Origin of the sequence: Pseudomonas sp., from assembly GCF_017744435.1 — a bacterium.
Taxonomy (GTDB): domain Bacteria; phylum Pseudomonadota; class Gammaproteobacteria; order Pseudomonadales; family Pseudomonadaceae; genus Aquipseudomonas.
The window spans coordinates 34,607-147,883 of record NZ_JAGIBG010000016.1 but is presented as its reverse complement, the minus strand read 5'-3'; the positions used below and the strand labels follow the sequence as shown (position 1 = coordinate 147,883).

Sequence of the window (113,277 nt, the reverse complement as noted above, 5' to 3'; positions counted from 1 at the left end):
ACATGCCGCCGATACCAGCCGGCAGGCCGTAGCCGAGGGTGCCGTAGCCGGTCGGGTGCAGCCAGCTGCGCGGGGCCCGGCTGCTGAACACATAGTTACCGGTGTAGGCCAGCTGGGTCATGTCGGTGCTGATGAAGGCGTTGTCCGGCAGCTCGGCCGCAACCCGCTGCAGTATCGCCTGGTGGATGGCCTGCAGAGGGCCGTGGTTCGCCTGCACGGCAGCGCGCAGGCGGGCCACTGCCGCGCTTGCCTGGGCTGCATCGCGCACGCCGTCCGGCAACTGTTCGAGCAGCCCCGCCAGGGTCTGCCGGGCATCGCCGTGCAATGCCAGCGCGCAAGGGTAGAAATCGTTGAACTTGCGCGGGTCGATATCCACCCGCAGCAGCTCGCCGGTCAGTGGCAGGCGCTCGCGCCAGAAGTCGGTGTCGGCCATTTCGGTGCCGACCGCCAGCACCACGTCGGCCTCGGCAATCAGCGCCCAGCCCGGCTCCACGCACAGGGTGGAGCCGGCGTTGAGCGGCGAGTCCAGCGGCGCCAGCCCCTTGCCGGCGACGCTGGTGAACAGTGGCGCCGCCAGGCGTGTGCTCAGCTGCTGCAGCTCAGCGCCCGCCTGCAGGGCTCCCCCGCCGGCGATGATCATCGGGCGCTTGGCTGCCGCCAGTTTGGCGGCAGCCTGTTGCAGGCTGGCGAGGCTGGCCGGGCCACGCCCGGGGCGGCGTACCACTTCGTTGCTCCAGTCCCGCGCCACCGGCGCGGCCAGCACGTCCAGCGGTACCGAGATGTGCACCGGGCGCGGGCGTTCGCTGTCGAACACGGCATAGGCGCGGGCGATCAGCTCTGGCAGGTCTTCGGCCTTCAGCGCCACAGCCGAGAAGGCAGTGATCGGCGCGGTCATGGCGCGCTGATCCTGGGTCTCGTGCAGGCAGCCCCAGCCTTTGCCCAGGCTGGCGGTATGGTTGACGCTGGAAATCACCAACATCGGAATCGAGTCGGCGTAGGCCTGGCCGATGGCGGTGGCCGCGTTGGTCACGCCGGGGCCGGTGATGACAAAGCAGACGCCCGGCTTGCCGCTGACCCGGGCATAGCCGTCGGCCATGAAGCCGGCGCCCTGCTCGTGCCGGGTGAGCACATGGCGAATGCCGCTGCCGGGCAGGCCGCGGTACAGCTCCAGGGTGTGCACGCCGGGGATGCCGAACACGGTGTCGACGCCGTAGTTGGCCAGCAGGCGCACCAGCGCCTGGCCGCCCGTGAGTGTGGGGTGAGTCATGTTCATGTCCTTACACTTGGCCGAGGCGGATCAAGGCATCGACCGCCGTGGTGCCATTGGCACCGACCATCAATGGGTTCACATCCAGCTCCAGCAGCTGGCTGGCGTTTTCGCAGGCGTAGTCGGCCACCGCGCGGATGGCGGCGACCAGTGCATCCAGGTCGGCCGCCGGCTTGCCGCGGAAGCCCTGCAGCAAGGCCGCACTACGCAGGCCGAGCACGGCCTTGCGGATGGCGCCGTCGGTGGTCGGCAGCAGCAGGCTGTTGCTGTCCTTGAGCAGCTCGACGAGGATGCCGCCGGCACCGATCACCAGCGCCAGGCCGAAATCCGCCTCGCGCTTGATGCCGACGATCAGCTCGGCCAGCGGCGCGCCGGCCATGGGTTCGAGCAACACCTGGTCGAAGGCGACGCCCGGCGCATAAGCGGCGATGCGCGTGCGCATCTGTTCAAGGGCGCGACTGAGGGCTGCCTCGTCGGCCAGGTTCAGCGCCACTGCGCCGGCCTCGGTCTTGTGCGGCAACTGCGCGCTGACCGCCTTGAGCACCAGCGGGAAGCCCACTTGGCCGGCATCGGCCAGCGCCTTCTGTGGGCTGCTCAGTACGCCATTCGGAATGGGCAGGCCGAAGCCGCGCAGGGCCTGCTTGGAATCCCACTCGTTGAGCAGGCAACTGTCACCGGCCAGCGGCTGCGGGCACAGCGGCACCAGCGCCGACTCGCCCAGCGCCAGCAAGGCCGGGCGTTGCTGCGCGTAACGGGCAACCCGGCCCCAGGCCGCCAGGCCATCCTCCACCCCTTGCAGCGCTGGCACACCGGCCGCGTGCAGGCGCTCGCGGGCGCTGGCTGGCAGCAGTTCGGGGAAGGCCGAGGTGACGAAGCCGGTCTTGCCATGGCGCTTGAGCGCCGCGCAGTACAGCTCCAGCAGCAGGTCGCATTCCTTGCGTTCGCCGGTGAACTCGGCGGGGTAATCGAGCACCAGCATCGCCGCGTCGGCATCGCTGCGCAGGGCGCTGTCGAGCATGCGCGCCTTGGCCGGGCCATCGCCCCAGATCGCCGTGGTGAAGTCCAGCGGGTTGACCAGGTTGGCATAGGCCGGCAGCACCTGGGCCAGTTCCTCGACCTGGCTGGCGTCCAGGGCCGGCAGGCTCAGCTGGTTGCTTTCACTGTAGTCGGCGATCAGCCCGGCATCGCCACCTGAACAGGCCAGCGCGATCAGGCTGGGGCCCTTGGGCAGGTTGCCGCAGGCGGCGGCCTTGAGGGTTTCGACAAAACTTACCGGGCCGCTGACGCGAATCACCCCCAGGCGCTCGAACAGACTGTCGTACAGGGCATCGGAGCCGGACAGCGAGCTGGTGTGGCTCAGCGCCAGTTCGGCGCCGATCTGCGACACGCCGGTCTTCAGCGCGACGATCGGGATGCCCTTCTCCAGCGCCTTGTGCGCGGCCCGGGCAAAGCCCGGCACGTTCTTCAGGCCTTCCAGGTGCAGGCCGATGGCGGTGACCCGGGGCTCATCGAGCAGCACGTCCATCAGCTCGGCGATGCCCAGTTGCGCCTGGTTGCCGACCGAGGCCATGTAGGCCACCGGCAGCGAGCGGTCGCTCATCGACAGGTTGTAGGCGAAGTTGCCGCTCTGGGTCAGCACCGCCACGCCCTTCTCTACCGCCTTGCCACCGTGGGCCACCGGCCACAGGGCGGCACTGTGCAGGTAGTCGAGCAGGCCGTAGCAGTTGGGCCCGAGCAGGGCCATGTTGCCGGCGGCGTCGAGCAGCTGCTGTTGCAGCGCCTGGCCCTCGGCGCCGCTTTCGGCAAAGCCCGAGGCGTAGCAGATCGCCCCGCCCGCGCCCTTGGCGGCGAGTTCGGCGACACAGGTCAGGGTCAGTTCGCGGTTGGTGGCGATGAACACCGCGTCCGGCGCACAGGGCAGCTCAGCCACGCTGCGCACGCAGGGCACGCCGTCGATGCTGTCCTGCTGCGGGTTGACCAGCCACATCTGGCCCGGGTAGCCGCCCTCGGCACAGCGCTTGAGCGCACGGGCCATGCTGCGCCCGCCGACGAAAGCCAGGTGCCGGGGTGCCAGCAGGCGTTTGAGGTTGTCACGAATGGCTTGCGACATGGGAATGCTCCGATCAGCGCAGCAGTGGGCGCAGCAGTTCGCGCGAGATGATGTGCCGCTGGATCTCCGAGGTGCCTTCCCAGATCCGCTCGATGCGTGCGTTGCGCCAGATGCGTTCGACCGGCCCTTCGTCCATCAGGCCCATGCCACCGTAGATCTGCACCGCCTCGTCGGCGACCTTGCCGAGCACTTCGCTGGCAAACAGCTTGGCCATGCCCGCCTCGCCGTCGGTCATGCTGCCCTGGTCCATCTTCCAGGCGGTGTGCAGGGTCAGCAGTTCGGCGGCGCGGATCTGCGTGGCCATGTCGGCGAGCTTGAACGACACGCCCTGGTAGGTACCGATCGGCTGGCCGAACTGCTTGCGGTCGGCGGCCCATTGCAGCGACACGTCCAGCGCGCGCTGGGCCTGGCCGACGCAGTTGGCGGCGACCATGACCCGGCCTGCGGTCAGCCAGGCGTTGGCCACGTCCCAGCCCTTGCCGACTTCACCGAGCACCTTGGCAGCCGGCACCTTGCAATCGTCGAAGAACAGTTCGTAGGTGTGGTAGCCACGGTTGCTCACGCATTTCGGGCCACGGCGAATGGTCATGCCCGGGGTGCCACGGTCGACCAGGAAGGCGGTGACGGCGTTGCGCTTGCGGCCGTTGTGCTCGTAGGTGTCGGTGACGGCAAAGACGATGGCGAAGTCGGCGTGCCCGGCATGGCTGATGAAGTGCTTGCCGCCATTGATCACGAAGTCGTCGCCTTCACGCACGGCGCGGGTCTTGATCGAGTTGGCATCGGAACCGGCGCCCGGCTCGGTCAGGGCGAAGCAATCGGTCTTCTCGCCACGGATGCACGGCAGCAGATAGTCCTCGACCTGCTGGCCGGTGCAGGCCATGAGGATCTTCGAAGGCCGGGCGACGAACACGTGCAGCGCCCAGGAAACCTTCGACAGCTCGCGCTCGATCAGGGCCTGGGACAGGTAGTCGAGGCCGCCGCCACCGACTTCCTCGGGCATGTTGAAGGCATAGAAGCCAGCGGCGATGGCCTTGCCACGGATCTGCGCAGCGAGCTCCGGGGACACTTCGTCGGCACGGTCCACGGCTTCTTCATGGGGCAACAGCTCCTTGGCGACGAAGCTGCGTACGGCATCCACCAACATTTCTTGTTCTTGGGTCAGCTGGAAATTCATGGCCTGTTCCTGGGTAACCGGGGGAAAGAGAGCGTGCTTATTTGCCGCTGAAGTGGGGTGCGCGTTTTTCCGTGGCTGCGCGCAAGGCTTCCGCGCCGTCGGCGCTGCGCCCGCAGAGCAGGCCGGCAGCCAGCTCGGCAGTGAGCTGCTCGGCCAGGCTGCGCGAGGCGCCGTCGCGCATCAGGCGCTTGGTCTGGGCGTAGGCGAAGGTCGGCCCCTGGGCCAGCCGCGCGGCCAGTTCGGCGGTGGCGGTGGGCAGCTGGTCGTCGGCGACCACTTCACCCACCAGGCCGGCCGCCAGGGCGCGTTCGGCGCCCCACAGTTCGTCGAGGAACAGCAGGCGCTTGGCCTGTTCGCTGCCGATCAGCCGTGGCAGGTGCCAGCTGGCGCCGGCATCCGGCGAGTAGGCCATGCTGGTGTAGCCGGCCTTGAAACGGGCCGACTGGGCCGCCAGGCGCAGGTCGCAGCACAGCGACAGGTCCATGCCGGCGCCGACGGCGGTGCCGTTGATGGCAGCGATGGTGGGCTTGTCCAGGGTGTGTAGGCAGTGCATCAGGGCGTGGGCGGTTTCGGTCCAGCCGTAGGTTTCCAGTGCGCCACGGGCTTCGGCTTCGGCCCATTCGGCGAGGTCGGCGCCGGCGCAGAAGCTGCGGCCAGTGCCGGTCAGCACTACCACACGCACAGCCGGGTCGAGGTTGTACGCCTCGAGGGTGGCGTGCAGCTGCTTCAGGGTGGGGATGTCCAGCGCGTTGCGCTGCTCGGGGCGGTTCAGGGTGATCCAGGCAACGCCGGCTTCAACCTGGGTGAGTAGGGACGACGGAGCGGTCATGACGGGCCTCGGATTATTGTGATTGCTGTGAGAGGTGAGGCTCATGCTAAACGAGTGTTCAGTAAGGAGGCAATTGGGGAGGAAGCGGTGTTACAACTTCGAACAAGTGGTGCGTAATCGGGGGGTAAAGCAGATCGCGATTGGGCCACAAGGTGCATGGCGACAGGGTTGCAGCGCCTATGAGATCGAGCGCCGCGCGGGCGGCGCTCGATCTCATAGGCACTGCAAGAACACCGGCGAGCACTTGGTAGCCATCACCCAATACCCCGCCATACCCCTAGCAAACCCTCCTCAAGCAGCCGGCATTTCCATCACCACACCCTGACGCTTGCGCTGCACCAGGAAGTACGCCGCATAGCACAGCGCAATGAAGCCAAAGCCCCAGTACAGCGAAGGCCGCTGCGTCTCATCCATTGCCAGGAACACGAACAGCGAACTGCACAGGGTGATGCACAGCAACGGCACCAGCGGGTACAGCGGCGCGCGGTACTTGAGGTCGCTCAGCTGGCCGCCATCACGCAGGAACTGCTTGCGGAAGCGGTACTGCGCCAGGGCGATGACGATCCAGGTCACCGTGCCGGACATGCCACTCACCGCCATCAGCACCATGAACAGGGTGTCGGCGGCGACAAAGCTGGTCATCAGCGACACCAGCGCGAAGCACAGGGTGATGAACAGGGCGCGCAGTGGCACGCCACGGCTGCTCAGCGGCGACAGGCTGCGCGGTGCCATGCCGGTCTTGGACATCGCCCAGAGGATGCGGGTGGAGGCATACAGGCCGGAGTTGCCCACCGAGAGAATGGCGGTGAGGATCACGAAGTTCATCAGGTCTGCGGCGTAGGGAATGCCGACCATGTCGAACACCTGCACGAACGGGCTTTCCATCAGCCCGGCCTGCTGCCACGGCACGATCGCCGACAGCACCACGATCGCCAGCACGTAGAAGATCAGCACGCGGAACACCACGTTGCGCACGGCCCGCGGGATGCTCTTTTCCGGCTGGTCGGTCTCGCCCGCCGCCACGCCCATGATCTCGCAGCCCTGGAAGGCATAGACCACGGTCATCATCACCGCGAACACCGCCGACAGGCCATTGGGGAACAGCGAATCGCCGATCAGGTTGCTCATCATCGGCGCCGGCGCCCCGCTGTTCAGCGTAATGCCGCCGAAGATCACCAGCACACCGACGATGATGAAGCCGAGAATCGCCGCCACCTTGATCCCGGAGAACCAGTATTCCGCCTCGCCGAAGGCACGGGTGGCCAGGGCGTTGATGCCGAACAGCACGGCCACGAACAGCGCCGACCAGTACCAGATCGGCACCTCTGGGAACCAACGCGTCATCAGCATGCCGGCGGCGGTGAACTCAAGGCCCACGGTGGTGGCCCAGCTCATCCAGTACACCCAGCCGATCATGAAGCCGGTGGCCGGGCCGATGAATTTCGTCGCATGGGCCTGGAACGAACCGGACACCGGCATCTGCACCGACAGTTCACCCAGGCAGACCATCACCAGATACATCAGGAAACCGGCGACCAGATAGGCCAGGATCGCGCCCACCGGCCCGCCCTGGTTGATGGTCACCCCCGAGCCCATGAACAGCCCGGTGCCGATCACGCCACCGAGCGAGAGCATGAAGATGTGCCGGCTCTTCAATGCCCGTGTGAGGTGGATACCTTCAGCTTTACGGCCTTTCATTATTATTATCTCCAATAAGCGTCGAAGACCGCGTGTGCAGCGGTTGCGTCCGATTATTGGAAAGCGATGTAAGGCCCGGTTGATCGTAAAGATCAAAGATGTAAAAAGTCGTAAGGATTTTGTAGCTCAGGCGACCAGCAGTTCGGCCAGGGTGTTTTCGGCACGCTGCAACTGCTCGCCCAGCAACGGGCCCATGGCGCGCACGCCCGCCTTGTCACGGGCCAGCGCATGCTCTTCAAGCCGGCGCAAGGTCGCCGCCAGGCCGCACAGGCCCATGGAGTCGCTGCTACCGGCCAGCCGGTGGGCCAGGTGGGTCACCTCGGTGCAGTCCCCCGCCTCGACTGCTTCGAGCAAGGCCTGACGCTGTTGCGCCAGGCCGTCTCGCAGGCCAGCCAGCAGGCCTTGCAGCTTCTGTTCACCCAGCAGCGTGCGGTGCGTGGCCAACAGTTCGTGGTCGAGCCAGGCAGGGCCGGCCAGCGCTTGCTCTTGCATCTGCCCCGCCAAGGCCTGGCGCAGGTTGGCAAGCTTCAGTGGCTTGCCCAGCACCCCCTGCATGCCGGCATCCAGATAGGCACGCACCAGCCCCGGCTGCACGCTGGCGGTCAGCGCCAGGATGCGCGTATCGCGGTTGGGCGTGGCGCCGGCACGCAGCTGTCGGCACAGCTCCACGCCACTGATGCCCGGCAGGTGCACATCCAGCAGGAGCAGGTCGAAGGGTTGCCGTGCACACAGCTGCAAGCCCTGCTCGGCATCTTCGGCCAGCCAGACTTCATGCCCGTCACGCTCCAGCAGCCCGCGCACCACCTCACGGTTCAGGGCCACGTCTTCCACCACCAGGATCTGCAGCGGCGCTGCGGCGCGGTCAGCCTCGGCCATGGCTTGCGGCGCCTGCGCCGTCTCCAGCTCCAGTTCCAGCCAGAAACAGCTACCCTCCCCCTCGCGGCTGCGCACGCCGATCTGCCCGCCCATCTGCTCGACCAGGTGCTTGCTGATCGCCAGCCCCAGGCCGGTGCCGCCATAGCGCCGTGCGACTGCCTCGCTAGCCTGGACGAAACGGTCGAAGATCTTCGGCTGCATCGCCTCGCAGATGCCGATGCCGTCGTCGGTGACGCTCAGGCGCAGGCGTTGGCGCCCGGGGTGCCCCTGCAGCACCTGCACTTCGACGAGGATCTCGCCGCCCTCGGTGAACTTGATGGCGTTGGCCAGCAGGTTGCTCAGCACCTGGCGCAAGTACTGCTCGGCGCCGTACTGGTACGCGGCCAGCTGCGGGTCGATGCGGCACAGCACCAGGCTGTCGTTGGCCAGCGCACGGGGTTCGAGCAGGGTCACCACCTCGGCGCACAACTGGCGCAGGGAGAAATCCACGGCCTCGGGGCGGCTTTCGCCCTCTTCCAGGCGGGCAAAATACAGCACCTCGTTGAGGATGCTCAGCAACCCGTCGCCAGCCTTGTACAACGCCTCCAGGCGCTGACGGTCCGGCGCCGCAAGCCCGGCGCCACGCAGCAGTTCGGCCATGCCGAGGATGCCGTTGAGCGGCGTGCGCAGTTCGTGGCTCATGGTGGCGAGGAAGCGTGATTTGGCCAGGTTGGCCGCTTCGGCATCGTCCTTGGCGCGCATCAGGCTCGCCGTGCGCCGCTCGACCTGCTTCTGCAGTTCGTCGCGCTTGTCCTGCAAGGCCAGGCGGTCGGTTTCGCGGCGTTCGCTGTCACTGAGGATCGCCCGGCGCATGTCATCCAGCGCCAACGCCACGCTGTCGATCTCGTCGGTATGGGGCGAACGGCGCTTGTTCAGGCGCAGGGGCTCATGCCATTGCCCGGCACCGATGCGCCGGGCGAAGTCGGCCATGACCTGCAGGTGGCGGGTCACCAGGCGATAGAACAACCCCGACAGTGCCAGCGCCAGGCCGCAGAGGAACACGCTCATCCACAACAGGCTGGTCAGGCCGGTGGCGAACAGCCGCCGGTGCACCGCGCCCAGGTCTGTGCTCACTTCCAGCTCGCCCAGGTGCCGCGCCGGCCCGGAAGGCGGCTGGTAGTCCAGCGCAAAACGCTCGACCCGCAGCGGCCCCTGCGGGCTCGGTTCACCTTGCTGCAAGGTGAAGTCGGCGCTGTTCAGGCGCACCCGCGCCACATCGGAAAAGTCCACCAGCCCGCGCAGCTGCACGTTCAGCTGCTCCTGGTTCAGGTCCCACAGGCTGCGTTCCAGGCTGGCCAGGTAGCCGGCGCGGATCAGCGCCATGCGCGCATCGATCTCGCGCATCTCGCGGCGGTATTCGAAATACAGCTGCACGCTGCTGGCCAGCACCGTGAAGCACAGGCTGAACAGCAGGATGAACAGCAGCAGCCGGCGCAACAGGCCACCCGGTTGCAGGCGGTTCATGGCTGGCTGACCATGTCGCGGTAGGTGACCTCGCTTTCATGCAGCCAGCGCTCCAGCTCGCCAGCGTCGGTCATCTGCTGCAGTTGCGCGTCGATGTCGGCCATGCGCGCGCTCAACGGCGAATGGCGCGACACCGCCACGCGCAGGTAGTCGACGCTCAGGGCCGGGGGCAACGCGACGATGTCCTGGGCGCCGGGCAGGTGCTCGACGAACAGCTGGCCGGTGCGCCGCTCCTGGACCACGAAGTCGATACGCCCGCGAATCAGCTTGCCGAAATTCTGCCCGCTGTCCGAGACCCACTCGATGTTCTGGTGCTGCGCCACGAAGCGGTCGAACGCCGGGCCGTAGCTTTCGCCGAACAGCAGCCCGCCCCGGTACCTGGCCAGGTCTTCGAGCTTGTCGAACTGCAGCGGGTGCTGGCGATTGGCGAACACCGCCACCTCCTCGCGCAGCACCGGCACCTGCGAGAAGCGCATCGTCTTGGCGCGCTGCTCCGAGGTGTAGGCCAGCACCACATCCACCCGCCCTTCGGCAGCGTCGATCAGGCAGCGTTGCCAGTTGCCCAGCACGACCATCTCGACCTGGTAGCCCAGCCGCCCGAACAGCTCGCGCACCACCGTCGGCGCCAGCCCGCGCGGCTGCTTGCCATCGCTCCAGGACACCGGTGGGTACACCGGGTAGTCGCAGTAGCGCACGGTGCCGGCAGCCTGCAGCATACCGCTGGCCAGCAGCACCAGCAGGCCGAACAGGTACCGGCTCACGCGGCCACACTGGCAGTGAACAGGTAGCCGGCGCCATGGATGGTGATGATCAGTTCAGGCTCGGCGGGGTCGTCGTGCAGCTTGCGCCGCAAGCGGCCGACCAGCACGTCGATGGAACGGTCGTTGGGCACCCACTCACGGTTGCGGATCTGGTCCATCAACTGGTCGCGGCTCAGGGTATGGCCGCTGTTGCGCAGGAACACGCTGAGTAACTGGAACTCGCCATGGGTCAACAGGGTTTCGCCGCCTTGCGCATCGATCAGCCGGCGGCGGTCGCAGTCCAGCGACCAGTCGCCGAACTGCTTGAGGGTGGCGGTGGCGACGCTGGCTGGCCGGGCGCCCTGGGCGTGGCGCACGCGACGGATCAGGTTCTTCGCGCGGGACACCAGTTCACGGGGGTTGAGTGGCTTGCTGACATAGTCGTCGGCGCCGCATTCCAGGCCGACGATGCGGTCGATCTCGTCGTTGCGCCCGGTGATCAGGATGATCCCCACTTCCGAGCGCACCCGCAGCTCGCGGGTCAGGGTCAGGCCGTCCTTGCCGGGCAGGCGGATGTCGAGCATCACCAGTTCCACCGGCTGCTCGCTCAGCAGCGTTTCGGCCTGTTCCGCAGTGGCGGCGCAGTGGACGGTGTAGCCTTCCTGGGACAGGTAGGCCTGGAGCAAGTCACGAATCAGCGGATCGTCGTCGACGATCAGTACCTGAGAGGTCATTGCGGGTAGTCCTGAAGCGCCCGAAGGCGATTTTTTTATTAGAGTGGGCCAAGACTAGCGACTGCTGAACGGTCGATCAACAGCCCTCAGTGGCCGCGGTGAAGCGTTGCCGACCGCCGGCCTGCAGGCCATCGACCCAGGCTTCGCAGATCTGCACGCCCTGGGCCGGGGTGAAGGTGCCCGGGTTCAGCCCGGACTCCAGCCACAGGCCGTCGAGCAAGGCGCTGAGGCTGATGGCGGCGAGGTCGGCATCGAAGCGCTCCCAGCCCTCCTCCCGCGCCAGCTCCGCCAGCAGCGTGCGTAGCTCGCGGCGGTATTCGCCGTAGGAATGGTCGTGCGCCAGGTTGATCGCCTCGGCGGTCTTCACCGCGCCCCAGAACGCCAGCCAGGCATCGAGCAGTTGCGGGTCGAGCAGTTCGGCACTGAACGAGCCACGGAAGAACGCCGACAGCCGCTCGCGGGCATTGGGCGCGACCTGGGCCATGGCCTCGCGCAGCAGCTGCATGACCCGGCCGGTGACCGCCATGTAGGCTTCGGCGACCAACTCGTCCTTGCCCGAATAGTGGTGGCTGATCAGGCCCACCGAGACGCCGGCTTCGGCGGATATCTTGCGGATCGACGCGCCCTGGAAGCCATGGCGCTTCAGGCAGGCCAGGGTGGCCTCGACCAGATTGGCCTTGCGCAGTTCGGGCAGCATGCGGCTGAAGCGGGCTTCCTGGGTCATCGGTGGCTCTCGTGGATCGCACAGTTGAACGACTGTATAGCAACTCGCCTCGGTCGCGATACCCTGTTTATACTCGGGCACGATAACAACAACAGAGGCACCGCCCATGACCGACCTGATCCACCAGCAGCTCGACGAAGGCCTGCTGACCCTGCGCCTGAACCGCGCGGACAAACTCAACGCCCTGACCAACGCCATGTACACGCGGCTGGCGGAGCTGTTCGAAGCGGCCAACGATGACCCGCAGGTCGAGGTGATCCTGATCACCGGCAGCACCGAGTGCTTCACCGCCGGCAACGACTTGCCGGACTTTCTCGACCAGCCCCCGACCGACCTGCAAAGCCCGGTGTTCCGCATGATGTGGGCGGTACTGGCGTTGGACAAACCGCTGATCGCCGCAGTGGCCGGGCCGGCGATCGGCATCGGCACCACGCTGTTGCTGCACTGCGACCAGGTACTGATCAGCCGTGACGCCAAGCTGCGCACCCCGTTCGTGGCGCTGGGCGTGTGCCCGGAGTTTGGCGCGAGCCTGTTGCTGCCACAGATGCTCGGGAATGCCCGGGCGGCGCAGCTGTTGCTGTGCAACCAGGCGCTGAATGGCGAACAGGCCGTGCAGTGGGGCCTGGCGACCGAATTGTTCGACGATGGCACGCAATGCCTGGCTGCCGCCGTCAAGCTGGCGCGGCGCCTGCAGCAGCTGCCGGTCGATGCCCTGCGCATCAGTAGGCGTCTGCTCAAGGATGGGCAGCGCGAAGCATTGGCCGCAACGGTGGCCAAGGAAGGTCTGCTGTTCATCGAACGGCTCAACAGCGATGAAGCCAGGGCCGCCTTAACCGCGATGGTATCGCGCAAGGGTGCCTGAACCGTCAGGTTGATACGCTTGGTAGCACAGTATTACGGCATACCACATGCCAATAAGTAACACTGCCAAGCTCAACCCTTCAAAGACGCCACTCTCAGCGAATTCGCGGTATTGGCCCGAGTTTTGCTGTCATGACGGAACCCATCATGCGAGTGTTCAATTCATGGCCCGCCTCCCCTCGCTCGTTGCCAAGTTTCGCACCCGCCGTTCTGGCTGGGTGCGCGCCTTGCCGTGTGGGGCCATGAACGGATTCCTGCGCCGAGCGTCGGCACCGTTGCAGGTCACCCTGCAACGCCTTCCCGCCGCTGTCGCCGCCAAGCAGAACGGTTTCTGGCAGATAGTCGGCTGATTTCTTCCACGAGCGTTGTGCTCGACCCTTGCAGGCACCGCTGTCGCGGCGCCCGCGCACCTGCATCCGCAGAACCGCCTGGCGCGCCCTTGGTGCAGCGCCCGAGGTTCTGCACCTGGAAGAAATCCAATGACTCAAGACACCGCTATTCTCGTGATCGACCTGCAGCAGGAAGACAGCTTCCCCCTGCCGCGCCTGGACACTGTGATCGACAACGCCGCCGCGCTGATTGACGGCGCCCGCAGCCGCAACCTGCCACTGTTCTACACCCGCCACGTCAACGATGCGCAAGGCCGCGACCTGGCACTCGGCGAACCGGTCGACGCCCAAGGCCGACCAACCACCTACCGCGCCGGCACCCCGGCCATCGAAATCATCGACGCCCTGGCACCGCAGGCCGGTGACGTGGTGATCGACAAGCAGCGCTACAGCGCCTTTCACGGCACGCGCCTGGCCCAGACCTTGAAAGGCCGTGGCATCAAGCGGCTGGTAGTGATCGGTGTGTTGACCGACGTGTGCGTGATGAGCAGCCTGTTCGATGCCTACCAGCACGACTTCCAGCTGGTGCTGGTCGCCGACGCCTGCACGGCGACCACGCTCGCTGCCCATTATTCGGCGCTGTTCATCCTCTCCAACTGGCTCTACGGGCTGGAAATCTTCGCCACCGAGCAGTTGCTGCGCCGCTGGGACCGCCAGCCGGCAGCCTCTGTGCGCAGCGCAGAACCCGACCATCTCGCCCATGAGCCAGACGCGTTCGTGCAGACGATTGCGCGCTTCGAACAGCAACTGGCTGCCCAACGCTGAGGGGAGAACGACATGAAAGTAGAGAAAAGAAGCATCGACTTCATCCCGGAAGCCGAACGCCATGGCGAACCGCGTTCACTGTTCTTCGTCTGGTTTGGCGCCAACGCCAACATCACCACGGTGGCCGCCGGTGTGCTGCCGATCAGCATGGGGCTCAACCTGTTCTGGAGCGCGCTGTCGATTCTGCTCGGCTCGTTGATCGGCGCGATCTTCATGGCGTCGCATTCCGCCCAGGGCCCGCGCCTGGGCATCCCGCAGATGATCCAGAGCCGCGCGCAGTTCGGCGTGTTCGGTGCCATCGTGCCATTGCTGTTCGTGATGCTCATCTACCTGGGCTTCTTTGTCAGCAACACGCTGCTGGCCGCCCAGGCCATTGCCAGTGCCAGCCCGTTCGGCAATGGCGGCAACATCGCCCTGCTCGGCGGCCTGTGCTTCCTGGTGGCGTTGTTCGGCTATCAGCTCATCCACCGTCTGCAGAAGCTGCTGTCATTGCTGTCGATCGCGGTCTTCGGCATCGCCACCCTGCTGGCCCTGGCGTTGCCGATGGAAAGCGGGCAATGGACAGCGCAAGGCTTCAACCTGGCCAGCTTCCTCGCCTCGGTGAGCATCGCAGTGACCTGGCAGTTGTCCTACGCGCCTTACGTGGCCGACTACTCGCGCTATCTGCCAACCCGCACGTCCACGCGGCAGGTGTTCTGGTACAGCTACGCAGGCACGGTCATCGGCGGCAGCTGGATGATGCTGCTGGGTGCGGTGCTGGCCAAGGCCATCGCCGGCTTTTCCGACAACGTCGGCCTGCAGCTGCTCGGCGTGCTCGGTGGCGGCACCTTGCTGGCGGTGGCGTTCGTGCTCTACGGGCAGATCGCGATCAATGTGTTCAACCTGTATGGCGCTTTCATGTCGACGGTAACAGTGATCGAGCCGTTCGCGGCGCTGAAGGTCACCCCCGGGGTACGCGCGGGCTTCATGTTGGTGATCTGTGCCCTGGCGACGGCGTTGTGCACCCTGGCTCAGGATGACTTCATCCAGTTCTTCCTGAACTTCATCTTCTTTATGAGCTATTTCCTGATCCCCTGGACGGCGATCAACCTGGTGGACTACTACGCGCTGCGCAAAGGGGTCTATCAGATTGCCGACATCTTCGACCCGTCGGGCATCTATGGCCGGGTCAACTGGATCGCGGTGGGCGTGTTCCTTGCCACCATCGCGCTGGAAATTCCGTTCATGAATACCTCCCTCTACGTCGGGCCGGTCGCAGCTTCGCTGCAGGGCATCGACCTGGCTTGGGTGGTGGGATTGCTGTTCCCGGCGGCCTGTTATTACGGCCTGATGAGCAAGCGCGGGGTCGCGGCGGCCAGCACCGTCAAGACCTGATAAATGCAGCACTGAAAGATTGCGCGGCTCTTTTGGGAGCCGCGCTTGTCGTGGCGACGAACCGCGGCGATGGGCCGCAAAGCGGCACCAACATTCTTGCGTCTGCCTTTGCTCGACAGCGATCACCCTCAAACGGCTGATTTCGACCCATAGCGGTCATTCCTGAACGACTTGACCCTGAGGATGTAAGCCGCTTGGGCAAAGCAATTGGCTACTGCAGGTTGCGCATACCGCGGAGGAACATGGTCAACGCAACTCCCTGCTATTCACCACCCTAGATGAATACCCCTTGCTTTTTATTAGACCTAGAATAATGTAGAGAAGCATACATTTTACGATGAATACTCTACATGATTTATTGGTCGCTACTGATCCTTGGGCTGCCGACGGCCAACGCCACCGAGCGCATGCGCGCCTGGAGAACGTTGAAGGCCTCTGGTGCAGCTGTGCTGCGTGATGGTGTTTACCTGCTGCCAGAACAGTGCGCAGGCCGCGAAACGCTCGAAGCCGTGGAGCGAGATGTGCTGGCCATCAACGGAACAGCATTTCTGCTGTCGCTGCCTGAACGCGAGGAGCGCTTCAGCGGGCTATTCGACAGAAGCGATGAGTACGCCAAACTGCTGGAGGAGATTGCAGGCTGCCGGGCCGACCTATCGCCGGATAGTGCGCTGCAGACAGCCCGGCAGGTGCGCAAGCTCAGGAAGGCCTTCGGCCAGTTGGCGGCGATCGACTTCTTCCCAGGTGTGCTCAAGAAACAAGCCGACTTGGCCCTACAGGAGCTTGAGACCGCGATTAGCCGTGCACTGTCCTCCGATGAGCCAAGTGCGCACGATGAGGCCATCAACCAACTGGAGCGCAGCGAATACCAAGGTCGCCGATGGGCAACGCGAAAACGCCCGTGGGTGGATAGGTTGGCATGTGCCTGGCTGATCCGTCGCTTCATCGATACCGACGCCCAATTCATTTGGTTGGACAATCCCAGCGACTGCCCCAGCGATGCGCTTGGCTTCGACTTCGATGGGGCTCGGTTCAGCCACGTTGGCCAGCGGGTTTCCTTCGAAACCCTTATCGAGAGCTTTCGAGTTCAACAGCCAGGACTGGCACGCCTGGCAGGCGTCATCCACTACCTGGATGTGGGGGGCGTCCAACCTTCCGAAGCACCAGGCATCGAGCGTGTCCTCGCCGGCTTGAGAGAGAGCATTGGCGATGACGATCAACTGACAACGGTCGCCGGAGGCATCTTCGATGGCCTGTTGACAGCTTTCGCAAGCGAGGAAAGCCAAAATGGTTGATACCACCTCCGCAGTGAGTGAACAGCCGCCATCGCAAGCGACTCAGCAGCCGATCGGCCTCTATGAAGCCTTCCTGTTCTGGCTCAAGCTCGGTTTCATCAGCTTTGGCGGGCCTGCCGGACAAATCTCGATCATGCACCAGGAGTTGGTCGAGCGTAGGCGGTGGATCAGTGAGAAGCGGTTTCTGCACGCGCTGAACTACTGCATGTTGCTGCCTGGCCCTGAAGCTCAGCAGCTAGCCACCTACATCGGCTGGCTCATGCACCGTACTTGGGGCGGGGTGATTGCCGGTGCGTTATTTGTCCTGCCCTCGCTGTTTATCCTGATAGGTTTGTCGTGGGTCTACGTCGCCTTTGGTGAGGTACCGGTAGTCGCAGGGATCTTCTATGGCATCAAGCCGGCGGTCACGGCTATTGTGGTCCACGCAGCTCACCGGATTGGCTCGCGAGCCCTGAAGAATGGCTGGCTGTGGGCCATGGCCGGCGCCTCGTTCGTGGCGATCTTCGCCCTCAACGTGCCGTTCCCGCTGATCGTGCTGGTGGCTGCCATCATCGGCTATGTAGGTGGTCGCATCGCCCCAAGCAAATTCGTTATCGGTGGCGGTCATGGTGCGGCGAAAAACAGTTATGGCCCAGCCCTGATAGATGACGACACTCCAACCCCTGAACATGCACGTTTCAGATGGGGCCACCTAGTACGCCTGCTGCTGATCGGTGCTGGGCTTTGGGTCCTGCCTATGGGGCTGCTGACGCTCTCGTTTGGCTGGGAGGGCACCCTGACGCAGATGGGCTGGTTCTTCACCAAGGCCGCCCTTATGACCTTCGGCGGTGCCTACGCTGTGCTGCCCTATGTCTATCAGGGAGCAGTTGGGCATTACGGCTGGCTGACGCCAACCCAGATGATCGATGGCCTCGCCTTGGGGGAAACCACGCCTGGGCCACTGATCATGGTGGTTGCCTTCGTCGGCTTCGTCGGTGGCTACGTGCATCCGATGTTCGGTGCGGAACACTCATTCCTTGCCGGCGCGATCGCGGCGAGCCTCGTCACTTGGTTCACCTTCCTGCCTTCCTTCATCTTCATCCTTGCCGGTGGCCCAGTGGTGGAGTCGACTCACAACGAGATGAAGTTCACCGCCCCGCTTACAGGCATCACCGCCGCTGTGGTGGGGGTGATCCTGAACCTCGCTATGTTCTTCGGCTACCACGTGCTTTGGCCAAAGGGTTTCAGTGGGGCTTTTGACTGGCCGTCGGCGGTGATCGCGGTTGCTGCTGCGATTGCCTTGTTCCGCTTCAAGCGGGGTGTAATCCAAGTACTGTTTGCCTGCGCCCTGGCCGGTCTGGCAGTCCATCTGTTGCGTCTTTGAAACCCACAGCCGGCCGGTGCTATCGGCCGGCATTTCATGACTCATTGTCTGCCGGCGAGAGGTGTCCAATGAAATGGGTAACGCGTGAACGTCCGAAGATCGATCGTATTGCCTGTCCTTGGCTCATACAGCGGTTCATCGATCCAGCCCCGATCTTCCTCTACGTCCCCAGCAGCGAGGTCCTGCGTGTGGCAAACGATGAAGGCGCCACGCCCTATGACATTCCAGGGGTTGAGTTGAGCCATGTCGGGCTGCTGTGCAGCTTCGATGCCTTCCTCAGGAAGTACCAACTTGATGACCCTGCTCTGGCCAGGCTGGCAGAAATCGTTCGCGGAGCAGACACGTCACGGCTCGACCTAACGCCTCAATCGGCGGGCCTCTACGCCATTTCGTTAGGACTTTCACGCTGCCACGCGGATGACCAAGAAATACTGAAGCATGGCTTGGCGCTTTACGACGCCCTGTTTGCATGGTGCCGTGACTGCCAGAGTGAAACACACAACTGGCCACCGCAGATGTAAGCACTTGGCTTGCCGGGCAATGGGAGTCCTATCCAACGACGTACTGGCACTGCTGACTTGAAGGAGCTTCCTCAGGCCCCCGCTAAAATCGCACGTTGCCTTTGTCACTTCCGCCCAACTGCTAACAACCTCCGTGACTGCACTGCTGGCTCCTAGCGTACTGCTGACGGGAATAGAAGCTAGGATGTATGTCCGCTATGGGTCGATAACAGTCAGTCGCGACCGGCAGCTATCGACCCATAGCGGACATTCACCAGAGGCTACAATACAGCCTCGAACCACAAGCAACTGCCTGCCCCAATCAATCGCAGGCTCATGAAAAGGAAGTCAAGCAAATGGATGTACGTTGCACCTCTCTGGACGAAGTCCGCCAAGAAATCGATGAGATCGACCGCAGCCTCGTTTCGCTTCTCGCCAAACGAGGACGGCTCGTGACGCAAGCTGCGGCCTTCAAGAAAAACACCGATGATGTGCGTGCACCTGCCCGGGTCGAACAAGTGATCAGGAAGGTTCGTGAAATGGCTGACGAAACCGGTGCCTCGGCTGAGGTTGTGGAACAGGTCTACCGGGCGATGATTTCGGCCTTCATCGCTGAGGAACTGACCACCCATGCGAAGCTGGCCCAGGAACCTTCAGCATCTTGATGACAACGCGAGACTCATCCGAAGCCCCGTCGCTTTTCTCCACCCACTATCTTGAAGCCGGGCAGTGCCTGCGTGCAGGTACGTTGCTGCCCATCGCAGAATCAGATCTTTCGCGGTAGAAATAACCAACCCAAGTCACGGAGGACGACCATGCAGATACGAAAGATGACTCACGAAGACCTGCCAAGCGCCAATGCCTTGTGCCTTGAGTCGTTCATGCTGGCGGTTGCACCCTCGGTCTCGGCCCAGGGCGTGGAAACATTCACCAAAATTGCTGCACAGGAGGCATTAGCTGAACGAATGGCTGGTGACAACCTGATACTGGTTTGTATCGTAGAGGGGACCCTGGCCGGACTTGTTGAACTCAAGGAGGGGCGCCATGTAGCGATGCTGTTCGTTGCGCCAGCCTGGCAGCGCCGCGGTATTGGCAAGCGCCTGATGAGTTCGGCGCTGGAGCAGGCCAGGGCCAACGTAGTAACCGTCAGGGCGTCGCTGTCTTCAGTGGCAGCTTATGAGCGTTACGGTTTTGCATTGGCAGGGGCCGTGGGCGAGGTTGCTGGACTGATCCATCAGCCAATGGAGAAGCGACTGAGCAGTTGAATGGCGCCTCCCGTCCCTGAGCAAACACCGCCCAAAGCTCTGCTGTCAGTGCCCTAGGAAATCGGGCTACCCGCCAGCTGCGACTCCAAGGCTTCGATCTTCATCAGCAACGCTTGCTGCTCCACCTTGGCCGCGTGGATGTCTTCGAAAACGCTGATGAGGTAATCGGCAGCGCCATCCCCCTGGCGCTGGATGGAGGTGCGCACCCTCACCCACTTGTAGCTGCCATCGCCGCAACGTACGCGTTTTTCGACCACATAGCGGTTGATCGAGCCTGCCAGCAACTGCACCAGCAGGCTCAGGTTGGCCTGCAGGTCATCGGGGTGGGTGATCTGTTGGAAATTCAGCGCGCACAAATCCTGCTGGCTATAGCCGAGCAGTGCGCACAGGCTGTCATTGACGCGCTGCAAGCGGCCATCCAGGTGAATGAAGGCGAGCGCACCTTCGCTCAGCTCGAAGATCGAGCGGAAGCGCTCCTCGCTGGTGCGCAGTGCTTCTTCTGTCAGCTTGCGGGCGGTGTTGTCCATGCTGATGCCGACGATCTTGATCGGCCGGCCTGCCGCGTCGTGTACCACCGTCGAGCGCGACGAAATCCAGCGCACGCTGCCGTCGGGCTGGGACATCCGGTAATCGTATTCGCAGTTTTCACCCGAGCGGATGATGCGGTCGTACATCGCCTGCATCGCCTCGACGTCCTCGTCGGGCAGGTGGCTCCAGAAGTCTTCGTTCGAGCTGATGGTCCAGCCATAAACATCCTGGACGTTCGGCGAGTAGGTCAGCTCGTCGCTGATCAGGTTCCACTCCCAGGTCACGATACGCGCGGCTTCCTGGGCAAGCTTCATGCGGGCTTCGTTTTCCATGATCTCGGCGGCGTAGCGGCGGCGCAGGTCGGTCATCGGCAACTCGACGGGCTCCGCATGCTGCACGCTGCTCAGGGCCTCCTGGCCATAGCGCAGCCAGATCCAGTTCACCCGCAGAAAGTCGGCGAGCTTGCGCAGGTTGTCGTAGTCGATTTCCCCGCCCTTGGTCCATTTGTGGACGGCGGTGCGGGAGATACCGAGTGCAGTACCGACTGCCTGCAGCGTCAGCTTGTTGTGTTCCAGCAGTTCCTTGAGGCGGAAGGCGAAGCTGTTTTCCTGCATGAGGGGGCGGTCCAGGGAGGGCTTGGGTGCCAGTATACACATCTGTCAACCGATGGATGACAGACATACCTGGCAAGCCCTTGACCTGGACCGGGGGCTCAGAGGTCGATGACCAACCTTGCGCCACGGGCCCTGGAGACGCAGATCATCAGGGTCTGCTGCGACGCCTTCTCTTCATCGGAGAGGTACTGGTCGAAGTGCTCGGCTTCGCCTTCGAGGATGGCCGTTTCACAGGTACCGCAAACGCCTTCGCGGCACAGGCACTCGACCTGGGCGGCCTTGACGTTCTCGATGGCCTGGATGATGGTCATGCCCTCCTCGACCTGCAGCTCGCGACCGGACTTGCCAAGCACCAGGGTGAATGCACCGCCGGCAGCCGGGGTGGCCGCGAACTGCTCGAAATGCACGCGGGCATCGGCAATGCCCGCCGCCTTCGCCCCCTCCACCACCGCATCGATCAACGGCTTGGGGCCGCACACATAAACGTGCGCGTCCTCGCTCATACCGGCCAACAGTGCCTGCAGGTCCAGGCGACGCCCGAGGCTGTCGACATACACATTGACACTCGCGGCATGCGGGCCATCCACCAGTTGCCCGTGGAAGGCGCCGTGATCGGGGCTGCGGAAGGCATAGTGGAGCTCGTAGGGCGTGTCCCCTCCTTCCAGTTCGTGCAGTTGCGACAGGAACGGGGTGATGCCGATGCCACCGGCGATCATCACGTGCTTGCCGGCCGCGGCGTCGAGACCGAACAGGTTGTTCGGCGTCGAGATGGTCAGCTCGCTACCGACTTCGACCTGCTCATGCATGAAGGCCGAGCCGCCCTTGGATTGCTCTTCCAGGCGCACGCCGATCTGGTAGTGCGACAGGTCCCTGGGGTCGCTCATCAAGGAATATGCGTTGCTGAGGCCTTCCGCCATCTTCACGATCACGTGGCTGCCACCGGTGAAGGCCGGCATGGGCTGGCCATCGGCGCGCGCAAGGGTGAAGCGCTTGATTTGTGGCGTCGCCTGTTCGACCTCGAGCACCCGCACACTGAACATCTCGTAAACACTGGCCATCTTGCACCTCAACTCCGCACAGGGCGGCGGCCCCGCCGCCCTGGCCATTACTCGATCCGAAATCAACGATAGGTATGAACGCGCCCGGCCTTTGTCGCCGGGGCTCAGGGTCAGTCCAGGTGGGCGACCGCAATCAGGTTGTGGAAGTGAGCGATGCCGTGCTCGCTGATGCCGGAGCGCTCCTTGTCGACCATGATCCGGCCCTGGCCACGGTAGCCCCGCGACTTCAGGCCCTTCTGCACGCTCTCGACCAGGCGCAGGTCTTCCGGGCGGAACACTTCGCGGTACCAGTCGATCAGCACTTGCTGCTCCGGGGTGATGTCCTTGTTCAGGAAGTAGATGTCGTAGTGCTGCAAGGTGGTCTCGGCATCGACCGGGAACTCATAGATGCAGGTCATGAAGTTGGCCCCCGGCGGCACGTTGAACATCGTGCACGGCCAGGCCCAGAAACCTGCGAAGGACGGGTCGGTGACCGACTCGTCGACCTTGAACGATTGTTCGGACGACTTGGCCACGCCGTACTGCAGCGTCCAGTTGCCGTGCAGGGTGTGCCCGTACTGGCCGACGTCCACCGAGTCGGCGAAGCTTGGGTGCGCCGGGCCGCAGTGGTAGCACTCAAGGTAGTTGTCGACGATCGACTTCCAGTTGGCCGGGGTGTGGCTGACGAAGCGTGCCGCCAGCTGCAGGTCGTCGATGACGCTGCAGGCTTCGCGCATGCGCTGCTGCAGGCCGGGCAGCTGCTCTTCCACAGAGCCCGCGGCATTGTCCATGTTGATGTAGATGAAGCCTGCATACTCTTCGACACGCAGCTGGACGAGGCTGTAGTCACCTTTGTCGAATGCCTCGACCTGGTCGCAGTTGCGCACGTGGGTCAGGTCGCCGTCGAGCTTGAAGGTCCAGGCGTGGTACGGGCAGGCAATCACGTTCTTGGCCTTGCCGCTGCCTTCGAGCAGTTGATGGCCGCGGTGCGGGCAGACGTTGTAGAAGGCACGCAGCACGCTGTCGCGGCCACGGATGACGATGATGCTTTCGCCAATCACTTCGCGGGTGATGTAGGCGTTGTTCTCCGCCACTTCGCTGCGATGGCCAACGCAGATCCAGCTCTTGGCGAAGATCTGCTCCTTCTCGTGCTCGAAGACCTCCTTGCTGGTGTAGTAGGTGGCCGGAATGGTGAACGCTTTTTCGTGGTCGCTGCAGAAATCGGCAGGCAGGCGTTGGAACTTGGTCATCTCTTGTCTCCAGGCTGCGCGTTGCGCATCTTGTAATTCACGGTTAACTGGCACCTGACAGTTAACAAATGGGGCAAAAAAAAGCCTGCTGCGGTCTCAACCGAGGGTCAGGGCGACACCGCGCAGGAAAAATCATCAGGCCGGTTCGGCGGCTGTAGCGATGGGTTGGGCCACTTGGCGTTCGCTGACCGGTTGCTCTTCGTGCGCCAGGGCGGCGGCTTCTTCCTCGATGCGATGGGCCGGCATGGAGCCGTAGTCGGCCAGCATCCATTTGAAGAAGCCATACACCTTGATCAGCAGGATCACGGTGAACGGAATGGCGGTGAGCACCACAGCCGTCTTCATGGTGGACAGTGACGCCTTGGCAAACAGCATGGCCAGCGGCACCAGGGTCAGGGTCACGCACCAGAACAGGCGATGAGTGGGCGACGGGTCTTCACCGTCCTGCAGGTTGCGGGTGCTGGTCGCGGCGACGGCGTAGGCGGCAGCATCCATGTGCGAGGCACAGAAAACCGCCATGATGAACAGGTACACCGCCATGAACACCTTGCCCCATGGCAGGCCCATGACCACCGCTTCAACGGCACTTTCACCGCCCTGTTCGGTGAGGATCTTCGGTACATCGATGGCGCCGGTGATGAACTGGTGCATGCTGTAGCTTTCCAGTGCGCCGAAGAAGAACCAGCAGCCGACGCTGCCACCCAGGATCAGCGCGAGCACCACTTCCTTGATCTGCCGGCCACGCGATACTCGGGTGACGAACATCGCGACGCCGGGTGCATACGACACCCACCACAGCCAGTAGAACACGGTCCAGTTGCGGGTGAATTCGCCCTCGCCGGCCGGGTCGGTGAACAGGCTCATGTGCACATAGTTCTGGATCATCAGGCCAATGCCATTGGCCGTGTTGTTGATGGTGAACTGGGTCGGGCCGACCAGCAGCACCACGGCGGCGAACACAAGCGCGCCATAGCAGACGATCTTGCTGAGTTTCTGCAGCCCGCCGTCGATGCCGATGTAGGAACTCAGCGAGAACAGCACCGCAATCACCCCGATCAGCATGACCTGCACGGTGAAGGTATCAGGCGTACCCACCAGGCCCGACAGGCCGCGGGTCAGGGTCGAAGCAGTCAGCGCCAGGGACACCGTCAGCGCGCCCATCATGGTCAGCAGGAAGATCAGGTCGACCAGGCGGCCCACCGGCCCGGTGGCCTTGAGCCCGGTCACCGCCTCGACGATCGAGGCCAGGTTCAGGCCGCTCTTCTTGCGCACGTGGAAGTGGTAGGCCATGGCCAGCGACGCCAGGGCGTAGATCGACCAGGCGCTGATGCCCCAGTGGAAGAATGAGTAGCCGACGCTGTATTCCAGCGCTTCGCGGGACTGCGCGGCAATGTTCAGGCCGGGGGTCTGGTAGTAGTAGGCCCACTCCATCACGCCCCAGTAGAGGGTCGAGGACCCCATGCCGGCGCAGATGAACATGAACACCCAGGTCAGGGTGGCGTATTCCGGCTTGCCGGCGCCGAGGCGGATGTTGCCGTACTTGCTGAAGGCGATGCCCAGCACGGCAATGGTGCTGGCGAAGATGAGCAATTGCACCGCCGTGCCAAAGGACCGGGTGGACCATTCGAAAAGTTGATTGGCAGCAATGCCGGCCTGCTCGGGGAAGGCGGCCAGGCCGACCACCGTCAGCAGGACCGCGATCAGGCTCATGCTGATGAGGAACACATCAACCTTTTTGTTGAGGTAAGACATCAAGTGACTCCCAGGACGTTTTTGTTTTTGTGTCACATCCAACGCAGGCTCGGGATGAGGACGCTCTCCTTAGCCGTATAACCATTGGTTAACTGCAATCCCTTGGTTAACAGTTTGCGGACAATTTTTCTGTTTCGCAAGCGCCTTTCATCCTTGGCCTGCCTCCAGGCAGCAAGGGTGAAAGCGAAGTCGAGGGGGTCAGGAAAGGGAAATCAGTAGATTTGCGTCGAAAAACAGCGAATAGCCAACAAACCGAGGCCGCTTCGGATCGAAGGCGGCCTGCCTGCTCCTGCCGCTTTTGCTACTTGCTGGCGATCGACTGGTTCGCCAGCGGGCAGCTCTGGGCGTTAAGAAAACGCGATGTCTTCAGCCAGTCCTGCTGCGGGTAATAGGCAAACACATAGCTACCCCGCTGCAGCGTGTCGATCAGCTTGCCGGCAATGGCCGGCCGCACGGCCGGGCAGCCCTGGCTGCGCCCCAGGCGCCCGAGGCCGGGCACCACTTTGGGGTCGGCATAGGCGGCGGCATGCATGACAATCGCCCGCGACATGCTGTTGTCGTTGAACCCCGGCTCCAGCCCCTGCAGGCGCAGCGAGCGCCCGTGCTTGCCGCTGTAGATCTGGCCGGTTTCATACAGGCCGATGGACGATTGGTAGCTGTTCGGGGCGTTGGAGAACGTGGTCGGCACATCGGCGCCGCTGTTCTTGCCATGGGCGACCCACTCCTCGAACAACAGCTTGCGCGCGCGCAGGTCGAACACCCACAGGCGCTTGTCACGCGAGGCCTTGGAGTAATCGATTACCGTCAGCAGTCTGCCTGCCTCGCCGTGGCTGGCGCAGGCGTAGGCCGTAAGGGCCATGCCCAGCGCCGACAGGCTGGCGTTGGGTGCCAACTGCTGCAACTCGGCGGCGCTGGGCAGGGGTTGCCCGTGGGCGGCTTGCCAGGCGCTGAGGAAAAACAGGCCAAAACTGGCCACCGAGAGCCGCAAAGCTCCCCGCAAGGGTTCAAACATCGACATGGACTACCCCGGGTAAAGGCCTGTCAGCAAAAAGTCAGCTGGCTTGCGGCCAAAAGCCACCACTTTGCTTGAATTCTTCGGGATTGCCGATCATTTCTTGACCAATGGCTTAAGATCTTCACTGTCGTCGGTGCTGATCACGGTGAATTTCCCGTCGCTGCGGGTATCCCGGGTGGACGCCCAATCGGTGATCACCAACATGGTGCCAACGTCCATCGCAGCGCGAAGGTGGTGGCGGAACTCCGGGTTGATGTTCAACTGCCCCAATTGTTCATAGGGCGTATCCCCGTACTCCGGGTTGCTCAGGCCCACCACCGACCACCGTAAGGGTAGCGCGCCATCGAGCGCCAGGGCGGAAGGTTTTTGCAGCAGCGAATACACCGCCATGCCACTGCGGTGCTTGCTGCTTTCAAGCGAGAGTGCAGGCGCCGAGCCGATCAGTTGGCCACCGCGATACACGTAGGCACGCAGGTCGGCGCGACTGATCAGGATCGACAGTGGCCCTGACGTTGGGTCCGGGTCGTTCCAGAACTGCTGGTTGCTCAATACCAGCGGGCCCTGGGCCTTGCCCGCGCTGACCGTGGGCGCCAGCACGCCAGGGTGGTAGACCTCCACCGGCGCACTTTGGGTATCGGAAACGATGACGGTGGTCGAGCTGAAGCCGGTGACCTCATACAGCTTCTTGGCAAATTCCAGCGGCAGCCGCACGCAACCATGGGAGGCCGGGTAGCCCGGCAGGTGGCCTGCGTGCAGGGCGATCCCGTCCCAGGTCAGGCGCTCCATGTAGGGCATCGGTGCGCTGTTGTAGAGGCTGGATTTGTGCTCGACCTTCTTCTGCAGAATGCTGAACACCCCGGTCGGGGTTTCCCGCCCTGCCTTGCCGCTGCTCACGGTGCTGACGCCAATGGCGATGCCGTTGTGATACACGTAGGCACGTTGCTCGGTGAGGCTGACCACCACGGTCACCGGCCCCACCGGCGAAACCTGCGGGTACCAGAGAAACTGGCCAGGCTTGAGGCTGTCCAGCTGGCTCCTGAGTGCGGCCGGGGTGGGCACCTGCAGCGGCGCGGCTTCGACCAGGGGGGTGGCAAGCAACAGACCCAGCGCGAGCGGTACATGCAACATCGAACTGATCCTCATGGCATCCTGCCCTCAGCTTATGCGGAACATGCCCCGCAAGCCACCCGGGCACTCGCGTGGTGCGGGGACGGTAACAACCCTGCACCAAAGTGTGCACAAAATTCCCAGCTCAAAGCATAGTACCTGTGGGAGCGGCTTTAGCCGCGAACACCGGCAAAGCCGGTGCCAGCCACTGCGTCGCCTGCTTCGCGGCTAAAGCCGCTCCCACAGAACTCGCTACGCCTTCACGCCCACGGGTTGGTACGAATCTTGTTTGTATACAAATACCAACAATAAAAGTACACAACCATCACGGAGTCCCGATGGCGTCGATTTCCCGTTCCGATGCTGGCCAGCTTGCCGATCGCCCCGCCGAAACGGCCGGGGCCAGTCAGCCACAGCTGAGCCCGCGCCTGTACAGCAACGACCTTGCACCGACCCGTGCAGCCAATCGCACCTGGGGGCGCTACAGCCTGTTTGCGCTGTGGACCAACGATGTGCACAACATCGCCAACTACTCCTTCGCCATCGGCCTGTTCGCCCTGGGCATGAGCGGCGCGCAGATCCTCGCCGCCTTCGCCCTCGGTGCGCTGGTGATCTACGGCCTGATGAACCTGTCCGGCTACATGGGGCAGAAGACCGGCCTGCCCTACCCGGTCATGTGCCGGATCAGCTTCGGCATCCATGGCGCGCAGATCCCGGCACTGATCCGCGCGGTGATCGCCATCGCCTGGTTCGGCATCCAGACCTACCTCGCTTCGGTGGTGCTGCGCGTGCTGCTCACCGCCATCGCCCCCGACCTCAAGGCCTACGACCAGAACGCGATCCTCGGCCTGTCGACCCTGGGCTGGATCACCTTCCTCGGCATCTGGTGCGTGCAGGTGGCGATCTTCGCCTACGGCATGGAGATGGTGCGCCGCTTCGAGTCCCTCGCCGGGCCGATCATCCTGGTCGCCTTCAGTGGCCTGGCGGGCTGGATGTACTGGCGCAGCGGCCTGTCGATTGCCTGGTCCAGCGGCAACGCGCCGACCGGCTCCGGCATGTGGCTGAAAGTGTTCGGTGCCGCAGCGCTGTGGGTGTCGCTGTACGGCACCATGATCCTCAACTTCTGCGATTTCACCCGTAACTGCCCGGACCGCCGCACCATCAGCGTGGGCAACTTCTGGGGCCTGCCGGTGAACATGCTCGGCTTCGCGCTGATCGCCGTGATGCTGGCCGGTGCGCAGTTCAGCATCGACGGCAAGCTGGTGCAAAGCCCGAGCGAAATTGTCGCCGCCATCCCCAACACCGCCGGCCTGGTGCTGGCCTGCCTGGCCTTCCTGCTGGTCACCGTGGCGGTGAACATCATGGCCAACTTCGTCGCCCCGGCCTTCGTGCTCACCAACCTGGCACCGAAGGTGTTGAACTTCCGCCGTGCAGGCCTGCTCAGCGCCACCATCGCGGTGGTGATCCTGCCTTGGCACCTGTACAACAGCCCGTCGGTGATCGTGTACTTCCTCGGTGGCCTGGGCGCCCTGCTCGGCCCGCTGTACGGCATCATGGTCACCGACTACTACCTGGTGCGCCGTGGCCGGGTGAACCTGCCCGAGCTGTACAGCGAAAGCCCTGAGGGTGCCTATCACTATCGCGGTGGGGTCAACCTGCGCGCCGTGGCGGCGTTCATCCCGGCCTCGCTGATTGCCATCCTGCTGGCGCTGATGCCGGCGTTCGAGACGCTGTCGCAGTTCTCCTGGTTCTTCGGCGCCGGGCTGGGCGGGCTGATCCACTACGCCATCGCCAACCGCAGTGCCCGGTATCAGGAAGTGTCCGGCGAAAGCATTGCCGTGGACGCCGCGCACCACTGATTGGCAGCGCACATGAAAAAGGCTCATCGCGCATTGTGCAGTGCGATGAGCCTTTTTTAATGGTGAGTTCAGGCGATCAGGAGGCCAGCGCTTGCTCAGGCCGACGCACCGGTGCCTCGTAGCGGTGCGGTTGCTGCCAGGCCAGCTGAGCCTGCACCTGCTGCGCCGCGTCCATTACCTTCTGCGCCCAGCTGTCATCTTCCGGGTTGACCACGACCACCCGGAAACCGTGGTCAAAGCCCTCGATCCCGACCCCTTCGGAATCGTCGACGTGCAAGTCGATGTCGAATGCCGGCGGATACTTCGACGGGGTATTCTCAAGCCCGTGCTGCGACAGGGCATGCTGGTGGCGATCACTGTTGACCACGCCGTCGACGTGAATGCCGTAGAGCATCAGCCAGCGCCGGATATAGGCCGGTGTGCGGCCCGACGAGGTGTAGATCCAGATGCTGCAGCCCTGGCGGCGCAGGTCGCGGATCAGCGAACGGGTGCCGCTGCGCAGCGGTTCGCCCAGCCAGCGGTGGACGAACGCCGGCAGCTTGCTGTCTTCTTCATCGGCGTGGTGCGGCAGGCAAGCGAGCGTGTCATCGATATCGAAGGAAATGCGCATCTGCGGGCGCCTGAATTTACGCCCGATGGCTTTCCACGCACGTCGGCCACCGGCCTTGCCTTGTTCCAGCATCGAATACCTTTCCATCAGCGGCTCCCCTGACGGGCCGGCACGCAGGTGCCGCGCAGGAAGAACTTTTCGGGTTCAGGTGCCTTCGCTTCAAGGAAGGCCGCATACTTTTTCTTGATCTTGGGCAATTCGTACAAAGCTTTCACACCATGCTTGGCGGAGTTGCGAATGACCGAGGACGGGTTGAAGTAGCCCTCGGCGTTGTCCAGCGTCAGCACGAACGGCGGCAACCCTGCACGCATCAGCAGATAGCTGACGATGAGCGACCCCGTACGGTTGTTCCCTTCGATGAACAGTTGCGGCTTGCTCAGGATGCGCACGTAGACACCCGCCGCACGCTTCCAGATCGAATCACTGCGGTACGAGCAATACCAGTTGTAGAGATCCTTGATGCCGCCTTCCACGTTGTTGAAAAAGCGCGCCTCGGTGGCCTCGAGGTGTGGCGCGAACTCGCGGCGGCGTGCCGGGTCGCTGCCGCACAGCACGGTGGCGTTGATCTCCAGCATCAGGTTCAGCTGCTGCAGGTCGAACAGGTCCACACCCCGTGCGACATAGTCGTCAATCAAGGCATAGCCTTCAAGCACATTGAGCAGCACCTCGTCGGTGAACGGGTCACGCGGCTCGGTGAAATGCTGGCTGAGCTCGGCAAAACGGCCCTGCACCTCGCGCAGTGCGCGCTCTACCGCTGGCAGGTCAAGACGACATGTCGCATCCATTGGTAATCTCTTGAAACAGTACAAACGTGAAAGCGACCTGCCCCGCTCGGCCTTCCTGGCCTGCGGGGCGGGTCGCCTGGCGGGTGCCGGCTACTCAGCTGAACTTGCCGCTGATGTAGTCACTGGTCAGCTGTTCACGCGGGTTCTGGAAGATCTGCGTGGTCGGGCCCATCTCCACCAGGTAACCAGTGCGGGTGCCCTGGGAGATGTCCACCGAGAAGAACGCGGTGGTATCGGCCACACGAATCGCCTGCTGCATGTTGTGGGTCACCAGGGCGATGGTGTAGTCCTTTTTCAGCTCGACCATCAGCTCTTCCACGCGGCGGGTGGCAATCGGGTCGAGTGCCGAGCACGGCTCGTCGAGCAGCAGCACTTCCGGCTCGGTGGCGATGGCACGGGCGATGCAAAGGCGCTGCTGCTGGCCGCCGGACAGCGACAGGCCGCTGACCTTGAGCTTGTCCTTGACTTCATCCCACAGCGCGGCGCCTTGCAGGGCGTGCTTGACGCGGTCGCCGATGTCGCCCTTGTAGCGGTTCAGGCGCAGGCCGAAGGCGACGTTGTCGAAGATGCTCATGGAGAACGGGTTCGGCTGCTGGAACACCATGCCGATGTAGCGGCGCACCACCACCGGGTCCACGCCCTTGCCGTAGACATCCTGGCCGAGGAAGTGCACATGACCTTCGAAGCGGAAGCCCTTGACCAGGTCGTTCATGCGGTTGAGGCTGCGCAGCACGGTACTCTTGCCGCAGCCGGACGGGCCGATGAAGCCGGTGATCTCGTTCTTGCGGATCGGTACATGGCTGTCACGCACCGCCATGAAGTTGCCGTAGAAAATCTTGTCCAGCTTGCAGTCCATGACGATTGGCGCTTCGCTGACCATGGGAGCGGCTCTCTGTGCAGTTGATACGTTCACGGTCGAATGCTCCCTTTCAATACTTTGGCTTGCCGAAGATTCGGCTAAGAATGTTGACTACCAGCACGATCATCACCAACACCAGCGAGGCCGCCCAGGCGAGCTCCAGCTGGTTGTCGAACGGCATGCCGGAGAAGTTATAGATCAGTACGGCAAGCGATGCCGTGGGGTTCATGACGGCCAGGCTGCCGTCGTGATAAATCCAGTAGTTGCTGAACAGCGCGGTGAACAGCAGCGGTGCCGTTTCACCCGCAGCGCGGGCCACTGCCAGCATGACGCCGGTGAGGATGGCCGGCATGCCGGTCGGCAGGACGATCTTCCAGATCACCTGGGCGCGGGTGCAGCCCATGCCGTAGGCGGCGTCCTTCATGATCTTGGGGACCATCTTCATCGCTTCTTCAGCGGTCAGTACGACGATCGGCAGCATCAGTACCGCCAGCGCCACACCACCGGCCGGCGCCGAGTAGGTACCGGTGGTCATCACCACCAGGGCGTAGGCGAATACACCGGCGAGGATCGACGGCAGGCCGGTGAGCATTTTGGCGGCGAAGCGCGAGGCGTTGGCCAGCTTGCTCTCCGGGCCGAGTTCGGCGAGGAACACCGCCGCCAGGATGCCGACCGGCACCGCGATGGCCGCAGCGATACCGACCATGACGAAGGTACCGGCCAGGGCGTTACCGAAACCACCGCCCATCTCGAAACCGGTGGGTGGCAATTCGGTAAACACTTCCAGGCTCAGGCGCGCACCGCCGCGGGTGATCAGCATGTACAGCACGGAAATAAGCGGCACGCTGGCCAGCAGGGCCACGCACCAGACCATGGTGGTCAGCACCAGGCTGCGCAGGGCGCGGCCTTCGAAGCGACGCTGCAGGCTGGGCAATGCGGTAGTGGCTGCAGTGAGGTCAGTCATTATTTGTTACCCCGCTGGGCGTAGAGCATGATCATCGAACCGAACACGTTCACCAGCAAGGTGATGAACATCAGCACCAGGGCGGCGTACATCAGCACCTCGATCTCGTTCGGCCCGGCTTCGGGGAAGTTCAGTGCCAGCAAGGCTGCCAGCGTATTGGCCGGGGCAAACAGCGAAAGGGTGATGGTGTTGGCGTTACCCACCAGCATCGCCAGGGCCATGGTTTCGCCCAGTGCGCGGCCAAGGCCCAGCACCAGGGAGCCGAAAATGCCGGTGGCGGCCGACGGCACCATCACCTTGAGGATGGCTTCCCAATGGGTAGTGCCCATGCCGTAGGCAGCCTGCTTGGTCTTCATCGGTACGCTGGTCAGCGCATCCTGGGAAACCGCGGCAATGGTCGGCAGGATCATGATCGCCAGCACCAACGCCGCCGGCAGCAGGCCGGGGCCACTCAGGGAGGTGCCGAAGAACGGGATCCAGCCCAGCTCGCTGTTCAGCCAGGCGGTCAACGGCCGGATGGCCGGAATCACGACATAGATACCCCACAGGCCATAAACGACGCTGGGGATGGCGGCGAGCAGCTCGACGATGGTGCGAAACACCGCGGCAAGCCTCGCCGGCAAGAAATCCTGGGTAAGGAAAATGGCCATGCTGACGCCGAAGAAACCTGCGATCAACAAGGCGATCAGGGCGCTGTAAAGCGTGCCCCAGATGGCTGGCAGAATGCCGTATTTGCCCTGGTTGACGTCCCACACACTGCCGAACAGCACGTCAAACCCGTGCTTTTCCATTCCTGGAAGTGCTTTGCGTCCTACTTCGTATACCAACGCGAAAACCAGCGCGAGAATCAGCACCACACCGATACGTGCAAGGGCACGGAAGGTGCGGTCAACCAGGAAGTCCTTGGCGGACGGTGGCTGGCACGCAGAGTCTGGGTTATCCGGTATGGCAAAAGGTGTGTTCATTGTCTTATTCCGGGACAAAGGACAAACACTCCCGACACGGCTGTTACACCACGCCGGGAGCGCCTGAGGGTGTTACTGGATGCTCTGCGACGCTTTGCGCACTTCGTCGACAACCGACGGAGGCAGCGGGATGTAGCCCATCGAGTCGGCGATCTTCTGACCGTGGGTCAGGCCGTACTCGACCATGTCACGCATGGCCTTGGCCTTTTCCGGGCTGCCGTTGTCCTTGCGGAAGATCATCCAGGTGTAGGAAGTGATCGGGTAGGACTTGGCACCTTCCGGGTCTGGCAGGTGAGCGATCAGGTTTTCCGGCATCTTCACCGCAGCCAGTGCTTCGGCACCGCTTTCGGCGTTAGGCACGACGTATTGGCCAGCCTTGTTTTCCAGCTCGGCGAAGTCGACCTTGGCCAGCTTGGCGAAGCCGTATTCGATGTAGCCGATGGCGCCTGGTGTCTGGCGAACGGTGGCGGTTACGCCGTCGTTCTTCGGCGACTTGATGAACTTGTCGGTGGCCGGCCAGTTGACGGTGTTGCCTTCACCCAGGTCTTTCTTGAAGTCGGCGTTGATGGCCGACAGGTGCTTGGTGAAGACGGCGTTGGTACCGCTGGAGTCGGCACGCACGACCACGGTGATCGGCAGGTCAGGCAGTTTCATGCCCGGGTTGGCCTTGACGATCTGTGGGTCGTTCCACTTGGTGATCTTGCCCAGGAAGATGTTGGAGTACACATCGCGCGGCAGCTTCAGGCCTTTCGGGTTGCCCGGCAGGTTGTAGGCCAGGACGATTTCGCCGGCGGTCATCGGCAGCAACTGCACGCCTTCGCCGACCTTGGCCATGTCTGCTTCGCTCATGGCCGAGTCGCTGGCGGCGAAGTCGACGGTCTTGTTCAGGAAGTCCTGAACGCCTGCGCCGCTACCCTTGGACTGGTAGTCAACGGTAACGCCAGCAGTGTTCTTGCTGAAGTCCTTGAACCAGGTCAGGTAGATAGGTGCAGGGAAACTGGCGCCGGAACCGGTCAGGCGAACGTTGTCTGCGGCAAAGGCCGAAGTGGCAGACAGAGAAACCGCAACGGCGAGTGCAGCAGACTTCATGAGGCGTATCATGGAAAAGCGCTCCGTGTGATGGCCAGCACACTTTGCATCAGCTGTGTTACAGCTTTGTGACTGTTGAATGGCAGTCGATGTATTCACCCCCTCTAGATCGGGGCTGAAAGGCAATGGGTTGTCATTCCTTGGTAACCAAATATGACTAAACACTTTGCCATCATCCCTCGACGCGAGTGCCAGCCATGTCCCCTTCAGAACACAACTTGATCAGGCGCATCCATCGCGAGCTGCTGGACCACAGTGATGAAGAGCTGGAGCTGGAGCTGATCGAGGACGATCATGACCTCGATGCGCTGTTTGACACCCATATAGAAGAAGGCAGCGAAAAAGCCGCACGCCGGACCTACTTCCGCGAACTGTTCCGCCTGCAGGGCGAACTGGTGAAACTGCAGAGCTGGGTGGTCAAGACCGGCCACAAGGTGGTGATCCTGTTCGAAGGCCGTGATGCCGCTGGTAAGGGCGGCGTGATCAAGCGCATCACCCAGCGCCTGAACCCTCGGGTATGCCGGGTGGCAGCGCTGCCGGCCCCCAATGACCGGGAACGCACGCAGTGGTACTTCCAGCGTTACGTGTCCCATTTGCCGGCGGCCGGCGAGATCGTGCTGTTCGACCGCAGCTGGTACAACCGCGCGGGCGTCGAGAAGGTCATGGGCTTTTGCAATGACGACCAGTACGAAGAGTTTTTCCGCAGCGTGCCGGAGTTCGAGCGCATGCTCGCCCGCTCGGGTATCCAGCTGATCAAGTACTGGTTCTCCATTTCCGACCAGGAACAGCACCTGCGTTTTCTCAGCCGCGTGCACGACCCGCTCAAGCAATGGAAGCTGAGCCCCATGGACCTGGAATCACGTCGGCGCTGGGAGGCCTACACCAAGGCCAAGGAAGTCATGCTGGAGCGCACCCACATCGCCGAAGCGCCCTGGTGGGTGGTGCAGGCCGATGACAAGAAGAAGGCCAGGCTCAACTGCATCCACCACCTGCTCGGGCAGATGCCCTATGAAGAAGTGCAGGTGCCGACGATCGAGCTGCCGCAACGGGTCAGGAAAGAAGACTACATCCGCAACCCGACCCCGACCGACATCATCGTCCCGCAGGTCTACTGATACAGCGCGCTGGCTGGCTCAGAGCGCCATGACCATTTCATGCCAGGCCATGCCACCGTGGTCCGAGGGTGAAGGCCGCACGTACTGGTAGCCCATCTTGCGGTACAGCTCGACGTGCTGTTCCTTGCACATCAGGTGGATGGTCTGCTTACCCTGCGCCCTCATGCGGCTGATGAACTCGCTCATCAGCCGCTTGGCGTAGCCCTTGCCCTGCTGGGCCGTGTCCACCACCACCGACATGATCACCACGTTGGGCGCCTGCGGGTCATGGCCGACCAGTTCCTTGAATGCCTCGTCGGACATCACCACGTCGTGGGCGCAGCCGCTGTTGATGAAGCCGACGATGCCATGGGCGTCTTCGAGCAGCAGGAAGCCTTCAGGGTATTGGCTGATGCGCGTGCGGATCTTCTCCAGCGTGGCTGCTTCGTCACCTTCGTAGGCACCGATTTCGATCGCGAAGCAGCGCTCGGCGTCGGCGATGACGGGTTGGCGGAATGATGTGTTGCTCATGGGCAGGCATCCATAAATGAAATGATCGTGCCGCTAGGGTAATTGACTGAGCGGCAAACCCCGCATTCTTTTCGAGGGCTATCATGGAACGCCTGCGGCGCCCTGCCCTCCCACCTTCATGCAGGGCGAACAGCGCACTGCCCATTCACCTCTGGAGGAGTGGCTTTGATGAAAAAGATCCTGATGGTGCTCACCTCGCACGACCAGTTGGGTGACACCGGCAAGAAGACCGGCTTCTGGCTGGAAGAATTCGCCGCGCCCTACTACGTGTTCGTCGACGCCAATGCCGATGTCACCCTCGCCTCGCCCAAAGGCGGCCAGCCACCCCTGGACCCGAAAAGCGACGAGCCGGACGCCCAGACCGACGCCACCCGGCGCTTCGCCACAGACACCGAAGGGCAAATGGCCCTGGCCGACACCGTGCCGCTCGGCGAAATCGACCCGTACGGCTTCGACGCGGTGTTCTACCCCGGTGGCCACGGGCCGCTGTGGGACCTGGCCGAGGACAGCGACTCCAGGGCCTTGCTCGAAGCCTTCTATGCCGCCAACAAGCCGATAGCCGCCGTGTGCCACGCGCCGGGGGTGCTCAAGCATGTCAAGGCGCCAGACGGCCATCCGGTGGTCAAGGGCAAGCAGGTCACCGGCTTCGCCAACAGTGAAGAACAGGCAGTCGGGTTGACCGAGGTGGTGCCCTTCCTGGTGGAAGACATGCTCAAGGCCAACGGCGGCGAATACTCCAAGGCCGCGGACTGGGCAAGCCATGTGGTCGAGGATGGGCATTTGATCACCGGCCAGAACCCGGCCTCGTCCGAGGGCGTGGCCAAGGCATTGCTAAAGCGCCTGGCACAGTAACCCGCTGCCTGACGCTGCTCAGTCAACCTGGAGGGCGCACCGTACAGCGATGGTTGCCCGGTGCCGCTCCACAAAAGCTCGCGCATGTCTGCAAGTAGAGGAGTGCCGTGACGACCCAAGCCCTGCAACAGCCCGATGGTGCCTCGGCCCGGGAACCCCTCTACAGCACCGACATCCCCGCCCGCCTAGACCGTCTGCCGTGGACGCGTTTTCACACCTTGCTGGTGCTGGCCCTGGGCATCACCTGGCTGCTCGACGGCCTTGAGGTCACCCTGGCGGGCTCGGTGGCGGGCGCGCTCAAGGACAGCCCTGCACTGCACCTGAGCAACACCGAAATCGGCCTGGCCGGCGCCAGCTACATCGCCGGCGCGGTACTCGGTGCGTTGTGCTTCGGTTGGCTGACCGACCGCCTGGGGCGGCGCAGGCTGTTCTTCATCACCTTGTTCCTGTACATCGGCGCCACGGCCGCGACTGCGTTCTCCTGGAGCCTGTGGAGCTTCCTGCTGTTCCGCTTTCTCACCGGCGCCGGCATCGGCGGCGAGTACACGGCGATCAACTCGACCATCCAGGAGTTCACTCCGGCGCGCTATCGCGGCTGGGTCGACCTGACCATCAATGGCACCTTCTGGATCGGTGCAGCGCTCGGGGCGGCCGGTGCGGTGATCCTGCTCGACCCGGCAGTGGCCGGTGGCGATCTGGGCTGGCGCCTGTGCTTCGGCATCGGCGCGCTGCTGGGCCTGTTGATCCTGTTCATGCGCCTGTGGATCCCGGAAAGCCCGCGCTGGCTGATGATCCATAACCAGCCGGAACACGCCGAGCGCATCGTCGCCGGCATCGAACGCCGCTACCATGAGCGCGGGATCGCGATCCCGCCGCTACAGGCCCCTCCCCTGCGCCTGCGTGCACGCGACCACACGCCGTTGCGCGAGGTGTTCCACAGCCTGTTCGTCGAGCATCGGCGCCGCGCACTGGTGGGCCTGACCTTGCTCACCGCGCAGGCATTCTTCTACAACGCGATCTTTTTCACCTATGCGCTGGTGCTGACCGACTTCTACGGAGTGCCAGCGGCCAAGGTGGGCTGGTACATCCTGCCCTTCGCGCTGGGCAACTTCTGCGGCCCGCTGCTGCTGGGCAGGCTGTTCGACGTGGTCGGCCGGCGCATCATGATCAGCTCGACCTACCTGGTCTCGGGCGTGCTGCTGGCCGTCAGCGGCTACCTGTTCCAGCAGCAGCTGATCGACGTGACCCAGCAGACCCTGGCCTGGATGGTGATCTTCTTCTTCGCCTCGGCGGCGGCCAGTTCGGCTTACCTCACCGTGGCGGAAACCTTCCCGCTGGAAACCCGGGCACTGGCCATTGCCGTGTTCTATGCCTTTGGCACCGGACTGGGCGGCCTGATCGGGCCGACTCTGTTCGGCGCGCTGATCGAAACCGGCGAGCGCGTCAACGTGCTGTACGGTTACCTGCTCGGTGCAGCGTTGATGATCGTCGCTGCCCTGGCCCAGGCGCTGTGGGGCGTGGCGGCCGAGCGACGCTCGCTCGAACAGGTGGCCAGGCCGCTGTCGCAGATCAGCGAACCCTGAGCGCACCGCCTGTCCATTCAATGGCACTTCGGCTTGCCCCTGCCCTTCAACCGTTTATGCACACCACGCAGGAGTGACTGCCATGCCACGCGGCGACAAGGACAAATACACCGACAAACAGAAGCGCAAGGCCGAGCACATTGAGGAGAGCTACGAGCACAAGGGCGTGCCAAAGGACGAAGCCGAGGCACGCGCCTGGGCCACCGTCAACAAGCAGTCCGGTGGTGGCGAGAAGCCGGGCGGTTCGGGCAGCAAGACGTCCTCTGGCGAGAAGAAGACCGCCCGTTCGGATTCGGCCAAGCGTGCAGCCAAGACGCGCGAAGGGCATAGCCGGACATCGAGCACTTCGCTGGAAAGCCAGACCAAGGAGAGCCTGCTCAAGGAGGCGCGCAGCAAAAACATCATGGGCCGCTCGCGCATGACCAAGGCAGAGTTGGTGCAAGCACTGCGCAAGTAAACCCGACGCAGTAGCAGCAAGACGCTGTTGCCAGGCAAACACCTCGGCAACAACTGGCCATGCTTCTACACAGGCCAAATCAGCGCCATTCGGCTGCAACGCCCGAATTTGCTGGGCCCCACGGGCTGGCACAACAGCTGCAATGTGAAGTCGTCCGACTACACATCGAGTTGTCCATGCCTAACGAATTACGCTCTGCTGCCTACGAAATCCGCCATCCCGCGGCACACATCATCCGCGACGACGCCGAAGCGATCACCATCGCCCACCAGGTCGCCGCCCTGTTGCGCGAAGGCGCAGCCGAACGCGATCGACAGCGGGAAGTGCCTGCAGACATTGTCGACGCCTTCTCCAACAGCGGGCTCTGGGGCATCACCGTGCCGCGGGCACATGGCGGTGCGCAGGTTTCGTTCGCCACCCTCGCCCGAGTGATCGCCATCATCTCCGCCGCCGACCCCTCGCTGGGGCAGATCCCGCAGAACCACTATTGCCTGCTCGAAGACATCCGCCTGCAAGGCACGCCCGAGCAGCAGCGCCATTTCTTCAGCCTGGTGCTGCAGGGCCATCGCTTTGCCAATGCCTTGTCGGAAACCAGTGGCAAGACCGTGCAGGACATCCGCACACGCCTGGTTACCGAGGGCGACGGCTATCGCATCGACGGGCGCAAAGGCTATTGCACCGGCTCCTTGTATGCCCACTGGATCGGGGTGCTGGCGCTGGATGAGCAGGACCGTGCACAGCTGGCATTCGTCGAACGCGGCACGCCTGGCCTGGTGATCGTCGACGACTGGAGCAGCATGGGCCAGCGCACCACCTCCAGCGGTACGGTGCTGCTCGATGGCCTGCGGGTACCGGCGTTCAACCTGTTCCCCAGCTACCGCTCCTACGAAAACCCGACCCTTGCCGGCCCCTTCGCCCAGCTGACCACCGCCGCCATCGATGCCGGCATCGGCCGCGCCGCGCTGGATGACACCATCGCCTTCGTGCGCCAGCACGCCCGCCCCTGGATCGATGCCAAGGTCGACAAGGCCAGCGAAGACCCGCTGACCATCATCCAGGTCGGTTCACTGGAAATCCGCCAGGAAGCGGCCGAGGCGCTGCTCGAACGTGCAGGCCTGGCGCTGGATTCCGCCAGACCGGCACCGGATGAAGACAACGTGGCACTGGCCTCGGTGGCCGTGGCCAAGGCCAAGGTGCTCACCACCGAGGTGGCCATCGAGGCCAGCAACCGCCTGTTCGAACTGGGCGGCACGCGTTCGTCGCTGACCCGGCACAACTTCGACCGGCATTGGCGCAACGCCCGCGTGCATACCCTGCACGACCCGGTGCGCTGGAAGTATCACCTGGTCGGCAACTGGGCGTTGAACGGCATCAAGCCTGCCCGCCATGACTGGAACTGAGGCCGCCCGACCATGACCAAGCAGATCCGCCTCAATGCCTTTGCCATGAACACCGTCGGCCATCTTTCGCCCGGGATGTGGCGCCACCCGCGGGACCAGGCCACCCGCTACACCGACATTCACTACTGGGTAGCGCTGGCCAGGACCCTGGAACGTGGCTGCATCGACGGCCTGTTCATCGCTGACGTGCTGGGCGTCTATGATGTGTATGGCGGCAATGCCGACGCGGCCTTGCGCAACGCTGCCCAGGTGCCGGTCAACGACCCGTTGCAGCTGGTGCCCGCCATGGCCGCTGCCACCCGCCACCTGGGGTTCGGCGTGACCGCGTCGGTATCGTTCGAACACCCCTACCCGTTCGCCCGGCGCATGAGCACCCTCGATCACCTGACCCAGGGGCGCGCAGGCTGGAACATCGTCACCTCGTACCTGGCCAGCGGCGCGCGCAACCTCGGCCAGCCCCCGCTCAGCCATGACCAGCGCTACGCCCTGGCCGAGGAGTACCTGCAGGTCTGCTACAAGCTCTGGGAAACCAGCTGGGAAGACGATGCGGTGCAGGCCGACCGGGCAACCGGCGTGTATGCCGATCCGCGCAAGGTCCATGGCATCGACCACCAGGGCACCTGGTTCAAGGTGCCGGGTTTTCACCTGAGCGAACCTTCGCCGCAGCGTTCCCCGGTGATCTACCAGGCCGGCGCCTCCAGCCGCGGGCGTGCGTTCGCCGCCGCCAACGCCGAGTGCGTGTTCGTCGCCGCACCCAGCAAGGCGGTGCTGAAAAAACAGGTGGCCGAATTGCGCGCCGCCGTGGCTGCTGCCGGCCGTGCGCCGGAAGATGTGAAGATTCTCGAGCAACTGACGGTCATCGTCGCGCCCACCGATCAGCAGGCCTTGGCCCTGCTCGACGAATACCGCCAGTACGCCAGCGCCAGTGGCGCCTTGACGCTGATGTCCGGCTGGACCGGCATCGATTTCGCCGAGTACGCACCCGACCAGGTGCTACGCGAAGTGCCCAGCGAAGCCATCCAGTCAGCCGTGGAGGCGTTCACCCGCGCTGACCCGACACGCACCTGGACCACTGCCGAAATTGCCGACTACTGCGCCATCGGCGGTGACGGCCCGGTGCTGGTGGGCTCGGCCCGGACCGTCGCCGATCAATTACAGGAATGGGTAGATGAAACCGGCGTGGACGGTTTCAACCTGGCCAGCGTGGTCGCCCCGGAAACCTTCGAGGCGGTGGTCGACCTGTTGGTACCGGAGCTGCAGGCGCGGGGGCTGTTCAAGCGTGCCTATGAACCCGGCACCTTGCGCAACAAGCTGTTCGGCCGCGGCGACCGCCTGGCCGGCACGCACCCGGCGGCCGTGCTGCGCCGCGAGGCACGCCCATGAACGAACTGCTGAGCCATCTCGACTGGGCCGAAATCGCCCAGGCGTGCCTCGATACCCTGAGCATGCTGGGCGCGGCACTGGGCTTCACCGTGCTGTTCGGCCTGCCGCTGGGGGTGTTGCTGTACCTCACCGGGCAGCGTCAGCTGCTGGCCAACGGGCCGCTCTACCGTGGCCTTTCCGTGGTGGTCAACGTGCTGCGTTCGCTGCCGTTCATCATCCTGCTGATCGTGCTGATCCCGCTGACCACGCTGCTGACCGGCACCTCCCTCGGGGTCAAGGGCACCATCCCGCCGCTGGTGGTGGGTTGCACGCCGTTCTTCGCGCGCCTGGTGGAAACCGCCCTGCGCGAGGTCGACCACGGCGTGGTGGAAGCCACCCAGGCCATGGGCGCCAGCCTTGCCCAGATCATCCGCTACACCCTGCTGCCCGAAGCCCTCACCGGGCTGATCGCGGCCGTCACGGTCACCGCCATCGTGCTGGTCGACTACACCGCCATGGCGGGCGTGATCGGTGGCGGCGGCCTTGGCGACCTGGCGATCCGCTTCGGTTACCAGCGCTTCCAGACCGATGTGATGGTGGTCACCGTGCTGCTGCTGATCCTGCTGGTGCAGGTGCTGCAGATGAGCGGCGACCGCCTGGTAAGACATTTCACCCGACGCTGACTCCTGCAAGGTATCCCCTCATGAAAAAGACCCTCACTGCCCTCGCCGCCTTCATCGCCTTCAGCGCCCAGGCCGCCGAACACCTGGTGGTCGGCGCCACGCCGGTACCCCACGCCGAGATCCTCGAATTCGTCAAACCGGCCCTGGCCAAGCAAGGCGTGGACCTGGACATCAAGGTGTTCAACGACTTCATCCAGCCCAACCTGCAACTGGCGCAAAAAAACCTGGATGCCAACTACTACCAGTACCGGCCGTTCCTCAACGATTTCAACCAGACCCGCCATACCGACCTGGTCCCGGTGGTGGGCGTGCACATCGAGCCGTTCGGTGCTTATTCGGCCCGGTACAAGACCCTGGCCGAGCTGCCGGAGGGCGCCAGCGTGGCCATCCCCAACGACCCGGTGAATACCGGCCGCGCCCTGGTGCTGCTGGCCGAGGCCGGGTTGCTCAAGCTCAAGGACCCGAGCAACCCGCAGTCCACCCAGCGCGACATCACCGACAACCCACGCCACCTGAAGATCCGCGAGCTGGAAGGCGCCATGCTGGCCCGTTCGGTCAAGCAGGTGGACCTGGCCTTCGTCTTCGCCAACTACGCGCTGGAGGCCGGTATCGATACCAACAGCGCGCTGATCGTCGAAAAAGGCAAGGACCTGTACGTGGAATACCTGGTCGCCCGCCCCGATAACCTGCAGGACCCGGGCATCCAGAAACTGGCCAAGGCCCTCAATTCACCCGAAGTGCGCAACTTCATCCTGACCCGCTACAAGGGCCAGATCGCCCCTGGGTTCTGAGCCATTCGCCGCTGGCGCGGACAGGCATGAAACAGGTGTGTGGGGAAGATATGAAGATGTCGGCTTGAAGTGTTCGCCTTGGTATCTTCAGCGCCTATGAGATCGAGCGCCGCCCGCGCGGCGCATCGCGGGCGGCGCTCGGTTTCACAGGCGCTGAAAATGCCAAGGCGAACAAACCCGGCTCCCATTGAAGATCAGGTAAAGCAACCCAGCCAGCACCAACCCGGCAATCCAGCTGACATCCGCCCCGATCAGCCTGGCGAAGTACCCCTCGAAGAACGACAACTTCATGAACGGCACCGTGCCGATGATCGAAACCCCATACACCATCATGGTTTTACGGTTCCACCCCCCGTACCGGCCTTGCGCATCGTAAAGGTCGTCAATGCTGTAGCTGCCCCGCCGCACCACGTAGTAATCCACCAGGTTGATCGCACTCCAGGGAATCAACAGGTACAGCTGCCCGATCAGGATGTCGGCGAAGAAGGTGTCGAAGTGGTACTGGGTCTGTGTGGCAATGGCACAGGCCAGCACCGACAGCACCGCCATCAGCAGGCTCTTTGTCCCCTGCCGTACCTGCTGCAGCCTGGCAAAACCACTGAAGATCGTAGTGGTCGACATATAGGCGCTGTAGAGGCACAGCACGTTGTACTGGATGACGCCCAGGGCGATCACGACCAGGGCGGCGGGTGCCCAGGGGCCGAACAGGTTGGCGATCGCGCTGCCCGGGTCGACGCTCAGTGCCGAGGGCACCACCGCGGCTAGCGTGGCCCCGAGCGCCATCATACCCAGCGAACCCAGGGCGCAACCGAAGTAGGTGGTCCAGAAGGTGTGCCGGGTATCGACATCGGCGGGCAGGTAGCGCGAGTAATCCGCCACATAGGGACCGTAACCCAAGGTCCAGGAGGCGGCCTGGGCGATCACCAGGTTGAACACCGGCATCGAAAAGCCGCCCGCCTCACTGGGTAGAATCCCTGATACGTTGGCCCGGGTCAGGATCAGGATCAACGCGGCACCGAACACCACCGACGACAGCACGCTCATCCAGGCGCCCAGGCGGTGAATCAGTTCATAGCCGACGACGCCAATCAGAAAGGTCGCGACTGCGACGATCACGATCGCCTGGTTGTCGGTGACCGGCAGCAGCGCCTTCAACGGGTCGCGCAACAGCACGCCGCTGGCCGCCATGAACAGCACCGCTGCGGTCACCATCACCAGCAGCGGTATGGCGGCGCCGAACACGCCAAACTGCGCGCGGCTCTGGATCATCTGCGGTACGCCCAGGTGCGGGCCTTGCGCCGAATGGGCGGCCATGAACACCGTGCCCAGCATGCAGCCGATGACCAGCCCGGCCAGCGTCCACAGCAGGCTCAGCCCGGAGGCCACACCCAAGGTTCCGACCATCAGCGCGGTCACCTGCAGGTTGGAGCTGAACCAGACGCTGAACAGCCGACGCGGCCGGCCATAACGCTCGCTGTGGGGCACGAACTCGATGCTGCGCTTCTCGATCATGGCGCCACCTGCGCTTTGACTTCAGCAAGGCCCGGCTGGCCATCCCAGGTGGTCACGCCCGCCAGCCAGCCGTCGAGCACCTGCGGGTTCTGCTTCAACCAGGCCCTGGCAGCGGCCTCCGGCTCCATCTTGTCGTACAGGATGGAGCCCATGATGTGGTTCTCCATGTCCAGGGTGAAGCTCAGGTTGCGCAGCAGTTGGCCGACGTTCGGGCACTCGTCGGCATAGCCTTTACGGGTACTGGTGTAGACCGTGGCATCGCCGAAGTCCGGGCCGAAGTAGGCGTCGCCGCCAGTGAGGAACTTCATCTTGAACCGCGTGTTCATCGGGTGCGGCTCCCAACCCAGGTAAAGGATCGCCTGGTTGCGCCGCTGCGCGCGCTCGACCTGCGCCAGCATGCCCGACTCGCTCGATGCGACCACCGAGAAACCCGCATCCTTCAGGCCGAAGGCATTGTCACCAATGGCCTTGATCACGGCGTTGTTGCCGCCGTCGCCAGGCTCCAGGCCGTAGATCTTGCCGCCCAGTTCGTTCTTGAAGCGGGGGATATCGGAGAAGTCCTTCAGCCCCTGGTCCCACAAGGTCTGCGGCACCGCCAGGGTGTACTTGGCGTGCTGCAGGTTGACCCGCACGATATCGATGGCGCCTGCGTCGCGGTGGGGTTTGAGGTCAGGCTCCATGGTCGGCAGCCAGGTGCCCAGGAACACATCCATGTTCTTGCCATCGGCCAGGGCCTTGAAGGTCAGCGGCACCCCCACCAGGGTCGACTTGGTCTGGTAGCCGAGGCTTTTCAGCAAGGTGGTGGCAATCGCGGTGGTGGTCTGGATGTCGGTCCAGCCGGGGTCGGACATCCGCACCAGGCGGCATTGGGGCGGCTCGGCGGCATAGGTGTGCGCACTCATGGCCAAGGCGGAGCAGAACATAACGCGCAATGCATTTTTCATGACGCAAATCCTCTCTGTGGCAGCTATGGGAAGCGGCAGTTTTTGTTATTCAGAGGCAACGCAGTCTTGTCGTTATCTGGCCCAGCGGGTGATGCGTGCTAACGGCGAATACCGATGACGCGGCCACAGTAGCCGGGGCGCGTCAGCGTTCGATGGGCCTGGAAGATCGCGCTGATCTTCGCTTCGACGGACGTGGCGAACTTCGCCGCACGACCGGCTTCGCTAGCGATGTTCATGAGCATCTGCTCGCTGGCAGCCAGCAGTTCTCCATCCTTGGGGCGATACAGGTGATGGACGATGTGCAGGCGCTTGCTGTCATGGTCGATCACCTGGGTAAACACTTGCACCTCCTCCCCTAGCCGGGTTTCGCTCAGGTAGTTGATATGGGCCTCCAGCGTGTACAGCGTATGGCCGTAGAGGGCCCGGCCGTCGGCGTCGAGGCCGATGTGATCCATCAGCGCATCGGTGGCATGGCTGAACAGCAGAAAGTAGAAGGCATCGCGCAGGTGCCCGTTGTAGTCGATCCAGTCTTCGCCGATGGTGGCCTGGTGAATCAGCAGCAGGTTGTTCACGAACAGTTCCTTGCAGAAGTCATGGCGTTCGACTCAGAGGTCGAGCACCAGTGTTTGCGACAGTGCGCGGGACACGCAGATCATCATCACGTCGTTGTTCTTGCGCTCGGCCGGCGTCAGCACGCTGTCGCGATGGTCCGGCGCGCCGTCCAGCACACAGGTTTCGCATGAGGCGCAGGTACCCTCCCGGCACGAACTTTCCACGCGCAGGCCGTTGGCTTCCAGCACCTGGAGAATGTTTTGGTCCGCGGGCACTTCGAAGGCCTTGCCGCTGCGTGCCAACTGGACGGTAAAGGGCTTGTCGGTTGCCGTGGTCTTCGGCTCCTTCGGGGTAAACCACTCGAAATGCACCTGCTCTTCGGGGTAACCGCGCGCGGCGGCTTCGACCGCGAGCATGAAGGGGGTCGGGCCGCAGGTGTAGAAATGCACATTGGCAGGCTGCTGGCCGATGGCTGCAGTGATATCGAACAGCCCACCGACCTCGTCATCGGCATGCAAGGTGACCCGATCGGCAAAAGGCTGCAGCGCCTCCAGAAACGCTGCCCGCTGGCGACTGCGTACTACGTAGTACAGATGCCACGGACGCTGATTGGCCTCGCACCACTGGATCATCGACCAGACCGGCGTGATACCGATGCCGCCCGCAAAGAACACGAAACCCGGGGCGTCTTCCTCCAGCGGGAAATGGTTGCGCGGCGCGCTGACTGTCAGCGTGTCGCCCACCCGCAGCGACTGATGCACATGCCGGGAGCCGCCGCGGCTGACGGGCGACAGGCCAACGCCCACGCAGTAGCGATGGGTATCGCGGGCGTCATTGCACAGCGAATACTGGCGTACCAGTTCGCCCGGCAGATGCAGCTCGATATGGGCACCGGGCTTGAACGGCGGCAATGCTGCCCCATCCGGCGAACGCAGCTCGATGACCACGACGCCTTTGGCCTCGGCAATCAGGTCGGTTATTTGTAGGGTCAATTGTTCAGGCATGGCAAACCTCACACTGCGGCAAACTGGCCCGAAGCCTGGAGGGCCTCGGGCCGACTCTCAACCGCGCCGAAGCGGCGTGGTCGCCTTCAACATGCGGGTGATCAGTTCGTCCCGCTGCGTGGCAAGGGTCGCCCAGCTGTGCTCACCGGCCTCATCGTGCACGCCCTCGACCAGCATCGAAGCCGTCTGCGCATCGAGGCGAGGGTCGCCCAGGTCGTCCCACCAGCCGTGGAAGCTCTCGGTGTACTTCTGGCAGAACGAACTCAGGCCTTCCGACCCGCCGCCAAGGTGGAACAGCAAGGTCGGCCCCATGGCCGCCCAGCGCAGGCCAGGCCCTGCCCAGACCGCCTTGTCGACGTCTTCCACACTGGCCACGCCGCTCTTGACCAGGTGAATGGCCTCGCGCCACAACGCGGCCTGCAGGCGGTTGGCAACATGCCCCTTCACTTCACGGTTGACCCGGATGGTCACCTTGCCGACCAGCGCATAGAAGCGCTCGGCCTGCTCGACCACACCGGCCGCTGTCTTGTCGTTGCCCATGACCTCGACCAGCGGGATCAGGTGCGGCGGGTTGAACGGATGGCCGAGGATGAAGTGCGACGGGTTCTGCCAACCCGCCTGCATCTCGCCCAGGCGCAGGCCGGAAGCGGACGACGCGACGATGGCACCGGGTTTGAGGGCCGCTTCCAGCTTGGCGAACAGCTCATGCTTGATGGCGATGCGCTCCGGCACGCTTTCCTGGATGAAATCCGCCCCCGCCACGGCGCTGGCAACATCGCCATGGAAACTCAACTGGCCTGGCTCGGCATCGGCCAGGCCCAGCTCGCGCAGGGTCGGCCAGGCGTTGTCGATGTAGCTGCGGACATCGGCCTCCATGGTCGGCGACGGGTCATACACGGCCACATTGCGCCCGGAGGCCAGAAACAGCGCGGCCCAGCTGGCACCGATCACACCCGCGCCAATCACCGCGACATTTTGGAATTCACTCATCAGAAGAACCTCGGTTGCAGGGGGGATGCACTGGTCAGGCCGCCGTCGACGACGAAGCACTGCCCGGTAATGAAACGCGCCGCGTCAGAGGCCAGCCAGGCCACGGTCTCGGCAATATCGTCAGGCTGGCCAAAGCGGCCTGCCGGGTGGCGCGCCAGGGCGTCGGCCTTGGCTTTTGCCGGGTCGGCGGCCATGGCAAAGGCGTCCTCGGCCATCGCCGTCATGATCCAGCCGGGGCAGACCGCGTTGCAGCGCACCCGCGGGCCGTGGTCGACGGCAATGGAGCGGGTCAGCCCATGCACGAAGGCCTTGGACGCGTTGTAGAGGGCCATGGACGGGTCGGCGCTCTGCCCGGAGATCGAACCCAGGTTGATGATGGTGCCGCCGCACTGGACCATGCCCGGCAACACCGCCCGGCACAGGTTGAAGGTGCCGCGGGCGTTGATGCCCATCACCTCCTCCCAATCGGCGTCGGTGCTTTCCAGCACGGTCTTCTCGACTTGCACGCCGGCGTTGTTGACCAGGATGCCCACGCGGCCAAAGCGCTGTTCGGCACGTTCTACGATGTAGCGGGCATCCTCCGGGCGGGCCACATCGGCCTGCACCCACTCCACCGCACTGTCCAGATGCCGTGGCCTGGCGCCACGCCCGCAGGTGACGACCTGGCGCCCTTGGGCGAAGAATTTCTCGACGATGGCCAGGCCGATGCCACGGCTGCCACCGGTCACGATCACTGCTGATTTGTCCATGTGGGTCACCCGTGCGCGAGCATGACGTGGCGAACGCTGGTGTAGGCGTCGAGCGCGAACACCGACATGTCACAACCGTGGCCTGAGCCTTTCATTGCGGCCCAGGGCATTTCCGGCGTGGCCACACCGTGGGTGTTGACCCAGGTGAAGCCGTAGCGCAGGCGGCTGCTGGCCGCCATGGCGCGGCCACTGTCACGGGTCCACAGCGACGAGGCCAGGCCATAGCGGGTGGCGTTGGCGATCGCGACCGGGTCTTGCCCTTCAGTGAAGCGCGACACCGAAATCACCGGGCCGAACAGTTCCTGGGTGGCGATTTCCGCGTGATGGTCGACATCGGCAATCACGGTCGGGCTGTAGAAGAACCCGCCGCCGGGCTCGACCGTGCCCCCCGTCACCACCTCGGCATAGGCCCGGGCGCGCTCGAAGAAACCGGCCACCCGTTGCCGGTGCAGTTCGGTCACCAGCGGCCCCATCTCTGTGCCGGCGGCCCTGGGCGCACCGACCTTGATCGTCGCCGCCGCTTCGGCCAGGGCACTGACCACGCGGTCATAGACCTTGCTGGCCACCAGCACCCGGCAAGGCTGGGCGCAATCCTGGCCGGCATTGAAGAACGCCGTGGCACGCAAGGTGGCGACCAATTTTTCGATGTCGGCATCCTCATAGACGATGACCGGTGCCTTGCCACCCAGCTCGACATGCACCTGGCGCATCTGTTGCGCAGCAGCGCGCATGGCTGCGCTGCCGGTGGCTGGCGAACCGGTGATGCTCACGGCTTCGATGCCCTCGGCATTGATCAGCCGGGCCCCGGTGGAACTGCCCACCCCGTGGACGATATTGATGACGCCCTTGGGCACCACGTCCGCCAGCAGCTGCCCCAGCCGCAAGGTCGACAGCGGGGTCACCTCGGAAGGCTTGAGCACTACGCTGCAACCGGCCGCCAGCGGTGCTGCCAGCTTCCAGGCGGCCATCATCAGCGGGTAGTTCCACGGCGCGATGGCCGCCACCGGGCCGATCGGGTCGCGCCGGATCAGGCTGGTGTGCCCGGCCACATACTCGCCCGCCGCGACACCGGCCAGGGTGCGGGCTGCACCGGCAAAGAAACGGAAGGTGTCGAGGGTCAGCGGCATCTCGTCATTGAGTGCCGATGGCCAGGGCTTGCCGACGTTCTGGCTTTCCAGTGCGGCCAGTTCTTCGGCATGGGCCTCGATGACCCCGGCAATGTCCTGCAGCAGCGCGGCGCGCTGCGCCGGGGTGGTCTGCGAATACGACTCGAAGGCTTCATGGGCGCTGCGCACGGCGCAGTCCAGCTGAGCGTCATCCGCCTGGCCGACGCTGACAATCGCTTCCCCGGTGGCCGGGTCGATGACAGTCAAGGGCGCAGCGGCGCCCTCGACGAGCTCGCCGTTGATCAACATTTTGTTATGCATGGCGTATCCCCATCGCGAATCACAAGGTGATCTTGTCGCGCCCTTTCAAGCCCAGGCGCGCCCGGGCTTCTGCAGGCGTGGCCACCTTGAGCCCGAGGTTTTCGATGATCGAGCGGATCTTCAGCACCTGTTCGGCATTGCTCCTGGCCTTCTCGCCAGCACCGATGAACAGGCTGTCTTCCAGGCCGACCCGCACGTTGCCGCCGAGCATTGCCGCCTGGGTGGCAAAGGCCATCTGGTTCTTGCCTGCCGCCAGCACCGACCATTCGTAATCCTTGCCGAACAGCTTCTGCGCCACGGTGTGCATGTGCATCAGGTTGTCCAGGTCGGCGCCCACGCCCCCCAGCACACCGAACACGATCTGGATCAGGAACGGTGGCTTGACCCAGCCCTGGTCGATCACCCACGCCAGGTTGTACAGGTGGCCCAGGTCGTAGCATTCGAATTCGAAGCGGGTACCGTGGCCTTCGCCCAGCTCCTTGACGATGTATTCGATGTCGGCAAAGGTGTTGCGGAAGATGAAGTCGCGGGTGCTGTCGAGGAAGGCCGGTTCCCAGTCATGCTTCCAGTTCGAATACTTGGCCTTCATCGGGAAGATGCCGAAGTTCATCGAACCGACGTTCAGCGAGGCCATCTCCGGGCTCACCGCCAGCGCCGCACGCAGGCGCTCCTCGCGGGTCATGCCCAGGCCGCCGCCGGTGGAAACGTTCAGTACCGCATCGCTCTGGCGGTGGATCTGCCCCATGAAATCCTGGAACAGCTCCGGGCGCGGGTCCGGCTTGCCGGTCTCGGGGTTGCGGGCATGCAGGTGGATGATCGAAGCCCCGGCCTCGGCGGCCTCGATGGAAGAATCGGCGATTTCCTGCGGGGTGATCGGCAGGTATTCCGACATGGTCGGGGTGTGCACGCCACCGGTGGTGGCGCAGGTGATGATGACGGATTTTGGCATGGCGAGGCTCACAGTTTCATTTGTTGGACTTGGGCGGTCAGGCCGCCATCGAGGACCCACAACTGGCCGCTGGCATAGCGGGCCTCGTCACTGGCCAGCCAGTACACGAGGTTGGCGACATCGGCCGGGGTGCCGTAGCGCCGGGTCGGGTGCACATCGCGCACCGCGCTTTCCAGGCTGGCGATATCACCGTGGTCCTGGAAGAAGCTGCGCAGCATCGGCGTGTCGATGTAGCCGGGGCACACCGCATTGACGCGGATACCCTCGGGGCCGTGGTCGCAGGCCATGGCCCGGGTCAGCGCATGCACCGCGCCTTTGCTGGCGCAGTACGCCGCGAGCCCCGGGTCGGCAATGAAGCCGTCGTAGGAGCCGAAGTTGATCACGCTGGCCCCGCTGCTTTCGCGCAGCAACGGCAAGGCGTGCTTGCTGACCAGGAAGGTGCCGGTGACGTTGACCGCGAACACCCGGTTCCACACCTCCAGGCTGGTGTGCTCGATGGTGTGCTCCACTTCGATACCGGCGGCGTTCACCAGCACATCGAGCCGCCCCTGCTCCCGTGCCACCTGCTGCATCGCCGCCTGCACCTGGGCCTCGTCGGCGACATTCAGCTGCAGCGCCGTCGCCCCCGGCACCGGATGCTGCTGGGAAAGGTCGGCGGCATAGACCAGCGCCCCTTCCTTGAGCAGGCGCTCGCACACCGCGCGGCCGATGCCGCCGGTGGCGCCGGTGACCAGCGCCACCTTGCCGATCAGGCCGCCGCTCATGGCTTCACGCAGCGCGCATAGGCGTCCAGTACCAGGCCATGGAAGTGGTGCAAGGCATGCTCGGATTTACCCGAGCCGTTCGGGTCGGTGACGATCCGGCCCTGGTCGAAGGCCGGGGTCTGCATGCCGCGCTGGACGTTCTCCACCAGCGAGATGTCTTCGACCTGCAGCACTTCATCCAGGTAGCGGATGGCCTCTTTTTCCATGTCGTCCGGTTCAGGGGTTTCGAGGAAGAAGTCGTAGGTCTCGAAGGTACGGTCAGGGCCCATGGGCACGATGTTCAGCACGATCATCGAGCTGCGCCCGGGGTAGCGCATCAGGCAGGTATTGGGCCACAGCCACCACACCGCATGGGTGCGCACGCTGGCCTTGGACACGTCGTAGGCCGAGTTCTGGCCCTTGCCGGCTTCAGCCATGTGGCTGGAATAGATACCGTGGGTCTGCACCTTGTAGGTGTCCATGTCGACCAGGGTGCAGAAGTCCTTGTGCGCGGTCGGGCAGTGGTAGCACTCGAGGAAGTTGTCGACCACGTTCTTCCAGTTGGACTTGATCTCGTAGGTCAGGCGGTGGGCGAAGGTCAGTTTCTCGATATCCGGCGCCCAGTGCAGGATCTCCTTGGCCAGGTCGCCGGACTGCTCGCGCAGCGGCGTGGCCTGCGGGTCGAGGTTGACGTAGACGAAGCCGCAGAACTCCTCGACCTGCACCGGGGTCAGGTGAATCTCTTCCTTGTTGAAGTCCTTGAGCCCGCCGACATGGGGCGCGGCGACCAGCCCGCCGTTGAGGCCATAGCACCAGGAATGGTACGGGCAGACGATGCGCCGGGTCTTGCCTTCACCTTGCAGCACCGGGTGAGCGCGATGCTTGCAGACGTTGTAGAAGGCACGCAGCACGCCTTCCTGGTCGCGCACTACCGCAATCGGGTGACCGGCGATGTCCACCGTGGTATAGGCACCGGGCTCACGGACCTTTTCCACGTGGCACACCCACTGCCAGCTCTTGGCGAGAATGGCCTGCTGATCGAGGCGGAACCACTCCGGGTCGACATAAGCCTCGGCACGCAGGGACTGGGAGCGCAGCGGGTCCGGGTCATACCCCTGCTTGATCGATTCGAATTGGCGAGGATGGATCAGATCAGACATGTCAACGGCCCTTTTATTGTTACAGGCAATGGGGTTTTGCCTGCTCTGTGGCGTTGATAGTGATCCGGGCCGGGGGGATTAAATGTGCAAATTACGCCGTGTTTTATTCAGTTTTCGCCATTGTCGTTTTTAGGCATGAGCCCTCTATTGGCGACCAGCGGGCTTGCCCTGCTGGTGCATTGGCCAAGCCCGGTAGTCGAACGGCACCCGCCCTTCCTGACGATCCTGGCGCGGGGTCAGGCCGAAGCGTTCGCGGTAGATGCGGCAGAAATGCGATTGGTTGGGGAAGCCCGACGCGACCCCGACCTTGGTCAGCGCCAGGTCGGTCTGGGTCACCAGGCCACGCGCCCGGTCCAGGCGGATGTCGCGGTAGTACAAGGCCGGGCTCTTGTGCACCACCTGGCGGAACAGGCGATCGAGCTGCCGTTGGGAAATACCCACCTGCTCGCACAGGTCGGGGATGCTGATCACCTCTTCCAGGTGCCGCTCCATCAGCTTGATCGCTTGCCTGACCGCCAGCGGAATGGTGTGCCCAAGCGGTTGCCGGGCTTCCGGGTTCTGCTGGCTGCTGCCAGGGCGGAACTGCTGGTGGAACACGTAGCGTGCCGCTTCGTTGGCCACGGTTTCGCCCTGCAGGTTACGGATCAACTGCAGCGCCGCATCCGTGGAGGCCGCGCCGCCACAACAGGTGATGCGGTTCTGGTCGAAGACATACAGGTCCTCGACGATGGTCACGTCCGGGTACAGTTCGAGCAAGGCGTCGATATGCTCATAGTGCGCCGTGGCCCGGCGCCCCGCCAGCAAGCCGGCTTCGGCCAGCAGGAAGGTGCCGGTGTCCAGGCCGGCCAGCATGCAGCCCTTGCTGGCCCAGGCCCGCAGCGCCCCTTGCAGGTGGGCGCTGTGGTGCTGCTCCGGTGCCCAGCTGCACGAAACCACGACCAGGTCCCAAGGCTGGTCGCGCACGCTGGCCAGCGACTGGGTGAACAGGTCCATGCCGTTGGACGCGCGGATACCGCCGCCCTCGACCGAGGCGAACTGCCAGTGGAAGCGGCTCTCCCCGCTCAGGTAGTTGGCGGCCCGGAACGGGTCGACGAACGCCGTGGTGGCGGCGGCGTTGAAGTAGGGGAACACGATGATCAGGAAGTTGAACACGTGGATCTCGCTTCGCAGGGGTTGGCCTGATGATACGAGAAAATGCCTGTCGAATTAGCGGATGGGGGCCGCTTTGCGGCCCATCGCAGGCAAGCCAGCTCCCACAGGGACTGCGCTGGGTCAGGCATCGCGCGGTCCCTGTGGGAGCTGGCTTGCCTGCGATGGGCTGCAAAGCAGCCCCCTTTTAGGTACCTCACTCATCCCCTGCCCGCAGTTCCTTGAGCTTCATGTTGGCCTTTGCACCGATAGTCAGGAACGGTTGTGGCGGCAACTGCTTCGGTTTGTCGAAACCGCTGAAGATCTCCACCAGTTCGCTGCGCACGCCCAGTGCCTGATCAGCTGCTGCAATGCCAGCGGCACTGGACTTGGACGCCCCCAGCCCATTACAACCACAGGCCGCGAACACCCCGCGATCCACCTCGCCAAACGCCGGCACGCTGTTCCAGGTCAGCGCCATCGGCCCACCCCAGCGGTACTCCATGCGCAGCCCCTTGAGGCTGGGGAAGCGCGTAAGGAACTTGCCGTCGTGTACCCGCCCGGCACTGCCCACCTGGCTGTCGCCAATGGTAAGGCTCGGGTTGTAGCTGTAGCGCCAGCGCACCAGGATGCGGTCACTGTCACCGTCGCTGATGCGACGCACCGTGGTGCCCATCGGCAAGGCCGGGGTCGCCGCCCAGGTACGCTGGCCCGGCAGGCGCTTGGGGTCGAAAGGTTCGGTCAGCGAGGCATAGGTGAACACGTGCAACAGCTGGCCCTTGAAGAAACCGAAGCTCTGGGCGTGGCCGTTGTTGGCCAGGATGATCTTGCCCGCCGTGACCACACCCTTCGGCGTCTTGATCACCCAGGCGCCACCCACCTGCTTGAACGACAAGGCCGGCGTCTGCTCGTACACCCGCACCGCACCTGCCAACGCATCGGCAAAGCGCCGCACATACGCCGCCGGCTGGATCATCACCGTGCCGGGCATGAACAGGCCCGAGGTGTAGGCCGGGCTGCCGGTCACCGCGCCGATCTGGCGGGTGTCGAGCAGCTCGTAAGGTTCGCCCAGCGCGTCCAGCTGCCTGGCGTACGACAGGATGTGCTCGTCTCCTTGCGCACCACGGGCGACACTGAAGCGGCCGCAGGGGTCGAACACCGCCTTGCCCCAACCCTGCGCTTCGGCCAGTTCGCGGCCCATGTCGATGGCCGTGCGATACAGCTTGATGTCGCGCCTGGCGCGATCAAGCGAGCCGCCGCCCAGGCCTTCGGCAGAGACCTCGTGGGGCAGGTCGATGATGAAACCCGAATTGCGCCCCGAGGCGCCCTCGCCGACGGTGCCGGCTTCGAGCAGCACCACCTTCAGAGTCGGGTCCCGGCGCGTCAGCTGGCGAGCTGCCGACAGGCCGGCAAAGCCGCCACCGATAATCGCCACATCGGCGGTGACGGCACTGTCCAGTGCGGCGTTGGCCACACGCGGCGGCAACATCTCGGTCCAGCCTGAGCTGCCATGGTTGCTGGGCATCTTCGATGCGACGTACATGCTCGCAGCCCCCCGGTCAGGAAGCCGAAGCTTCGCGGTCGATCAGCGGCGCCAGTGCTTCACGCAGCGCTCCCAGCTTTTCCTCGGCCAGGCGCCGCAGCGGACGGCGTGGGTTACCGGCGTCAAAGCCCATGATCTGCGCTCCGGCATACACCGACTGCACGTAGTCGCCCTGCCAGATCAGCGACATCACCGGGGCCAGGTGCTTCCAGATCTGCTGCACTTCAGCCCACTTGCCCTCGCTGGCGGCATTGGCCAGGGCCACGCAGGTCTTCGGCGCCAGGTTCGCACCGCCCCAGATCAACCCTGCAGCACCCGCAAACAACGCATAGGGCACCAGCGGGTCGGCGCCGTTCATGGTCGGCAGACCGGTGCGCGACAACGCGGCCTGGGCCGCCAAGTCGCCGCTGCTGTCCTTGACCGACACGAAGTTGGGGATCTCGCTCAACTGCCTGAACAGCGCGGGCGTGACTTCGACACCCACGGCCTGTGGCACGTTGTAGCCAATGATCGGCAAGCCGACCTGGGCCACCGTCGAGTAGAAATCGATGATGCCCTGGTCATCGGTCGGGCCTTCGAAGAACGGGGGCAACACCATCACACCATCGGCACCGCAGTCCTTGGCGTGGCGGGTGCGCTCGACCACCTCTTCGACCAGCAGCGCGGAGGTCTGGGCAATCACCCGCGCACGGCCATTGATGACCTTGGCGCCGAATACCACCAGCTCCTTGGACTCATCCTTGCTCAGGTACACATGCATGCCGGTTCCGGAACTGAGCACCAGGCCATGCACACCGGCGGCGATGTAGCGCTCGATCAAGTTTTCGAAACGCGCGAAGTCGATCTTGCCCTGTGGATCGAACGGGGTGGTAATGGCCAGGTTCACACCGGAAAACGCGAATGCAGACATGCGGTAACTCCTTATTGTTTTCGGCTGGACGGTCCAGCCACGGCATCGAGCGGTCTGTTGCTCCATGCGAAAAGCCTAAGGTTTCACCTGCAGCGGTTACAGCGACATTTGCGCAGTCAATTGCCTGATTTTCGGTTATGCCAGTGCACCTTGAAAGGGCTCAGGCCTGCCGGCGCGCCACCAGTTCGACCCACACCGGCGCATGGTCACTGGCCTTGGCTTCATTGCGCACCCAGGCGTCGACACCCGCCCGCTTCAGGTAAGGGGCAAGGTCCGGGTTGAGCAGCAAATGGTCGATGCGCAACCCGGCATTGCGCGCCCAGTGATTGCGAAAGTAATCCCAGAAGGTATACACGCGCTCGTCAGGGTGCAGGTGGCGAATGGCATCGACCCAGCCCTGCTCCAGCAGTTGCCGATAACACGCCCGCGACTCGGGTTGCAGCAGCGCGTCCTTAAGCCATGAGCGTGGGTTGTAGATGTCCATGTCGGTGGGCACCACGTTGAAATCGCCTGCCAGCACCGTCGGGTGACCGCTGCCATACAGTGCCTTGGCATGCTCGATGAGGCACCGGAACCAGCGCAGCTTGTAATCGAACTTCGGCCCGGGCTGCGGGTTGCCGTTCGGCAGGTACAAGCACGCCACCAGCACCCCATGCGCAGCGGCCTCCAGATAGCGGCTCTGGCTGTCGTCCTCCATGCCGGGCAAGCCGCGACGTACCTCCAGCGGTTCGCTGCCACGCGCCAGGATCGCCACGCCGTTCCACGACGGCTGCCCCTGGTACAGGCTGCCATAGCCGGCCGCCTCCAGCGCCTGGCGCGGGAACTGCGGGTCGGGCGCCTTGAGTTCCTGCAGGCAGGCGATGTCCGGCTGCTCCCGTTCCAGCCAGGCCAGCAGCGCCGGCAGGCGGCTGCGGATGCCGTTGATGTTGAAGGTGGCGATCTTCAGCGCTTTCATGCGTCGGGGTCGCTGACGTGGGCCTGCACGGCGTCTTCCAGGGCCCCGACATGGGCCTCGTCTGCCAGCGCCTTCAGCGCCAGCCAGTCGTCCCAGTCGATCGCACCATCGTCGCGCAGGGCCTCGGCGCTGCGCACCAGTTCATGGTGGTAGGCATCCGGCGACTCGCGGCGGTAGCTGATGTCGTCGTACTGGGCGTACCAGGCCTCAAGCTCGGGGATGCTGCGTTCGATGCTCATGGGTGACACTCCTCACGGTGCCCTTTGCATGTATGAGCCCTGCCCCTTGGCAACGTTCAACCGCAGCGTCGCTGGCATCCTCTTCATCGATCTGCGCCATGCTCAAGCGCGAAGTCTCCCGTAGCATCAGCGAGCACACGGCAACCAGCGCCAGTGCCGCTGCCCCGTACAACGCCACGCCCAGCGGGTTGTGGTCAGTCAGGATCAGGATCGCCGTGGCGATGCTCGAAGCTGTACCGCCGCCCAACGCCGCGCCGATCTGATAACTGGCCGAAATCCCCGAATAGCGCATGCTGCGCGGGAACTGCTCGCCGAGCAAGGCCGGAATCGGGCCCTGGGTCGCGCCCATCAGCAGGCCGGTCAGGCAATAAGCAAACAAGGCGATGGCGAAGCTCTTCATGCCCACCAGCGAGAAGAAAGCGAACAACCCCATGGCCATGATCACCGCACCGAAACCCATCACCACACGTCGGCCCAGGCGGTCCGACAGGTAGCCGAACAGCGGCGCAGAAAACACGATGGCCACTGACAGAACCAGGTCGAACATCAGCGCCTGGGTACTGCCAAAACCGACCTGCGTGGCGTAGGTGAGGAAAAACGTGCTGCCGATATAGGCGATGGTGCAGTAGCCGAAGGCGACCCCGGTGCACAGCAGCAGCTGCCGTGGGCGCTGGCGCAGGGCCTCGGCCAGCGGTGCACGCGCAGGTCTGGCCTCAGGCATGCTGGCGGGAGCTGGCGCTTTCAACCGTGCGTACAGGCCGATCAGCACCAAGGTGCCACCCAGCCAGAACGGAATGCGCCAGGCAAAATCGACCAGGTTGTCGTTGAAGGCCGCACTGACGATGGCGAACACTGCAGCCCCGAGAATGCCGCCGACACCGATACCCATGCTGGTGAAGCTGCCCCACAGGCCACGCCGCCCAGGCGGCGCCGACTCGATGCCGAACAACGCGGCACCGCCCCACTCGCCGCCGGCGGCAAAACCCTGGATCAGGCGCAGTAGCACCAGCAGGATCGGTGCCGCCACGCCGACGCTGGCATGGCCAGGCAGGCAGCCGATAAGAAAGGTACTCAGGCCCATGAGCAGCAAGGTGGTGACCAGCACCTTCTGGCGGCCGATGCGGTCACCGAAGTGGCCGAACACCAGCCCCCCCAGCGGGCGGGCGAAGAAGCCCGCGCCAAAGGCGCTGAACGCCACCAGGGTGGCGGTCAGGTGATCCATCTGCGGGAAGAACACCTGGGGGAACACCAGCGCAGCGGCGGTGCCGTAGATGATGAAGTCGTAGAATTCCAGCGCCGTGCCCATGCCGGAGACGCAAAAGGTACGGAAAGCGGAGCGGGATGACGCAGGCTGAGTCTGTTGCGCATGCATTGTTGTTGTTCTCGTTCAGCGGGCGCAGCCAGCCGGGGCAGGCTGCAGCCGGTGTGGCTCAGAAGGTTTGGAAGCCGGCCCTGGCCAGCTGCACGGGCGTGCCAGCCACGTATTCCAGCAGGCAACGTTCGGTGTCGATGCCGACGCTGAGCAGGGTTTCCCAACGTTCGGTGTCGGGCAGGACCATATCCGGGTGGAAGCAGATCGGCGCGCTGTCGCCCGCGGCACCGCACATGGCCTCGGCACGGGCGCGCAGGTCGGCGCTGCCCATCTGGTCGATCACCTGCTCCAGGTGGCCCAGGCGGCACAGGGTGTCGGCGTGGTCGGCGACCTGCTCGCCCAGGCTCAGCTGAGGGTCGAGGAAGTGGTTGGTGTGCAGCAGCCAGCCATCTTCACGCGGCAACACCAGCGCCGTGCGCTCGGGGCTCAGCTCGATGCTGACCGCACGGGGGCTGCAGTCCTGGCGGGAGAATACCGTCAGCACCGTCGAGGCGCTGACCCGCGCCGAACGTGCCAGTTCGATGGCCTCTTCGACACTGCCGGCGTCCTCCAGCAAGCGACGGGCGATGGCGTGCACAGGCACACCGCCGCTGTCGTTGTCGCTGCGGTGGTGAAGGATGTTGAAGTGCAGGCCCACGCCTGCGCTGTTCACACCCAGCTTGGCCAGCATGCCGAACTCGCAGAACAGCTTGACCTGCATGCCACGCTCGCTCTGCAGAGCCAGCATCAGGCCATGGGGGCACAGGCTGTCGTGCCAGTCCCAGGTCTGCAGGGTCTGCGGCGCTCGCGGCCCACGGGGAGCGTGCACGGTGGTGGAGCATTCACTGTGGCGGGTACGGGCGGCCAGCACTTCGGTACGGGCGTTGAGGCTCGCCAGCTGCCACAGTGGCAGCCCGGCGCCGTCGGCCATACCGACCACTTCAGTGGCCAGGTTGGGGCTCCAGGCCTCCAGGGCGGCCAGGCTGTTTTCGCCGATGCGCTGTGCCTCGGCCAGCGATACCCCCACCCGGGGGAAGAAGTCCAGGTACAGGGCGGTGGTGGTACGGATCTGTTCGGCAAAGCGTTCGCCGATCTGGCGGCCCCGCTCGAAGGGGGTGCGGATGTCGGTGACGAGGGTGTGGATCTTCACTGCGGGAAACTCCTGATACGCGGTGGTCAGGTGACTGCTGCAAGCCTAACCAGCGTTCTCGCACCGATCATTGCCACAACCCGCACAACTTTTGTGCCCAGGCGGAAAAACTCAGCCGCGCCCCGCCACCGGCGTGCCCTGCCCGCGCAGGTGCTCATGCAGCATGGCGATGAACGCCTGGACCTTGCGGGTATTGCGCCGGTGCGGCAGGTACAGCACATGGACCCACGGCCCGAACGCGCTCAGGGCCCGCCAGTAGTCGGGCATCACCTCCAGCAACTGCCCGCTGGCCAGGTAGGGCGCGACACTCCAGGTCGGCACGAACTGCAGACCCTGCCCATCGAGCAGGCAGGCCAGGAGGAAATCGAAACTGTCACTCACCAACTTGGGCGTCGGCTGGCGCACGCGCAGGGTCTGGCCCTCATGATCGATCCACCAGTAGCTGCGGTTGAGCAGCGGGTGGCGCAGCAGCAGCCAGTCATGCTGGGCATAGTTGTCCAGGGTGATCGCGTCGCCGTGGCGGGCAAGGTAGGCGGGGCTGGCGCAGAGCACCACACGGTTCTCGATCAATGGCTGGGCAATCAGTTCCGGCTGGTCGGTGGGGCCGTCACGCAGCGACAGGTCATAACCGCCATCGATCAGGTCTTCGTTGGCATCATTGAGGTTGACCTCCAGGCGCACCTGCGGGTGCTCGCGCATGAAGCGGCAGCACACCTGGTTGAGAAACGCCGGGCCGAACGACGGCGGCGCGGTGATGCGCAAGGTGCCGCGCAGCGCGTGCTGCAGCTGCTCCACCTCTTCGGTCACCCGCTGCAGGTGCATCAGCGCCTGCCGGGCGCCATCCAGGTACAGGTTACCGGCCTCGGTCAGCGCCATGCGCCGGGTGGTGCGCTCGAACAGGCGCACGCCCAGTTCGCTTTCCAGGTGTGCGACTGCCTTGGTGATCGCCGAAGGCGTCTTGCCCAGTTGCTCGGCGGCACGGCTGAAGCTGCCGTGCTCGGCAGCGGCGACGAAGATGGTCAGGGCCATCATCTTGTCCATGGTTTCTTCCTGTCAGGCACAAACGAAAAGAGCGATGCGCGGGTATGGGCATCTGCGGGCAATCATAGGCCATGGATTATTTCCCCAGCGCGAAAAAAGTTGTGCCTGCCCGCGCCTTTAACCGCGTTGGCGCCTTGGCTAGCCTGCGCTGCCACCACAACAACAACGAGGCATCGAATGAAACACCTGCTGAAGATGGCGATCAGCGCGGGCCTGGCCTGCACCGCCCTGCCGGGTTACGCGGCGGTGGACGTGATCCTGCACAACGCCAAGGTCTACACCGCCGAGCCTGGCCAACCGCTGCAACAGGCTGTGGCGGTCGAAGGCGAGAAAATCGTCGCGGTGGGCTCCGACCAGGCCGTGTTACCCCTCAGGCGCGAAGGCACCCTGGTCGTCGACCTGGGCGGCAAGGTGCTGATGCCGGGCATGCTCGATTCCCACTCCCACGCCATCAAAGGCGGCCTGCAACTGGAGCTGGCCAACCTCGCTGGCGAGCAGGTACCACTGAATGAGCTGGAACAGCGCCTGCGTCAGTGGCGCAGCGACGGCAAGGCCGTGCGTGGCGAGTTCCTGAGCGTCGGTGGCGTGCCTGGCACCTATTGGGATGACATTGCCGCACTGGAGCAGCGCTTCAACCACGGTGAGTGGGCCGAACAGCCGATCCTCCTCGCCGCCAACGACATGCACACTGGCTGGGCCAACCAGGCCATGCTCAAGCGCGCCGGGATCGATGCAAACACCATCGCTGCCCTCCCCGCCGAAACGCGCAACACCCTTGGCCAGCACGCGGACGGCACGCCGAACGGTTTTCTTGCCGACGCCAGCTACTACCCGGTCACCGACCTGCTGCCGCCGCTCAGCGACGAGACCCTGATCAGCGCCGGGCGCAGGGCCCTGGACTACTACAAGCAGCTGGGCATCACCGGCTGGATGGACCCGCTGGCCAATGAGCGGCCGGGGGCCGATGTGAAGAACGACTCGCTGGGCGTGCTGCCCATCTACAAGCGACTTGCCGAGCACGGCGAGCTGACTGCCCATGTCGCCGCCCTGCTGATGGCCGACTCCAAGGCCCGTCCTGCGGACCTGGACCAGCTGGACAAGGTGCGCCAGCAGTTTCTCGGCGTGCACAACCTCACCTTGCCAGGCATCAAGGTATTCGCCGACGGTGTCGCCGAGGCGCCAGCGCAGACGGCGGCGATGCTCGAGCCCTACCGCAACTCCGGTCAGCACGGCGAGCTGCTGCTGGACCCACAGCACTTTGGCGAGCTGGTCAGCGCCGCCGATGCCCGTGGCTGGCTGGTGCATGTGCATGCCATCGGCGACCGCGCCGTGCGCGAGGCGCTCAACGGCATCGAACAGGCCCGACGGCAGCGCAACAGCGGCATCGCCCACTCCATCACCCACCTGCAGATGGTCAACCCCAAGGAATACGCCCGCTTCAAGCAGCTCGACGTGATCGCCGCCATGCAGCTGTACTGGGCCAGCGCCGACGCCTCGAACATGGACCTGGTCAAGCCTTACGTGAACGCGATGGCCTTCCTGCATACTTTCCCGGCTCGCTCACTGGTGAAAAACGGCGCGACCATTTCCGGTGCCAGCGACTGGCCGATCACCACCCCGGAACCGTGGAAGGCAATCTACCAGGCCATCAGCCGCAAAGGCCCCAAAGGCGTGCTCAATCCCGATGAAGCAATCGACCGCCAAGTGATGTTCCAGGCCTATACCCTCAACGCGGCCCGGGCCATGCGCCTGGAGCAGCAGGTCGGCTCACTCAAGGTCGGCAAGCAGGCCGACATGATCGTCCTCGACCGCGACGTGCTCAGTGTCGATCCAGAATCGCTGCGCGATACGCAAGTGCTGCAGACCTGGTTTGCCGGCCAGCAGATCTACGCCCGCTGATCTTGCGCAGCCAGCTGCACCTGCAGAAATGCCATCAACGCCCCCGCTGCAGGTGACAAGCTGCGCCCCTTGCGCGTCAGCATGCCGATGTGCCGCTCGACCTTGGGTTCGACCAGCGGCACGAACACCAGCTTGTCGTTCTCCAGGGGGAACGCCAGGTACGGCAAGGTACTGATGCCCACGCCCTCCTCCAGCATCGCGATCAACGAGATCATGTTGGAGACGAACAACCGGCTATGCCCCAGCAAGCACTCGGCCTCGGTACCTGCCAGCAGCTGAGAGGTACCGTTGCGGACCATCGGCAGGCCCTGCAACTGCGACCAGTGCAGGGCACCGCCGGCCTGCGCCAGTGGATGGTCGGCGCGGCACACCACGCCCACCTGGTCATTGGCGATCGGGGAAAAATCGAGCTGCTCGTCCTCCTGCCACAGGCTGCTGATGCCAAAGTCCACCTGCCCCTGGGCCAGCAACTGCTGGACACGCTCGGCCGTGCCGTCCTGGATGCTGACCTGCACGTTCGGGTGCTCGGCAACGAACCGCGCCAGTGGCCCGGGCAACATGCGGCTGGCTACCGACGGCACGGTGGCGATGCTGACCTGGCCGATCTCGTGGCGGGCCAGCAAGGTGGCCTCGCGGGCGATGCGGTCGTGGTGCTCGATCAGGCCTCGGAACAACGGCAGGCAATGCTCGCCGAAAGGGGTCAGCTCGACCCGGCCGCCGCCCTTCTCGACCAGCGCCTGGCCCAACTTCTGCTCCAGCTCGCGCACCGCCAGCGAGATCGCCGGCTGGGTGCGAAACGCCTGGCGCGCCGCAGCGTGGAAGCTCTTCAGTTCAGCGACCAGCAGGAAGTAGCGCAACTGGGCGATTTTCAGCTCGGGCAACATGGTTAGCATTCCTTATCAAAGCATTTTTTTTATTAATTTTTATTTGCTGCATATTGCTCGCAAGATGAACGCCAGGCAAACAGAGGCTTTCATCCATGTCACTCAACTCCTACAAGAACTACATCGATGGCCAGTGGTGCGAAGGCCACGCCACCCTGGGCAACCACAGCCCCTCGGACACCCGCGACCTGATCGGCGAATACCACCAGGCCAGCGCCGAACAAGCCCGCCAGGCCATCCAGGCGGCCCGCGCCGCGCAGCCGAAGTGGGCCGCCAGCGGCCTGGAAGCCCGTCAGCAGGTGCTGATGGCCATCGGTGACGAACTGATCGCCCGCAAGCAGGAGCTCGGTGAACTGCTGTCCCGTGAAGAAGGCAAACCGCTGGCCGAAGGCATCGGCGAGGTCGCCCGCAGCGGCCAGTTCTTCCACTACTACGCCGCCGAAGTGCTGCGCCAGATGGGCGAGACTGCCGCGTCGGTGCGCCCCGGCATCGACATCGAAGTGCATCGCGAACCGGTGGGTGTGGTGGGCATCATCACCCCGTGGAACTTCCCCATGGCCACCGCCGCCTGGAAGATCGCCCCCGCGCTGGCCTTCGGCAACGCAGTGGTGTTCAAGCCGGCCAACCTGGTGCCGGCCAGCGCCTGGGCGCTGACCGAGATCATCAGCCGCCAGGGCCTGCCCAGCGGCACCTTCAACCTGGTCATGGGCAGCGGCGCCAGCGTCGGCGAAACCCTGGTGCAGTCGGCCGAGATCGACGCCCTGACCTTTACCGGCTCGCTGCAGACCGGGCGCCGCGTCGCCGTCGCCACGGCGGGCAACCTGGTGCGCTGCCAGCTGGAAATGGGCAGCAAGAACGCCCTGGTGGTAATGGACGACGCCGACCTCGACCTGGCGGTGGAATGCGCCCTCAACGGTGCCTTCTTCGGCACCGGGCAGAAGTGCACGGCCTCGTCACGGCTGATCGTCTGCGAAGGCATCCATGACCGTTTCGTCGAGGCCCTGCGCCTGCGCATGCGCCAGCTCAAGGTCGGCCATGCCCTGGAGGCCGGCGTGCAGATCGGCCCGGTGGCCGATGCGCGCCAGCTGGAACAGAACCTGGCGTACCTGCAGCTGGCCCAGGATGAAGGCGCCACCCTGATCGAAGGTGGCGAGCGCCTGCAGCTGGACAGCGACGGCTACTACATGCGCCCGGCGCTGTTCATCGACAGCCGCAACGACATGCGCATCAACCGCGAGGAAGTGTTCGGCCCGATCGCCTGCGTGATCCGCGTACGCGACTTCGACGAAGCCCTGGCCACCCTCAACGACACCGAATACGGCCTGACCGCCGGCATCATCACCCAGTCGCTGCGCCACGCCAGCGCCTTCAAGCGCGGTGCCCAGACCGGCTGCGTGATGGTCAACCTGCCCACTGCCGGCACCGACTACCACGTGCCGTTTGGCGGGCGCAAAGCCTCGAGCTTCGGCCCCCGCGAACAGGGCCAGTACGCCCGCGACTTCTACACCGTGGTCAAGACCACCTACCTGCGACCCTGAAGGAATACGCGCCATGCACGACCTCTTGATGATCGACGGCCTGCAGTACTCCAACTGGAGCCCGGAAATATTCCAGCAGATGCAGGCCGGTGGCCTGAGCGCGGTGCACGCCACCATCGCCTACCACGAGAATGCCCGCGAAACCCTGTCGCGCCTGGGCGAGTGGAACCGCCGCTTCGAAACCTGGCCCGAGCTGATCCGCCCGGTGCGCACGGCCAGCGACATTCGCCTGGCCCACCAGGAAGGCCGGGTGGGGATCTTCTTCGGCTTCCAGAACTGCTCGCCGATCGAGGACGACATTGCCCTGGTGGAGGTGTTCCGCCAGCTCGGGGTGTTCGTCATGCAGCTCACCTACAACAACCAGAGCCTGCTGGCCAGCGGTTGCTACGAGCGCGAGGACAACGGCATCAGCCGCTTCGGCCGCCAGGTGATCGCCGAAATGAACCGGGTCGGCATGCTCATCGACATGTCCCACAGCGCCGAACGCAGCACCTTGGAAGCCATCGAGCTGTCGAGCCGGCCAGTGATCATCTCCCATGCCAACCCATCGAGCTTCCACGCCGCCAAGCGCAACAAGTCCGATGCGGTGCTGCGCGGCATCGCCGAAACCGGCGGGCTGCTGGGCTTCAGCACCTACCCGTTCCACCTCAAGGGTGCATCGGACTGCAGCCTGGAAAGCTTCTGCGACATGGTCGCGCGCACCGCCGACCTGATGGGCGTGGAGCATATCGGCATCGGCACCGACCTGTGCCAGGCACAACCGCTGGCGGTGCTCGAGTGGATGCGCAATGGCCGCTGGAGCAAGGACAAGGACTACGGGGAAGGCTCCAAGGACAACGCCAACTGGCCGGCACCGCTGCAGTGGTTCCGCGACAGCCGCGACTTCGGCAACATCGCCCAGGGCCTGCGCGCCCGCGGCTTTGCCGAGGCCGACGTGGCCAACATCATGGGGCTGAACTGGTTGCGCCTGCTGGAGACCGCCACCACGGCGCAGGCCTGAGCCCCTTGCACGGACAGCATCAACAATAACAACAATCGCAGGTTCCGGAGGCTTCATGAAAAACCCAACCACCCTCCAGGCTGAAGGCCAGGCCATGGGCCTGCCGCTGACGCGGGACATCGACTGGCCGCTGTTCCTGATCAGCGGCGGCTTCCTCGGCGCCTTCCTGCTGGCGGCGCTGATCGACATCGACACGGTGTCGGCGCTGGTCAACACCCTGTTCGCCTGGTCGACCAAGGCCTTTGGCCTGTACTGGCAGGTGCTGATGCTGGCGACCTTCGCGGTCAGCCTGGCCATCGGCTTCTCGCGCTGCGGGCGCGTGCGCCTGGGCGGCGTGACCCAGCGCCCGGACATCAGCACCTTCAACTGGATCGCGGTGATCATGTGCGCCCTGCTGGCAGGCGGCGGCGCCTTCTGGGCTGCGGCCGAACCGCTGATGCACTTTGCCAGCCCGCCGCCCTTGTTCGCGGGGCTGCAGCCACACAGCGAGGCCGCGGCCACCGCGGCACTGGCGCAATCCTTCGTGCACTGGGGCTTCCTCGCCTGGGCCGTGCTCGGCAGCCTGCTGGCCATCGTGCTGATGCACCTGCATTACGACAAGGGCCTGCCGCTGGCACCGCGTACCCTGCTCTACCCGCTGTTTGGCGAGCGAGCGCTGAAGGGCCCGATCGGCACCCTGGCCGACGCCACCTCGATCATCGCCGTGGTCGCCGGCACCATCGGCCCGATCGGCTTCCTCGGCCTGCAGATCAGCAGCGCCATGCACGCGGTGTGGGGCCTGCCCAACGATATCGTCACCCAGTCGCTGACCATCGTGCTGGTCACGGCGATGTATACCGTGTCCTGCCTGGTGGGGCTCAAGGGCATCCGCTTCGTCAGCGAGATCAACGTCTGGCTGATGATCGGCCTGGCGCTGTTCATGGTGGTGTTCGGCCCGACGTTGTTCATCCTCGGCGGCTTCCCGGCGGCGTTCGCCCTGCATGTGGAGCATTTCATCCCAATGACGATGTTCCGCGCCGACCCCAAGTGGCTGGACTGGTGGACGGTGTTCTACTGGGGCTGGTTCATCGGCTACGCGCCCATGGTGGCGCTGTACGTCGCGCGGATCTCGCGGGGCCGCACCATCCGCGAGATCATCATGACCCTGTCGATCATCGCACCGCTGGTAACCATGTTCTGGTTCACCGTGGTCGGCGGCACCGGCATCGGCCTGGAGCTGCAGACACCGGGCATCGTCACCGCCCACGGCGCACAGCCCGAGGACCTGCTGCTGGGGGTGACGCAGAACCTGCCGCTGGGCGGCCTGATCAGTGCGCTGTTCCTGTTCCTGAGCTTCATTTCGGTGGCGACCAATGGCGATGCCATGGCCTTCACCGTGGCGCTGGCGATGTCCAGCAACGATAAACCGAAGAAATGGCTGTGTGGTTTCTGGGCCATCGGCATGGGCCTGGCGGCGGTGGTGCTGATCACCATCGGCGCGGGCGGCGTGACGGCCCTGCAGTCCTTCATTGTCATCACCGCGGTGCCGGTGTCGCTGGTGATCCTGCCAGCGCTGTGGGATGCGGTACGCATCGCCCGGCACATGGCCCGCGAACAAGGCGTCTGAACATGATCCATCCAGGTATGACAACAATGTCCAACAGCCTACCTGCATCACTGGCCTTGCGCCCTGCCGCCCAGGTCATGGACCTGGCCCGGCTGGGCAGCCACTTCCAGAGCCCGCTGAGCTTCGTGCGCAGCAGCATGCGGCGGATGATGAACCAGCGCTGGCAGATCCAGCGCAGCCGCTTCGACCTTGATGCGCAAGGTTTCGGCACCGCCATCTACCGTATCGACACGCCGAACGGGCATTACCACTGCGTGATTTTCTCGGCCTACCTGCCGCCGGAAAAACGCAGCGACCGGGTGATTGCCGACCAGTGGGACGTTGCCTTCGTGCTGGTCGCCGGCGACGTCGACGCGGCGCAACTGGCCGACCTGCAGCGCAACGTGCCGCTGCAGGAGGCCGGCCGCTTCGATGCCCGCGTGCTGGTGCTGTCCCGGGCCAACCGCAGCCTGCGCAACTTCGACCGCTTCCTGGCGGCGCTGGCCGAAGGGCAGCAACCCGACCCGCGCCAACTGGCCGAGGTCGGCTACCTCTACCGCACCACCGCGGTGTACGGCAACGGCAAGTTCGGCATCGCCGACTTCGGCTGCCTGCAGGACAACCCGGACTTCAACCAGCCGTTCAGCGCGCAGATGTTCACGGTCTACCTGCTGCGCCATTTCAGCATCGAGCAGATCGAACACATGGCCCGAGCCCTCGACCCGCAACGGGCCGTGCCACTGGCCCCGGCCCTGCAACGCTACCTGGGGGTCGGCAACGCCACCGGGCTGGGCATGGCGCCCTTCCTGATCAACCACCCGCAACTGGTGGAACGTTGGCTCAGCACCCGTGAAACCGCGCTGGCCCTGGCCTTGGCGCAACCGGCCGAGCCCACCCGACTGGCGCGCCTGCAAGGCTTGCTGACACGGGCCCGCCTGCACCTCGGCCAGACCCAGACCGAAGACCTGCGCCAGGACCAACAGAACCGGCAAACCCTGGCCGAGCTTGCGGCGCTGGCCGACTGGCTCGCTGACCAGCCTGCGAGCGATGACCTCTGGCCACGGCTGCTGGCCTGGAGCGAAGCGCACGCCGGGCTGGGCTGCCAGGAGCTGCTGGTGAGCCTGCTGCTGGAGTTGTACCCCGAGCAGGTCACGCCGCTGGCCGAGCAGATGGGCGCCGACGAAGGCTGGCAACTGGACGCGCAGATGCCCCTGCGGCAGTTGCGCGAACTCATCGAGCAGCAGTATGCGTGGGCCCTGGCCTACGACTTCACTGCCGTGGAGGCCGAGCACTTCTTCTGGTACCGCTCGGCCGAGAAGGAGGAACCCCGCCTGGGCATGCGTGCCGAGGAACCGGGCGCGGAAAAGGAAATGCAACTGGGCATCGCCCGCAACATCCAGCGCTGCCACGCCGCCGTGCTTGAGCACCTGCAGGCTCAACCTCAGGCCCTGACCGCGCATTTGCTCATCGCTGCGCCTACGCTCAAGGGCACGGTGCGCCGCCTGCAAGGCATGGCGCAGAGTACCTACGGGGAAATCCGCGCCAACCTGCTGGACCGCGACATGCTGCCGATCCACCTGCTGCGCTGCAAGCTGGCGTTCTTCGGTGCGGGCAAGTTCGACCCCAAGTCGAGCCGCTGGGTACGCATCACCCTGTTCCAGGGCGCGCCGCTGGTGAGCGACATAGGGCTGAGCGACATCGGCCAGCCGTTCGCAGACGACTGGAACTTCGCGGTCATGCCGCAAGGAGAGCTGTGACCATGCGTGTATCACTCAACGAAATCCAGGTGATGTGCCGCAAGGCCTTCGAAGGCATGGGCTTTGCCCCTGGCGACTGCGAGGACGCGGCCGAACTGGTGGGCTGGCTGCACTTGCAAGGGCTGGACGGCATCGGCGCACTGGCACAGGCGCTGGACCCTCTGCAAGGCGAAGCCAGCCAGCCATTCACCCTGAGCTACGAGGACACCACCTTGCTGGTGATCGACGCCCACGGCCAGAGCGTGCTGCGCTGCGCGGCGACCGCGGTGGCGCTGATGCAGGACAAGGCCATGCGCCGTGGCCAGGCGCTGCTGCAGATCCATCATTGCCATAACCGCCTGTTGCTGCTGGGCTACCTGAGCAAGGTGGCCGGGCGCGGGCTGCACGTGCAGGCCCGCTGGGAAGACGCACGCCAGCGCCACCTGGCCGACTTTACCGCAGGCGAGCTACGCCCTGTGCTGCGCAGTGATGCCCAGCCCGCCGCCGTCGAGGCGTTCGAGCAAGGCGTCAGCGTGCTGTTCACCCGGCCTGCTGGCCCACTCCCGATCGCGGGCGCCACACCGCACACCGCGAACCAGGGCTTCATCGTCAATGAAAGCACCTGGCAGCGGCTCAAGCAGCTGGCCGATCACATCCTCGTCGAAAGCACCGAAGCCTCGCGCCGCCATGGCGCCGGCGGCGGCAGCGATGCCGACTGACGCTTGCACACTCAGGACCGAATTCAATGAAACAGGCAATCAAGACCGACCTTTACGCCTCCAAGGCGCCGCTGGAGTGGGCCGTCGTCGGCAACGGCACGCTCTATACCGCGCAGATCCCCATCGATGCCCAGGGCCAGGTGGTCGCGGGCGGCATCGAGGCACAGACCCGCCAGACCCTGGACAACCTGCGCCACACCCTGGAGGCCGCCGGCAGTACGCTGGATGCCGTGACCCAGGTGCTGATCTACGTCACCGATCGCAGCTACCTGGCCACGGTCAACCAGCTGTACGGCGACTATTTCAAGCCCCCCTACCCCAACCGCGCCGCGGTGGTGGTGGCGGGCTTGGCCCGTGAGGAAATGCTGGTGGAGTTGGTGTTGTACGCCTGCCTCTCGTGAAGCACTGATCGACAGGCTTTCGCCCGCTAATGGTTGGGCCGGGGTTGGTTAAAGCGCCTCGTCCGAATAACCGAAAGATTTTGCAGAGCGGCGCAACCTTCGCCAGTCACACGTGAACACAGAACGTTCTGTGTCTGACTTGAGGTAAGCGATCATGGCTAACAATCAAGACAAAGATAGAAACCAAGGTGGCAGCAACCAGGCCCATGCCGGCGATGCTGGCCAGAAAGGCGGCCAGGGCGGCATGGCGGGTTCGCAAAAAGGCGGTCAGCAGTCCGGACAGAAACCTGACGACAAGATGGACAAGGATTGGGAAAAGTCCAGGGATACCGGACACCAAGGTGGACAGGCCGGCGGCAAGCAGACCCCGTCAGACACCGGCCGCATGGGCGGCACCCAGCACAAAGACAAGGATCGTTGAGTCAACGCTTGGCACCGGGGCGGCGCCAGTCGCCCTGGTGCATCAAGTTTCTGCGGCGCACCAGCCAGAACGCCCCCCTGAAGCGCTGTCCTCCCGCTCACCTAAAAGGCCATTACGGCAGGCGCAGGCGTAATCCGCTTCAGCCCGTGTAGAAAAGTTTAGCACCAGCCTGAGCTTGTCGATCGTGTCGTAGAGGTCGTAGCCGTTGCCCAATGCTTTGGGGAAGCCTGCGAGCCCGGGCAGGCATTCTTTCTCCTGAGGTAGAGCGGGAACCACAACGAAGCGCGTCTGCATGACCATCCCTCTTCTTGGCAGCTCTTTAGTATTAGTCGCATTATGTGAAAGCATCAAGGCGACTCATACTTGAATTTCGCTCCCGGGTGGCGCAGCGCAGGGGCCTCACATCTCGACCTGGGTCCCGAGTTCGATCACTCGGTTCAACGGCAGCTTGAAGTACTTGAGGGTGCTGTTGGCATTCTTCAGCAGGAACGCGAACAGGTGCTCACGCCAGCGCGCCATGCCCTGCTGCTTGCCGGCGATGACCGTTTCGCGGCTGAGGAAATAGGTGGTGCGCATGGGACCGAAGTCCAGGCCTGCCTGCTGACAGCGGCTCAGCGCCAAGGGCACGTCGGGCTCCTCCATGAAGCCAAAGTGCAGGCAGACACGGAAGAAACCATCACCGAAGGCCTCGACCTCGCAGCGCCTGGCGGCGCTGACCCGCGGCTCGTCCTCGAACACCACGGTCAGCAACACCACCTGCTCATGCAGCACCTGGTTGTGCAACAGGTTGTGCAGCAGCGCATGGGGCACTGCCTCTGGCCGCGCGGACAGGAACACGGCGGTACCGCTCACCCGGTGCGGCGGTTGGGCCTGCAGACTGGCGATGAACAGCTCCAGCGGTAACGAACTCTCGTCCAGCCGCTCGACGATGATCGTGCGACCGCGCTTCCAGGTGGTCATCAGCACGAACAGCGCCACCCCGGCGATGACCGGGAATGCACCGCCCTGGAAGATCTTCGGCGCATTGGCGGCGAAATACAGGCTGTCCACCAGCAGGAACGCCAGCAACATCGGCACCGCCAGCCAGCGTGGCGCCTTCCACAGCAACAGCACCACTGCCGACGCCAGCAGCGTGGTGATCAGCATGGTGCCGGTCACGGCCACACCATAGGCCGCCGCCAGTGCCCCCGACGACTCGAAGCCGACCACCAGCAGCACCACGCCGACCATCAGCGCCCAGTTCACCATGCCGATGTAGACCTGCCCCTGCTCCTCGCTGGAGGTGTGCTGGATGAACATGCGCGGCACATAGCCCAGCTGGATGGCCTGGCGGGTCAACGAGAACGCACCGGAAATCACCGCCTGGGAGGCAATGATCGTAGCCAGGGTGGCCAGCCCGACCATGGGCAGCAGGGCCCAATCGGGCGCCAGCAGGTAGAACGGGTTGCGCACCGCGTCCGGGTTGCCGAGGATCAACGCGCCCTGGCCGAAGTAGTTCAGCACCAGCCCCGGCAGCACCAGCAGGAACCAGGCTCGGGCGATGGGCTTGCGGCCAAAATGCCCCATATCGGCATACAGCGCCTCGGCGCCGGTCAGCGCCAGCACCACCGCGCCGAGAATGGCCACGCCCATGCCCGGGTGCAGCACGAAGAACTTCACCGCCCAGGCCGGGTTGAGCGCCTGCAGCACCTCCGGCTGCTGCACGATGCCGTGGATGCCCAACGCGCCGAGCACGACGAACCACAGCACCATTATCGGCCCGAACAGAATGCCGATGCGTGCGGTGCCGTGCTTCTGGATCAGGAACAGCGCCACCAGCAGCAGCACTGCCAGCGGCACGACCCAATGCTCGATGCCGTCGAAGGCCAGTTGCAGGCCCTCGACGGCCGACAACACCGACACCGCCGGGGTGATCATGCTGTCGCCGTAGAACAGTGCGGCGCCGAACAACCCCAGCAGCACCAGCACCTTGCTCAAGCGCTTGTAGGGCGCCGCGGCGCGGTGTGCCAAAGCGGTCAGGGCCATGATGCCGCCCTCGCCCTGGTTGTCGGCGCGCAGGATGAACAGCACGTACTTGAGCGACACCACCCACAGTAACGACCAGAACACCAGCGACAGCACGCCGAGCACACCGGCGCTGTTGGCATGCACGCCGTAGTGCCCGGCGAACACTTCCTTGAGGGTGTACAGCGGGCTGGTGCCGATGTCGCCATAGACCACGCCGACTGCGGCGACGAGCATGCCAATGGCGCTGGATTTGCTGGAATGGGGAGGGTTTGCTGCGACGGCGGGCTGGCTCACGAAAGGGCTTCTCTGGACTGGCGGGTAGAAGTGCATGCCATCCTTGAGCATCGCGCGGTCAGTATCCTTGCAAGCCGACGGTTCAGTCGTAAAAAGAGCGTAAAAATCAAGGGTATGTGGTTCGGGGTGTTCGCCTCACAGGCGCTGAAGATCCCAAGGCGGGCACTTGGTGGCCTTCACACAAAGTGCTGTATGGTTATTACTACCGAGTACCCCCGGAGACCCTCATGTTCCGTGCCTTTGAACGCTGGCTCGACCCCTTCCCGCCCGACGAGGTACCGCCGCCTCCGGTCGGCCTGCTGCGTTTCCTCTGGGCCTGCACCCGCGGCGCCCGCGGCTATATCCTGGCACTGGCGTTGTTCAGTGCCGGGGTGTCGATCTACGAGGCCTGGCTGTTTTCCTTCCTCGGCCAGGTCGTGGACCTGCTCTCCAACTGGCAGGCCGGCGGTGGCGTGAGCCCTGAAGAAAGCCGCGTGCTGTGGGGCGTCGGCCTGCTGCTGATCGCCAGCATCGTGCTGGTGGCCCTGCGCACGCTGATGCAGCACCAGGTGCTGGCGATCAACCTGCCACTGCGCCTGCGCTGGGACTTCCACCGGCTGATGCTGCGCCAGAGCCTGTCGTTCTTCTCCGACGAGTTTTCCGGCCGGGTCACCACCAAGGTGATGCAGACCGCGCTGGCCGTGCGTGAAGTGCTGTTCACGGTACTCGAAATCGTGCCGGGCATCGGTGTGTACTTCATCGCCATCATCGCCCTGGCCGGTGGTTTCGCCGCCAAGCTGATGCTGCCGTTCATTGCCTGGCTGCTGCTGTTCGGCCTGGCCATGCTGTATTTCGTGCCGCGCCTGGGCAAGGTCGGCCAGGAACAGGCCCATGCACGCTCGTCGATGACCGGACGGGTGTCCGATGCCTACACCAACATCACCACCGTGAAGCTGTTTTCCCACTCCAAGCGCGAGGCGCACTTCGCCCGGGCGGCCATGGAGGACTTCAAGCAGACCGGGTTCCGCCAGATGCGCCTGGTCAGCCAGTTCGAGATCGTCAACCAGGCGCTGGTGGTCGGGCTGATTTTCGGCGCTGGCGGCTATGCCCTGTGGCTGTGGCACCAGGGCCAGGTCGGCACCGGTGCGGTGGCGGCGATCACGGCCATGGCCCTGCGCATCAACGGCATGTCGCACTGGATCATGTGGCAGATGACCTCGCTGTTCGAGAACATCGGCACCGTGCAGGACGGCATGGCCACCCTCACCCGCGGCCCCAAGGTGCAGGACGTGCCGAATGCCGGCGTGCTGGAAACTCGCGGCGGCGCGGTGACCTTCGACAACGTGCGCTTCAACTACAACGGCGAACGCCAGGTGCTCGATGGCCTGAGCCTGAACATCCGTGCAGGCGAAAAGGTCGGCCTGGTGGGCCGCTCCGGCGCGGGCAAGTCGACCTTGATCAACCTGCTGCTGCGCTTCTACGACGTGGACAGCGGCGAGATCCGCATCGACGGCCAGAACATCGCCCGCGTCACCCAGGACAGCCTGCGCAGCGCCATTGGCATGGTCACCCAGGACACCTCCCTTTTGCACCGCTCGATTCGCGACAACATCGCCTACGGCCGCCCCGAGGCGAGCGAGGCACAGATCCAGCGCGCCGCCGCCAACGCCCAGGCCGATGGTTTCATTCGCCAGCTCAGCGACCGTGACGGCCACAGTGGTTACGACACCCTGGTCGGCGAGCGCGGCATCAAGCTCTCCGGCGGCCAGCGGCAACGCATCGCCATCGCCCGGGTGATGCTCAAGAACGCCCCGATCCTGCTGCTGGACGAGGCCACCAGTGCCTTGGACTCGGAAGTCGAAGTCGCCATCCAGGAAAGCCTCGACGAGATGATGCAGGGCAAGACCGTGATCGCCATCGCCCACCGGCTGTCCACCATCGCCGCCATGGACCGGCTGATCGTCATGGATGAGGGGCGCATCATCGAGCAAGGCACCCACAGCGAACTGCTGGCGAAGAACGGTACCTATGCGCGGCTGTGGCAGCACCAGAGCGGCGGGTTCCTGGGTGAGGATCAGGGGGTGGCCGAGGCGCTGGAGTAGCCAATGGCTCTCAAGGGAACGGTCTTGCTCCGTACCTGAAAGCTGCTGCAATCCTTGTGGGAGCGGCTTCAGCCGCGAACACCGGCACAGCCGGTGCCATCCACCGCGGTGGCTTCTTCGTGGCTAAAGCCGCTCCCACAGGGTCCCTGCTAATCCATCAGTTAGTCGCAGGCTTGCTTTCGCTGCTGAACCCTTCCACGGCCTTCACCAGCCCCTGCGCCGCCAGCATGACCAGTTGCCCGCCCTTCTCCGGCGAAGCCTGGGCCGGGTCCGAGCCCATCCGCCCGTCCGGGTGGCGCGCACGGAAATCCAAGGCCTCGCGGATGGGGCCCCAGTTGGCGATCTGCGGCGCATAGTCGGCGGTCTTGATGCAGTCCGGATAGGCCCACTGGGTCACGGCAATCTCCGAAGGCGTGGCATGGATGCCGTGGCCGGTCGGGAACTGCTCCTTGGCCAGGGCCTCGACACCTTCCAGGTCCCACCAGTTAATCAGTTTCAAGGCAAACCCTGCCGGGCGGCGGGCAAAGCTGGCCTCGGCATAGATCTCGGAAAAGGCTGCCTCTATCGAAGCCACGTTACCGCCGTGACCATTGAGGAAGAGGATTTTCTCGAAGCCATGCACCGCCAGTGAGCGAACCCAGTCGGTGATCGCGGCGATGAAGGTCGATGGCCTGAGCGAGATCGTGCCGGGGAACCCGAGGTGGTGCTGGGCCATGCCGATGTTGAAGGTTGGCGCGACCAGGATATCCGCCGCCTTCTGCGCTTCGAAAGCGATGATTTCCGGGCACATCCAGTCGGTACCGAGCAGCCCTGTCGGCCCGTGCTGCTCGTTGGAGCCGATGGGAATGACGATGGTCCGGCTGCGCTGGAGGAATCGTTCCGTTTCAACCCAGGTCGATCGATGTAGGAGCATCTTGCTTCTCTCATGGGAAATTTTGCTGGGAGCGCCAGGCGCGGTGGTTTCCGCTTCAACAGTAAAGACCGTTTCGCGCCTGCCGGGCATGCATTCGGGCTGTCGTGCTTACCAGTTCATGGCAGGACTCCTCTGTCGGGGCCAGGGCAGTGCCCGCTTCAGTTCTCACCGATGCAGTGGTCGCCGAGGGTACGGTAGTTCAGCACCTGGGTCTGGTCGTGGGAGTCGAGGTAGGTGAGCTTGGCATTGACCACCCCGCAGGTCGGCGTAGCGTCCTGGCTGGTCGACAACACTTTCTTGATGTCCAGCTGGGTGCCATAGGTATAGGTGCGGACATTGTCGGCAGCTTCGGCGCGGGCGGCCAGGGTGCAGACGTTGAGTGCGGCGAACAGGCAGGCGGCGTAGACGGCTTTGCGGTTCATGGTGGGGCTCTCCGGGCTTCAAAGGGATGTTTGAACCGAGGCGTTACTGCATCGCTTCGATGGAGCCCATTTAAAGTCTGGAAAGTACCTGGCTTGTGTCACGATCCCTGGCGGATCAACTCAAAGCGTATCTGTATCACCCCTGGATACGCTGTGATACAAACCGGCGCGGCGCTCTGGCCGGCGCGTCCCATCGATCACGTTGATGAATACTATCGAGCGGCTCGCCTGCCAGGTTGGCGAAACCGGCCTTTATAATCGCCTTCAATTTTCCCTCCCCCTTCGCCTGCAACAGGCGACCTCACCTTGGAATCAGGAACATGCCAAGCGTCAGTCAGGCCTCTCACGGCCGTCCCGAACATGATCAACAGAGCGTCAAACAGCAGTGGCTGGCGATTCTCTCTGTCGCCGTGGGTGCCTTCGCCCTGGTCACCAGCGAGTTTCTCCCGGTGGGCGTGCTCAACGATGTAGCCAGCGACCTGGGCATCAGCGCCGGCCACGCCGGGTTGATGGTGACCCTGCCCGGCATCATGGCGGCCCTCGCCGCGCCGCTGCTGTCGGTGGGCATTGGCGCCATGGACCGGCGCTACCTGCTGATCGGCCTGACGCTGATCATGATCATCGCCAACGCGGTGGTGGCCTACGCCAGCGACTTCAGCCTGCTGCTGTTCGGTCGTGTCCTGCTGGGCATCAGCATCGGCGGCTTCTGGGCCACCGCCATTGCCCTCAGCGGCCGCCTGGCGCCCAAGGGCGTAAGTGTGGCCCGGGCCACTTCGATCATCATGGCCGGCGTGACCCTGGCCACCGTGCTGGGCGTCCCCGTGGGCACCTGGCTGAGCGGCCTGATGGGCTGGCGCATGACCTTCCTGGTCACCGCACTGCTCGGCGTGCCGGTACTGCTGGCGCAGCTGTTCTTGCTGCCGCGGCTCAACCCGGACAAGGCCATCCGCGTCAGTGACCTGCCGGCGCTGTTCATCAACCCGCAAGCCCGGGTCGGCTTGATCGCGGTGCTGCTGATCGGCTTGGCGCACTTTGCCGCCTACACCTATGTCGCGCCATTCTTCAAGCAAAGCTCCGGCTTCGATGGACCCACCATCAGCTCCCTGCTGCTGCTCTACGGCGTGGCCGGGGTGATCGGCAACCTGTTCGCCGGCTACGCCGCCAACCAGAGCGTGCGCCACACGCTGATGCTGGTGGCGGTGATGATCGGCGTCAGTACTGCGCTGTTCCCCTACTTCGCCACGGGCCTGACCGGTGCGGCGATGCTGATCGCACTGTGGGGCTTCGCCTTCGGTGCGTTCCCGGCCTGCTCCAGCATCTGGATGTTCGTCGTGGCACCCAAGGATGTCGAGCGCGGCATGCCGCTGTTCGTGGCCATGTTCCAGGTGATCATCGCCCTGGGTTCGTTCTTCGGTGGGCGAATCGTCGACCAGATGGGCAGCTCGGTGCTGTTGAGCCTGGCCACGGCGCTGGTGGGCTGCGGCTTTGTCACGGTGCTGGTGCTGGGGCGTAATGTCAGTAACAGCCTGGCGGCACAGGCTGGCTGACGGGAGGTGATCGTTGGCGATGGGTCGCAGCCTAGGCTGCGACCCCGCTGCGTCACTTGCCACTTGTCACTCGGGTCCAGAGCCGGGTGCTCAGGCGCATCCCCGCCGGCGACAAGGTCTTGATCGGGAACAGCGTGTCGAGTACCGATTCCGGCGGGTAGATTGCCGGGTTGTCGCGCAGATCAGGCGTGATGTACGCCAGCGCTGCCGCATTGCCATTCGGGTACTTCACCGCATTGCTGATGTTGGCGATCACCTTCGGCTCCAACAGATAGTTCAGGTACGCGTAGCCATTCTGCCGGTGCGGAGCCCCCTTGGGCATCACCACCATGTCTACCGCCACCGTCGAGCCTTCGCGCGGAATGCTGTAGCCCACATCCACCCCGTTCCCGGCCTGCCTGGCACTGCTCATGGCCTGCAACACGTCGCCACTGAAACCGATGGCCACGCAAATATTGCCGTTGGCCAAGTCGCTCACATACTTGGACTGGTGGAAGTAACTGATGTAAGGCCGCACCGCCAGCAACGCCGCTTCAGCCTTCTTCAGGTCCTGGGGGTTCTCGCTATGCGGGTCCAGGCCCAGTGTCTTGAGGGTGATGGAAACGATCTGCGTCGGGTTGTCGAGGAACGCCACGCCACACTGGCTGAGCTTCTGGATGTTTTCCGGCTTGAACAACAGGTCCCAGGACTGGGTCACCTCGGTACTGCCGAAGATCGCCTTGATCTTCTCCACGTTGTAGCCAATGCCTGTGGTTACCCACATGTACGGGATCGCATAGCGGTTGCCAGGGTCGCTGGCCTCCAGAATCTTCATCAGCTTGGGATCAAGGTTATGCCAGTTGGGCAGCTGGCTGCGGTCCAGCTCCTCGATGGCCCCCGCCTTGATCAGGCGCGGCAGGAAGTGGTTCGACGGGCTCGCCAGGTCGTAACCACTGTTGCCGGTCATCAGCTTGGCTTCCGTGGTCTCGTTGCTGTCGATCAGGTCGTAGGTGGTCTGGATGCCGGTGCGCCGGGTGAACTCGGCCAGCGTGTCATCGGCGATGTAACCGCTCCAGTTGGCGATATTGACCCGTTCTTCGGCATGCGCTGCGGTAGCCAGCAACGCCGAGGACAACAGGGCCACGCAAATGTGCTTGCTCATGGATTCGCTCTCTTGTTCTTGTTTGAAAGGTAGGTCAGCGCTCGCCCTGGGCTCGGCGCACTTCCCAGGCCATGCGAACGCTGGCGCCCAGGTCGAAAAACGGTCGTGGCGGCAGGTAACCCGGGCGGGCCTGGCCCAGCACATCGCTCAGCAAGGCCGAATCGGCGCCCATGGCCATCTCCACCAACAAGCGGCCCCACAAGGTGCCGCGGGCAACACCGGAGCCATTGCACCCGGCCACGGCATGCAAGCCGTCCTCGACCCGGGCGAAGTAAGGCTCGCCGGAACGTGTGCCGCTGAGGTGGCCAGTCCAGGTGTATTCGAGGTCTTGGGCGGTGATACCCGGGAAACGCTTTTGCAGGCCCCACAGGTGCTCGCGCTGGCGTACGGCCAGGCCAGCGGCATCGATGTCGCGCTGGCGATACTCCACGGTATTGCGGATCAGCAGCCGGCGCCCCGGCAGCAGGCGCAAGGTGCAGCCGCCCGGCAAGGTGGACAGCACGCCCCAACCCTGGTCGTCGAACAATTGCTGCCAGGGCCCTTCGGTGAGCGGTCGGGTAATGCTGGCGCTCAGCTCCAACGGGAACGTGCCACTGCGCTTGAGGCCGACCCGTGGCAGGAACGCGCCCACACATACCAGGACCTGCCGGGCCTGCACCTCACCTGCTTCGGTAAGCGCAGTCCAGCCTTTGCCTGGGCGGCGGCGCAGCGCGGTGACGCCGCTGTGTTCGAAGACTTCCACCTGCTGGGGCAGGCTGTCAGCCAGGCCTTTGACGTAGCGGGCTGGCTGCATCAGCCCGTTGCCACCCGCGCAGTGAATGGCGCGGGCATAGAACGACGAGCCCAGGCGCTGTTGCAGAGCCGCGCCCTCGAGGAACTGCGCTTGGGCCCCCACGGACGCCAGGGTTTCCAGGGTCTGCTCGACCTGCTGCAGATGCGCCGGTTCATGCACCGCGAAGTGGTAGCCGTTGTCACTGAGTTCGCAGTCCAGCTTCAGCTCGGCGATGCGCCGACGTACCTCATTCCCCGCCGCCACGCCAATACGCGACGCTACCTGGTAACCGGCGTACCCTGCCGTGCCGATCAGTTCGTCAGCCCCAGGCAACTCATGGCTGACCACAAACCCGGAATTGCGCGCCGATGCGCCTTGGGCGACGCGCTGGCGGTCGAGCAACACCACCCGCTGCGAGGGCAATTGCCGCGCCAGGGTATGGGCTGCCGAGAGGCCGGTGATGCCGCCGCCGATAATCAGCCAGTCGGCCTGTTGCGTGCCCTCAAGGCGCGGCTTCAGCGGCGACTCTCCAGCCAGGGCGATCCAGCCACAGTGGTTGTTCATTGTCTGTCACTCCTTCACAATCGATGCGCAGGCGTGATCGACCAAAGATCCCCGGAAGCCCGCTGCACGCCCTTAATCTAAGGACATGGCGCCGAGAGTTCTAACGCTAATAATTCATCCATCCATTCGGAATTTGCATGGATACATACCTTCGTGTGCCCTCGCTGCAAGCACTGCAGGCGCTGGTCCGGGTCGCGGACACGCGCAACTTCACCGAAGCCGCCCGCCAGCTGCACCTGACCCAGAGCGCGATCAGCCGGCAGATCCAGCAGTTGGAGGAGCACTACCAGACCGTGCTGTTCGACCGCACCAGCCGCAAGGTCGCCCTGACCGAGCACGGTCGCGAGGTCTACGAGGTGGCGCGGGACCTGCTCAAGTCCCTGCGCACCTTGGAACAGCGTTTGGCACCAGCCCCCCTGGACCGCCCTTTTCGCATCCGCATCTTCGTCTCCCTGGCGGTGCGCTGGCTGTTGCCGCGGCTGAGTTCGTTCTACGCGGTGAACCCCGGGCTGACCCTGTCCATCGAGACCGTCAGCGGGGAACGGGTGGACGAAGGCGGCGATTGCGATGCCTATGTGCTGTACCTGCCTGACGGCCTGGACGACCGCCGGTTGACGCCACTGTTCGACGAATACCTGATCCCGGTGTGCGCCGCACAGCTGAACGACGGCCGTGCCCTACCCCGTTCGGCCGAGGCACTGGCCGGGCATTCGCTGATCCACGGTTCCACCTCGCGCTACGAATGGAACCTGTGGCTCAAGGCGCAGCAAGACCTGCCCGTGCACAGCTACCAGCACCTGCTGTTCAACCTCGACGACCTGGCGCTGGACGCCGCCGCCCGCGGCTTGGGCATCGCCATGACCGACCGCATGCTGGCCCACGACGCGCTGGTGCGCGGCGATCTGGTGGTGCCCTTCGGTGAAGCCCTGAAGACCGGCGGTGTGTATGCCCTCTGGCTACGGGACAGCGGCGCTGCTCATCCCGCGTGCCAGGCCGTGTTGAACTGGTTCGAAGAACAGGTGGAGCAGACCATGCAGCCGGGAAAACCGCTACGGTAGTAGGGGCAGTGGGCGAGATTGCTGGACTGATCTATCAACCAATGGAGAAGCGACTGAGCCGTTGAATGGCGCCTTCCGACCCAGAGCAAACACTACCCAAAGCTTTCGCTCAGACCATGGGAGATCGTGCCAAGGGAGACGGCCATCTGATCAATGATCATGTCATTCGCCACGGCGACCTGGAGAGCTTTCGACGTTTTTCCTGGTGTTCTCGTCAAGAAGGCTGCGCAGCACCTCGAACAGTGGATCGGCATCGGTGTACTGCTTGCCGTAACCCAGGTTGAAGGCGTAATCGAAGTCTGGCGGGTTCTTGCCTTGATTGTGCTGAAGGATGGTTTCCAGCTTGTCCAGCGCCTTGACCGCCTTGGCCTCAGGCGACTGTGCAGTTTCATAGTCTTCCCACAGCGCAAGAATTTCTGCCCTCAGCGTGTCATCCAGTGCACGGGTCAAGAGCAGGAGGTCGTTTCGCTCTTGTTGGCTCTTGTTGGGAAACGCATCCTTGCAAACAGCGGGAATATCGCCATTGATGGCTTCGCCCAAGTCATGGATGACGCACATCTTGATTAATTTCAGCTTATCGAGGCCGGCCAGCTGATCCTCGAAAACGATAGCCATCAGGCAGAGGCGCCAGCTATGTTCAGCCGTGCTTTCGGTACGGCCGGATGACGTATGTGCACTTCTGAGCACATCCTTGAGTTTTTCCGCTTCAGCTAGAAAGGCAAGACGCCCTTTGAGCTTTTCGATATCCATAGTTCCTCCTGACGCAGTCGGCGAACTGTGGGCTGCCGAATCTTGATCTGGGCAGCTTAGAGCTGCCAATGCACAGCGTCCACGCATAAAAAATGCAGGTGATTTGCGGTGCCATCGATCAGAGCGTTTCCACCAAGCGGGCGGCCGTTCCATCCGAGAGCGGGATACGTGTCCAGCGACAGAGGCTTTGGCTGATGGGAACGAGGCAGGAGTCATTGGTGCCGCTTGCAAACACCAGTGCGGGGGGAGCCAGTGCTTCTCTCCACCCCAGCTCGTCGAGCATGAATTCCTTGGCAATGATCTCCGGCGTTGCAAAACGCCAGAGTGACTGCCCCAGCAAGGTGCTGGCCGGCCTGGTGAACTGGGCTGCGCGTGAGGGGGAGCACGCCAGCAATCGATGCGTCAGGTCGCAAATGAGATGAACTGGCCGTGCGCTCTCCCTCACCAGCCGGGCCAATGCCTGATCGGCGTCTGCCTCAAGGCGGGCGGCAAGCAGCTTCTCCAAGGTTCTGCGCGAGATCGGGTCCAGCGCCAGCACGCCACTTTCCCAGCGAGAAATGGTTGATTGAGTGACGTTGAACAAGGTTGCCGCATGGGACTGTTTGACGCGGTGCAGCAGACGCCATCGCTTGAGCGCTACGCCGGGAAGTTCCGGCTTCGGCAACATGTCAGGCATTGCGGCTTCCGAAGAGTGAGCTGGATGGCGAGTTTGAGTGATGCAGGATAACCCTGCAAGTTGACTGGACCAGTGGGTCTTGCACAGGTTCATTCAACCCGTTGAAGCCATGGCCAACGCGCCTGGTAGCTTGCAGCTTTCTCCATGAACAAGTCTGGCCGTGGATTCAATTCGTTCATCCTGAGCCTGTTGTTCAGGAGGTCGCTCAGGCCGTGGGTGCTGTAGAGCTTACCTGTGCAGGCATCAACGCCCAGACAGGTCGAACGAATCAGATAGCGGTCGATGCCATCCGTTACCTTTTTCAGTGGTGGATAAATGCTGCCGAATTTCGCCTCGTACCATAAATGCACGCGGGCCTGATTGCGTACCTCAACATTGACGCTCATATGCGAGCACGCCTGGTGAACCCGGGCTATCACCCGGTTTTCCGCCTCCCACGACAAATCAGCATCAAAGTAAGCGATGTCATAGTCCTTGATGCCCCACTCAGGGGGGGGGGCCCCGCGCGGTGGTTCCAAAACGTCTGGAACAAGGCGCCTGCAACCAGCATGGAATGAGGGATATCCAATGTTGGCAAGATCTGCAGTAATGCACGGTTTATCCGGTTCTGGCGGATGATCTCCATCAGGTGCTCATCGGTAGGCGAATGCATGGGGGCCGTCCTTGGTGGTGTTGTCGGCATGGCCTGTGCTCACTCGAACCCCAGGATGGTGGGGCAAGTCTACATCTGCAACGAGAGCAGGATAGATCCAATCATGGTTTTTTCCGAGGTGCCGACTGCACAGAGCCATTGACTACCAATATTGGGTCGATAGCAGCCGTTTGCCAGTGACTGCATTCGCCCCGTTGCTGCCCTTCGTGAAGAGCAGCTATCGGCTGCAATCGGCACCCTCGAACAAGATCAAGCATTGCAAGGCGAGCGTTGTGGCATGGGCGTGGCCCAGCCTATTGCCTGAGGTGGTTGCTTCAATGGGTCAAGTAACCTTTGATGTAGCGCACTGTCTTTTCCAAAGCTCGCGCCATGTCGGGGTGGGTCAACTGATACTTCAGTTCCAATTGCCTGCTATGACTCATGTCGAAGCGCTGCGTCTGGATAAAGTTCAAGGACTCGGCGCTGATCGCGAATCGGGCCGCCAGTCCGGGAATTGTCAACAGCCATCTCAGTAGCCCTATCGGCACATGGCGCCGGGGTGCCGTGATATTCAGCGTCTTCGCTATCTGTTCAAGCATCTCCTGCAAGTTCGGTGTGTGCTCATAGAGCGCCAGGATCTGCTGGTTGGCCATCGCAGGGTCGAACGCCGCGCAGGTCATCATTGTCACCAGGTAATCGACGCTGACCAATGGCAACCAGTGCCTAGTGGTACCGGGGACAGCCTTGAACCGGCCTTGTGCCAGATTTCGAATGAGTTCTGCCAGGGGTTGCCCTTGCAGAATGTGCCCACTCTCGCTGTGGCCACATACCGTGGCAGGATGCACGATCGTGAAATCCGCGCCCGCTTGCTGCATGTAACGGATGACCGCAAAATGGGACTCGAGCTTGCTGCCTTCGTAGCCACCCACGCGGCCGTAGACTGCGGGCCAGTTCGTGTTTTCATGGCACTCATTGTCAACCCCGATACTGGCAAGGTGGCTAAGGTTTTGCAGCATGAAGCCACCCACCATCAGCAAGCGGATGCGCTGGCTCGCCGCAAGCCTGGCGACTCTCAGCGCCCCTTGCACATTGACTTCGCGGGCGCGCTCCATTGTCAGTCCCCAGGAAAATTGCGCCGCAAGGTGGAAGGCCACAGATGCCGAAGACACCCGCTGCTTGTCTGCCTCGCTGAGCCCAAGCCCCTCTCTGCTGATATCGCCCTCGACAGCATGGATACAGGCAGGGTTACCACCAAGTCGGCCTATCTGCTCCCTGACGCGCTCGATGTTTGCAGGGGTGCGCATAAGCACCCAGGTCTTGTGCCCTGTCGCGGTAAGACGGGCTAGTAAATGTTGACCTACAAACCCACTGCCGCCTGTGACGAAACATTCCACGCTCATGCCTGAATCCTTGTTTGGATGATGGGCGCAGGCTAAGGTGTAGAGCCTACTCTACAGTCAAGGAATTTTTACTGTGAACATTGGAGAGTTGGAGCGGCGCAGTGGAATTGGCCGTCATGCATTGCGCTATTACGAACAACTCGGGCTTATCGTGGCACATCGACAGGCCAACAACTACCGCAGCTACAGCGAGCAGACCGTTGTTGATCTGGCCTTCATTCAGAGTGCCCAGGGCGTAGGTTTTTCACTAACCGAGATTGGCGACATACTTGCGGCCAAGCGGGGTAATACGATCAATTGCGCGCAAGGTGCGGCCTTGGTCGCCAGCAAGATGGCCGAAATCCAGACGAAGATCAGCACCTTGCAAGCCACGTATGTTTTTCTGGAAGCAGAGCGTGCGAAGCTTGAAGCCAGTGCCATTGCCCTTGGACAGACTATTCCTCACCCTCCTGTACATGGCCATGCCGCAACGCAATAGTTTCAGCTTCCGGCTTGGCGATTGCCCGTGCCCCCCGCACCCTCGCAGGCCTGCTGGCCGATTACTGCCGAAGGCTGCCATGGGTCGAAAGCAGCCAGTCTCGAATGACCGCAATCGACCCGTTGCGGACATTCAAGGACTCGCCGAGAGATAGGGCTGCAGGTCGCAACGCGCCTCATCCCCTAGCAGACCAACCGTCACCTCGATCCCGGCCTGACGCAGGATGTCGATACCTGCCCCAGCGTTTCGCGGGTAGGGATCGAGCATTGCAACATATACTCGCGATACTCCCGCGCTCACCAAGGCCAACGCACATGACGGTGTTCGGCCTGTGAATGAACACGGTTCGAGCGTCACGTATGCCGTCAGGTCATCAAGCCTCTGTTCCAGCCGTGAAAGGGCCATCGCCTCGGCGTGATGAGCGCCAGGCGGCTGCGTGAACCCGGAGGCCACGACGCGTCCGTCGCGGACGATGACACAGCCCACTGGTGGGTTCGGCAGACACCCCGGCAGTGCCCGCCTACCCTGGGCCAGTGCCAGGCTCATGAAGACCTTGTGCCTGTCGTCAAACTCGCCGTGGTGCATAGCAAGCGGCATACCTGAATCCTTGGCTGTGAAATGCTGCGGTGAGGATACCGGATCTACACGCTGCACGGCTTTGCAGTATGCGTCCATGCAGCGAGCTTACACGCGACCAACAGACCCAAGCATGATTGTTCTCATTTATATGTGCAAAGTGCACACAATTAGATGAGCGATCTGTTGTCGATGATGCTCCCTGAATGTATATTCCCCCGCCATTGATGGCTTAATGCCACGCCACCTGTCGCGCGGTCTCAGCCCCTGCGATCCGCACTCCCTATCTCGTGCAACAGGACCCCAACGGGCATCGCCCGGTAATGGCTATTTCAGGAACGATCAATAGAAGGGCTATGTAGATGTTCGATGCAATCGGGAAGGTGTTGGCTGATATCAGCGTGAGGTCGAAACTGACCCTGGGCTTTGCCCTGGTTTTACTGTTGACCGTTGTGATCGCCGCAATCGGCTGGGGCGGCTTGAGTGGCCTGGGCGAGCGCAGTGCCAAGCTGAGCAGTATCGCCAAGATCAACGAAGAAGCACGCGACGTGCGCATCGCGCGCCTGAATTACACGGTGTCCCCCGGTTCTGCGCAGACCGCACTCATGGTCAAGGCAATGGACGAGCTAGGGCATCGCATCGAAACGCTCGCCGGGCAGTTCACCGACCCGGAGGACCTGCGCTGGATAGGCCAGGCAGGCAACGCGGTCGAACGTTACCGTACACACTTCCAGGATTATGCCCGTGCCATCGAAGGGCACGACGACGCCCAGGCCAGCCAGCACCTCGACGCGCTGGAGGCCGACCTCAAGGGGCTGCTGGAAGCGTCCGGGCAGTTGTCGAACAGCCAGTCGACAAAGCGTGACCATGAGGTGCAGTCGTCGATCCAGCGCTTGATCCTCGCGACGTTGCTGGCCCTGGTATTCGGTGCCCTGGCGGCCTGGTTGATCACCCGCCTGATCGTGCTGCCATTGAAACAAGCCCTGCAGAGCGCCGAGCAGGTAGCCAATGGCAACCTGAGCCAGGACATCCTGGTATCGCGGCGTGACGAACTGGGTGAGTTGCAGGCCAGCATGCAGCGCATGACCCTGAACCTGCGCGACCTGATCAGCGGGTTGCGCGACGGCGTGGCGCAGATTGCCGGTGCCGCCGAAGAACTCTCTGCCGTAACCGAGCAAACCAGTGCCGGCGTCAGCAGCCAGAAGGTCGAGACCGATCAGGTGGCCACGGCCATGAACGAGATGGCCTCCACCGTGCAGGACGTGGCACGCAGCGCCGAACAAGCCTCAAATGCAGCAGTCAATGCCGGCCATGAGGCACGCGAAAGCGATGCCGTGGTCAACCAGGCTATCGAGCAGATTACCCACCTGGACACCGAGGTGGGTCATTCGACCGAGGCCATGGCCCAGCTCAAGCGGGAAAGTGACAAGATCGGCACGGTACTGGATGTGATCAAGTCGGTCGCCCAACAGACCAACCTGCTCGCCTTGAACGCGGCCATCGAAGCTGCACGTGCCGGTGAGGCCGGTCGTGGTTTTGCCGTGGTCGCCGATGAAGTGCGCAGCCTGGCGCAACGCACCCAGACCTCCACTGAAGAAATCGAGGAGCTGATTGGCGGCTTGCACCGCGGCACGCAGCAGGTGGGCGACATTCTGGAGCGCAGCCGCGCCCTGACCAGCAACAGTGTCGAACTGACCCGCCGCGCCGGCGCTTCGCTGTTGAACATCAGCCGTTCGGTGTCCACCATCGAATCGATGAACCTGCAGATCGCCACGGCATCGGAGCAACAGAGCGTTGTGGCCGAGGAGATCAATCGCAGTGTGCTCAACGTGCGCGACGTGTCCGAGCAGACCGCCACGGCCAGCGAGGAAACCGCCGCATCGAGTGTCAAGCTGGCTCGCCTGGGCGCGGACCTGCAAGTGCTGGTGGGTAAATTCAGGCTTTGACCCGATGCCAGGGAGGCGCAATGCAGCTTGCGTGAAATCCTGCTTTGGTGTCATAACCAGAGCGCTGCACAGTGCCTCACCTCGCCAGCCTTCGCAAAACTGACCCGCTCGAATGGGAGAAGAAAATGAAGCTCTTTTACTCGCCAGGTGCCTGTTCGCTCTCGCCGCACATCGTCCTCAACGAACTGGGCCTGCCCTACACCGTCGAAAAAGTCGACCTCAAGCAGCACACGACTGCCAGCGGCGAGGATTTCTACACGATCAACAGCAAGGGCTATGTTCCCGCCCTGCAACTGGATAACGGCGCAGTCCTCACCGAGGGCCCGGCCATCGTCCAATACCTCGCCGACCAGAATCCCCAGGCCAACCTGCTGCCCCCAGCAGGCTCGCTGGAACGCGCGCGGGTACAGGAATGGCTGAACTTCATTGGCACCGAGGTGCACAAGACCCTCGCCGCCCTTTTCAATCCAAGCATCAGCGCGGAGGCCAAGAGCAAGACCATCGAGACCTTCGGCAAGCGCCTGGGCTTCGTGGACAAGGCCTTGCAAGGCAACGACTTCCTGACCGGCAAGCAGTTCAGCGTGGCCGATGCCTACCTGTTTACCATCGTGAACTGGGCGCCAATGCTGGGCATTGACCTTTCACCCTGGCCAACGGTGGCGGAATTCCAGAAACGCGTCGCCAGCCGCCCGGCCGTACAGAAAACCCTGCAAACCGAAGGCTTGATCTGACCCTCGCCGGGCTCAAGCCCCCTGCCCTTTGCGGGCATGAGCCCGACCAGGCCCAGGTGAGTGCCCACACCGGCACAGGTCAGTCGTCGTCGCGCCAGTCCCGGTGGTGGTTGCGCCAACCATAGTGATGGCCACGGTCGTGGTGGTGACGACGCCAGCCCTGATCGTCGTCGTCATCATCGTCATAGTCGCGCCCACGGGAGTGGTGACCACTTTCATCGTCATATTCGCGGCCCATGTGGTTGCCCAAGGCACCGCCCACGCCGCCACCGGCTGCCGCACCGATCAGGCTGCCCGTGGTACCGCCCATCTGACGACCTACCACGTTGCCGCCGGCGGCACCCAGTGCGCCACCAATGGCCGCTTCGCCACGGCTGTGCTTGTTGGCACCCACCGCACCACCGGCCGCGCCACCCAGGCCTGCGCCGATTGCCGAGCCGGTGTTGCCGCCGATCGACTGGCCGACCACCGAGCCCAGTACCCCACCCAATGCGCCGCCTATGCCTGCTTCGGTATTGCCGCCTGCCGATGCAACGCCGCTCAGCAGGCCAAGTGACAACAACAGAATCGAGGAGTACTTCATTCATGAAAGCCTCAAAGGAATGCCGAGGCGATCCTGAGGCTCTGCACGGGGGCTTACAATGGAAATCCGACGAGTAACACGCGTTGGAAAAATTCTCTAACTTACTGTTTTTTCAGTGAAACTTTGTGGATTTTTGACGGTCTTCGGTTACTTGTCATGGCCTCCTCGATCGCGGCCGCCCATGGCCGGCCGCAGTCCGGACGCTTGTTGGGCCTCAAGGGCCTTCAGGCAAAATGCCGCAGTGCGCTGTCATCCCACTCATGGCCCGCGTGCGACCAGCCATTGTCCATCGGCAACGGGAACCCGGTACGGCAATGCCCCTGCTTGGCTTCGAAGTCGAAGACCGCATGCGGGTAGTCGTTGATCAGCAGCAGCGCCTTGCGGTGGTCCTCGGACCAGGCAATCTTGACCATCGAGGGCTTGTCCCGGTCCGCGACGCTCTCCACGTCGTAGATGTGCAGCGCATTCTGGATCGGGTTGCCGGCGCCTGAGGCATCCAGGGCGTAGAAATAGCCGGTTTCCTCGTCGTCCTCGAACACCACGACGTAGGGCCCTTCCCCGGCTGGCGCCTCGACCACCAGGCCGTCCCCTACGAACAATTCGTTTTGCGCAGCAAGATAGGCAGGCATGTGGGCGTTCCTTTTCCTGTGTCTGGAGGCTGGATCATGCCCAGCAACGGATGCCCGCTGCAAGCGAATCAGGTGTGGGCCTGATACCTCAAGCCAGCACCGGCTTGAGCAACGCCTGCGCCTCATACAGCATCGCCAGGTAGCGCAGGCGCATCTCATCGATGCTCAACCGCGAAGCATGGGTGGTGATGGTCAAGGTCGCCTGCAACTGGCCGCTGCGGTCGAGCAGCGGCACGCCCAACACGCGCATGCCGATTTCGTATTCCTGATCGACAATGCTGTAGCCCTGCGCCCTCACCCGCTGCAACTCTGCCATTAACTGCGCCTTGTCGGTCAGGGTGTATGGCGTCAGCGCATTCAGCGGGTTGCGCGCAAAGTACTCCTCGCGCTGCCCCTCCTCCAACCACGCCAGCCAGACCCGGCCGCTTGCCGTGCAATACATCGGCACCCGTGACCCGGGGCGGATCGACAACGAAGCAATGTGGCTGTAGCGGCTGCGCACCAGGTGAATGATTTCGTCGCCATCACGGCTGCCCACCGACACATGCTCCTGGGTCTGCCGCGCCACCTGCTCGACGATCGGCCGCAGCATGCGCGGCAACTGCGCCGAATCGACATAGGCCTGGCCGAGGCGCAGGGCCTTGGGCGTCAGCCAGTAATGGCGGTTGTCGGTCTCGGCAAAGCCTTCGTGCACCAGCGTCAGCAGAAAGCGCCGTGTGGCACTGGGGGTCAGGCCGGACAGCCTGGCCGCCTGGGGCACGCTCAGGCGTGGTTGCTCGGCACTGAACAGTTGCATCAGCGCCAGGCCTTTTTGCAGGCCGGCGATCAGGTCGCGGGGGTGGATCTCGGGCTGGGGCATGAACTCGGCTCTTGAAAAGTGGCACTCAATGCGATTACCGCTTGATGACTGCGATTATCGCACTGAATGCCCGATAAGCGCATTGTTGATGAAACCGCCCCGCGCCAAGCTGGCCTCCACAACAACAGCCATAACGGAGGTCAGCATGATCCGAGGTTCGACAGAACTGGTCGCCATCGTCGGTTCGCCTATTGCCCAGGTGAAGTCGCCGGAGAACTTCAACACCTGGTTCGCCAACAACGCTCGCGACCTGGCGATGCTTCCCATCGACCTGCAGGAAACGGCGCTGGACGCCTTCGTCGACAACCTGCGTGGTTGGCGCAACCTGCGCGGCTGTGTGGTCACCGTGCCCTACAAGCAGGCCCTGGCCACACGACTGGATGGGCTCAGCGAACGCGCCAAGGCACTGGGCTCGGTCAACGTGATCCGCCGCGAGCGCGACGGCCGCCTGCTGGGCGACAACGTCGATGGCGCGGGCTTCCTCGGCGCCGCCCGCCAGCATGGCTTCGTGGCCAGCGGCAAGCGTGCGCTGGTGGTGGGCTGCGGCGGGGTCGGCAGTGCGATTGCCTATGCACTGGGCGAAGCGGGCGTCGCCAGTATTACCCTCGGCGACCCCAGCGCCGAACGCGTCGGGGCGCTGGGTGAAGTGCTCGGCACTGCCTTCCCGGCTCTGGAAATCGCCGCGCACTACGGCTCGCTGGATGGCTTCGACCTGGTCGTCAACGCCTCCCCCGTCGGCATGGGCAACAGCGGCGAACTGCCGTTGCCGGTGGCACTGCTGGAGACCCTGAACGCCGCCACGCTGGTAGCCGACGTGGTCACCTCGCCGGAAATCACCCCGCTGCTGCACAAGGCGCGGGAACGCGGCTGCCCGGTCCAGACCGGTGCGCAGATGGCCTTCGCCCAGCTGGGCCACCTCGGCGCCTTCATGGGCGTCACCCCGCTGGAGATCTGAAGCCATGAGCGCTAGCGAACAAGCGGTGTTCGACCTGGTGGTCCTCGGCAGCGGTGCCGGAGGGTTCGCCACCGCCGCCACGGCGGCCCGCCGCGGGCTGAAGGTGCTGGTGGTGGAAAAGGCCGAACGCTTTGGCGGTACCTCGGCGATTTCCGGCGGCGCAGCGTGGATCTACGGCAGCGATCAGGCCCAGGCTGCCGGTGCCAAGGACTCCCCCGAGGCCATGCGCACCTACCTGAAGACCATCATCGGCGCTGGTTACAACCCGGCGCTGGTGGATGCCTTCATCGAGCAGGGCCACCAGGCCCTGCGCTGGCTGGAGCACAACACCGAACTGCGCTACGGCCTGCGCCCGCACTCGCCCGACTACTACCCCGACGAACCCGGTGCCACCGAGTTCGGTCGCGCCCTGGAGATGGTCGAGTACGACGGCCGCCACCTCGGCTCGCGCTTCGAGGACTTGAAGATGCCGCCGCCGGGCATGCTGCTGTTCGGCGGCATGATGGTCAACCGCGTGGACATTCAGCACTTCCTCAACCTGCGCCGCTCGCCCGCCTCGCTGTGGCACTGCCTGAAGCTGATGGCGCGGTATGCGCGGGACCGCCTGCGTCACCCACGAGGCACTCGACTGACCACCGGCAACGCGCTGATCGCGCGCCTGGCCAGCAGCGCCTTTGCCCACGGCACTGAACTGTGGCTGCGCAGCGAGGCCGAGGAACTGATCGTCGAGCGCGACAGGGTGACCGGCGTGGTGGTGATGCGCGAAGGCCGACGGGTACGGGTGCAGGCTCGCGGTGGCGTGGTCTGCGCCATGGGCGGTTTTGCTGCCGGGCAGCTGGCCGCCCGCTATCGTCCGGATGCCGCATCGCCACACCTGAGCATGTCGCCGCTTACCAATGACGGCGCCGCCCTGCGCCTTGGCGAGGCGGTGGCAGCGGCCCAGGGCGACGGCCTGGCAGCCAATTTCTTCTGGGCGCCGGTGTCCGAGCTGCGCCATGCCAATGGCGAGCGCGAGCGCTTTCCGCACCTGGTCACTGACCGCGCCAAGCCCGGGGTGATCGCGGTCGACCCGGCCGGGCGGCGCTTCGTCAACGAATCCAACTCGTACCACCACTTCGTGCAGACCATGTTCGCCAACGGCATCGGCCACTGCTGGTTGATCTGCGACGCCGAAGCGATGAACCGCTATGGCCTGGGTCTGGCGCGGCCCAAACCGGTGGACAACACGGCGCTGGTCACCGCCGGCTACCTGCACAGCGCCGCCAGCGTGGCGGCGCTGGCCGAGGCCATCGGCGTCGATCCACAGGCCTTGCAGCAGACGCTGGAGCACTTCAATGCCGACGCCCGCAACGGCATCGACCGTGCATTCGGCAAGGGCGGCAACAGCTACAACCGCTACATGGGCGACCCACAGCACCAGCCCAACCCGTGCCTGGCCCCGCTGACCAAGGCGCCGTTCCATGCCATCCGCCTCCACACCGGCGACCTCGGCTCGGCACGCGGCCTGGTGACCGACGCCAATGCCAATGTGCTGAACCGCAGTGGCGCGCCCATTGCCGGGCTGTATGCGGTGGGCAACGACATGAATTCAATGATGAACGGCACCTACCCCGGCCCCGGGATCACCCTCGGCCCCGCCCTCACCTTCGGCTGGATCGCAGCCAGCCATATCGCCGAGCGCCTGCAGGCGCCCGCCACCCACCAGGAGATACCTGCATGTACTACGAACTGAGAACCTACACCCTCGACCCGCTGAAAATGGCCGACTGGCTGGCCCTGTACCAGAGCCATGCACTGGAAGTGCAAAGCGAGCACCTGGGCAACCTGGTGGGCTTCTTCACCAGCGAATTCGGCGAGGTGAACCAGGTGGTGCACCTGTGGGCCTACGCCAGCCTCGACGAGCGCATGGCACGCCGCGCCGCGATGGCGGCCGACCCACGCTGGGCGGAGTTCTCGCGGCGCAACCGGGAGCTGGGCGCAGTGCTGCAACTGCACTCGCGGCTACTGCGGCCCACGGGCTTTTCGCCGCTGCAATAACCCGCACCTCTGACTAGCGCCGACCCTGTAGGAGCCGCGCTTGCCGGCGATGGGCCGCGAAGCGGCCCCACAATTTCAAGGTTGCTGCATAAATAGCCGGGTCCGCTTCGCGGCCCATCGCCGGCAAGCGCGGCTCCCACCAATACAGCGCACGCCTGCAAGCTCCCACATGGCTTCCACAAGCTTGACTGCATAAGGATCGATTCATGCACCCCCTTGAATGTGACGTACTTGTCATCGGCTCCGGTGCCTCTGGCCTGGCGACCGCCGTTACCGCCGCGCATCACGGCCTGCAGGTGATCGTCGCGGAAAAGGCCAGCCAGCTCGGCGGCACCAGTGCCTGGTCGGGGGGCTGGCTGTGGATTCCGCGCAACCCGCTGGCCGTCGCCGAAGGCATCATCGAAGCCGACGATGCACCAGAACGCTACCTGCGCGCCCAGACCCAGGTCGCCGAACTGGACCCTCGCCAGCGCGCCTTCCTGCGCCATGGCCCGGAGATGGTGGCGTTCTTCCAGCAACACACTGCCGTGCAGTTCCAGTCCGGCAGCAAGATGCCCGACATGCGTGAAGGCGACGGCAGTGCACGTGGCGGGCGCTCGCTGTGCGCACTGCCGTTCGACGGTCGGTTGCTTGGCCCATGGCTGCACACGCTGCGCCCGCCACTGGACATCGTCAGCCTGACGGGCATGGGCATCGCCGGTGGCGCCGACATGGCCGCCTTCTTCAATGCCCGCCGCTCGCCGAAGGCCGCCCTGCACGTTGGCAAGCGCCTGCTGCGCCATGGCCGCGACCTGCTGCTGCATCGGCGCAGTCTGCACCTGGTCAACGGCAACGCCCTGGTCGCGCGCCTGTTGCGCAGCGCCCTGGACCTTGGCGTGACCGTGCTCACCGACAAGCCGGCCACTCGCTTGCTCGGTAATGGGCGCATCGACGGCGCCGAGTTCGCCGATGGCCAGGTGATCCGCGCACGCCGTGGCGTGGTGCTGGCGTGTGGTGGCTTTGCCCACGATCTCCAGCGCATTGCCCAACTGATGCCCCATGCTCCCGATGGCACTCAGCATCACTCGGCCGCGCCGCCGCAGAACAGCGGTGACGGCCTGCGCCTGGGCGAACAGGTCGGCGCCCGGCTTGGCCCCGCGTTCGCCCATGCCGGCGCCTGGGCACCGGTCTCGCAAGTGCCGCGCCGTGACGGCAGCGTTGGCCACTTTCCGCACCTGATCGACCGCGCCAAGCCCGGTTTCATCGCCGTGCGCCGTGATGGCCGACGTTTCGTCAACGAAGCCGACTGCTACCACGACTTCATGAATGCGCTGTTCGCCGCCACGCCACAGGGCGTACCCCACGAGGCCTGGCTGATCTGCGACCACGCCGCACAACGGCGCTACGGCATCGGCTGGGCCAAGCCGTTCCCGTTCCCGACCAGCTTCTATCAGCGCCGCGGCTATCTGTTCAGTGGCCGGTCCCTGGCCGAGCTGGCGCAGCGCTGCGGGATCGATGCCGCGCAACTGCAACACACCGTGGCCGAATTCAATCGCCATGCCGCGCTCGGTGAAGACCCGGCCTTCCAACGCGGCGCCTCGGCCTACAACAAGGCCCAGGGAGAACCGCTGCAGGGGCCGAACCCCTCGTTGCGGCCCTTGCTGCACGGTCCTTTCCATGCAGTGAAGCTGCTGCCTGGCAGCCTCGGCACCTTCGCCGGCCTGAGCACGGATGCCTCGGCACGCGTGCTCGATCACGCGCAACAGCCGATACCCGGCCTGTTCGCGGTCGGCAACGACATGCACAGCGTGATGGCCGGGCATTATCCTAGCGGTGGTATCACCCTGGGGCCGGGCATGACCTTCGGCTATCTGGCGGGCAAGGCGCTGGTCAGCGTGTGAGCGGGGTTCGCTATTGTTCGGTTATCGAACAATAGCCCCCTCCAGCGAATTGACGGTCGCCGATTCACTGCTCACCATGCACCGGCCTTGCGTGTACCCCCTGCCTGGGGCCAGGTCACGTTCGAGAAAAAGCCGTTCATTACAATTTCAAGAAACGACCAGGATATGAACCACTCCAAGCTCACTACCGCCAGCCCACAGCTGCCATCCGCCGGTATCGGCGACAAGATCCGTGGCGCCTTTGCCGTCGGCAAGACCCGTTGGGGCATGCTCGCCCTGGTGTTCTTCGCCACCACCCTGAACTACATCGACCGCGCCGCGCTCGGCATCATGCAGCCGGAGCTGGCCAAGGCCATGAGCTGGACGGCGATGGACTACGCCAACATCAACTTCTGGTTCCAGGTCGGCTATGCGGTCGGCTTCGTGCTGCAGGGCCGGCTGATCGACAAGGTCGGCGTCAAGCGCGCCTTCTTCGCCGCCGTGCTGCTGTGGAGCCTGGCCACTGGCGCCCACGGCCTGGCCACCTCGGCGGCCGGTTTCATGGTCTGCCGCTTCATCCTCGGCCTGACCGAAGCGGCCAACTACCCGGCCTGCGTGAAGACCGTACGCCTGTGGTTCCCAGCAGGTGAGCGCGCCATCGCCACCGGCCTGTTCAACGCCGGCACCAACGTCGGCGCCATGGTCACCCCGGCCCTGCTGCCGCTGATCCTCACTGTCTGGGGCTGGCAGGCCGCGTTCATCGCCATGGGCTGCCTGGGCCTGGTCTGGCTGGTGTTCTGGGGCCTGAAGTACTTCAACCCGGAAGAGCACCCAAGCGTGCGCCAGAGCGAGCTCGACTACATCCAGCAGGACGTCGAGCCGGAGGTGGCGCGCCTGCCCTTCAGCCGCATCCTCGGCATGCGTGGCACCTGGGCCTTCGCCGTGGCCTACGCGATCACCGCGCCGGTGTTCTGGTTCTACCTGTACTGGCTGCCACCGTTCCTCAACCAGCAGTACAACTTAGGGATCAGCGTGACCCAGATGGGCATCCCGCTGATGCTGATCTGGCTGACCGCCGACTTCGGCAGCATCGGCGGCGGCATCCTGTCCTCGTGGCTGATCGGCCGCGGCGTGCGCGCCACCACCGCGCGCCTGGTGTCGATGCTGATTTTTGCCTGCACCATGGTCAGCGTAACCTTCGCCGCCCATGCCAGCGGCCTATGGATCGCGGTGCTGGCCATCGCCCTGGCAGTCGGCGCGCACCAGGCCTGGACCGCGAACATCTGGAGCCTGGTGATGGACTACACGCCCAAGCACCTGATCAGCACGGTCTTCGGCTTCGCCAGCATGTGTGCGGCGATTGGCGGGATGTTCATGACGCAGATCGTCGGCAGCGTGCTGATGGCGACGAACAACAACTATGCCGTGCTGTTCACCATGATCCCGGCCATGTACTTCCTGGCGTTGGTCTGGATGTACTTCATGGCGCCGCGCAAGATCGAAGCCCAGTAAGCGCGAACTCCAGTTACCTCGATGAGGCCCTGACGGGCCCTTTTTTATTCGTGCCTGGATTTCACTGGTAAACCACCGACCCCGAGACCTGTGCAGTACTTGTGGGAACAACTGCCCTGCTCAATTTCTTAAAGCTGGCGCGATTCCTGGGAAAGCGGTCTGTCGCGAACGGCAGCTTTCGACCCAAAGCTGCCCTTCACGCGCAGGCTCGCTTTCTGCCAAAGACAGACATCCGCACCTGTAAAAAATGACCTCTGCAGATTCCAGGGATTCAAGAGCTGGAATGAGTAAGCTGCTATCGATCGCAGCCATAAATCCAAGTACAGTTTCGGCTACTACTCGACGTTTGCCGTTGGCGGAGTGCCTCTGGAGGTTTGGCTACCTCAGCACAATCGGGAAGCTGAGTTACGCCTCGTATCACTGGCACCCAGCGAAATAGACATGCCTCTTGAGGAAATGAGTGATGAAAGTCATCCGCAGCAGAATGTTCAAAGGTGATCGCCCTTGGGCGGCATTGAATATCGCCAATATGAACGGCATCACGACCCGTCTGCACTGGACCGACCAACCCTATGTTTGGCATGTGAACGATGGGCAAGAAGTATTCGCAGTGCTTGACGGACAAGTGCGAATGCTCTTCAAGGAAAATGGTGTTGAGCATGCAGAGATTCTGGAAACCGGCGACGTATTTTACGCATCAGTGGGCACAGAGCATGTAGCTCACCCGATAGGAGAGGCGCGAGTTTTGGTGATCGAAAGCGAAGGTAGCGTATGACCTCAGCGGCTTCATAGCTGATGAAGGGCCTTCTCAGCACAAAAAACGCCCCGAACAAGTCGGGGCGTGTCGTCTAGAACTGTCAGTGTGCTTTCACACAATCTGATTAGCTCCGTTCTAGATGGGCTGAATTCTCCATAACGTCGTTCGACCGAAGGTAAACCTTGAAGCGACGTGCATAGTCGAGCGCCGCATCACATCAGCGGTCAGAAATCGTCCGGTGGACTCTTCTCGAACTACCACTCTGTGTGCTTTCTAGCTTGGTGGAAACTCAAGTTCGACGACAGCGACAAGGCATTCATGAGCCAAGCGCTAGCCCATGGTAGGCGTGCCCTGCCGGCGCGCCTGCCGAACCCTCCGGTGGGCTGCGCAATGCTCGATCCCGACCCGCGAAATGCACCGGCTGTGCCGGTGTTCGCGGGTGAACCCGCTCCCACAAGGTAGCTGTCAGGCGCAACGGAACATTCGAGCACCGCCAGCGGATAAGCATGCAAACTGTCCTTGCGTTGCGCTGGATGAAACGCGACCCCGCCTCTAGTTCGCGGGCAAGAGGATCACAAAGTTCTTTTTCATGTCTTCCAGCACGGTCCATTTGCCCTTGGCGCCCGGTTCGATGATGAACGTGTCGCCAGCGGCCAGTGTGACCGGGGCGCAACCCTCAAGCTCGATGACGCAGCATCCACTCAGGACATGGCAGAACTCCCAGACTTTGTAGTCGATGCGCCACGCCCCGGTGCTGGCTTCCCATTCTCCGGAAATCCGACCTTGCTGTTCATCGTGATAGTACTTGGACGTCAGCGTATGAGGGTCGCCTTCCACGACCTCTTCAAAGAAGGGAAGGTCGCGCACCGGTTGGATATCCAGTTCGCGGAACACAGTCAGTTGCTTGTTCATGGTCTTTTCTCGAGCACGTTGTGGCTAGGGCGATACATCAAATAGGCTTCACCGGTTACGCCCAGCATCGGATGCGGAACGATCTGGCAGGTTTTAACAATCTGAAAACCATGGCGTTCGTAGAACCGGCGCGCACCGTGGTTCTCGGCATAATCGATCAGGCATAGCCCATCCAGGCCAGCGTCCTCGGCACGCTGCTGGGCGTGGCGAAGAAACTGGACGCCCAGCCCTTGGCTGCGCCAGGCCTCATCCAGAGCCAGGCTGGATATGTACAAGGTGTCGGGTATTTCCATGTCGGAATAAGGCGCGAGGACCGGGTCTGTCTCGATGGGCCTGTCAAGGGTCTCGCGCAAGGCATAGCTATGCATCATGCCGATGACGCGCCCTTCGAAAGTGGCCATCAGGCAGTTCTTGTAGGAAAAGTCGCCCTGCTCCCTGGCATAGCGAGACGCACCGACACTCAGCAATGTTTCGCCAGGTGCGGCTAGCTTGCTCCAGATGTAATCGGCCATGCCCTCCGATGTCAGTTGAAAGAAGCGCGCAATATCGTGCGCGTCTGACGCTTGAGCGGGTCTGAAGACGATAGGCATGTACAGTACTTCCATGGGATCAGATGGTTGGTTTGCGAGGATTACTCCTTTGACAGGGTGGCAGGGTAGCCGGGTTGAATGGTTGCCATCATGCTCTGGGCGACACCGTCAGCACGGGGTGCGACGTTGCCTTATGCTCGAGATAGTCCTGTGAGGGCCGGCTTACCGGCTCTCACAGGCGTAGCCCGTGCCATGAGATCAGACGCTGGCCAGTACGGCCTTGGCCTTCTCCAGTGCCATGCGTGCACGCTGCTCACCGCTGATGCCCTGTTCCATCAGCTGCCGGGTGGGAATCTCCAGGCTCAACGGCACAGTGGCCGGCAACCCTCGCAATAACCCCACCAGGTCGGCATCGCCCTCCCCCGGGAAGCGCCGTTCGTTGCGCGCCTGGCGCAGGATCTCGTCCATGTCAGCGGGCACCGGGCCTGCGACGTCGCACAGCTGGGCGTAGCGCATGCACTGCGCCGGCAATTGCGCCAGATCGTCCAGCGAGGAGCGCGAGCGGTTGAAGTGGAAGGCATCGACCAGCACGCAACCATTGGCCCGGTCGGCGTTGGCCACCACACGCATGGCCTGGCGCAGGTCGCGCACGTCGGTCCAGGGCATGAACTCCAGGTGCGGGTGGATGCCATAGCCAGCGGCCAGGTCGCACAGCTCGGCAAAGTGCACAGTCAGGCGCGCTTCATCCGAGTCGTTGCCGGCCACCAGCAGCTCGGTGCCGCCCAGCTCGGCGCCGACTGCCAGGATCGGTTCGAAATCGGCCACGCGAGTGTCGGCCTTGAGCCGGAGGATCTCCAGGTCGAGCACCCGGATGCCGGTATCGCGCAGGCGGGCCTGGGTCTGCCGACGCAAGTCAGCGTCAGCCACCAGCGGGAAGTGCTGCTCCTGCTCGGTGGCTGGCACCAGGCGCAGGCCCACATGGCTGTAACCGGCGCGGGCGGCGGCTTCCACCATGTCTGGCGGGGACAGTTCGAGCACCGTCAAGGCGGCGAGGGAAAAGATTCGGTCGGTCATGTCATTTACCTAAGAATGAGAAATCAGGCGATCAGTTCTGGCGCACAGGCCCGACCCGTTTCGGCGGCCTGGCGGATCGCTTCGATCAGGGCCAGGGTGCGGCCACCGTCGGCGGCATCGATCAGCGGCGCCTCAGTGCCCTGGACCACGCGAATGAAGTGCTGCAACTGCAAGGTCAGCGCCTCGCCTGCGGGGATGGCTTCCTCGCTCTGCAGCAACGGCGTGTGCCAGCCGGAACCGGCCTCGGCGTAATGCCAGCGCTTGAGCTGCGGAATGCTCAGCGCCCCCTGGGTGCCGGCCAGCAGGTAGCAGGGCTGACCGTCCTGGCGTGGGTAGATCGGGCTTTCACCGGAATCAAGCTCCCAGCTCCACGGTGCGGCGACCGCGTCGGACCCGGTCAGGCTGCCCAGCGCGCCGTTGGCGAACTGCAGCAGCACCGCCGCGCTGTCTTCGTTGGCGAAGCCGCGCACGTCGTTGCGGGTGAAGGCCTGCACCTGCACCACCTCGCCACACAGGTGGCGCAGCAGGTCGAGGTCGTGGATCAGGTTGGTGAGCAGAAAGCCCGCCCCCGGCTCGCGGCGCCAGGGCGTCTCGAAGTAGCTGTCGGGCTTTTGCAGCTGCCAAAGCGCGGTGACGTTGATCAGCCGGCCCAGCTTGCCCTGGCTGATGACCTGATGGGCCTTGGCGATCAGCGGGTTGTGCCGCCGATGATGGCCGACCAGCACTGGCACGCCACGGCGGCGCGAAGCCTCGACCAGCGCACGCACTTCATCGAGGTGCACGCCCACCGGCTTTTCCACCAGCACCGGCACACCGGCCTCGACGCAATCCAGTGCAGTGGCCACGTGCAGGTTGTTGGGATTGGCGACGATCACCGCATCGGGCCGGGCCTGTTCGAGCATCTGCCGGTGATCGGCGAAGCAGGCAACCCCGCATTCGGCAGCAAACGCCTCGGCCTGTGGGCCAGGGTCTGCCACGGCGCACAGCTGGGCTTGCGGCAGCCGGCGCAGGTGCTGGTAATGCTGGCGGCCCATGATGCCGGCGCCGATCAGGGCGATTCGTAGGGGTGAGTTCAACGCACTGTCCTCTTGTCGTTATTGTGGTGCCGATTGTGAAATCCAGTTCCAGAATCGACACTGAACAATGTAGAACCAAGTTCAGCTTTTCAGAACGCCCCACCCCACAGACTGTGCGATTACCGACCAGAAACGCCCATCAGGCAAACAATTCGCTGGCCCGGCTGGCCGCCGACAGCTCTTCTGCCGCCGCCAGCAGCAGCGGCGCCAGCTCGGCCAGGCGGGTGTGCGCCAGGCGGGCGCTGGGCCCGGCAACGCTGAGCACGCCGATCACCTCGTCGCTTTGCGGGCGCCGCACCACGGCGGCCAGGGCTGACGTGCCGATGGCCGACGTCTGCTCGACCCAGGCATAGCCGCGCTCGCGGGCGCGGTGCAGGTAGGCCAGTAGCTCATCGGTCGAACGCGGCGCATTGGGGCCGAACTGGGCCGGGTCGGCAATGCCCTGGCGCAACACCATCTGCAGCGCTTCGTCGTCGCTCAGGCTGGCCAGCCAGGCATGCCCGGAGGCGGTGTAGAACAGCGGCGCGTCACGCCCCATGTCGGGGTCGTAGCGCAACCCGGAACGGGCGCCCTGGGACTTGGCGATCCAGGTCTGGCGGTGGCCTTCGATCACGCCCAGGCGCACCAGTTCGCCACTGTCCTGGGCCAGGCGGTCGAGGATCGGCTGAATGATGTCGGCACCGCTGCTGGACAGGTAGCGAAAGCCCATCGCCACCAGTTTGGCCGACAGCTGGTAACGGCTGTTGTCGCGGTTCTGCCGCACGTAGCCCAGGCGTACCAGTTCGGTGAGCATGCGGTGGGCGGCGCTCTTGGGAATGTCCAGGCGCTCGGCCAGGGTTTGCAGCGGCAAGCCGTGCGGCTCGCCGGTGAGGCTTTCAACAAGACTGAAGGCGCGTTCGATCTGACTACCAGCCATGACACGTATCCCTGAAAATTTGCCGAATTCTAGAAGATGATTCCATGCCGTCGATAGCCACCGCAGCCTGCACGCGTTGAAGTGTCCGGTTATCGACCAGAAATTGGCCCTCGGCCTTGCAGTGCCATCCGCTAGAAATGATTATTGTGGAATCAAGTTCCAATAATAATGCAGGAGATACCGCAATGCCCGCCGAACCCCTCCCAAGCGACTGCGACGTACTGGTCATCGGCTCCGGCGCGGCCGGCCTGGCAGCGGCGGTCACGGCCGCCTGGCACGGGCAGCAGGTCATCCTGGTAGAGAAAGACCCGGTGCTCGGCGGCGCCACCGCCTGGTCCGGTGGCTGGGCCTGGGTGCCACGCAATCCGCTGGCCCGGCGCGCCGGCATCGTCGAGGACATCGACCAGCCGCGCACCTACTTGCGCAACGAACTGGGCAGCCATTACAACGCCGAGCGTGTCGATGCCTTCCTCGAAGCCTGCCCGCACATGGTTGCCTTTTTCGAGCAACACACGGCCCTGCAGTTCGCCGACGGCAACGCCATCCCTGACATGCACGGCGACACACCCGGCGCCGCCCTCGGCGGCCACCAGGTGATTGCCGCCCCATACGATGCCCGTCAACTGGGCGCGCTGCTGCCGCGCCTGCGCAAGACGATGCGCGAAACCTCGTTCATGGGCATGCCGATCATGGCCGGCGCCGACCTGGCCGCCTTCCTCAACATGACCCGCTCGCCACGCGCCTTGCTGCATGTGTGCAAACGCTTTACCCGTCACCTCTACCACCTGGCCCGCCATGGCAGGGCGATGCACCTGGTCAACGGGGTGGCGCTGGTGGCACGGCTGGCGAAGTCGGCGGATGACCTGGGCGTGCGGATGTTCGAGTCGACCGCAGCCAAAGGCCTGCTGATGGAAGACGGCAAGGTGCTGGGGGCTATGGTGGCAACCGCGCAAGGCGAACGGGCGATCCGCGCCCGGGCGGTAGTGCTGGCCGCAGGCGGCTTCCCCAATGACCCAGAACGGCGTCGGCAACTGTTCCCGCGTGATAACAGCGGTCACGACAACCTCGCCCTGCCCCCGCCGTCCTGCTCCGGCGACGGCCTGCGCCTGGGCGAATCGGCCGGTGGCGTGGTGGCCACTGACCTGAAGTCGCCGGTGGCCTGGGCGCCGGTGTCCAAGGTGCCGCACCGCGACGGCAGCGTCGGCCACTTCCCGCACATCATCGAGCGCGGCAAGCCGGGCATCATCGGCGTGCTCGCCAGCGGCAAGCGCTTCGTCAACGAGGCGCACGGCTATTACGACTATGTGTCCGCCATGGTCGCCGCCGTACCGGAGGGCGAGGAAGTCTGTTCCTGGCTGATCTGCGACCACCGCTTCCTGCGCCGCTTCGGCCTCGGCCATGCGCGCCCGGCGCCCCTGCCGGTGGGGCCGCACCTGCGCAGCGGCTACCTGAAACGCGGGGCCACCCTGGAACAACTGGCCCAGGTGTGCGGCATCGACCCCGCCGGGCTGAGCGCCACGGTCGCTGAATTCAACCAGCCTGCACGCCAAGGCCAGGACCCGGCCTTCGGCCGTGGCTCGACACCGTTCAACCGCAAACAGGGCGACCCGCTGCACAAGGGGCCGAACCCCTGCGTGGCGCCCATCGAGCAGGGGCCGTTCTATGCGGTGAAGGTGCAACCCGGCTGCTTCGGCACCTTCGCCGGCCTGCGCACCGACGGCCACGCCCGGGTGCTGAACGACGCCGGCCAGCCGATCAGCGGCCTGTACGCGGCCGGCACCGACATGGCCAGCGTGTTTGGCGGCTGGTACCCGTCCGGCGGCATCAACCTCGGGCCGGCGCTGACCTTCGGCTATGTCGCCGGGCGGCATATCTGCGGCGTAACGGAGTACGAATAGCGCCAGTGAGTGGCGAACCATGGACATTGGCAGGGTTTGCCACTCACACTGAGCCAGCCGACTGCCCACCGACCTTACCCGAGGAGGACGACTGCCCTTGAACAAGAACACCGAGCCCTCACGCGGCTGGCTGGCCAGCAAACTCCTCGCCGACGGCCAGGAGCCGGACCCACGCTTCACCCTGGCCAACGAGCGCACCTTCCTGGCCTGGATCAGGACCGCGCTAGCGCTGCTGGCCAGCGGCATCGCCGTGGACATGTTCACCGCCGAGATCTTCAGCGCCGGCACCCGCCGCCTGCTGGCGCTGGCGTTGATCAGCCTGGCGCTGCTGCTGAGCCTGCCAGCCTTCGTCCGTTGGCTCAATGTGGAACGGGCCATGCGCCAGAAGCGCCCGCTGCCGTTCCCGCTGATCGCCCCGGCGCTGTCGATTGGCGTGTCGCTGGTGATGGTGTTCTTTGCCTATGCGGTGTTCTTCCATGCCTGACCCGCAACTGGCCCACGCCGATGACGGCCTGCAGCCGGAGCGCACCTTGCTGGCATGGCGACGGACCATTCTGGCGCTGGTCGTGTGCTGTTGCATGTACTTGCGCTGGGTGCCCCACCACCATTGGTTTGCGGCGCTGCCCGCAGTGCTCTGCCTGCTACTGGCCGGCGCCACCTGGCTGCGCCTGAGGCGGCGTTATCACCACCTGGTGCGCGGCCTGCACGACGAGGGCGTGGTGTCCGGTGTCACCGAACACCTGCTGCTTGCCCTTGGCGTCACCGTGTTATGTGTAATCGAACTGGCGGCCATCGCGCTGTATGCGGCCTGAACCCAGCCAGCGGCGGCTCACGCACACCAGCAGGATGAACAGCGTCACCCCGGCGGTCATCAGCACTTCGTAACGGTAGGCATCGCTGAACAGCATGTAGCCCAGCACCAGGGCGATGGCGCCGATCACCAGCCAGGTCAGCCAGGGGAACAACCACATCTTCAGCTCCAGGCGTTGACCCTCGCGCTCGGCGCGAGCACGCAAGCGCAGCTGCGAAATGGCAATCACCAGGTACACGATCAAGGCAATCGCGCCCGTGGTAGACAGCAGGAAGTCGAAGACCTTGCCCGGGAACACATAGTTGACCAGGCAACCGGCAAACCCCGCCAACGTCGACATCAGCACCGCCACCACCGGCACACCATTACCGCTGACCTTGCCGGTAATGGCCAGCGCTTCACCCCGTGCACCCAGCGAATGCAGCATGCGCGATGCCGTATACAGGCCCGAGTTCATGCAGCTGGTGACCGCCACCAGCACCACGCCATCGACCACCAGCTTGGCGCCCGGCACGTCAAGCACCTCCAATACCCGCTGGAACGAGCCGACCGCCAGCAACTGCGGGTCGTTCCATGGCACCAGCGCTACCACGAGGAAAATGGACGCCAGGTAGAAGATGGCGATGCGGTACACCACCAGGTTGGTGGCGCGGCGGATCTTCGCCTGGGGGTTGGCGGTTTCGTCGGCGGCGATGGTGACGATCTCGGCGCCAAAGAACGAGAAGATGGTGATCAGCACGCCGCCCAGCACTGCGCCCCAGCCATTGGGCACGAAGCCGCCGTTGGCCCACAGCTGGGCCACCCCGGAGACCTCGGCCCGTGGCCAGGCGCCGAACACCGCCATGCCACCGATGACGATAAAGGCCAGGATGGCGATCACCTTGACCAGGGCGAACCAGAACTCGAATTCACCGAAGTGCTTCACACTGACCAGGTTGCTCGCCGCCAGCACGGCCATGATCACGAAAGCGAATGCCCAGGACGGCACCGCCGGGATCCAGGCATGCAGGATTTCTGCCCCGGCAATGGCTTCGACCGGAATGATCAGCACCCAGAACCACCAGTACAGCCAGCCGATGGTAAAACCCGCCCACGGCCCGATGGCTTCGGCGGCGTAGGTGGAGAACGAACCGCTGTTGGGGTTGGCCACGGCCATTTCGCCGAGCATGCGCATGACCAGCAGCACCAGCAGCCCGGTCATTGCGTAGGAGATGAGGATCGCCGGGCCGGCCGAGGCGATGGCCTTGGACGAGCCGATGAACAGCCCGGCACCGATGATGCCAGCGATGGAGATCATGGAGACCTGGCGTGAGGTCAGGCCGTGTTGCAGTGCAGCTTGCTTGTTCGGTTGCAGCGACATCGTTTGAGCCTTCGAGAGACTTGGGTCAGACTCACCGGCCTCTTCGCGGGCACGCCCGCTCCCACAAGTACCCCGTTGAACTGAGGCCTGTGGTTATCCTGTGGGAGCGGGCGTGCCCGCGAAGAGGCCGGTGCAGCATGTGCAAGTCTTCTTGTCTTTTATCAGAGCCCCCGGCCAGACACCGGGGCATGGGTCAATCGCCGAGGTAGGCCTTCTTCACCTGGTCATCGTGCAGCAAGGTTTTCGCACAGCCTTCCAGGCTGATCCGCCCGCCATCGATCACATAGGCGCGGTCGCAGGTCTGCAAGGCCAGCCGCGCGTTCTGCTCCACCAACAGCAGCGTCACCCCGCCCCTGACCACCTCGACGATGGTCTCGAAGATCTTCTGCACGATGATCGGGGCCAGCCCCATCGACGGCTCGTCGAGCAGCAGCAGCTTGGGCCGCCCCATCAGCGCCCGGGAAATCGCCAGCATCTGTTGCTCGCCGCCAGACATCGTCCCGGCCAACTGGAAGGCGCGCTCCTTGAGACGCGGGAAAATGCCGTACATGCGCTCGATATCGGCGCCGATCGCGTCCTTGCCATCGCACCGGGAAAACGCGCCCATCTCAAGGTTCTCGTGCACCGTCAGCTTGGGGAAAATGCCCCGCCCTTCCGGCACCAGGGCCAGGCCTTCGCGAATCAGGTCATGGCCCTTGATCGCCGCGTGCGCCTTGCCATCGAAGGTGATCTGCCCGGCGCTGGGCTTGAGCAGCCCGGCCAGGGTCTTGAGGGTGGTGGTCTTGCCCGCGCCGTTGGCACCGATCAGCGCCACCATTTCACCCTCGCCGACGTTCAGGTCGATACCCTTGATCGCCTGGATGGCGCCGTAGGACACCTTGAGTTGATTCACTTGCAGAAGGGTCTTCATGCCACTGCCTCCGCGCCGAGGTAAGCCTCGATCACCCGTGGGTCCTTGCGCACATCGGCCGGCAGGCCGTCGGCGATCTTGCGGCCGAATTCCAGCACGGTGATGTGATCGCACAAACCCATCACCAGCTTCACATCGTGCTCGATCAGCAGCACCGTCTTGCCGTCCGCCTGCATCTTGCACATGAGCTGGCGCAGGCCTTCGGTTTCCGCCGCGTTCATGCCTGCGGCCGGCTCGTCGAGCGCGATCAGCTTGGGTTCGGTGGCCAGCGCGCGGGCAATTTCCAGGCGACGCTGGTCACCGTACGACAGGTTCTTGGCCAGCTCACCAGCGAGGTGGGCAACCCCGACATAATTCAGCCAGTACCGCGCCGCCTGGCGGATTTCGCGCTCCTCGCGCACGCAGGCCGGGGTCCGCAGGATGGCGCCGAACACGCCGCTGCGGGTACGCACATGGCGGCCGATCATCACGTTCTCCAGCGCGGTCATGTTGTGGAACAGGCGGATGTTCTGGAAGGTGCGGGAAATACCGGCCTCCACCACCTTGTGCGGCTTGCTGATGCGCAGCGGCTGGCCATCGAACATCACCCGCCCCTGCTCGGCCCGGTACAAGCCGGTGAGCACGTTGAACAAGGTGGTCTTGCCGGCGCCGTTGGGGCCCAGCAGGCCGCGGATCTCACCACGGCGAATGCTCAGGTCGATGTTGTGCAGGGCCTGCAGGCCGCCGAAGAACTTGCTGACCTGATGCAGCTCAAGAAGGATTTCGCTCATGCCTTGTCCGCCTGTTTGATCGGGAGTTCGATGGAGGCCTCGCTGGCCGGCGCATGCACGGCGGTGCTAAGTGCCGCGGCCATGGGCTCGGCCTCCGGGTCGGCATCGTGCAGCTCGGCGCGGCGGCGGTCGGACGGCCACAGGCCCTCGGGGCGAAAACGCATCACCAGGATCAGCGCCAGGCCGAACACCAGCATGCGCAGGGTCGAGGCATCCAGCACGTTGCGCAGGATGTCGCGGCTGACGAAGGTGACGTTGTCCATCACCCATGGCTGCACCCAGTTGACCAGGTCGCGGAACAGCTCGGGCATCACCGACAGGATCAGCGCCCCCAGCACCACGCCACGGATCGAGCCCATGCCGCCGAGTACCACCATGGCCAGGACCATGATCGACTCCATCAGGGTGAACGACTCGGGGCTGACGAAGCCCTGGTAGCTGGAAAACAGCACGCCCGAGACACCGCCAAAGGTCGCCCCCATGGCAAAGGCCAGCAGTTTCAGGTTGCGCTTGTTCAGGCCCATGGCTTCGGCGGCCACTTCGTCTTCGCGCAGGGCCATCCAGGCGCGGCCGATGCGCGACACTTCAAGGCGCTTGGACAAAACGATGCAGAGGACCACGATGGCCAGAAAGAACAGGTAGTAGTTGATTACCGGCGACACCTGCAGGCCGAACAGGCTCCAGCCCTGCTGCAGCGACAGTAGCGGCGCAAAACCCTCACCCACCGCATGCATCCAGGGCCCGCCATCCACATGCAGCGGGGCGATGTTGCTGATGCCCTGGGGGCCGTTGGTGAGGTTCACCGGCTGGTCGAGGTTGTTCATGAAGATGCGGATGATCTCGCCGAAGCCGAGGGTGACGATGGCCAGGTAGTCGCCACGCAGCTTGAGCACCGGCGCACCGATCAGCACCCCGCAGATCGCTGCGGCCACCGCGGCCAGCGGGATGATCAGCCACAATGGCCAGTCCATCACGCCGCCGGCCAAGCCGGCCAGGTTCAGGTGCGGTGAGGCCAGCAAGGCGTACAGGTAGGCGCCGATGGCGTAGAAGCCGATATAGCCCATGTCGAGCAGGCCGGCATAACCGATGACGATGTTCAGGCCCAGCGCCAACAGCACGTAGAGCATGGCGAAACCGAGGATGCGGACCCAGGTCGGGCCGAGCATCGGGATGGCATCGACCAGGAACGGCAAGGCGATGAAGCCGAGCAGCAACAGCAGGTACTGGCTCTTGAGGTTTTTCATGGCAACGTCCTCACGCCCGGTCGGCCTGGCGTTCGCCAAGCAGGCCGTTAGGCCGGAACAGGAGCACCAGGATCAGCACGGCAAAGGCGAAGATGTCCTGGTAGTTGGCACCGAGAAAGCCCCCGGTGAGCTGCCCGGTGTAGCCGGCCGCCAACGACTCGATCAGCCCCAGCAGCAAGCCACCGGCCATGGCCCCGAACAGGTTGCCGATGCCGCCGAGCACCGCTGCCGAGAAGGCCTTGAGGCCCAGTAGCAGGCCCATGTAGGCGTCGGCCTGGCCGTAGTTGATGGCGCGCATCACCCCGGCGACTGCACCCAGGCTGGCGCCGATGAGGAAGGTCACGGAGATCACCCGGTTGATGTTGATGCCCATCAGCCCGGCCACTTCCTGGTTCTGCGCGGTGGCGCGCATGGCCTTGCCCAGGCGGGTCTTGTCGACCAGCAGCCAGAGGCCGAACATGATCACCACGGCGATCAGCATGATCGACACCTGCACATTGGTCAGGGTCGCGCCGAACACCTCGACCGGCTGCACCTCGACCACTTCGGGGAAGGTCTTGTAGCCGCGCCCCCAGATCATCATCGCCAGGTTCTGCAGGGCGATGGAGATGCCGATGGCAAGGATCAGCGGGGTCAGCCGCGGTGCCTTGCGCAGCGGCCGGTAGGCGTACTTCTCCATGCCCTGGGCCAGCAGCATGCAGACCACCGCAGCCGCCATGATCGCCAGCAGCAAGGTGAGAATGCCCGGCGCGAAGCCGGCACCGGCCAGCATGGTGAGTACCGAAATGGTGACCATGGCGCCGACCATCACCACCTCGCCGTGGGCGAAGTTGATCAGGCCGATGATGCCGTAGACCATGGTGTAGCCCAGGGCTACCAGGGCGTAGATGCTGCCCAGCACCAGGCCGTTGAGGACCTGTTGCAACAAGATATCGAAGTTACCGTCCACGAGCTGAATCCTCGAAACTGCGTTGTCGTCGGCGCACGGCGGCTCAGCGCCATGCGCCGACAGGCCTGGCAGGTGGGAAAAGTCTTGTTGTTATGTCGCAGGCTGCGCCTGCTTGTTATGGGGGGTGACGCTCAGTCGCGCTCGACCGACAGGGTCTTCCAGCCGCCGTCGGCAAACTGGAACACGGTGGCGGCTGGGTTTTTCAGGTTGCCCTTGTCGTCAAAGGCAATGGTGCCGGTGACGCCCTCATAGCTCTGGCTCTTGAGCACCGGCAGGTAGACCTTGGGGTCATCCGAGCCGGCCTTGACCATGGCATTGATCGCGGCCCAGGTCGCGTCGTAGGCGGCGGGCGAAGACTGCACCACACCCACGCCGAACTTGTCCTTGAGCTTCTGCTCGAAGGCTGCGCCCTTGGGCATGTCGAGCAGCGGCGTGCCGTAGTTCCAGGCGTAGGTGCCCTCGGCAGCGCTGCCGGCCATCTGCCGGAACGAGTCGTTGGGCAGGTTGCCGATATTCATGAAGCGCGCCTTCAGGCCCAGGTTCTTCATCTGCTTGGCCATGGGCGCAGCCTGGTAGTCGAGGGCGGCGAAGAACACCGCATCGGCCTTCTGCGCCTTGGCCGTGGTGAGGATGGCGTTGAAGTCGGTGGACTTGTCGTTGGTGTACTCGCGCACCACCACGTTGCCGCCCGCCGCCTTGACCGCCCGGGTCACCTCATCGGCCAGGCCCTGGCCATAGGCGGTGCGGTCATCGAAGATGGCGATGCGCTGGGCCTTGAGCTGGTTGACCAGGTAGTTGCCGGCGTAGCGGCCCAGGGTGGCATCGTCGTTGACGGTGCGGAACACCGAGGGGATGCCCTGCTGGGTCAAGGTGGGGTTGGTGGCCGAGGGCGAGATCTGCGGAATGCCGGCCGCGGCGTAGATCTTCGAGGCGGGGATGCTGGTGCCGGAGTTGTAGTGGCCGATCACCACGGCCACTTTCGAGTCCACCAGGCGTTGCGCGACGGCGGTGCCGGTGCGCGGGTCGGCGACGTCGTCTTCGGAGACCAGCTTGAATTGCGCGACCTTGTCGCCAATCTTCAGCTGCTGCTGGTTGGCCTCCTCCACGGCAATCTGGATGCCATGCTCGACGTCCTGTCCCTGGTGCGCCGAAGGCCCGGTCAAGGGGCCGGCGAAGCCGATCCTGACCACTTCACTGTCTGCTGCGTTTGCCGTCCCCATGGCCATCAGCAAGGTTACTGCGGTGGCGAGGGCTGTACGCCCGCCGTTATTCTTATTCATGCTCAGCTCCCAGTCGTAGTTGGACGAACCTCGAAACACTGTGCTTACCGCCTGCGAATTGGCAGGAACGCCATCGCACTTGTAAGATAACAGTCAGCAGGCAACTGTCAATGGGTGTATGCTACGGGAGTCGGTAAAAAAATGTTCCGCCGACCTGCGAGGTCGTCGACAGAAAAGGGGTCTCCCTGCCACCCGGTAAGATGTTTGATAACATATGCCGACAACATCACCGCTGGTTGGCTACGGATCCCGCCGCATGGGCTTTCGGGCTGCGCGCAACCTGCCGGAGAACAACCGTGATGAGCCAACCAGTTTCAGGAGCAACACTTCTATGAATGCGTCGTTAGGCACGCGCCGCGCCAATCTGGCGGAAACCGTGATCCAGGAGCTGTCCGGCCGGATCGACAACGGCACCTACGGCCCGGGCGACAAGCTGCCGTCCGAGCAGGAGCTGTGCAAGGAGTTCAACGTCAGCCGGCCGGTGATCCGCGAGGCGGTGGCGTCGCTGCGCCTGGGCGGGCGCCTGATCGCCCGCCAGGGCGTCGGCGTATTCGTGGTCGAGCAGGACGTCAAGCGCATCGGCTTCGCCATCGACAGCGTGGTCGACGACGTGCGTGCCGCAGCGCAGATCCTTGAACTGCGCCTGGGGATCGAGACCGAGTCGGTGGCCCGCGCCGCCGAGCGCCGCAGCCCGGCCAGCATGGCGGCGATCACCGAGGCGTTCGACCGCTTCAACTCGCTCGACGGTGCCAGCCAGGAAGAAGAAGCCCGCGCCGACTTCGAGTTCCACCTGGCGATCGCCCGCGCCACCAACAACCCGCACTTCACCCAACTGCTTGAAGCGCTGGGGCCGGACATCATCCTCGACCTGAACCTCAAGCATGGCCAGGTCACCGGCAAGAACCGCCAGGCCCATATCAAGAAGATCGGCCGCGAGCATGGGGCGATCCTGTCGGCGATCAGCATGGGCGATGTGGGCAGTGCGCGCACGGCGCTGCGCAAGCACCTCGAAGAGAGCCTGTCGCGCTATCAGCGACTGCTCGACAGCAAGGCCTGAGTGATAGCCTGCAGCGGCCTCTTCGCGGCTAAAGCCGCTCCCACAGGAACTGCACCACTTTCAAGCCTGGTGAAATTCCTGTGGGAGCGGCTTTAGCCGCGAAGAGGCCGCTGCAGGCTATCACTCAGGCC

The 113,277-nt window shown here is 64.0% G+C and carries 106 protein-coding genes and 1 pseudogene (1 of these 107 running past the window's edge); 41 read left to right on the top strand and 66 right to left on the bottom strand.

Translation table 11 applies throughout. From position 1 onward, the window contains the following. The 9 genes from J7573_RS13535 to J7573_RS13495 all read right to left on the bottom strand — a co-directional run. Positions 1–1,267 carry the 5' portion of a 5-guanidino-2-oxopentanoate decarboxylase gene (locus tag J7573_RS13535; RefSeq protein WP_294335524.1) on the bottom strand. Its footprint begins 341 nt before the window's first position, so only the first 1,267 of its 1,608 coding nucleotides appear in the window; its start codon is at positions 1,265–1,267; its stop codon lies beyond the left edge, outside the window. Positions 1,268–1,277: 10 nt separating this feature from the next. Beyond that, positions 1,278–3,377, bottom strand: a complete 2,100-nt coding sequence (locus J7573_RS13530) for an acetate--CoA ligase family protein (RefSeq protein ID WP_294335522.1) — start codon at positions 3,375–3,377, stop codon at positions 1,278–1,280. Positions 3,378–3,390: 13 nt separating this feature from the next. Then, on the bottom strand, positions 3,391–4,551 hold the full coding sequence (locus J7573_RS13525; protein WP_294335520.1) for an acyl-CoA dehydrogenase family protein: 1,161 nt from the start codon (positions 4,549–4,551) through the stop codon (positions 3,391–3,393). A 37-nt stretch (positions 4,552–4,588) separates the two neighbouring features. After that, entirely contained in the window at positions 4,589–5,380 is a 792-nt protein-coding gene (locus J7573_RS13520; protein ID WP_294335519.1) for an enoyl-CoA hydratase-related protein, read from the bottom strand. A 291-nt stretch (positions 5,381–5,671) separates the two neighbouring features. Next, positions 5,672–7,078: an amino acid permease gene (locus J7573_RS13515; RefSeq protein WP_294335517.1), complete on the bottom strand. Its 1,407-nt coding sequence runs from the start codon at positions 7,076–7,078 to the stop codon at positions 5,672–5,674. Positions 7,079–7,204: 126 nt separating this feature from the next. Beyond that, complete coding sequence (locus J7573_RS13510) at positions 7,205–9,457, bottom strand: ATP-binding protein (protein ID WP_294335516.1); 2,253 nt, start codon at positions 9,455–9,457, stop codon at positions 7,205–7,207. Next, the gene (locus J7573_RS13505; protein ID WP_294335515.1) at positions 9,454–10,218 is read right to left on the bottom strand and encodes a transporter substrate-binding domain-containing protein; all 765 of its coding nucleotides are present in this window, start codon (positions 10,216–10,218) and stop codon (positions 9,454–9,456) included. The genes J7573_RS13510 and J7573_RS13505 overlap by 4 nt, the downstream gene beginning before the upstream one ends. Then, positions 10,215–10,931 (bottom strand): response regulator, encoded by a 717-nt coding sequence (locus J7573_RS13500; protein WP_159410955.1) that lies wholly within the window; start codon positions 10,929–10,931, stop codon positions 10,215–10,217. Before J7573_RS13500 ends, J7573_RS13505 begins: the two co-directional genes overlap by 4 nt. 76 nt (positions 10,932–11,007) lie before the next feature. Further along, positions 11,008–11,655 (bottom strand): TetR family transcriptional regulator C-terminal domain-containing protein, encoded by a 648-nt coding sequence (locus J7573_RS13495; RefSeq protein ID WP_294335513.1) that lies wholly within the window; start codon positions 11,653–11,655, stop codon positions 11,008–11,010. Positions 11,656–11,761: 106 nt separating this feature from the next. On the opposite strand from J7573_RS13495, the gene J7573_RS13490 reads away from it, so the two are divergent. The 8 genes from J7573_RS13490 to J7573_RS13455 all read left to right on the top strand — a co-directional run bounded on the left by J7573_RS13490 (position 11,762) and on the right by J7573_RS13455 (position 19,464). Next, positions 11,762–12,517: an enoyl-CoA hydratase-related protein gene (locus tag J7573_RS13490; RefSeq protein WP_294335512.1), complete on the top strand. Its 756-nt coding sequence runs from the start codon at positions 11,762–11,764 to the stop codon at positions 12,515–12,517. A gap of 478 nt (positions 12,518–12,995) precedes the next feature. Continuing rightward, a complete protein-coding gene (locus tag J7573_RS13485) occupies positions 12,996–13,670 on the top strand; it encodes an isochorismatase family cysteine hydrolase (RefSeq protein ID WP_294335511.1) in 675 nt (224 codons plus the stop codon). A gap of 12 nt (positions 13,671–13,682) precedes the next feature. Continuing rightward, positions 13,683–15,044 (top strand): cytosine permease, encoded by a 1,362-nt coding sequence (locus tag J7573_RS13480; protein ID WP_294335510.1) that lies wholly within the window; start codon positions 13,683–13,685, stop codon positions 15,042–15,044. Between the two features lie 350 nt (positions 15,045–15,394). Further along, entirely contained in the window at positions 15,395–16,336 is a 942-nt protein-coding gene (locus J7573_RS13475) for a chromate resistance protein ChrB domain-containing protein (RefSeq protein WP_294335509.1), read from the top strand. After that, the gene (gene chrA, locus J7573_RS13470; RefSeq protein ID WP_294335508.1) at positions 16,329–17,699 is read left to right on the top strand and encodes a chromate efflux transporter; all 1,371 of its coding nucleotides are present in this window, start codon (positions 16,329–16,331) and stop codon (positions 17,697–17,699) included. Before J7573_RS13475 ends, chrA begins: the two co-directional genes overlap by 8 nt. A gap of 68 nt (positions 17,700–17,767) precedes the next feature. Continuing rightward, positions 17,768–18,220, top strand: coding sequence for a chromate resistance protein ChrB domain-containing protein (locus tag J7573_RS13465; protein ID WP_294335506.1), 453 nt, complete (start codon positions 17,768–17,770; stop codon positions 18,218–18,220). 335 nt (positions 18,221–18,555) lie between these two features. Continuing rightward, positions 18,556–18,864 (top strand): chorismate mutase, encoded by a 309-nt coding sequence (locus J7573_RS13460; RefSeq protein WP_294335505.1) that lies wholly within the window; start codon positions 18,556–18,558, stop codon positions 18,862–18,864. A gap of 150 nt (positions 18,865–19,014) precedes the next feature. Continuing rightward, entirely contained in the window at positions 19,015–19,464 is a 450-nt protein-coding gene (locus J7573_RS13455) for a GNAT family N-acetyltransferase (protein ID WP_294335504.1), read from the top strand. Between the two features lie 53 nt (positions 19,465–19,517). Here the strand turns inward: J7573_RS13455 and J7573_RS13450 are convergent, their stop codons facing one another. From J7573_RS13450 to J7573_RS13425, 6 genes are all read right to left on the bottom strand, one after another. Next, positions 19,518–20,606: a PAS domain S-box protein gene (locus tag J7573_RS13450; RefSeq protein WP_294335503.1), complete on the bottom strand. Its 1,089-nt coding sequence runs from the start codon at positions 20,604–20,606 to the stop codon at positions 19,518–19,520. 98 nt (positions 20,607–20,704) lie between these two features. Next, positions 20,705–21,664: a PDR/VanB family oxidoreductase gene (locus J7573_RS13445; RefSeq protein WP_294335501.1), complete on the bottom strand. Its 960-nt coding sequence runs from the start codon at positions 21,662–21,664 to the stop codon at positions 20,705–20,707. 110 nt (positions 21,665–21,774) lie between these two features. Next, a complete protein-coding gene (locus tag J7573_RS13440; protein ID WP_110635474.1) occupies positions 21,775–22,893 on the bottom strand; it encodes a ring-hydroxylating oxygenase subunit alpha in 1,119 nt (372 codons plus the stop codon). A gap of 135 nt (positions 22,894–23,028) precedes the next feature. Next, positions 23,029–24,645 (bottom strand): BCCT family transporter, encoded by a 1,617-nt coding sequence (locus J7573_RS13435; protein ID WP_294335498.1) that lies wholly within the window; start codon positions 24,643–24,645, stop codon positions 23,029–23,031. A 301-nt stretch (positions 24,646–24,946) separates the two neighbouring features. Next, on the bottom strand, positions 24,947–25,663 hold the full coding sequence (locus J7573_RS13430) for a murein L,D-transpeptidase catalytic domain family protein (protein WP_294335497.1): 717 nt from the start codon (positions 25,661–25,663) through the stop codon (positions 24,947–24,949). A 90-nt stretch (positions 25,664–25,753) separates the two neighbouring features. Continuing rightward, positions 25,754–26,788 carry a L,D-transpeptidase gene (locus J7573_RS13425; RefSeq protein WP_294335495.1) on the bottom strand — a complete coding sequence of 345 codons (1,035 nt, stop codon included), beginning with the start codon at positions 26,786–26,788 and terminating at the stop codon, positions 25,754–25,756. 317 nt (positions 26,789–27,105) lie between these two features. Between J7573_RS13425 and J7573_RS13420 the strand changes: the two genes are divergently transcribed. Then, positions 27,106–28,626, top strand: coding sequence for an NCS1 family nucleobase:cation symporter-1 (locus J7573_RS13420; protein WP_294335493.1), 1,521 nt, complete (start codon positions 27,106–27,108; stop codon positions 28,624–28,626). A 76-nt stretch (positions 28,627–28,702) separates the two neighbouring features. On the opposite strand, the gene J7573_RS13415 is transcribed toward J7573_RS13420, so the two are convergent. From J7573_RS13415 to pstS, 6 genes are all read right to left on the bottom strand, one after another. Beyond that, positions 28,703–29,323, bottom strand: coding sequence for a hypothetical protein (locus J7573_RS13415; RefSeq protein WP_294335492.1), 621 nt, complete (start codon positions 29,321–29,323; stop codon positions 28,703–28,705). Beyond that, entirely contained in the window at positions 29,323–30,021 is a 699-nt protein-coding gene (locus J7573_RS13410) for a hypothetical protein (RefSeq protein ID WP_294335490.1), read from the bottom strand. Before J7573_RS13410 ends, J7573_RS13415 begins: the two co-directional genes overlap by 1 nt. Before the next feature lie 94 nt (positions 30,022–30,115). Then, the gene (gene pstB, locus J7573_RS13405) at positions 30,116–30,877 is read right to left on the bottom strand and encodes a phosphate ABC transporter ATP-binding protein PstB (protein WP_050437214.1); all 762 of its coding nucleotides are present in this window, start codon (positions 30,875–30,877) and stop codon (positions 30,116–30,118) included. Between the two features lie 73 nt (positions 30,878–30,950). Then, positions 30,951–31,844 (bottom strand): phosphate ABC transporter permease PstA, encoded by an 894-nt coding sequence (gene pstA, locus J7573_RS13400; protein WP_294335488.1) that lies wholly within the window; start codon positions 31,842–31,844, stop codon positions 30,951–30,953. Next, positions 31,844–32,809, bottom strand: a complete 966-nt coding sequence (pstC, locus tag J7573_RS13395) for a phosphate ABC transporter permease subunit PstC (protein WP_110635505.1) — start codon at positions 32,807–32,809, stop codon at positions 31,844–31,846. Before pstC ends, pstA begins: the two co-directional genes overlap by 1 nt. A 72-nt stretch (positions 32,810–32,881) precedes the next feature. After that, a complete protein-coding gene (pstS, locus tag J7573_RS13390; protein ID WP_294335485.1) occupies positions 32,882–33,910 on the bottom strand; it encodes a phosphate ABC transporter substrate-binding protein PstS in 1,029 nt (342 codons plus the stop codon). A 185-nt stretch (positions 33,911–34,095) separates the two neighbouring features. Between pstS and ppk2 the strand changes: the two genes are divergently transcribed. Next, a complete protein-coding gene (gene ppk2 / locus J7573_RS13385; RefSeq protein WP_294335484.1) occupies positions 34,096–35,013 on the top strand; it encodes a polyphosphate kinase 2 in 918 nt (305 codons plus the stop codon). A gap of 18 nt (positions 35,014–35,031) precedes the next feature. On the opposite strand, the gene J7573_RS13380 is transcribed toward ppk2, so the two are convergent. After that, entirely contained in the window at positions 35,032–35,523 is a 492-nt protein-coding gene (locus tag J7573_RS13380; RefSeq protein WP_294335483.1) for a GNAT family N-acetyltransferase, read from the bottom strand. Between the two features lie 168 nt (positions 35,524–35,691). Between J7573_RS13380 and J7573_RS13375 the strand changes: the two genes are divergently transcribed. The 7 genes from J7573_RS13375 (at position 35,692) to J7573_RS13345 (ending at position 42,651) form a co-directional block, all read left to right on the top strand. After that, entirely contained in the window at positions 35,692–36,375 is a 684-nt protein-coding gene (locus J7573_RS13375; RefSeq protein ID WP_294335481.1) for a type 1 glutamine amidotransferase domain-containing protein, read from the top strand. A gap of 107 nt (positions 36,376–36,482) precedes the next feature. Further along, the gene (locus J7573_RS13370) at positions 36,483–37,958 is read left to right on the top strand and encodes an MFS transporter (protein ID WP_294335479.1); all 1,476 of its coding nucleotides are present in this window, start codon (positions 36,483–36,485) and stop codon (positions 37,956–37,958) included. An 82-nt stretch (positions 37,959–38,040) separates the two neighbouring features. Beyond that, entirely contained in the window at positions 38,041–38,415 is a 375-nt protein-coding gene (locus J7573_RS13365) for a termination factor Rho (RefSeq protein ID WP_294335478.1), read from the top strand. Between the two features lie 176 nt (positions 38,416–38,591). Further along, positions 38,592–39,815, top strand: a complete 1,224-nt coding sequence (locus J7573_RS13360; protein ID WP_294335476.1) for an SfnB family sulfur acquisition oxidoreductase — start codon at positions 38,592–38,594, stop codon at positions 39,813–39,815. A gap of 12 nt (positions 39,816–39,827) precedes the next feature. Then, positions 39,828–41,198 carry an LLM class flavin-dependent oxidoreductase gene (locus J7573_RS13355; RefSeq protein ID WP_294335474.1) on the top strand — a complete coding sequence of 457 codons (1,371 nt, stop codon included), beginning with the start codon at positions 39,828–39,830 and terminating at the stop codon, positions 41,196–41,198. Next, a complete protein-coding gene (locus J7573_RS13350) occupies positions 41,195–41,860 on the top strand; it encodes a methionine ABC transporter permease (protein WP_294335473.1) in 666 nt (221 codons plus the stop codon). Before J7573_RS13355 ends, J7573_RS13350 begins: the two co-directional genes overlap by 4 nt. Before the next feature lie 20 nt (positions 41,861–41,880). Further along, positions 41,881–42,651 (top strand): MetQ/NlpA family ABC transporter substrate-binding protein, encoded by a 771-nt coding sequence (locus J7573_RS13345; RefSeq protein WP_294335471.1) that lies wholly within the window; start codon positions 41,881–41,883, stop codon positions 42,649–42,651. Positions 42,652–42,795: 144 nt separating this feature from the next. Here J7573_RS13345 and J7573_RS13340 read toward each other — a convergent pair whose 3' ends face one another. The 18 genes from J7573_RS13340 to J7573_RS13255 form a co-directional block, all read right to left on the bottom strand. Beyond that, entirely contained in the window at positions 42,796–44,163 is a 1,368-nt protein-coding gene (locus tag J7573_RS13340; RefSeq protein ID WP_294335470.1) for a cytosine permease, read from the bottom strand. Beyond that, positions 44,160–45,107 carry a choline ABC transporter substrate-binding protein gene (gene choX, locus J7573_RS13335; RefSeq protein ID WP_294335469.1) on the bottom strand — a complete coding sequence of 316 codons (948 nt, stop codon included), beginning with the start codon at positions 45,105–45,107 and terminating at the stop codon, positions 44,160–44,162. Before choX ends, J7573_RS13340 begins: the two co-directional genes overlap by 4 nt. Before the next feature lie 98 nt (positions 45,108–45,205). Next, positions 45,206–45,679, bottom strand: coding sequence for a thioesterase family protein (locus J7573_RS13330; RefSeq protein ID WP_294335468.1), 474 nt, complete (start codon positions 45,677–45,679; stop codon positions 45,206–45,208). A 33-nt stretch (positions 45,680–45,712) separates the two neighbouring features. Next, entirely contained in the window at positions 45,713–46,663 is a 951-nt protein-coding gene (locus J7573_RS13325) for a PDR/VanB family oxidoreductase (RefSeq protein WP_294335467.1), read from the bottom strand. Between the two features lie 57 nt (positions 46,664–46,720). Continuing rightward, positions 46,721–47,653 (bottom strand): 3-hydroxyacyl-CoA dehydrogenase NAD-binding domain-containing protein, encoded by a 933-nt coding sequence (locus tag J7573_RS13320; RefSeq protein WP_294335466.1) that lies wholly within the window; start codon positions 47,651–47,653, stop codon positions 46,721–46,723. Then, the gene (locus J7573_RS13315) at positions 47,653–48,402 is read right to left on the bottom strand and encodes an SDR family oxidoreductase (protein ID WP_294335465.1); all 750 of its coding nucleotides are present in this window, start codon (positions 48,400–48,402) and stop codon (positions 47,653–47,655) included. Before J7573_RS13315 ends, J7573_RS13320 begins: the two co-directional genes overlap by 1 nt. 5 nt (positions 48,403–48,407) lie before the next feature. Then, complete coding sequence (locus J7573_RS13310; RefSeq protein WP_294335464.1) at positions 48,408–49,829, bottom strand: aminobutyraldehyde dehydrogenase; 1,422 nt, start codon at positions 49,827–49,829, stop codon at positions 48,408–48,410. A gap of 19 nt (positions 49,830–49,848) precedes the next feature. Continuing rightward, positions 49,849–50,778 carry a 3-keto-5-aminohexanoate cleavage protein gene (locus tag J7573_RS13305; RefSeq protein WP_294335463.1) on the bottom strand — a complete coding sequence of 310 codons (930 nt, stop codon included), beginning with the start codon at positions 50,776–50,778 and terminating at the stop codon, positions 49,849–49,851. A gap of 8 nt (positions 50,779–50,786) precedes the next feature. Then, positions 50,787–51,542, bottom strand: a complete 756-nt coding sequence (locus J7573_RS13300) for an SDR family oxidoreductase (protein ID WP_294335462.1) — start codon at positions 51,540–51,542, stop codon at positions 50,787–50,789. Further along, positions 51,539–52,681, bottom strand: coding sequence for a ring-hydroxylating oxygenase subunit alpha (locus J7573_RS13295; RefSeq protein ID WP_294335461.1), 1,143 nt, complete (start codon positions 52,679–52,681; stop codon positions 51,539–51,541). Before J7573_RS13295 ends, J7573_RS13300 begins: the two co-directional genes overlap by 4 nt. A gap of 144 nt (positions 52,682–52,825) precedes the next feature. Next, positions 52,826–53,833, bottom strand: a complete 1,008-nt coding sequence (locus J7573_RS13290; RefSeq protein ID WP_294335460.1) for a GlxA family transcriptional regulator — start codon at positions 53,831–53,833, stop codon at positions 52,826–52,828. A gap of 193 nt (positions 53,834–54,026) precedes the next feature. Continuing rightward, entirely contained in the window at positions 54,027–55,352 is a 1,326-nt protein-coding gene (locus J7573_RS13285) for an FAD-binding oxidoreductase (protein ID WP_294335459.1), read from the bottom strand. 16 nt (positions 55,353–55,368) lie between these two features. Beyond that, the gene (locus tag J7573_RS13280) at positions 55,369–56,262 is read right to left on the bottom strand and encodes a dihydrodipicolinate synthase family protein (RefSeq protein WP_294335458.1); all 894 of its coding nucleotides are present in this window, start codon (positions 56,260–56,262) and stop codon (positions 55,369–55,371) included. 160 nt (positions 56,263–56,422) lie between these two features. Continuing rightward, positions 56,423–57,217: an exodeoxyribonuclease III gene (xth, locus tag J7573_RS13275; protein ID WP_294335457.1), complete on the bottom strand. Its 795-nt coding sequence runs from the start codon at positions 57,215–57,217 to the stop codon at positions 56,423–56,425. Continuing rightward, positions 57,214–57,456, bottom strand: a complete 243-nt coding sequence (locus J7573_RS13270) for a hypothetical protein (RefSeq protein WP_294335456.1) — start codon at positions 57,454–57,456, stop codon at positions 57,214–57,216. Before J7573_RS13270 ends, xth begins: the two co-directional genes overlap by 4 nt. Continuing rightward, positions 57,425–58,828 carry an MFS transporter gene (locus J7573_RS13265; protein WP_294335454.1) on the bottom strand — a complete coding sequence of 468 codons (1,404 nt, stop codon included), beginning with the start codon at positions 58,826–58,828 and terminating at the stop codon, positions 57,425–57,427. Before J7573_RS13265 ends, J7573_RS13270 begins: the two co-directional genes overlap by 32 nt. Positions 58,829–58,886: 58 nt before the next feature. Beyond that, positions 58,887–59,957 carry a C45 family peptidase gene (locus tag J7573_RS13260; protein ID WP_294335452.1) on the bottom strand — a complete coding sequence of 357 codons (1,071 nt, stop codon included), beginning with the start codon at positions 59,955–59,957 and terminating at the stop codon, positions 58,887–58,889. A gap of 111 nt (positions 59,958–60,068) precedes the next feature. Further along, positions 60,069–60,998, bottom strand: coding sequence for a LysR family transcriptional regulator (locus J7573_RS13255; RefSeq protein WP_294335451.1), 930 nt, complete (start codon positions 60,996–60,998; stop codon positions 60,069–60,071). 177 nt (positions 60,999–61,175) lie between these two features. Here J7573_RS13255 and J7573_RS13250 point away from each other — a divergent pair, with 177 nt between their 5' ends. After that, positions 61,176–62,897: an amidohydrolase gene (locus J7573_RS13250; RefSeq protein ID WP_294335450.1), complete on the top strand. Its 1,722-nt coding sequence runs from the start codon at positions 61,176–61,178 to the stop codon at positions 62,895–62,897. On the opposite strand, the gene J7573_RS13245 is transcribed toward J7573_RS13250, so the two are convergent. After that, complete coding sequence (locus J7573_RS13245) at positions 62,885–63,781, bottom strand: LysR family transcriptional regulator (RefSeq protein WP_294335448.1); 897 nt, start codon at positions 63,779–63,781, stop codon at positions 62,885–62,887. The genes J7573_RS13250 and J7573_RS13245 overlap by 13 nt on opposite strands. A 95-nt stretch (positions 63,782–63,876) precedes the next feature. Between J7573_RS13245 and J7573_RS13240 the strand changes: the two genes are divergently transcribed. From J7573_RS13240 to J7573_RS13210, 7 genes are all read left to right on the top strand, one after another. Next, positions 63,877–65,319, top strand: coding sequence for an aldehyde dehydrogenase family protein (locus tag J7573_RS13240; RefSeq protein ID WP_294335447.1), 1,443 nt, complete (start codon positions 63,877–63,879; stop codon positions 65,317–65,319). Between the two features lie 13 nt (positions 65,320–65,332). Next, complete coding sequence (locus J7573_RS13235) at positions 65,333–66,319, top strand: dipeptidase (RefSeq protein ID WP_294335446.1); 987 nt, start codon at positions 65,333–65,335, stop codon at positions 66,317–66,319. A 55-nt stretch (positions 66,320–66,374) separates the two neighbouring features. Beyond that, a complete protein-coding gene (locus J7573_RS13230; RefSeq protein WP_294335445.1) occupies positions 66,375–67,925 on the top strand; it encodes a BCCT family transporter in 1,551 nt (516 codons plus the stop codon). 26 nt (positions 67,926–67,951) lie between these two features. Then, positions 67,952–69,661 (top strand): hypothetical protein, encoded by a 1,710-nt coding sequence (locus tag J7573_RS13225; RefSeq protein ID WP_294335444.1) that lies wholly within the window; start codon positions 67,952–67,954, stop codon positions 69,659–69,661. A 2-nt stretch (positions 69,662–69,663) separates the two neighbouring features. After that, a complete protein-coding gene (locus tag J7573_RS13220) occupies positions 69,664–70,359 on the top strand; it encodes a DUF3726 domain-containing protein (RefSeq protein ID WP_294335442.1) in 696 nt (231 codons plus the stop codon). Between the two features lie 26 nt (positions 70,360–70,385). Further along, entirely contained in the window at positions 70,386–70,760 is a 375-nt protein-coding gene (locus J7573_RS13215) for a RidA family protein (RefSeq protein ID WP_294335440.1), read from the top strand. Between the two features lie 154 nt (positions 70,761–70,914). Next, complete coding sequence (locus J7573_RS13210; protein WP_294335439.1) at positions 70,915–71,181, top strand: hypothetical protein; 267 nt, start codon at positions 70,915–70,917, stop codon at positions 71,179–71,181. Positions 71,182–71,223: 42 nt separating this feature from the next. Here the strand turns inward: J7573_RS13210 and J7573_RS13205 are convergent, their stop codons facing one another. Together J7573_RS13205 and J7573_RS13200 are read right to left on the bottom strand one after the other, a co-directional pair. Beyond that, positions 71,224–71,481 (bottom strand): hypothetical protein, encoded by a 258-nt coding sequence (locus J7573_RS13205; RefSeq protein ID WP_294335438.1) that lies wholly within the window; start codon positions 71,479–71,481, stop codon positions 71,224–71,226. Positions 71,482–71,580: 99 nt separating this feature from the next. Further along, positions 71,581–73,422, bottom strand: a complete 1,842-nt coding sequence (locus J7573_RS13200) for a potassium transporter Kup (protein WP_294335539.1) — start codon at positions 73,420–73,422, stop codon at positions 71,581–71,583. A gap of 287 nt (positions 73,423–73,709) precedes the next feature. Between J7573_RS13200 and J7573_RS13195 the strand changes: the two genes are divergently transcribed. Continuing rightward, positions 73,710–75,563 carry an ABC transporter ATP-binding protein gene (locus J7573_RS13195; RefSeq protein ID WP_294335437.1) on the top strand — a complete coding sequence of 618 codons (1,854 nt, stop codon included), beginning with the start codon at positions 73,710–73,712 and terminating at the stop codon, positions 75,561–75,563. A 157-nt stretch (positions 75,564–75,720) separates the two neighbouring features. Here J7573_RS13195 and J7573_RS13190 read toward each other — a convergent pair whose 3' ends face one another. Continuing rightward, on the bottom strand, positions 75,721–76,476 hold the full coding sequence (locus J7573_RS13190) for a creatininase family protein (protein WP_294335436.1): 756 nt from the start codon (positions 76,474–76,476) through the stop codon (positions 75,721–75,723). A gap of 158 nt (positions 76,477–76,634) precedes the next feature. Beyond that, positions 76,635–76,898: a DUF2790 domain-containing protein gene (locus J7573_RS13185; protein WP_294335435.1), complete on the bottom strand. Its 264-nt coding sequence runs from the start codon at positions 76,896–76,898 to the stop codon at positions 76,635–76,637. 320 nt (positions 76,899–77,218) lie between these two features. Between J7573_RS13185 and J7573_RS13180 the strand changes: the two genes are divergently transcribed. After that, positions 77,219–78,445, top strand: coding sequence for an MFS transporter (locus J7573_RS13180; RefSeq protein ID WP_294335434.1), 1,227 nt, complete (start codon positions 77,219–77,221; stop codon positions 78,443–78,445). A 52-nt stretch (positions 78,446–78,497) separates the two neighbouring features. On the opposite strand, the gene J7573_RS13175 is transcribed toward J7573_RS13180, so the two are convergent. Beyond that, positions 78,498–79,586, bottom strand: coding sequence for a polyamine ABC transporter substrate-binding protein (locus J7573_RS13175; protein WP_294335433.1), 1,089 nt, complete (start codon positions 79,584–79,586; stop codon positions 78,498–78,500). 34 nt (positions 79,587–79,620) lie between these two features. After that, positions 79,621–80,922, bottom strand: a complete 1,302-nt coding sequence (locus tag J7573_RS13170) for an FAD-binding oxidoreductase (RefSeq protein WP_294335432.1) — start codon at positions 80,920–80,922, stop codon at positions 79,621–79,623. A 137-nt stretch (positions 80,923–81,059) separates the two neighbouring features. Here J7573_RS13170 and J7573_RS13165 point away from each other — a divergent pair, with 137 nt between their 5' ends. After that, the gene (locus tag J7573_RS13165; protein ID WP_294335431.1) at positions 81,060–81,980 is read left to right on the top strand and encodes a LysR substrate-binding domain-containing protein; all 921 of its coding nucleotides are present in this window, start codon (positions 81,060–81,062) and stop codon (positions 81,978–81,980) included. Positions 81,981–82,142: 162 nt separating this feature from the next. On the opposite strand, the gene J7573_RS13160 is transcribed toward J7573_RS13165, so the two are convergent. The 4 genes and pseudogenes from J7573_RS13160 to J7573_RS13145 form a co-directional block, all read right to left on the bottom strand. Continuing rightward, positions 82,143–82,730: an HD domain-containing protein gene (locus tag J7573_RS13160; protein ID WP_294335430.1), complete on the bottom strand. Its 588-nt coding sequence runs from the start codon at positions 82,728–82,730 to the stop codon at positions 82,143–82,145. Positions 82,731–82,848: 118 nt separating this feature from the next. Then, positions 82,849–83,406 carry a helix-turn-helix transcriptional regulator gene (locus tag J7573_RS13155; protein WP_294335429.1) on the bottom strand — a complete coding sequence of 186 codons (558 nt, stop codon included), beginning with the start codon at positions 83,404–83,406 and terminating at the stop codon, positions 82,849–82,851. An 89-nt stretch (positions 83,407–83,495) separates the two neighbouring features. Continuing rightward, positions 83,496–84,058, bottom strand: a pseudogene (locus J7573_RS13150) (nucleotidyltransferase family protein). Positions 84,059–84,372: 314 nt separating this feature from the next. Next, positions 84,373–85,437, bottom strand: a complete 1,065-nt coding sequence (locus J7573_RS13145) for an SDR family oxidoreductase (RefSeq protein ID WP_294335428.1) — start codon at positions 85,435–85,437, stop codon at positions 84,373–84,375. A 73-nt stretch (positions 85,438–85,510) separates the two neighbouring features. Here J7573_RS13145 and J7573_RS13140 point away from each other — a divergent pair, with 73 nt between their 5' ends. Beyond that, entirely contained in the window at positions 85,511–85,915 is a 405-nt protein-coding gene (locus J7573_RS13140) for a MerR family transcriptional regulator (RefSeq protein ID WP_294335427.1), read from the top strand. A 132-nt stretch (positions 85,916–86,047) separates the two neighbouring features. Here J7573_RS13140 and J7573_RS13135 read toward each other — a convergent pair whose 3' ends face one another. After that, a complete protein-coding gene (locus J7573_RS13135; protein WP_363263797.1) occupies positions 86,048–86,500 on the bottom strand; it encodes a bifunctional diaminohydroxyphosphoribosylaminopyrimidine deaminase/5-amino-6-(5-phosphoribosylamino)uracil reductase RibD in 453 nt (150 codons plus the stop codon). Between the two features lie 353 nt (positions 86,501–86,853). Between J7573_RS13135 and J7573_RS13130 the strand changes: the two genes are divergently transcribed. Next, the gene (locus J7573_RS13130) at positions 86,854–88,437 is read left to right on the top strand and encodes a methyl-accepting chemotaxis protein (RefSeq protein ID WP_294335426.1); all 1,584 of its coding nucleotides are present in this window, start codon (positions 86,854–86,856) and stop codon (positions 88,435–88,437) included. A 125-nt stretch (positions 88,438–88,562) separates the two neighbouring features. Continuing rightward, on the top strand, positions 88,563–89,168 hold the full coding sequence (gstA, locus tag J7573_RS13125; protein WP_294335425.1) for a glutathione transferase GstA: 606 nt from the start codon (positions 88,563–88,565) through the stop codon (positions 89,166–89,168). A 79-nt stretch (positions 89,169–89,247) separates the two neighbouring features. Here gstA and J7573_RS13120 read toward each other — a convergent pair whose 3' ends face one another. The 3 genes from J7573_RS13120 to J7573_RS13110 form a co-directional block, all read right to left on the bottom strand. After that, positions 89,248–89,751, bottom strand: a complete 504-nt coding sequence (locus J7573_RS13120) for a glycine zipper domain-containing protein (protein ID WP_294335424.1) — start codon at positions 89,749–89,751, stop codon at positions 89,248–89,250. 224 nt (positions 89,752–89,975) lie between these two features. Next, positions 89,976–90,380, bottom strand: coding sequence for a DUF2251 domain-containing protein (locus J7573_RS13115; RefSeq protein WP_294335423.1), 405 nt, complete (start codon positions 90,378–90,380; stop codon positions 89,976–89,978). A gap of 88 nt (positions 90,381–90,468) precedes the next feature. Continuing rightward, complete coding sequence (locus J7573_RS13110) at positions 90,469–91,239, bottom strand: IclR family transcriptional regulator C-terminal domain-containing protein (RefSeq protein ID WP_294335422.1); 771 nt, start codon at positions 91,237–91,239, stop codon at positions 90,469–90,471. 145 nt (positions 91,240–91,384) lie between these two features. Here J7573_RS13110 and J7573_RS13105 point away from each other — a divergent pair, with 145 nt between their 5' ends. The 6 genes from J7573_RS13105 to J7573_RS13080 all read left to right on the top strand — a co-directional run bounded on the left by J7573_RS13105 (position 91,385) and on the right by J7573_RS13080 (position 98,377). Beyond that, complete coding sequence (locus J7573_RS13105) at positions 91,385–92,194, top strand: shikimate dehydrogenase (protein ID WP_294335421.1); 810 nt, start codon at positions 91,385–91,387, stop codon at positions 92,192–92,194. Between the two features lie 4 nt (positions 92,195–92,198). Then, positions 92,199–93,926, top strand: a complete 1,728-nt coding sequence (locus J7573_RS13100) for an FAD-dependent oxidoreductase (protein WP_294335420.1) — start codon at positions 92,199–92,201, stop codon at positions 93,924–93,926. Continuing rightward, entirely contained in the window at positions 93,911–94,231 is a 321-nt protein-coding gene (locus J7573_RS13095; RefSeq protein WP_294335418.1) for an NIPSNAP family protein, read from the top strand. Before J7573_RS13100 ends, J7573_RS13095 begins: the two co-directional genes overlap by 16 nt. A gap of 206 nt (positions 94,232–94,437) precedes the next feature. Then, positions 94,438–96,111 (top strand): FAD-dependent oxidoreductase, encoded by a 1,674-nt coding sequence (locus J7573_RS13090; RefSeq protein WP_294335416.1) that lies wholly within the window; start codon positions 94,438–94,440, stop codon positions 96,109–96,111. Between the two features lie 165 nt (positions 96,112–96,276). Next, positions 96,277–97,602, top strand: a complete 1,326-nt coding sequence (locus J7573_RS13085; RefSeq protein WP_294335415.1) for an MFS transporter — start codon at positions 96,277–96,279, stop codon at positions 97,600–97,602. Positions 97,603–98,065: 463 nt separating this feature from the next. Continuing rightward, the gene (locus tag J7573_RS13080) at positions 98,066–98,377 is read left to right on the top strand and encodes a cupin (protein ID WP_294335414.1); all 312 of its coding nucleotides are present in this window, start codon (positions 98,066–98,068) and stop codon (positions 98,375–98,377) included. A 534-nt stretch (positions 98,378–98,911) separates the two neighbouring features. Here J7573_RS13080 and J7573_RS13075 read toward each other — a convergent pair. From J7573_RS13075 to J7573_RS13055, 5 genes are all read right to left on the bottom strand, one after another. Continuing rightward, positions 98,912–99,271, bottom strand: coding sequence for a cupin domain-containing protein (locus J7573_RS13075; RefSeq protein ID WP_294335413.1), 360 nt, complete (start codon positions 99,269–99,271; stop codon positions 98,912–98,914). Beyond that, positions 99,268–99,861, bottom strand: coding sequence for a GNAT family N-acetyltransferase (locus tag J7573_RS13070; protein WP_294335412.1), 594 nt, complete (start codon positions 99,859–99,861; stop codon positions 99,268–99,270). Before J7573_RS13070 ends, J7573_RS13075 begins: the two co-directional genes overlap by 4 nt. Before the next feature lie 198 nt (positions 99,862–100,059). After that, positions 100,060–100,875 (bottom strand): sugar phosphate isomerase/epimerase, encoded by an 816-nt coding sequence (locus J7573_RS13065; RefSeq protein ID WP_294335411.1) that lies wholly within the window; start codon positions 100,873–100,875, stop codon positions 100,060–100,062. Between the two features lie 23 nt (positions 100,876–100,898). Further along, the gene (locus J7573_RS13060) at positions 100,899–101,951 is read right to left on the bottom strand and encodes a Gfo/Idh/MocA family oxidoreductase (RefSeq protein ID WP_294335409.1); all 1,053 of its coding nucleotides are present in this window, start codon (positions 101,949–101,951) and stop codon (positions 100,899–100,901) included. 139 nt (positions 101,952–102,090) lie between these two features. Beyond that, entirely contained in the window at positions 102,091–102,867 is a 777-nt protein-coding gene (locus tag J7573_RS13055; protein WP_294335408.1) for an IclR family transcriptional regulator, read from the bottom strand. Between the two features lie 185 nt (positions 102,868–103,052). On the opposite strand from J7573_RS13055, the gene J7573_RS13050 reads away from it, so the two are divergent. The 3 genes from J7573_RS13050 to J7573_RS13040 all read left to right on the top strand — a co-directional run bounded on the left by J7573_RS13050 (position 103,053) and on the right by J7573_RS13040 (position 105,577). Next, positions 103,053–104,765, top strand: a complete 1,713-nt coding sequence (locus J7573_RS13050; RefSeq protein ID WP_294335407.1) for an FAD-dependent oxidoreductase — start codon at positions 103,053–103,055, stop codon at positions 104,763–104,765. Between the two features lie 97 nt (positions 104,766–104,862). Beyond that, the gene (locus tag J7573_RS13045; RefSeq protein WP_294335405.1) at positions 104,863–105,249 is read left to right on the top strand and encodes a DUF202 domain-containing protein; all 387 of its coding nucleotides are present in this window, start codon (positions 104,863–104,865) and stop codon (positions 105,247–105,249) included. Further along, complete coding sequence (locus tag J7573_RS13040; RefSeq protein ID WP_294335403.1) at positions 105,242–105,577, top strand: DUF202 domain-containing protein; 336 nt, start codon at positions 105,242–105,244, stop codon at positions 105,575–105,577. Before J7573_RS13045 ends, J7573_RS13040 begins: the two co-directional genes overlap by 8 nt. On the opposite strand, the gene J7573_RS13035 is transcribed toward J7573_RS13040, so the two are convergent. The 6 genes from J7573_RS13035 to J7573_RS13010 all read right to left on the bottom strand — a co-directional run bounded on the left by J7573_RS13035 (position 105,533) and on the right by J7573_RS13010 (position 112,089). Continuing rightward, on the bottom strand, positions 105,533–106,936 hold the full coding sequence (locus J7573_RS13035) for an amino acid permease (protein ID WP_294335401.1): 1,404 nt from the start codon (positions 106,934–106,936) through the stop codon (positions 105,533–105,535). The genes J7573_RS13040 and J7573_RS13035 overlap by 45 nt on opposite strands. A 193-nt stretch (positions 106,937–107,129) precedes the next feature. Then, entirely contained in the window at positions 107,130–107,846 is a 717-nt protein-coding gene (locus J7573_RS13030) for an ABC transporter ATP-binding protein (protein WP_294335399.1), read from the bottom strand. Beyond that, complete coding sequence (locus tag J7573_RS13025; RefSeq protein WP_294335398.1) at positions 107,843–108,616, bottom strand: ABC transporter ATP-binding protein; 774 nt, start codon at positions 108,614–108,616, stop codon at positions 107,843–107,845. The genes J7573_RS13030 and J7573_RS13025 overlap by 4 nt, the downstream gene beginning before the upstream one ends. Further along, positions 108,613–109,860, bottom strand: coding sequence for an ABC transporter ATP-binding protein (locus J7573_RS13020; RefSeq protein WP_294335396.1), 1,248 nt, complete (start codon positions 109,858–109,860; stop codon positions 108,613–108,615). The genes J7573_RS13025 and J7573_RS13020 overlap by 4 nt, the downstream gene beginning before the upstream one ends. A 10-nt stretch (positions 109,861–109,870) precedes the next feature. Beyond that, positions 109,871–110,809, bottom strand: a complete 939-nt coding sequence (locus J7573_RS13015) for a branched-chain amino acid ABC transporter permease (protein ID WP_294335394.1) — start codon at positions 110,807–110,809, stop codon at positions 109,871–109,873. Between the two features lie 131 nt (positions 110,810–110,940). Continuing rightward, positions 110,941–112,089 carry a branched-chain amino acid ABC transporter substrate-binding protein gene (locus tag J7573_RS13010; RefSeq protein WP_294335392.1) on the bottom strand — a complete coding sequence of 383 codons (1,149 nt, stop codon included), beginning with the start codon at positions 112,087–112,089 and terminating at the stop codon, positions 110,941–110,943. A gap of 331 nt (positions 112,090–112,420) precedes the next feature. Between J7573_RS13010 and J7573_RS13005 the strand changes: the two genes are divergently transcribed. Further along, complete coding sequence (locus J7573_RS13005; protein ID WP_294335390.1) at positions 112,421–113,146, top strand: FadR/GntR family transcriptional regulator; 726 nt, start codon at positions 112,421–112,423, stop codon at positions 113,144–113,146. Positions 113,147–113,277 lie beyond the last annotated feature (131 nt).

What these genes read in the sequence shown, in the direction of transcription:
- xth (WP_294335457.1), bottom strand. Translation starts at nt 57,217, where the DNA reads ATGAAAGCGCTGAAGATCGCCACCTTCAACATCAACGGCATCCGCAGC.
- J7573_RS13450 (WP_294335503.1), bottom strand. Translation starts at nt 20,606, where the DNA reads ATGCAGGAAAACAGCTTCGCCTTCCGCCTCAAGGAACTGCTGGAACAC.
- J7573_RS13190 (WP_294335436.1), bottom strand. Translation starts at nt 76,476, where the DNA reads ATGCTCCTACATCGATCGACCTGGGTTGAAACGGAACGATTCCTCCAG.
- J7573_RS13355 (WP_294335474.1), top strand. Translation starts at nt 39,828, where the DNA reads ATGACCAAGCAGATCCGCCTCAATGCCTTTGCCATGAACACCGTCGGC.
- J7573_RS13115 (WP_294335423.1), bottom strand. Translation starts at nt 90,380, where the DNA reads ATGCCTGCCTATCTTGCTGCGCAAAACGAATTGTTCGTAGGGGACGGC.
- J7573_RS13485 (WP_294335511.1), top strand. Translation starts at nt 12,996, where the DNA reads ATGACTCAAGACACCGCTATTCTCGTGATCGACCTGCAGCAGGAAGAC.
- J7573_RS13085 (WP_294335415.1), top strand. Translation starts at nt 96,277, where the DNA reads ATGAACCACTCCAAGCTCACTACCGCCAGCCCACAGCTGCCATCCGCC.
- J7573_RS13205 (WP_294335438.1), bottom strand. Translation starts at nt 71,481, where the DNA reads ATGGTCATGCAGACGCGCTTCGTTGTGGTTCCCGCTCTACCTCAGGAG.
- J7573_RS13365 (WP_294335478.1), top strand. Translation starts at nt 38,041, where the DNA reads ATGCCACGCGGCGACAAGGACAAATACACCGACAAACAGAAGCGCAAG.
- J7573_RS13055 (WP_294335408.1), bottom strand. Translation starts at nt 102,867, where the DNA reads ATGGCTGGTAGTCAGATCGAACGCGCCTTCAGTCTTGTTGAAAGCCTC.
- J7573_RS13080 (WP_294335414.1), top strand. Translation starts at nt 98,066, where the DNA reads ATGAAAGTCATCCGCAGCAGAATGTTCAAAGGTGATCGCCCTTGGGCG.
- J7573_RS13250 (WP_294335450.1), top strand. Translation starts at nt 61,176, where the DNA reads ATGAAACACCTGCTGAAGATGGCGATCAGCGCGGGCCTGGCCTGCACC.
- J7573_RS13445 (WP_294335501.1), bottom strand. Translation starts at nt 21,664, where the DNA reads ATGGCCAGTGTTTACGAGATGTTCAGTGTGCGGGTGCTCGAGGTCGAA.
- J7573_RS13075 (WP_294335413.1), bottom strand. Translation starts at nt 99,271, where the DNA reads ATGAACAAGCAACTGACTGTGTTCCGCGAACTGGATATCCAACCGGTG.
- J7573_RS13525 (WP_294335520.1), bottom strand. Translation starts at nt 4,551, where the DNA reads ATGAATTTCCAGCTGACCCAAGAACAAGAAATGTTGGTGGATGCCGTA.
- pstS (WP_294335485.1), bottom strand. Translation starts at nt 33,910, where the DNA reads ATGATACGCCTCATGAAGTCTGCTGCACTCGCCGTTGCGGTTTCTCTG.
- J7573_RS13300 (WP_294335462.1), bottom strand. Translation starts at nt 51,542, where the DNA reads ATGAGCGGCGGCCTGATCGGCAAGGTGGCGCTGGTCACCGGCGCCACC.
- choX (WP_294335469.1), bottom strand. Translation starts at nt 45,107, where the DNA reads ATGAAAAATGCATTGCGCGTTATGTTCTGCTCCGCCTTGGCCATGAGT.
- J7573_RS13175 (WP_294335433.1), bottom strand. Translation starts at nt 79,586, where the DNA reads ATGAGCAAGCACATTTGCGTGGCCCTGTTGTCCTCGGCGTTGCTGGCT.
- J7573_RS13040 (WP_294335403.1), top strand. Translation starts at nt 105,242, where the DNA reads ATGCCTGACCCGCAACTGGCCCACGCCGATGACGGCCTGCAGCCGGAG.
- J7573_RS13465 (WP_294335506.1), top strand. Translation starts at nt 17,768, where the DNA reads ATGAAATGGGTAACGCGTGAACGTCCGAAGATCGATCGTATTGCCTGT.
- J7573_RS13480 (WP_294335510.1), top strand. Translation starts at nt 13,683, where the DNA reads ATGAAAGTAGAGAAAAGAAGCATCGACTTCATCCCGGAAGCCGAACGC.
- J7573_RS13460 (WP_294335505.1), top strand. Translation starts at nt 18,556, where the DNA reads ATGGATGTACGTTGCACCTCTCTGGACGAAGTCCGCCAAGAAATCGAT.
- J7573_RS13440 (WP_110635474.1), bottom strand. Translation starts at nt 22,893, where the DNA reads ATGACCAAGTTCCAACGCCTGCCTGCCGATTTCTGCAGCGACCACGAA.
- J7573_RS13320 (WP_294335466.1), bottom strand. Translation starts at nt 47,653, where the DNA reads ATGAGTGAATTCCAAAATGTCGCGGTGATTGGCGCGGGTGTGATCGGT.
- J7573_RS13430 (WP_294335497.1), bottom strand. Translation starts at nt 25,663, where the DNA reads ATGTCGATGTTTGAACCCTTGCGGGGAGCTTTGCGGCTCTCGGTGGCC.
- J7573_RS13090 (WP_294335416.1), top strand. Translation starts at nt 94,438, where the DNA reads ATGCACCCCCTTGAATGTGACGTACTTGTCATCGGCTCCGGTGCCTCT.
- J7573_RS13185 (WP_294335435.1), bottom strand. Translation starts at nt 76,898, where the DNA reads ATGAACCGCAAAGCCGTCTACGCCGCCTGCCTGTTCGCCGCACTCAAC.
- J7573_RS13305 (WP_294335463.1), bottom strand. Translation starts at nt 50,778, where the DNA reads ATGCCAAAATCCGTCATCATCACCTGCGCCACCACCGGTGGCGTGCAC.
- J7573_RS13415 (WP_294335492.1), bottom strand. Translation starts at nt 29,323, where the DNA reads ATGGAAAGGTATTCGATGCTGGAACAAGGCAAGGCCGGTGGCCGACGT.
- J7573_RS13410 (WP_294335490.1), bottom strand. Translation starts at nt 30,021, where the DNA reads ATGGATGCGACATGTCGTCTTGACCTGCCAGCGGTAGAGCGCGCACTG.
- J7573_RS13295 (WP_294335461.1), bottom strand. Translation starts at nt 52,681, where the DNA reads ATGTCTGATCTGATCCATCCTCGCCAATTCGAATCGATCAAGCAGGGG.
- J7573_RS13170 (WP_294335432.1), bottom strand. Translation starts at nt 80,922, where the DNA reads ATGAACAACCACTGTGGCTGGATCGCCCTGGCTGGAGAGTCGCCGCTG.
- J7573_RS13165 (WP_294335431.1), top strand. Translation starts at nt 81,060, where the DNA reads ATGGATACATACCTTCGTGTGCCCTCGCTGCAAGCACTGCAGGCGCTG.
- J7573_RS13120 (WP_294335424.1), bottom strand. Translation starts at nt 89,751, where the DNA reads ATGAAGTACTCCTCGATTCTGTTGTTGTCACTTGGCCTGCTGAGCGGC.
- J7573_RS13230 (WP_294335445.1), top strand. Translation starts at nt 66,375, where the DNA reads ATGAAAAACCCAACCACCCTCCAGGCTGAAGGCCAGGCCATGGGCCTG.
- J7573_RS13145 (WP_294335428.1), bottom strand. Translation starts at nt 85,437, where the DNA reads ATGAGCGTGGAATGTTTCGTCACAGGCGGCAGTGGGTTTGTAGGTCAA.
- J7573_RS13315 (WP_294335465.1), bottom strand. Translation starts at nt 48,402, where the DNA reads ATGGACAAATCAGCAGTGATCGTGACCGGTGGCAGCCGTGGCATCGGC.
- pstC (WP_110635505.1), bottom strand. Translation starts at nt 32,809, where the DNA reads ATGAACACACCTTTTGCCATACCGGATAACCCAGACTCTGCGTGCCAG.
- J7573_RS13515 (WP_294335517.1), bottom strand. Translation starts at nt 7,078, where the DNA reads ATGAAAGGCCGTAAAGCTGAAGGTATCCACCTCACACGGGCATTGAAG.
- J7573_RS13245 (WP_294335448.1), bottom strand. Translation starts at nt 63,781, where the DNA reads ATGTTGCCCGAGCTGAAAATCGCCCAGTTGCGCTACTTCCTGCTGGTC.
- chrA (WP_294335508.1), top strand. Translation starts at nt 16,329, where the DNA reads ATGGTTGATACCACCTCCGCAGTGAGTGAACAGCCGCCATCGCAAGCG.
- J7573_RS13435 (WP_294335498.1), bottom strand. Translation starts at nt 24,645, where the DNA reads ATGTCTTACCTCAACAAAAAGGTTGATGTGTTCCTCATCAGCATGAGC.
- J7573_RS13105 (WP_294335421.1), top strand. Translation starts at nt 91,385, where the DNA reads ATGATCCGAGGTTCGACAGAACTGGTCGCCATCGTCGGTTCGCCTATT.
- J7573_RS13095 (WP_294335418.1), top strand. Translation starts at nt 93,911, where the DNA reads ATGTACTACGAACTGAGAACCTACACCCTCGACCCGCTGAAAATGGCC.
- J7573_RS13020 (WP_294335396.1), bottom strand. Translation starts at nt 109,860, where the DNA reads ATGAAAAACCTCAAGAGCCAGTACCTGCTGTTGCTGCTCGGCTTCATC.
- J7573_RS13425 (WP_294335495.1), bottom strand. Translation starts at nt 26,788, where the DNA reads ATGTTGCATGTACCGCTCGCGCTGGGTCTGTTGCTTGCCACCCCCCTG.
- J7573_RS13065 (WP_294335411.1), bottom strand. Translation starts at nt 100,875, where the DNA reads ATGACCGACCGAATCTTTTCCCTCGCCGCCTTGACGGTGCTCGAACTG.
- J7573_RS13520 (WP_294335519.1), bottom strand. Translation starts at nt 5,380, where the DNA reads ATGACCGCTCCGTCGTCCCTACTCACCCAGGTTGAAGCCGGCGTTGCC.
- gstA (WP_294335425.1), top strand. Translation starts at nt 88,563, where the DNA reads ATGAAGCTCTTTTACTCGCCAGGTGCCTGTTCGCTCTCGCCGCACATC.
- J7573_RS13155 (WP_294335429.1), bottom strand. Translation starts at nt 83,406, where the DNA reads ATGCCTGACATGTTGCCGAAGCCGGAACTTCCCGGCGTAGCGCTCAAG.
- J7573_RS13130 (WP_294335426.1), top strand. Translation starts at nt 86,854, where the DNA reads ATGTTCGATGCAATCGGGAAGGTGTTGGCTGATATCAGCGTGAGGTCG.
- J7573_RS13375 (WP_294335481.1), top strand. Translation starts at nt 35,692, where the DNA reads ATGAAAAAGATCCTGATGGTGCTCACCTCGCACGACCAGTTGGGTGAC.
- J7573_RS13380 (WP_294335483.1), bottom strand. Translation starts at nt 35,523, where the DNA reads ATGAGCAACACATCATTCCGCCAACCCGTCATCGCCGACGCCGAGCGC.
- J7573_RS13210 (WP_294335439.1), top strand. Translation starts at nt 70,915, where the DNA reads ATGGCTAACAATCAAGACAAAGATAGAAACCAAGGTGGCAGCAACCAG.
- J7573_RS13360 (WP_294335476.1), top strand. Translation starts at nt 38,592, where the DNA reads ATGCCTAACGAATTACGCTCTGCTGCCTACGAAATCCGCCATCCCGCG.
- J7573_RS13530 (WP_294335522.1), bottom strand. Translation starts at nt 3,377, where the DNA reads ATGTCGCAAGCCATTCGTGACAACCTCAAACGCCTGCTGGCACCCCGG.
- J7573_RS13035 (WP_294335401.1), bottom strand. Translation starts at nt 106,936, where the DNA reads ATGTCGCTGCAACCGAACAAGCAAGCTGCACTGCAACACGGCCTGACC.
- J7573_RS13270 (WP_294335456.1), bottom strand. Translation starts at nt 57,456, where the DNA reads ATGAGCATCGAACGCAGCATCCCCGAGCTTGAGGCCTGGTACGCCCAG.
- J7573_RS13030 (WP_294335399.1), bottom strand. Translation starts at nt 107,846, where the DNA reads ATGAAGACCCTTCTGCAAGTGAATCAACTCAAGGTGTCCTACGGCGCC.
- J7573_RS13025 (WP_294335398.1), bottom strand. Translation starts at nt 108,616, where the DNA reads ATGAGCGAAATCCTTCTTGAGCTGCATCAGGTCAGCAAGTTCTTCGGC.
- J7573_RS13010 (WP_294335392.1), bottom strand. Translation starts at nt 112,089, where the DNA reads ATGAATAAGAATAACGGCGGGCGTACAGCCCTCGCCACCGCAGTAACC.
- J7573_RS13225 (WP_294335444.1), top strand. Translation starts at nt 67,952, where the DNA reads ATGTCCAACAGCCTACCTGCATCACTGGCCTTGCGCCCTGCCGCCCAG.
- J7573_RS13500 (WP_159410955.1), bottom strand. Translation starts at nt 10,931, where the DNA reads ATGACCTCTCAGGTACTGATCGTCGACGACGATCCGCTGATTCGTGAC.
- J7573_RS13325 (WP_294335467.1), bottom strand. Translation starts at nt 46,663, where the DNA reads ATGCCTGAACAATTGACCCTACAAATAACCGACCTGATTGCCGAGGCC.
- J7573_RS13235 (WP_294335446.1), top strand. Translation starts at nt 65,333, where the DNA reads ATGCACGACCTCTTGATGATCGACGGCCTGCAGTACTCCAACTGGAGC.
- J7573_RS13265 (WP_294335454.1), bottom strand. Translation starts at nt 58,828, where the DNA reads ATGCATGCGCAACAGACTCAGCCTGCGTCATCCCGCTCCGCTTTCCGT.
- J7573_RS13475 (WP_294335509.1), top strand. Translation starts at nt 15,395, where the DNA reads ATGATTTATTGGTCGCTACTGATCCTTGGGCTGCCGACGGCCAACGCC.
- pstA (WP_294335488.1), bottom strand. Translation starts at nt 31,844, where the DNA reads ATGACTGACCTCACTGCAGCCACTACCGCATTGCCCAGCCTGCAGCGT.
- J7573_RS13070 (WP_294335412.1), bottom strand. Translation starts at nt 99,861, where the DNA reads ATGCCTATCGTCTTCAGACCCGCTCAAGCGTCAGACGCGCACGATATT.
- J7573_RS13005 (WP_294335390.1), top strand. Translation starts at nt 112,421, where the DNA reads ATGAATGCGTCGTTAGGCACGCGCCGCGCCAATCTGGCGGAAACCGTG.
- J7573_RS13350 (WP_294335473.1), top strand. Translation starts at nt 41,195, where the DNA reads ATGAACGAACTGCTGAGCCATCTCGACTGGGCCGAAATCGCCCAGGCG.
- J7573_RS13310 (WP_294335464.1), bottom strand. Translation starts at nt 49,829, where the DNA reads ATGCATAACAAAATGTTGATCAACGGCGAGCTCGTCGAGGGCGCCGCT.
- J7573_RS13110 (WP_294335422.1), bottom strand. Translation starts at nt 91,239, where the DNA reads ATGCCCCAGCCCGAGATCCACCCCCGCGACCTGATCGCCGGCCTGCAA.
- J7573_RS13255 (WP_294335451.1), bottom strand. Translation starts at nt 60,998, where the DNA reads ATGGACAAGATGATGGCCCTGACCATCTTCGTCGCCGCTGCCGAGCAC.
- J7573_RS13240 (WP_294335447.1), top strand. Translation starts at nt 63,877, where the DNA reads ATGTCACTCAACTCCTACAAGAACTACATCGATGGCCAGTGGTGCGAA.
- J7573_RS13135 (WP_363263797.1), bottom strand. Translation starts at nt 86,500, where the DNA reads ATGCACCACGGCGAGTTTGACGACAGGCACAAGGTCTTCATGAGCCTG.
- J7573_RS13340 (WP_294335470.1), bottom strand. Translation starts at nt 44,163, where the DNA reads ATGATCGAGAAGCGCAGCATCGAGTTCGTGCCCCACAGCGAGCGTTAT.
- J7573_RS13195 (WP_294335437.1), top strand. Translation starts at nt 73,710, where the DNA reads ATGTTCCGTGCCTTTGAACGCTGGCTCGACCCCTTCCCGCCCGACGAG.
- J7573_RS13215 (WP_294335440.1), top strand. Translation starts at nt 70,386, where the DNA reads ATGAAACAGGCAATCAAGACCGACCTTTACGCCTCCAAGGCGCCGCTG.
- J7573_RS13280 (WP_294335458.1), bottom strand. Translation starts at nt 56,262, where the DNA reads ATGTCTGCATTCGCGTTTTCCGGTGTGAACCTGGCCATTACCACCCCG.
- J7573_RS13345 (WP_294335471.1), top strand. Translation starts at nt 41,881, where the DNA reads ATGAAAAAGACCCTCACTGCCCTCGCCGCCTTCATCGCCTTCAGCGCC.
- J7573_RS13160 (WP_294335430.1), bottom strand. Translation starts at nt 82,730, where the DNA reads ATGGATATCGAAAAGCTCAAAGGGCGTCTTGCCTTTCTAGCTGAAGCG.
- J7573_RS13285 (WP_294335459.1), bottom strand. Translation starts at nt 55,352, where the DNA reads ATGTACGTCGCATCGAAGATGCCCAGCAACCATGGCAGCTCAGGCTGG.
- J7573_RS13495 (WP_294335513.1), bottom strand. Translation starts at nt 11,655, where the DNA reads ATGACCCAGGAAGCCCGCTTCAGCCGCATGCTGCCCGAACTGCGCAAG.
- J7573_RS13455 (WP_294335504.1), top strand. Translation starts at nt 19,015, where the DNA reads ATGCAGATACGAAAGATGACTCACGAAGACCTGCCAAGCGCCAATGCC.
- J7573_RS13220 (WP_294335442.1), top strand. Translation starts at nt 69,664, where the DNA reads ATGCGTGTATCACTCAACGAAATCCAGGTGATGTGCCGCAAGGCCTTC.
- ppk2 (WP_294335484.1), top strand. Translation starts at nt 34,096, where the DNA reads ATGTCCCCTTCAGAACACAACTTGATCAGGCGCATCCATCGCGAGCTG.
- J7573_RS13050 (WP_294335407.1), top strand. Translation starts at nt 103,053, where the DNA reads ATGCCCGCCGAACCCCTCCCAAGCGACTGCGACGTACTGGTCATCGGC.
- J7573_RS13100 (WP_294335420.1), top strand. Translation starts at nt 92,199, where the DNA reads ATGAGCGCTAGCGAACAAGCGGTGTTCGACCTGGTGGTCCTCGGCAGC.
- J7573_RS13180 (WP_294335434.1), top strand. Translation starts at nt 77,219, where the DNA reads ATGCCAAGCGTCAGTCAGGCCTCTCACGGCCGTCCCGAACATGATCAA.
- J7573_RS13200 (WP_294335539.1), bottom strand. Translation starts at nt 73,422, where the DNA reads ATGCTCGTCGCCGCAGTCGGCGTGGTCTATGGCGACATCGGCACCAGC.
- J7573_RS13490 (WP_294335512.1), top strand. Translation starts at nt 11,762, where the DNA reads ATGACCGACCTGATCCACCAGCAGCTCGACGAAGGCCTGCTGACCCTG.
- pstB (WP_050437214.1), bottom strand. Translation starts at nt 30,877, where the DNA reads ATGGACTGCAAGCTGGACAAGATTTTCTACGGCAACTTCATGGCGGTG.
- J7573_RS13510 (WP_294335516.1), bottom strand. Translation starts at nt 9,457, where the DNA reads ATGAACCGCCTGCAACCGGGTGGCCTGTTGCGCCGGCTGCTGCTGTTC.
- J7573_RS13420 (WP_294335493.1), top strand. Translation starts at nt 27,106, where the DNA reads ATGGCGTCGATTTCCCGTTCCGATGCTGGCCAGCTTGCCGATCGCCCC.